Source organism: Desulfatitalea tepidiphila (assembly GCF_001293685.1).
Lineage (GTDB): Bacteria > Desulfobacterota > Desulfobacteria > Desulfobacterales > Desulfosarcinaceae > Desulfatitalea > Desulfatitalea tepidiphila.
The window spans coordinates 515,446-629,310 of record NZ_BCAG01000006.1 but is presented as its reverse complement, the minus strand read 5'-3'; the positions used below and the strand labels follow the sequence as shown (position 1 = coordinate 629,310).

The following is a 113,865-nucleotide window of genomic DNA, read 5'->3' as shown; positions in this document are numbered from 1 at the left end:
TCCAGAAAGGAGGCAAACCATGGCCGGAGTCAAAAAGGGGGTTCGGAAGAGCGGGAGGGAAACCACTGTGTTCGAAACCTACCATCTTGAGGTTGAGGATTGGTCAGGTTACTATCGCTTTGGTATAGTTTCAAAGAGCTTGAAAGACACGCTCAAAGGTGCATACTGGGAGAAATCGGAGATAATCCTGCAGTGCAGAATAACCTCACCCACACTCAAGAGCGCAGATAAAGCCAACCTTACCGCCAAGGACTTGTTTTCAGTGTCTACCTTTTGACAACTGAGTTCGATAAGGAGTGAGAATGGGAAGGGGGCAAGACCCATTGTGTGGATCTTTCCCCGGCTGGTAGGAGGAAGCAGAACGGCTTGGTTTTCTTGATCAGCTTCATGGCCAACATAACAAGTCAAGATGACCTCACCATGACCGCAGGATTATCAGATGATAATCTCTGCAACCCACTAAGTTGACGCGTAAATTCTGGGTTGATATGGTGCTCGCGGGTCCCTATCAAATATCGTCCTGCACCTTTGACTGTTTCAACAAATACAGGCTCTTATTAACACCATACGGAGGGAAAAAATGTCAGATTCCCAAAGAGTAGCGCCATGGGTACGAATTACCATCATGTTGGTAGCGACCGCTGGAATATTATTTCTCTCTCTGCACTTCACAGGGGGCCTTCTTCCCCAGGATCCAAGACAGGCACTAATGTTCCAAAATGCTCTTCTATTAATCGTACTTGGATCAGCACTTCTGGAACATCACTATACAAAACCTGCGGACGCTGTTGTGAACTCCCTTATGGGGCTCATCACACTGCTTACCGTTTACTCCCAAGCGCCTCGTCTGCCTTGGCTGATAGTCAGTGCCTACTGTTTGTTGGTTTTTTCCCTGAGTTTGGCATGTGTGGCCGTCAGCTCTGGTTCCGAACTTTCGGAGTGGAGGGATTGGGTCGCCAGACATACTTATCGGCCGTCCGTTACACTGGGGAAATCTCGAGTATTGTTTACCGTCGTGTTTATTGCGGGGCTGTGGTTCTTTTACTCAATACAAGAGCCAATAACTCTTGCCCTAATAATCTTCTGGGGCATCTTTATCGCTATTTGGCCATTAAAGGTTCCTGAATTGCTCAGCTCATGGACTGATCCGGGCGGCCCATCGTCAAAATCGTTCGGTGAGATTTCGCGAATTGATAGTCCAAATATTCTCCGAGTTGCTCTGAACGGAGAGACTAAATGGAGTCCAGATCAGCCTTACATCAGCGTTCTCCCAAGTGGAGATTCAAATTGGGTGCAGCCCCTTTATTCACAGTTTCAGGATGGACGATTGTTAGCAACTGGACTCGTAACGGACATAAAGGCTCCAGTACCAAAGAACCTGAAAAATTGTGTTTTTTGCCCAGAGGAGGACATACCCAAACCTAATCGAGATGAAATAACACAAGCGCTTGGTGGCGGCCCAAATGCGATCTTGGTCGGATTCGTGGTTGAACGATCATCGATTGGAGCTATAAAGTTTGAAACTCTTAAGCAGGAATCTTGTCACCATGGTATGCTCGTTTGGTGCAACGTTAATGGGGATCGAGTTTACTATCAAATAATCGAAGGAGAGACGCAAGAAGAGTCGTTTGCCTCTGACAAGCATGGCTTTCAAGTGGCGACAGCTACCCAACTTGGCACTCTGGTCGAAAAAACAGGCTTCAAGAAGTATGATTGGCTACCAGGGATGAATACTCCAGTTTTCACATCATACCCAGGGTGTGAAGTGAAGGCTGAAGCTGTAGCTGATGGCGATTTTGTGCTTGGAGATATCCCAAAATCATGTATTAAAGTCGGTGGCGACTTCATTTCCCACTACAACGTCCACACTGCCCTTCTGGGAGTTACAGGATCAGGCAAAACAGAACTGGCCTTCGATATGATTCGCCACGCTCTTCGAAACGGAATACGAGTCGTATGTATCGATCTGACAGCTCAGTATGAAGGGCGGCTCTCAGACTTACTCCCCGTTGATTTGTCGGTAGAAGAGGATACCGCCAAGGATCTATCAAAGAAGCTATTTGATGTTGAGACAGGCACATACGGAGCTCCAGGTGAGAAGAAAGCACTGAACCAGTTTGCTACTAGTTTGAGAGAGGAGATCACTGCTTCGATCAAAAAATTCATCCTTAAAGACAATAGTTCCCACCTTGGTCTGATTCGATTAGAGGAAATATCCAATACCAAGGCTACTCTTTGGATAACTGAGCTTTACATGACTTGCCTTTTAAAGTGTGCACGGGAGAATCTCGGAGCGTGCCCTCCTATTCTCATCGTTGTTGAAGAGGCGCATACGGTAATGCCCGAGGCAAACACAATGGGGTTGGGCGATTTCGACTCTAAAGGGCTCGTAGGTAAGATCGCTCAAATAGCCCTTCAAGGCAGGAAATATGGAGTGGGTTTATTGGTGCTGGCGCAAAGGACAGCAACGGTCAGTAAGAGTGTGCTTACGCAATGCAACACAATCATCAGCTTCACTTGCTACGATGATACAAGTTTGGGGTTTCTCCGGAACATATTCGGCCCAGAACACGTCGCCTTGATACCTAACCTTCCGCCGCTGCATGCTGTGGCCTTCGGCCCATGGGTTCGTTCCGAAAAACCCATTGTCTTTCAGGTCCCATACGATGAAAAAAAGACGGGCACTCCAGCATCCAAGAAGACTTGAATTAAGAGAAGACAGTACCGGCATAGAAGTCATTTTTTGATTTGTACCTTAGTTCCCGGCTGCAAAGGCACATACTCACCCTCACTCGTCTCTATTCCAATCTCGTGATGCTCGCAGTGTTCACACTTGCGGGCGACAACGGTTCCCTCGATCGTACGGACCTGCTCCCGTGTATCCGGGAGGACCTGCAGATCCGCGTTCTTAATGCCACTTTTGCCGTTCGACCTGGTCGCCGCTTCGACGGTCAAGAGGACACGATCCCCAGGTCGGCACCTACTCGCCAACTCACCGCGCACCGAAATCAACGGATAGCCTTCGGAGTTGAAGCCCCGTGTCGATCTGTTCGTTGCTATAGAAGGCCTCGATCTCAGCAGTATCCTCAATCCGTAGGTTGAATCCCTTTCCCTTGAAGGTGTCTGGAACAAATCCTCTAATCTGAATCGATGCCAATCTGTTAACGGTAGGAAGGCTATTCTGCGTCCATTTATTACACCCTTTGCTCATGATAAGTGACTCCAAAAATCATATCCGATAGCCATTTTCTGAAATTATGATCATCACTGTAATGCTTAAACAGGTCAGTATGGTCAGATAGCATGCCGACTATGACTTTCTTCAAGGCCCGATCGTGCTCAAGTCTCGCTGCTGATTTGCTGCTATTCTTTATCGCGTTCTGGTAGGCCTGATCCGCTTTAACCCGGGTAGGAATCTCTTCGATGATCACTTTACGGATACGGTCTGCGTCCTCCCAATCGATATTTCCAAAGCGGTCGTTGAACGCCTTGATGATGTTGCTCAGCGCGTCCAGTTCGGCCTCGGGCTTGCGCCCTCCGCCGCTGGCGGGAACCGGTCCAATCTCGGCATCCTCATCTGCCAGCGTGAGTTTCATTGTCTGCCGCACCTCGGCACGATAACTGTCCATGTCGACGGATTCAAGAATGCCTTTAGATAGATCCTGCTCGATGGGCGCTGGCAACTTAGGGGTCAGGAAGTTCAGGAAGATCGACAGTTTCTCCCATTCGGCGTTCGTGTAGGGAAGGATGGAGGCAAGGAACTGGTATGTTCGGATGAAGGCCTTGGCCTTCCCCTTGAAGTCCACCTGACCGTCCTCGTCGAGGTTCTCGTTGTACTCGGCAACGCACGCATCGAGGATTGGGTCGAGCTTGTCACGATCCTCTCCTTCGAGGAAAAGTCGAACCAGCTCTTCGACCTTCGAGTCGCTGTAGACCTGATACCCATCAAGCACCGCTTTCAGGTCGTGGAGTTTGTTTGGATCGGTCTCTTCACTCAAGACCGTCGTGCGGTAATAGTCGGCAAAGGCCATCGTGATGGTGTCTGCATCGTTAATGAAGTCCAGCACGAATGTATCGGTTTTCAGTGGATGGGCCCGGTTCAGTCGGGACAGGGTCTGAACAGCTTTAATGCCGGATAAAATCTTGTCCACGTACATTGTGTGCAATAGAGGTTCGTCGTAACCGGTCTGGAACTTATCGGCTACTATGAGAAAACGATACGGTGCCTTGCCGGGAAAATCCCTGATTTCATCCGCTTTGAAATAGGCCTCGATCTTGCCACTGGGGAATCCGTTTAGTGAGGCCTCGGTGATCTTTTTGCCGTTCTCTTCAAAATCCGAGAAAGCCACAATCGCGCGGTATGGACTTTTCCGTTCCTTGAGGTACGATGAAATCGCATAAAAATACTGGATCGCCCGCTTGATACCACTACAGATCACCATCGCCCGCGCCTTCCCGCCGATCTTCCGCCGAAAAATCACCTGCTCGTGGAAGTGGTCCACCATAATTTCAGCTTTCTGCCGGATCGCATGGTCATGGGACTCTACATACCGCCGCAGCTTCTTTTTGGCCATTTTCGTGTCAAACTCAGGGTCATCATCCACGGTCTTCATAAGCCGATAGTAGCTCTCCACTGGTGTATAATTGGCCAACACATCCAGAATAAATCCTTCCTGGATCGCCTGCTTCATGGTGTAACTGTGGAACGGGCGATGGGGCACCTTCCCGTCTACCGGTTCGCAGGGAATGCCGAAGATTTCCAGCGTCTTGTTCTTGGGTGTCGCCGTAAAAGCAAAGTAGCTGGCATTGGCCAGCATCTTCCGCGACTGCATAATCTTGTTGACCTTGTCCTCGAAGGTTTCCTCTTCGTCGTCCTCGCCACCTTTGTCCGACAGCGCCATATGCATCTTCGCTGAGGTTTTCCCGCCCTGGCTGGAATGGGCCTCGTCGATGATGATGGCGAACTTCTTCCCGCGATGCTCATCGCCAATCTCGTCAAGGATGAACGGGAATGTCTGGACTGTGGAGATGATAATTTTCTTGCCTGACCTCAGAAATCCACTGAGCTGCTGGGTTTTGCTACCCGCGTCGCCGGTCACCGCCCCAACCACTGATGACACCTGCGCGAACTGCCGAATCGTATTGCGGATCTGTTTGTCCAGGACCCGCCTATCGGTAATGACCACGACCGAATCAAATGTAGGTTTCCCACTATCCCCGAGGCCGATTAACTGATGGGCCAGCCAGGCAATAGAGTTGCTTTTGCCGCTTCCTGCGGAATGCTGAATGAGGTATCTTTCGCCTATGCCCTTGGCTGCTGCATCTGCCAAAAGCTTACGCACAACATCAAGCTGATGAAAGCGGGGAAATATCTGCTTGGGGTGTTTCTTTCGACCTCGTTCATCTTTCTCTTCGACGATCTCCGCATAGTTTTCCAGGATATCGGTCAGTCCTGGCTTGGTTAGTATTCGTTTCCATAGATAGTCGGTCTTGAGCCCGTGTGGGTTGGGCGGGTTACCGGCTCCGTTGTTCCACCCCTGGTTAAAAGGGAGGAACCAAGAGTCCTTTTCCCTGAGGTGGGTACACATCCGCACCTCGTGGTCGTCCACGGCCAAATGCACCACGCAGCGGCCAAACTTGAACAACGGTTCATCCGGGCTGCGGTCACGCTTATATTGCCGCACGGCGTCGTCAACCGTCTGCTTGGTTAAGGAGTTCTTCAACTCGAACGTCGCGACTGGAAGACCGTTGATGAAGATGGCCAGATCCAATGCAAGCCGGGTTTCGTCTCGGCTGTAGCGGAGTTGCCGCGTCACGCTGAAGATATTGACCGCGTGCAACTGCGCCGCTTTGGTGTTGCCTGGTGTCGGCGTGCCATAAAACAGATCCAGTCGCACCGGCCCATGCTTAACGCCCTTACGGAGAACGTCGATAACGCCGCGTTTCGCAATCTCCCCGTCTAAGCGGTGGAGGAACTGCGTGCGCTTTGGGCAGTCCTGATCCAGAACGAGGGCTTCTGCAGTTTCAGGTTGAGTAGCCTCCAGGAACGCCTGAAGCTTCGCCAGGTCAATCGCGTGTTCACGGCTGTAGTCGTCGTTACTGCCCAGGACGTAGCCCGCGTCTTTTACGAGTGACTCGACGATCAGTGTCTCCAGTCCTTTTTCGCTCGTATCAGTCGTCGGCATGGAATACCTCCCCGTCCATAGATTCTTCATCTGTCTCGTCAGGCTGGTCGTTCAGTGGTTCAAGCGATTCGACCATTTCTTCCAGGTCTTCACGGACCGGCGGCGGGGAGACATGACGTACATCCATCTTGCCAGTTACCACGTCGGAAATAAGGCGGGTGCGATATTCACGTATGAGGTTGATTTCGCGTTGGGCGCGGTCGAGTGAGGTGTTGAGAGGCAGCAGCTTGTCCTTCAGACTTTGCATGATCTCGCGCTGGGTATCTACATCGGGATACCAAAGCCAGCAATTCCCCAAGGCATCCCTGTTCACCTTTGGCATGGCGACACGCATTGAGTAATCGATCAGATATCTGGTTGCTGGACCGTATAACAGGAGCAACAACAAGTATTCTGGCAAAATTTCGGATCGCCGTGGAGCAAGAGGATACATGTCAGCACTGCAGAGGCACTTCTCCTCGGCTATAGCAGCCTTGCGTAACGCTGGCCGAATCTTGCTGTAAATGACTTCGCCTGGTTCGACTTGATATTTTCCACTGATTGCGCCTTGTTCATGAGCAGTTTCACGAAGGCGTATAACACCCGTGTGTTTTTCTATGTGTTCCGGTGCGATCAGAACCCAATCCCGATAGGGAGCGATCTTCGGGTCAACTTGACCACTTCGGATACTCACAACATATTTGAATCGTTTTAGCGTCCAGGATTCGGGTATATCACCGAGCCAGTCGACTTTGGAGTGTTTCAGCGGGGCGTCGGCGTTGAGGCCGCGGGTCACGGCCCGGTTGATGATGGCCTGCTTCTGCTCGTTCAGCAAGTTAATCAGCCGCCACCGATTGCGGATGAAGCGTAGGACTTGCCGGTCAAGTTTACGGAGAAATCCAACTATCAATTCTTGCTCGTAGAGCGGTGGCACACACGAATAGATCATCTTGAAGTGCTGCGGGCGCAGGCTCCATTGATCCGAGGTGATGCCGTAGGACCAACGCTCCGCTTCCTTGGCAAAGCCTGGTGTTCTGAAAAGGTAGTGGAAATAGTCTGGTTTGAGATCGCCTCGCAACCGTTGTACGATATAGGCTGGGCTAACAATCCCACGATACTTTGATACGCCCACCGATCCCTGCCAAGCGCGCATCTTGTTGTAGGCGATGTCGCCTGGATCAACGAGTTTGTACTTTGACTTGTCGAGATTGGACGAGTCCTTCTTGGACGAATTCGCCAAGAGGTCTTCTTGACGGATAATGCCTCTACCAATCGTCACAGAGAGAAGTGGTTCATTAACATGCCCCTGTTCCTTGATCTCCTCAAAAATCGCCCGATGGGGCAAACTGTCCCAGTGCTTTGGAATGCTGCCGATCCACGGTAGCCCGCTTTCCTTGTATTCGGGATAAGGCTTCATCGTGTCAATCATGCCTTCTTCCCTCCCACGATTGTTTCCAACAGGCCTTCACCTTCCTCCTGCAATTTGAGCAGATCGGCCTTGATCTCTTCTAACGGCCGGATCTCTGGCGGCTTGTAGAAGTGCCGGGTGAAGGAAATTTCGTAGCCAAGTTTCGTTGTTGACTCGTCGATCCAGGCGTCCGGTACATACGGCAGGACTTCGCGGCGGAAAAACGCTTCGATACCCCCTTCCTCCAGCAGCGGCACTTGCTCGTTGTCCCGCAGTTGGCTGTCGGGTTCGTATTCCAGCACCAGTCCAGAACCGCCGTCAGGGTTGGCATACAAGCCTCGCAGGAGGTCGACTTCGGTCTTGCCGGGTCTGTGGGACCTCTTGATGACCGGGGGGGCGTCCTCCACTCGCCAACTCACACCATTGAGGATAATCTTTTGCTCGGTGGCGGACAGGGTGATGCCCAGTTTGTTCAACCCATCGCTAACGGCTTCGCGGAAAATGTTGTGGTCGGTGAAGAGGTCATCGCCAAGTTCCTCCCGCAGTGCGCGGGCAGCATCGTAGAGTTTCTTATCCCGCTTCCAGGTTTCGCCCTTGAGCAGCTTCTTACGCCTCTTCTCCGGGATGGTGTTTCGTCTGGGCGTGTCGCTGTCTTCGTCTCCGTCGGAGTCCTCGTTGCCATTGTTGCTCCAGTCGCTGAGGGTCTGCTCAACCGGCTCGCGCAAAGACGAGAAATCCTCGAAAAGCCCATCGCCGAATTCCTCGTGTAGGGCCTGGCGGATGTCCTCGTCACCAGAAGCGTAGCGCAGGCGTTGGATCGCCTTGCGGGTCAGCTGGCTGTGCAGACGCAGGGGGCGTTCGACGCGAATCTTCCAGTATCCGAAGGCCTTGTTAGGGAAGATTTTCGACTGCTCGGTCTCCTCGAAAGCGAGAAACATCTCGCAGATCTGTTTTATCTGGTCGTCGGAAAGCTCGCAGTTCTTCGCGCCCATGTTCTTGCGAAGGGGGTGATAAATCCCTGTGGCATCGATGAGCTGGACCTTGCCCTGGCGGTGGTCCGGTTTGGAGTTGGTGAGTACCCAGATGTAGGTGGCGATGCCGGTGTTGTAAAACATATTCAACGGTAGTGCGATGATGGCTTCCAACCAGTCGTTCTCGATGATCCAGCGACGGATGTTGGACTCGCCCGAACCTGCATCACCGGTGAACAGGGAAGAGCCGTTATGGACCTCGGCGATACGGCTGCCGAGGGGACTCTTATCGCTGGCCTCGACCATCTTTGTCAGCTTGTTGACGAGAAACAGGAGCTGACCGTCGCTGGAGCGGGTGATGAGTGACAGTTCGTCACCGTCGTGCTGCACGACGAAGCGGTGGTCAGACATGTCCTTCTTGCCGCCCATGCGGTCGAGGTCCATCTTCCAGCTCTTACCGTACGGCGGATTGGAGAGCATAAAGTCAAATTCGCCGGAGGGAAAGGCGTCACGGGAGAGCGTCGAACCGAACTTCATATTCTCAGCACCCTGGCCTTCGCCTTTGAGCAGCAGGTCGGCCTTGCTGATGGCGTAGGTCTCGGGGTTGACCTCCTGGCCGAACAGATGGATGGAGACGTCCTTGCCCCTATTGTTGGCGAGATCGCGAAGGGTATCTTCTGCCACGGTTAGCATTCCACCGGTACCGCATGCGCCGTCGTAAACCCGGTATGTGGCAGACTGAATATCGTCGGCGATGGGCCAGAAAATCAGGTTGGCCATCAAACGGACAACGTCGCGGGGAGTGAAGTGTTCGCCGGCCTCCTCGTTGTTCTCCTCGTTGAAGCGGCGGATCAACTCTTCAAAGATTGTGCCCATGGCATGATTGTCCAGCCCTGGCAAGCGAAGGTTGCCGTCGGCATCGCGCACCGGATGTGGGCTGAGGTTGATGTCGGGGTTAAGGAATTTCTCGATGAGCGGGCCAAGCGCATCTGCGTCAACCAGCGTAGGAATCTGGTTGCGGAATTTGAATTTATCGAGTATTTCCTGAACGTTCGGGCTGAAGCCATCAAGGTAGGCTTCAAAGTCGGCCTTGAGCTGCTGCTGCTTGGCGCGGGCCTGGAGGTCGCGAAGCGTGAACGGCGAGTCGTTGTAGAAAGCGTGATTAGCATCCGGACCAGCAGCCTGGCAAAGTGCGGCATCTTTATTGGCGACGCCTGCCTTGTCGAGTTGTTCGCTCATCCTGAGAACATCCTGCTTCGTCGACTCCAGGCATGCATCAAGCCTGCGGATGACGGTCATGGGTAAAATCACGTCGCGGTACTTGCCGCGAACGTAGACGTCTCTCAGGACGTCGTCCGCAATACCCCAGATAAAATTTGCGATCCAGTTAAGATCTCCGTTAGACATGCATATCTCCGTTCTAATCTGAATTCCTTGATGTTTGAGCGGCTTCCCGGGTGGGATTGACACCTCGGTCTACAGAGTTTCCGAGGGCTGAATTCATTTATCGTCTCCGGTCATCTTGGTGCAGAAATTGTCCAACTGCACTTCGGCCAGCTTCGACGGTTTTACCAAGCCCTTTTCCAGCCGATTTGCTACCGGCCAACTCACTCTTGTTTAACGCGGAGGATCCCGTGTATCCAAAAGCCTGGGACAGGTCCGCCAGCGTCCTTTTGGAGAGACAATCGAGGACCTGGCGTTTTCTGCTCGGCATTTGACTGACCTGCTCGTGGGGTTGGTCTGGCGACTTGGAAATTACCTGGGCAGGATAACATAAGTTGGCGTGTTGTCAATAATTTATGATCGGCATCGGACTGGATTGATCAATCATTCAAGCAAGTTGTATGCTGTGTGTCATATCGGCTGAAATACAGGCCTAAATCCCCCCTTACTGCGCACCTATATCCCTCCACTCCGCCCCCATCTATATATATTAATCCCCAATAGACCACCAAACCCACCCACCAAAATCCATCACCCCAACCAAGGAGGCAAATCCATGCTCAATTCCTGCATTTTAACCGGCAACTTGGGTGCCGACCCCGAGATTTTCTATTCCAGCGAGGGCGACCCGGTAGCGACATTTAACCTGGCCTTCAGGTCATCGAAAAAAAAGACCGGCTGGATCAAGATCACCTGCTTTCAAAAACTGGCAGAAATCACCGAGCGTCATCTGCATAAAGGCGCCCGCATCGCTGTGGTCGGCATCTTGGACCAGAATAAGTGGGAAACAGATGAAGGCGTCACCCGCTCATCGATCCAGCTCATTGCCAATACCATCGAGTTTATCAAAACAGACGGCAGGGGATTTGGCGACAACCCACCCGATGATGTCCCCATCTGAACCACAAGGAGGGCGATGAAAACAAGAACCGTTGAACTGATCATCGCAATTGGACTTGAGCTGCTCGACTGGCTCAAAATCATACTCACGGAGAAACGGAGGAAGCATGACGGCAAAAGAGATACAGAAAAGAAACCAGAAAGCGGAACAACTTAAAGTGCTGCAAAGCGATGACGGACAATACTTCGTTGAAAGCAGCGAGGGCAAGATTTTATACAACGTGATCATCAGCGATGCCGGAGATTCTTGCACCTGCGGAGACTATGCCCGCAATGTGAAAAAGGCACCCGATTTTAAATGCAAGCATATCCTTGCCGTATACAACGCCATTCCCCAAAAACAAGTCGAAGGCGCCACATTTCTGGAACGGCAAGCTCCCAAACTGGATGAACGCTGGATCACCAAGATCGAGGGAAAGGAATTTGTCAAATATCCCGGCCTGCTCGATCTGGGACATCAAAAAGGGATTTCCAGCATCGAAGTTGAAATCGTTCAGATGCCCACCAGTGACAATGGGAATTTTGCTGTCTGTCGGGCCACTGTGATGTCCAAGCTGGGTGAGACGTATTCTGACATCGGAGACGCCAATCCCTCCAATTGTTCCAGCAAGGTATCAAAACATCTGCTCAGGATGGCCAGTACCCGTGCCATTGCAAGAGCGCTCCGGTCCTATACCAATGTGGGCATGACGGCATTGGAAGAACTCGCTGACATCAACGAAGCGATTAACGAAGGGGGAAATCATGAGCATCCTAAAGCGCAATCCAAACCGGCGAGGAAAGCTGCTGCAAAGGCGCCGAAAAAGAGTGCTGTTGCAGATGAAAAAGAAACCCAAGACGCAGCGCAAGTGGCGCCTGCCGTGGAAAACCAGCCCCAAGAGGAGCCTGTTACAAATGTTGCTTCAAAGAGTCCTGCCCGTGCTGGGATGAGTGAGGCGCAGCGCCGTGCCATATTCAATCTGTCCAGACGCCGGGGAATAAGCGTGGAAGAGATCGAGTGCATGGTTGAAGAATCCTATGGTGTGACGCTTGACAACCTAACCAGCAGCGATGCTTCGGCCTTCATCCGGCAACTTCAGACGGCTGCCTAAGGGAATTAAAGCAGATCCTTAACGTATGCCATTTTAAAGGCGATAGGCAGATCCTAAAGCGAGTCAACCGGATGCCTATCGCCTTTGTGTTTTAAAAAAGCGCCGTATCCTGCGTTTTTAGGATGCCTATGAGGAGGAACTGATAATGGTTTTAAGTGAGCTTAGGCAAACGCCGCACCTATCGGCATCGAGCATCAACGAATATGTGGAGTGCTCGCAACTGTATAAATTCGGCCGCGTCGACAAACTGCCTATGGAATTTAAATCCGATGCCCTTGAGTTTGGCACCTGCATTCATCGGGTGCTTGAAAATTTCTACCAGGCGAAAATGATGGGCGATCGGATGCTTCTAAAAGATGTCCACGAGTTTTTCGTGTTCACCTGGCTGGATATGGCAAGGGGACGCGATGATATCCGGTATGCGGACGGCAACGATTACAACTCCCTTTTGATGTTTGGAAGAGATCTATTGACTGCCTGGTATACCAAACTGCCCGATGACGATTTTACCATCCTGGCCATAGAAGAGGCGTTCAGTTTTACTCTTCCCGGTATCGATATTCCCATCATCGGGGCCATGGATCTGGTCGAACAGGACAGTGCCGGCACCATCATCATCACGGACTTTAAAACCAGCGGCCGGGCCTATTCGAAAGACGAAGTGGACCAGAACCAGCAACTGACCATGTATCAGATCGCGGCCAGGCAAAATGGATACGCCGACCGTGAGATCCTGCTTCGATTCGACACCTTGATTAAAACCAAAACACCCAAATTTGAACAATACTGGACCACGCGGACTGACATTGATGAACGGCGCCTGATCAAAAAGGCCGCTCAAGTATGGGATGGGATCTCAAAGGGAGTCTTTGTGGCCAACGATACCAGCTGGAAGTGCAAGGGATGCGCCTATAAACAGGCCTGTGACGCCTATCTGGAAGGAGAAGAGTATGACCAAGCGAGCCATCCATGACGTTCAATCGTTTTTAACGTTCATGCAGTCGGACGGGGACCGAGTTTATCAGATCGTCAATGTGGAGTTGTTGCTAAGACGCCATCCACCCGAGGCTGTCGTGTCATTTCTGCAGGAGCTTCATAAAGATTACGGCAAGGCGCTGTCCAAACTGATTCAGGAAGACAAGACCAGTTCCCGGATCAATGAGCTGGTGGCCAAGCGCTTCCGCATCAAAATGGCCATCAACACGATTCGCAACCTTGAAAAGGAGGATCAGGCAGCATGAGCGATGAATTAAATCCCAAACAACAGGAAGCCGCCCAGTTTAAAGAGGGCATCGCTGCCGTGATCGCAGTGCCCGGATCAGGTAAAACCAGGACCATGATGGAGCGAATCGGAATACTGATCACAGAATACGGCATTGCCCCTGAAAACATCCTGGGCCTGACCTTTACGCGAAATGCCTCGGATGAAATGCGATCAAGACTGGTGCCGGTCCTGGGGGATCTATCCTCTCGGGTAAAACTTTCGACCATCCATTCGTTTTGTCATCTGCTTTTGGGAATGGAAGGCCGCGTGTTTGAAATCCTGTCAGGCAAAGAGCAGATGGTCTTCATGAAAAAGGTGATGCAGGCATTGAAGGTAAAGGATTTGACCGTGGGAACCGTTCTTCGAGAAATCTCTCTGGCCAAAAACAACATCATCGATGCGACGGAGTTTAAGGCGCTGTTTGAAGGCGATGGGACCATGCAAAAGATCGCGAACGTCTATCAGGCCTACGATGACCAAAAGCGTAAAAAGATGCTGCTTGATTTTGATGATCTGCTCCTTGAAACCTATTACCTGCTTAGGGACAACGATCAGGTGCGGGAAAAATACCAGGAGACCTTTACCAGCATCCTGGTCGATGAGTTTCAGGACACCAACCCGGTACAATTTGAGATCCTTCGCCTGTTGATCAGAGAGGGGATTCGTCCATCGAGTTTCTGGGTGGCCGGCGATGACCATCAGGCGATCTATTCATTTACCGGAGCGTCTGTGGGCAACATCTTAAACTTTCAATCCATGTTCCCAGAGGCCAAACAGTTCATCCTCGATTTGAACTATCGCAGCACACCCCAGATTCTTCGTGCCTGCCAGAACCTGATCCATCACAACGTCAAACAGATCCACAAGGAATTGAAGACCGACAATCCCGATGGAGATGATATCGTTGTACTGGAAGCATCCAATGAAGAGACTGAAGCCATGGGCGTGGTCAATGAAATCGTGGATCTTATCGAGCGCCGTGGTTATCAATACAGCGACATTGCCGTTTTGTATCGGGCCAATTTCCAGAGCCGGTATGTGGAAGAGGCCTTTTTGCAAAACAAGATCCCGTATCACATTCAAAGCGGCCGGACCTTTTATGATCGTCACGAGGTCAAGTGTTTGCTGGATTATCTGCGGGTGATCGCTTCCCCCGATAGCGATGAAGCAGACGAGGCGCTATTGAATATCCTCAATGTGCCTGTCCGCTATGTCAGCAACAAGATCAAGGACCAGTTAAAAGAGTTTTGCCGGCGACGGGGAATTCATCTTTATGCGGGATTGAAATCCATGATCGTCGAATTGCCCTTTGTCCGGAAAAATATCAAAACATTCGTTAACTTCATGGACCCACTGATTGAAAGTGCCCCATCTCTTGAACCCGTGGAGGTGATTCAAAAGATACGCACCACCTGGGATTATGATCGATTTGTCGTGGATGAAGATATCCCCAGTCCCGATGACATCAAGATCTCCAACATCAATCAGCTCCAGTTGGCAGCTACCCGTTATTCGACCATCGGCGCCTTTCTGGAATATACCGACAGCTTCACCGATGAGACAGTCGGTGACGATAAAGAGGGGGTCAGTTTGATGACCGTGCACAAGGCCAAGGGTCTGGAGTTTGCCGTGGTGTTTGTCATCGGTCTGGTCGAGGGATTGATGCCCAGCAAAAAGGGGAACATTGAAGAAGAAAGGCGCATATGTTTTGTGGCCATTTCCCGGGCCATGACCTTGCTGTTTCTTTCATACCCGTTGAACTATCTGGGACAAGCCGCCAAAAAATCGATCTTTCTCGATGAGATCCTGGGCAAGCGATGAGGATCGAACCGCTTAAAAACCATTCTTAAACCTTCTTAGAACCGCTACAGCACCCGTTCTATCGTTACCCCATTATCGATATCACACCTTATATAAAAGGAGGTCCCATCGTGGATTTTCAGCTGATTCATTTCAGAGATGCAGACAAGATCATCGAGCAAAAGGCAATGGTCTCGGATGTGGCCATGACCATGGAATATGTGTTTACCGCCCTGCAAGGATCGCTATATCGAAAAGAGCTGCTACGTCTTGCCTTGGATGAAATGGGATGGCGTGAAAGTGGATGTCTCAATGTCATTGCCGGTCGCCGTTATCAATACAAGGGGTTTAAGCACGGCGTGGCCATAGATGGGCATTTTAGCGCCTACGAGTACATCCTGGAGGGCTTGATGCGCCTTCAGATCGGTTATGACAAGGGCAACATCGAAGCAGGGATCCTCATGTTGACCGCCAAACGAAGTGAAAAAAGTCCCTATGGCGATATCGTGAGCATGGTCAAAGAGGATGTGGAATCGCTCTATCCAACCGTATCCATGCCCATTTCGATCTGTCTGTTTGATCTGGGTGAACCTGATCTGCCCGATTAGATGGAGGTGACCATATGGCGTATCCGTTTGAAAAGATGACGACCTGTAAGCTCAGAAGTAAACTGCATGGCAATCGTAAACGGGATCGTTGTCTTGGTGATCAATTTGACCGTTCAGAATCAAACCCACTGAGTATCAATCCTCGCAGATCCAATCCCACCCATTGTAAAATCGAAAAGAACCAATCCAGTCGTTGATCATCACCAATAATCCATAAATTCAAATTTTCCGGAAGCCACCCGTCCGCTTGTCTGGATACGCACCCTGTTAGAGTCGTCAGGGGAAATTTAATGCGCCAGGTGGTGAAAGGCGCATCTTCCGGAAATCAACCTTTAAAGGAGAATCGTATGAAACCCAATTTGACTACCCTTGGCAAAGTGTTCGACCGCGTGGATGCGATGTCAGTCAACTGTTTCGATCAGAACATCGCCGTGCCGGACATATCGTTTGATAACCTGGATGTCGTTCGCATTGCGGGTGAGCCCCATCCATTAAGGCCTGTAGCACAGCGCTCCATATCCAATCGTCTGGGAATCCCATATCCGTATTTGACCCGATGTCCTTCCGATGTACAGGCGATGAATTTGAACCACTGGATCAAGCATGAGAAAAATGACCAGCTGCTGTTCCGGTTCGATGGGCATGAGGTGCGAGCGGTGTTTACCACCAAGTATATTCCCGTGGACAATTTCGAAGTCATGGAGTGTTTGGATTCTTTGGGGTACAAGCCCGAGACCCCGGTTCAATGTCATCTGGATACAGAGTTCATGTCATTGAGCATCCCTGATGGACAAAAGGCGTTCGATATCAATGGCGACAAATTCAAACCGGGCATATCGATATCAAATTCGGAGGTGGGCCTGGCATCGCTTTCCATTGCGGCATTCGTGTTGAGACTGGTTTGCACCAATGGTCTGGTGGCTAAATCTGATGTCTCTGCCTCGTATCGGCATGTGAGCACCAAGATTTTGAGCGAGTTTCCCATCGTGATGGACAAGGTGTCGCTGGAGTTGGGCGCTCAGCGGGAACAATTCCGTCTGTCGTTGGAATCCCGGGTGGATAATCCCGAATCGACCCTGGCCAGCTTCAATCGTCAGTTCGCTTTGAACAGTGGTGAAAAGGATGCTGTGGAGTGGGCATGGCCGCAGGAAGCAGGAGAGACCATGTTCCATGTGGTCAACACGTATACCAGAGCAGCGCAGATGGAAGGATTACCGGCGGAGTCCAGTTTCAGGTTGAGTCGGGTTGGCGGGAATATATTGGGGATGTTGAACTGAGTTGGAATTTGGTTTGTTTTCTATGAAGTAGGATATGGCCCGGTGGGCTTGGAAAGGGTGCCGGGCCATTATTTTGAAATAATTTTAATACTTGCGAGCTTAAGGAATAGGTATGCACTGCCAAAAAATGCCAAACTGTGGCCCCACCGACTCTTCCTTTGCCGTAATCAAATATATTCCGGAGTGATTGTCTCTGATAAAAAATTTCAGGATGGTTGCGCTAAAATACCCCGGCTAAAAATCTCATAAGCAGTTCCAAGCGTCGATTTCAAATGGTTTTTTTTATCATCCAAAATATTTTTGCTCGTCTCCCATAAGACGATACCGGAAAAAAGAGCCCCAAAGATATCTGCCAGCGCGAAGGGATTCTTCTTGATGAACAGGCCGGCATCAACACCCTCCTCGAAAATTTTAGCAATGGCAATGGTTGAGTAACGCGCCAGATTTGTTATCTCATCGAGCAAATCCTCTGGAAGATTTTTTAACGTCTGACTAGACTGCAGGTGATACATATTTATGGTAACCACGGGGTCATAATTATATACATCGATCAGTACATTTTTTAGCGCGTCAAGTTGTTGCATCTTACTTAAATTGCCTTGTTTTATAATATGAGAGATGCGCATATTTAAATAATGGAAGACTCGCAAGGAAAGTGCAACGAATAACTCTTCCTTGTTCTTGAAGTAGAGGTACAACGTACCGAAACCCAATTCAGCCTCATTCGCAATATTTTTTATCGTCGCATTAGTGAAACCTTTTTCATGAAAAACCCTTCTGGCAGCCACGATGATCTGATTTCGCCGTTGTTCCTTTTCTCTTTCCCTGCGATCTTGGATTCCCATTTTCTAAATATCCTAAAAGGAGATCTTACTTTTTGAGATAAGACAATCGAGAAAGCCTATTCAAATTCTACTACCGTTAAAGGGGGTTACGTAGCGCCATCAAAAAATCGACAACCTGTTTGATATAAATGAGACCATTTGCGTATAACCACTCGAAATGACAACCGGCCCAGGCCATTTTGAGTTCTATTTTGGACAACAGTGTAATCAAACCTCTGCTAAATATTCGTAACAGGCATCGGTGTTGCTGAAACCTTGGTCAAACTGGATTTCGGAATTGGGAAAATCCCCCTATGCTCGTAGAGTCGGTCATGGTGGCCTCCTTTGATCTAATTGAGGCCAATATAGCAACCACTTGTGACAGATACGGTATGACCAATCCAGATTTTTATTATTCGGGTTTTGTGGATGACCGCGATTCTTTTTTCCTCAGTCTATTTTGTAGTTCGGTAAATCATGTCGACCACGGCTTTTCCAATGGACTTAGCCTCGCCAAGGGCCGTGCTCCGCGGGCCTGCGCCCGTCCCCTCTCGGACCGCTCCTTTTTCTAAACCGTACCCAATGCATCCGCCGACAGTGATCATCTGGTGGACTGTAAACCATGTACACATCAGAGCCAACACTTGTCCGGCACCGACCCGTCTTACCGCGACGGCAGCGGCAGCAACCTTCCCGCGCAATTTCCTCTTTTGATAGAGCGCGTAGGTCCGATCCATAATCGCCTTGGCCTGGGCGCTGACATTGATAAAGTACACCGGCGTACCGAAAATAATCCCATCCGAAGCTTCGAGTCTTTGATAGATTTCCTGCATGTCGTCCTCGATCACACATTGCCCATCATCGGAGCAACCGTTGCAGGCGTTGCACGGAAGGATCTGTTTGTCGGCCACCCGCACCAATTCGGTTTGGGCCCCTTTATCCCTGGCGGCGGCCAAAGCCTCCTCGACCAGTATTTCGGTGTTCCCCCCTGTTCGAGGACTGCATACCAGACCTATAATTTTCATCGATATTTTCCTTTTGTGAAAATTAGAAGTCGTTCAACCGAGATTGGCCTCTTTGTCATATCGATTCATTGGATTTTTCTTTAATCTTAAAGTGGGATCTTAATTTTCAAATATCATATCGTACCACTGCTATCCAAGACCTGTGAATGGCAGTAGATGTCTGACAGGTTGAAGATTTCTTTGCCACCCGCATCTTTCAGGTTCAGGGCAATGCTCTTTTTTCCACTGTTAAGCAAACCAAAGAGCGGAAAAGGATCATTTTGTGACGTCAACTCTCCACTTTCTTCTTGGTTCTATTTTAATTACTTGACCAGTATGTGAACCCCTGCGACAACAGGGGATGCGATTCCTGATAGGACACCACCAAGCATTTGCGCCATCCCGACTTTCGCTCCTTCCACCTGATTAGGAGCTTCTCCCCAAAGCTGGCGCGCAATGTCAATCACAACACGGACTCCTGATGCCCCCAAAGGGTGACCCATGGATAGCAATCCGCCGCTAGGGTTTACAGGGCACCGCCCACCCATCTCTACAGCGCCGGAACGCGCCAGTGAAACACCTTCCCCAGCGTCGCAGAGACCAAGCATCTCGTAAGCCGACAGCTCCTCCCCTGAGAAGGCATCGTGCATTTCGACCACATTGATATCCTTTTGTGGGTTTACGCCGGCCATTTCACATGCATCTTTCACGCCCATGATATTGGCCTCTAAAGACAGAGGGTCGAAAGAGGAGTCATGCGCGCCGCTGACAGAAATGACCGACCCTCCGATTTTGACCGGCGCACGATGTGCTTTCTTGTTATTCTTTTTGAAATATTCCTCTGAGCAAAGGATAACAGCAGCTGCGCCATCGCTTTGCGGGCAACACTGCAACACCGTAATCGGATCGGCAATCATGGGAGATTTCATGATTTCTTGAAAGGAAACTTCCTTTTTATACTGCGAATACGGATTGGTCATACCGTTTTTGTGATTTTTGATGGAGGGATAGCAAATATCTTGGAGTGTCGCACCGCGTTCCTGGATCAAGCGATTGCATAACATTGCGAAAAATGAGGGCATGGTCAGCCCTGATTTTGCGTCCAAGTCGCCTTCGATGCCAATCAATCCTTTGCCGAATTTTTTGTTATAAGCGGATAGCGACTCGACACCCAATGCGAGACCCACATCGCAGCCACCCAAGGCGATTTCGCGGAACAGTAGATGTACCGCACTGGAGCCGCTGGCACAGGCATTTTCAACAGTATACATGGGGATCCGCCCGATGCCCAGGCGAATTAATGAAGATTCAACAACCGTTGGCGGACTGTGTATGCATCCGCAAAAAGCCGTTTGAAATTCTTTTGGAGAGATGCCGGCATCTCTGACGGAGGCCAGTGTCGCGGCAGCCGCTAAATCATTAACTGTCATGTCTGCATGCCTGCCGAAAACAGTTTGTCCGATTCCAAGAACATATACGCTTCGCATCATTCCGCACCTCCGACATCTGTCTTAATAGGCTCATAGTAATAGCCCATGACCTCTGTTCCATCTTTTTCGGTCCAAAGGACGCCTGTTTTCATGGTCATCAGAATGCCGGTTTTGATCTCATCGGGGGCGGCATGAATCTGACCAAATATGCGGGTACCTTCGGGGAGGTCTACGAAACCTGCGACAATCGGTGGTTTATAGGGTCCGACTGGAACCCTGGTAATTGAAAAAGAAAACAACGTACCCGTTCGGCTGAGAGGCACCATTTCGCCGTTTTCGGATGAACAGAACGGGCAAAGCTCGGTCACGGGAAAGGAAGTTTTTCCACAGGAACTGCACTTTCGGCCGATCTGGACCCAACGACCGTTTCTTTCTTCCATCACGCCAGGGTGAAATATAATGGTCATTTGATTCACCTCCACATTTCATCATTTTCCTTTAAATGCGGCTTGCCTTTTTTCCATAAAGGCGCTCATACCCTCTTTTTGATCTTCGGTGGAAAAAAGAATTTCAAAGCAACGCATCTCATATGAAAGAGCGCTTCTAAGGTCCATATTTATGCCCTGATTAATTGCTGATTTGAGCATTTTTAGGGCAAAAGCAGGACGCTCAACGAATTTCTGGGCCATTTTTTTTGCTTCCGGAAGCAGTTGCTCAACGGAGGTGACCTTATTCACCAATCCTATTCGAAAGGCCTCAACAGCATCTATCGGATCGCCGGAATATAGCAGTTCCTTTGCCCGGCCGATTCCCACAAGACGAGGTAAGCGTTGTGTCCCACCTCCTGCGGGGATCACCCCAATTTTAATTTCCGGCTGGCCGAAGAGGGCGTTTTCGGCGGCAATTCTGATATCGCACGCTAATGCAAGCTCGCACCCGCCGCCCAAAGCCGGTCCACAGACGGCAGCAATGGTCGGCTTATTTAAATTTTCTATTTTGTTGAACATTACTTCGCTGGTACGAAAAAACGCATGAACGGCCACTGGTGAATTCAAGCCTTTGATCTCTTTAATGTCGGCACCGGCGCCAAATAGCCTTTCATTGCCGGTGATGATAACCGCGCCAATGCTTTCATCCTCGGCAATCGCGTCCATGACCTGACCCATTTCATTGATCATTTTTTGATTGAGAGCATTCAATCTGTCCGGCCGGTTAAGTCTTATAAAGGCAATATTGTTGACCGTTTCAAACAAAATGGTTTCAAAATTCATTCTGAACACCTCTCTGTAGAACCGATATGAATGGGAGTTTACTTGGCTGCCATTCGCAATGAACCATCCAGGCGGATCGTTTCTCCATTCAACATCGGGTTGTCGACGATGTGCTTAGCTAACAAGGCATATTCTCTTGGTAGGCCCAATCGTTTCGGGAAGGGTACCATTCTCCCTAAGGCGTTTCTGACTTCCTGCTTCAAACCTGCCAACATGGGGGTGTCGAAAAGGCCGGGGGCAATGGTATTGATCCGAATTCCATATTCGGCGAATTCGCGTGCGATCGGCAGGGTCATCCCGACTACGGCGGCCTTTGAAGCGCTGTAGGCGGCCTGACCGATCTGCCCATCAAATGCCGCTGCCGAAGCGGTATTGATGACAACGCCTCTTTCGCCATCCTCTTGGGGTTTGTTCATTAGCATTTTGGCCGCCGCCCGGGCGACCACGATCATTGTCCCCACGAGGTTGATATCGATCACTTTTCTGAAACTGGCGATTGAGAGCGGACCGTTTTTGCCGATCACTTTGGCCGGTGTTCCGGTGCCGGCACAATTGATGGCGATGTGAATTGCACCAAATTTTTCCATTGTGAGATTCAGGGCGTTTTCAACCTCATTTTCGTCCGTAACATCGGTTTTGCAGAAGAGGGCATCTTTGCCGAGTTCATTTGCCAGCCTGTTCCCGTTGTCCTCGGAAAGATCCAGGAGCGCCGCCTTAGAACCGTTCTCCACAAACATCCGTGCGCAAGCCTCACCGAGTCCGGATGCGCCTCCCGTGACGACGACCACTTTATTTGCGAGCATCATTTGCAATTTCCTCCCTATTTGTTGTGTTTTCCGGATAGAATCCTTCCGATGATCAGGCGCTGGATCTCAGAGGTGCCTTCGACGATCTGAAGGATTTTAACTCCTTTGTAGTAGCGCGAAATCGGATATTCTTCCATCAGGCCATTTCCGCCGTGAATCTCAAGTGCATCGCTGGCCACTTTTTCTGCAATTTCCGATGCGAAAAGTTTTGCTGCGGAGGCTTCAAAGTCGTATGGTCTGCCCTGGTCTTTGAGCCATGCGGCTTTAAGGTATTGGTTTCTGGCCAGTTCGATCGACACAGCCATGTCGGCCAGCTTGAACTGGATCGCCTGAAAATCGAAAATTGGGCGCCCGAACTGCTTCCTCTCTTGAGCGTATTTTAGAGCTTCATTCAGGCAGGCTTGTGCCACACCCACGGCAATGGCGGCAATGCTGATGCGTCCAGTCTCCAGCACAGCTAAATGCTGTGCAAACCCCCGTTTGGGATCCCCAAGCAAATTTTCTTTTGGCACGCGACAATCGGACAAAATGACTTCATGAGTAGCGGAACTGTTCCAAGCCATTTTTCTATAACGTTCCCCCAAGGTAAAACCTGGTGAGTTTTTGGGAACAATGAAAGTCGAAATGGTATCCGCTCTTTCTCCTTCTTTGACCCTGGCCGCCACGATAATCATGGAAGCATTCTCAAGACCGATATTGGTTATAAACTGTTTTGTGCCATTGAGCACCCATTCACCATTTTTTAATTCGGCGGTGGCTTGAAGTGCCCCGGCATCGGAGCCCGAGTTCGGTTCCGTTAAACCAAAGGCCCCGATTTCTTTTCCCTGTGCCAAGGGAATTAGCCATTGTTGTTTTTGCTTTTCTGTGCCGAAAACCGCAATTTCTTGGGCAACTACGCTTGTCGTGACATCAAGAAGGCCGCCTAAGGCGCCATCAACCCGTGAAATTTCTTCAATACACAAGTGCATCGAAACCCAATCTCCGCCTGTACCCCCGTAAGCTTCGGGAAACGGAATGCCCATGAAGCCAAGTTCACCCATTTTTTTTATGATATCGTAGGGGTAGGCGCCTGTTCTTTCGATCTCCTCGGCAATAGGGGCGATCTCCTTCTGGGCAAAACGGCGTACTTCCCTACGAATCATCTCTTGTTCCGTTGTGAAATCGAAATTCATTCTAGATCTCCTCATAATGGGCCATTGATAAATTATTTTACGTTTTGCAAGTAGCTTTTTTTGAATTGAAAAAAATTAACGCCTATAGACTTAATTTATGAAGAAGTCTGTGTGTTGTGAGCGAAGGGTTTTTTTATCCAACTTGCCTACGCTGGTTTTAGGGAGTTGCTTCACAAAAACCACCTCGTCCGGAAGCTGCCATTTTGCAAACTGCTCGCCAATAGAATCTAAGATGTCCTGCTTGCTGATTTTGCCCTCAGCATTCTCTCGTAAAACAACAAAGGCCACAGGGCGTTCCTGCCATTTTGGATGCGCAAGGCCGACGACACAAGCCTCTTTGACATCCACATGACCCATGATAGCGTTTTCAAGATCAATGGAGGAAATCCATTCTCCACCACTTTTGATGACATCCTTGATCCTGTCTGTGATTTTAACATAACCATATTTGTCGATGGTCCCTGCATCACCGCTTTTCCAAAAGCCATCCTCAAAACACTCTTCGGTTCGGGGATCATTGTAATAACTGGCCGTTATCCAGGGACCCCTGACAAGCAGTTCTCCAACCGTTTCTCCGTCGGCAGGGACTTGATTCCCATCTGGGCCAACTATTTTCAGATCGAGTCCCGGAACCAAAAGACCTTGTTTTTTTTGATTATTCCACTGTTCTTCCATGGACCAGCCCTTGATTGTCGGTTTAAAGGAATTTACCAAAACGAGAGGAGTCGTTTCTGTTGCGCCATAAGCGTGAACAATTTCCGCTTTTCCAAGTTCCCAGTACCCCCGCATCATCGACAGGGGCGGTTCCGTGGCACCGGAAACCATGCGTAACCCTGTAAAATCAGGTTTTTTGGGTAAGGTGCGAATGTAATCGAGCATGGGCAAAAAGATTGCGGGCGCACCACTACTGAACGTCACCTTTTCCGAGATCATCAGGTCTACAAGGATGTCCGTGGTTTCCATAGTGTAGCGTCCTGGAAAGACTAGTTTTGCCCCGACCATGGGAGCGGATAGCCAGACGCCCCATCCTTGACCATGAAACATCGGAACTATCTGCATGATCGTATCCTTTAGGCAGAGTCTCTGCGACATTACCATCATCATGGTGTGCAGATAGATGTTTCTGTGAGAATAATAAACACCCTTTGGTTTTCCTGTTGTTCCCGAAGTATAGCAGGCGCTGTATGCGGATTTTTCATTTACCATGGGCCATTCGAAATTAGAATCTTCCTTTTCCAGAATTCTTTCGTAACTCAAAACGGGATGAAGGTTGGTTTTAATCTCATCTAATTTTTTTTCAGTAATAACCACAAAGCCCTTTACTGTCGGAATCTTGTCGGAAATGGACTCCATAAGCGGTAAAAGCGAGTCGCCTACGAACACAAATTTTGCTTCGCTGTGATTGATGACATAAGCCAAATCTACAGGCGAAAGACGCAGGTTCAGTTGGAGCACTACGGCCCCTATCCCTGAAATCGCGAAATACAGTTCAAAGTGATGATGTGTGTTCCATTCCATCACTCCTATGCGATCCCCCGGTTTTACGCCGAGACGGATAAGTGCATTCGCCATTTTCTTTATTCTCTCGTGGGCCTCTTTGTAATTGTAGCGGAAAAGCTTACCGTCTATTTGACGGGAAATCACCTCTACCTCTGGGAAGGTATTTGCCGCATATTTTATTATAGTCGAAGTATTGAGCTGATAATTGTCACCTGACGTTGATGCCATGCCGTTGATGATTGAATAGGTCATTTTTTGTCTCCTTTTTAAAGTTCTGAGTCAATGTTAATAGAAGTTCCCCCATGCATTAAATGGCCGCTCGTCGTAAAACGGTTCGTCATTTTAAATCAGCTTCATATGGCGCCTCGATCCAATAAATCCTCAATATCTTTCTTGGAGAAACCTATTTCCTTCAGAATTTGTTCATTATGCTGGCCAAGTTCGGGGGGTGGGACATACTCCGCAGAAATGGAATCTGACAGGTGAAACGGAGGTTGCAGTTCCGAGCGGAACTTTTTTATTCCGGAATCCATAACTTCTTCGATCGATAAAATGGGCTCGACGCAGGTGTCCACGTTCTTGAAAATCAGACACCAATCAAACAATGACCGTTTTCCCATGATTTCAGATATTATTTTTATTACTGGCTCACCTCCGAATTGGCGAGAAACCAGATCCTCGCGTTCGACCGCAAGGCAAAAATTTTTCCAGAACTTGAACTCAACGGCACCCAAAGTGATGTGTCGACCATCCATGGTTTGATAGATATTGTAAAACGGTTGGGTGCCGCAAAGGAAGCTGTCTGCCCTATCTGGGCATATCTGCCTCGTTAAATAATTGCACAGTCCCAGTAAATTCAGTGAAAAGACGCTGTCGAACATTGAAATATCTACGTGTTGCCCGACTCCTGAATATCCGCGCTGAATAACAGCCGACAGGAGTCCGAAAATCCCAAAAAGGCTGCCACCAGCTAGGTCGGCAATCGGTATGCTGGGAACCTGAGGAACGGTGCCGGCGATAATGGCTGAATGAAAGCAACCGGCTAACGCTTGGTAGTTCAGATCATGCGCAGCCTTTAACCGGTAAGAACCTTTTTGTCCGAATCCAGAGATCGAGACATAAATAATCCGCGGCTGTATTTTTTTTAGGTCATCATAGCCCAACCCCAATTTTTCCATGATGCCTGGTCGAAAACCTTCGACAAGGATGTCGTAGCGGCCTAAGAGTCTATTGAAGATTTCTTTGCCACCCGCATCCTTCAGGTTCAGGGTAATGCTCTTTTTCCCACTGTTAAGCAAACCAAAGAGCGGAAAAGGATGAAGGGGGTCTGATTCCAAAACGCGAGTGGGATCTGGCGCCTGGGGGTTTTCAATCTTAAGGATGTCCGCCCCGAAAGCCGCTAGAAGCCAAGTCAAATATGGCCCAGGAAGATTCATGCTCAAATCCAAAACCTTCAATCCCGATAATGCCCGCATGTTGGCCACCTTGATGTATAATTTTGTTTGCGACTATGCTAAACTTTAATCAAAAAAGGTGCCAAACCGTAAACCCAATTTTTAAGCTATATAAACAACCAGATAAAAGTTTTTTGCGCATCGATTTTGAATTGCATTCCCTATCAATCGTCATATATGACAATTTGATGTTGCCATTCTTGATAAATACGTCATATATGACAGTTTAAAAACTTCAATAGGAGGTATCTCATTGGGCGATTTTTTCCGCGAAGCTACTCTATCAATATGTGGGAGCCTGGATCTCGAAGTATCTCTATGGAAATGTTTGTTGTGTATACGCAAATACATGCCTGCCGATCTGCTTTCTTTACACCTATATGAACATGAAACTGGGATTCTCGAGACGGTTGCCTTTGCCACTGTCGAAGGCGGGACGAAATGTTCTTTAAAGAATATACTTCCGAACGAGGTGCGCAAAGATATAGAAAGGCGGAGGGCTATCCATGTTTGGATGGTTGAGCGTCTTGGGGATTACAATGGTACTCGAACAGCAGCACAAAATATCGGTGGCGCCGAAGATATGGCCGGCATCATCATGGATCTTATCTTGGGTAAAAAGCTCATGGGGGTTTTACTGGTTGCTTGTAATCCCACCAGTAGTTTTCTAAAGGAGCATCTTGATCTCGTCCAGACATTGAACAAACCTTTTGCTGTTGCATTGACCAACAGCATGCGACACAGGGAGTTAGAAAAACTCAAAGAATCACTGGAAGATGACAGTCGGTATTTCCAAAATGAGTTGCGGCGGCGTGCCGGCCAGATAGTAGTGGGGAGTGATTTAGGACTGGGTTCAACAATGAAACTGGTGCGACAGGTGGCACCATTGGACAGCCCTGTGCTTCTGCTGGGGGAAACCGGCGTCGGGAAAGAGATCATTGCAGGTGCCATTCATAATTTTTCCATGCGCAAAGATGGGCCGATGCTGACAGTCAACTGCGGAGCTATTCCACCTTCCCTAATGGACAGTGAATTGTTCGGATTTGAGAAGGGCGCGTTTACCGGAGCTATCTCCCAGAAGCGCGGCATGTTTGAGAGGGCCCAGGGCGGGACCATTTTCCTTGACGAAATCGGCGAGTTGATGCCCGACGCACAGGTCAGACTTTTAAGGGTTCTGCAACAGAAAGAAATCCAGAGATTGGGTGGCACTGAAAAAATAAAATTAGATATCCGGGTGATCGCGGCAACTCACCGGGATTTAAAATTAATGCTTGAAAGTGGAAAGTTCCGCGAAGATCTTTTTTTCCGATTGAACGTTTTCCCTATATCTATTCCCCCCCTTCGAGAACGAAAAGAGGATATCCCCGCATTGCTGCAACATTTTATCCTTGAAAAATCAAAAGACATGAAGTTTGGCTACACACCATATTTGATGCCGGATGAATTAGAGCGCTTGATGGCATACCCCTGGCCGGGAAATGTACGTGAACTCGAGAATGCCGTTGAAAGAGCAATGATTTTGGGCATGGGGCAAAAATATCTCTCCTTCAATGACCTTTTTGCTTCACAATTAAAACCAACGCCAGCTTCAAATAAAAAAAGTGAAAAGCCCGGCTTCCTGACTCTTGATGCTGCCATTTCAAGGCACATCACTTCCGTTTTAGAAGAGACAGGTGGCAAGATACATGGTAAAGGTGGGGCCGCTGAGCTCTTATCTGTCAATCCAAGTACATTACGCCACCGAATTAAAAAACTTGGGATCACGTCCCGAAAAACATTCAAATGTGGTGATAAAGATGCATATGCCTGATTCGTATCAGACTGGCTCCAAGTATTAAGCGTCTCCCGATTGGCCAACAGGATAATCTCATCGTATCTACTATCCTTGACCGACACCGAAAATTCCTTTGGGTTATAGGTTGCCGAGATCATGTCCGCTCCTTCTGTAAAAGTCAAAATCTTCCCGAGCAGTTCACTCTCTCAGGAGGAGAATTTCGAGCGGCTTTCTCCATCACTTTTTATCGTTCTATTTTTCCGTTTTCAATGGTTTCAAATAGTCTGCGTCCCAGGTTACGATAGCAGGTTGCAGTGGTGCATTCAACTCATACCGATAACAGGGAGACACAATGAACAAACTCGAACTTATCCAGGCCCTGAAAGAATCCCAGAACCTGTCCAAGACCGAAACAACCAAGTGTGTCGATATATTTTTCGGTGAAATGGCCAAGACAATCACCAAAACTTGATTCAACAGCAAACAGCAAGTGTTTCTCGATTTCGTGCTTTCACACTATTTCAATGTGGGGGTTTAAGGGTTGGATACATCCAACCTGACACCGCTATTGCGTCTCAAATATAACGATTCCATTGCCTATGCCTTGGCCGATTTAGGTCCTGCTATGGAAATCAACAATGTGTTCGTTGGGTTTCAGCAATATCTTTATCGGGAGCAGGTTTTGGCATAATGATGACCAATTGACTGACAGGTTCAATCATAAGTGCAAACCTAAGGGGGCATCATGAAAACTTTCATCATTGTTCTATTGGTGTGCTTTGGTCTGATTGCGTTAACAGTTGTAACCCTTCCCATTTTCACCTCAAAAGAAACTTGCACATATGAGGAGGCTGCCGGGAAATTTGCTAAAGGCAAATTTGTTTCTTTAGATGGCAAAAAAGTCCACTATATCGAGAAGGGGAATGGGGAGCCCGTAATACTAATTCATGGGTTTCTATACCATACCGTGATGTGGAAGAAAAACTTAGATGCTCTGGCTGAGCATTTCAAGATCTATGTCATCGATCTTTTTGGTTGGGGATTTAGCGAAAGATTGAACGAGACCGAGTACAGCTTCGAGCGCTACGCAAAACAGGTTACGGGATTTATGGATGCCTTGAATATACAAAAAGCATCCCTTATAGGTCAATCGATGGGGGGAGGGATTTCGGTCTATGTGGCTGCAATTAATCCCGAGAGAATAAATAGATTGATATTGGTAGACCCGGCTGTGGTTCCGTACCCTGAGACAATAACAGGGAGGATCTATCAGCTTCCTTTCGTTGGAGAATTTCTAAATGCTATCCCAGGGGATGGTTTAGTGAAAAACAACCTGAAAACATTATGGTTATATGATGGCAGCAAAGTGACAGATGATTATGTAAGTGAAGTCACTCAGCCACTTTGTATTGAAGGTTCATATGCTGGATTGATGCATATTCTTCGCAATGTTCTAAAACCGCCATTTGTGGAAAACGAGGCTCAGATGCTGGCTAAATTGAACAAACCAATTTTAATCGTACACGGAAAAGAAGACAAAGCTGTTCCCTTGGAGAATTCGCAATATTTGAATAAACTCTGGCCCAGCTCTACTTTGGTCCTCTTCGAAAATGCGGGTCATACGCCCCAGGAAGAGTATCCTGAAAAATTTAATAAATTGGCAATGGATTTCTTATCTCGATGAATCCCTGGTGCCTTTCTGCCGGAAATGAGTTTTTTCAACCTCGATCTATCAGCACTCAAATTCCTTGATGCCGTTCCCAAGGAATTCTGCAGATAATTCAAAAGCACAATTAGGAACACACAACCATGAACAAACTCGAACTTATCCACGCCCTGCAAGATTCCCACAATCTGACCAAGACCGAAGCAACCAAGTGTGTCGAGATATTTTTCGGCGAAATGGCCAAGGCACTCGAAAAGGGGGACCGGGTTGAAATCCGGGGACTGTGCTCGTTTCACATCAAAACATATGATTCATATGCCGGGCGCAATCCCAGATCGGGTGAGAAGGTCGTCGTCAAACAAAAGAAGCTGCCGTTTTTTAAAGCGGGAACGGAGTTGAAGCAGCGGGTGGATCGGGCTGGGTGAAACATGGTCCCTGATAATTGGGTCGTCTATTTGCTTCGATGTGCGGATGATTCTCTATACTGCGGCATCACCAAGGACCTGGAAAAAAGATTATCGAAACATAATTCCGGCAAGGGCGCAAAATACACAAGGTCCCGTTTGCCGCTGAGGTTAGTCGGGGTCAGTTCCGAAATGACAAAGAGCGCGGCATTGAAATTGGAGTATCGTTTAAAAAGGATCTCGGCGGCCGACAAGATAGTTGCATTGGAACGATTGAACGCAGATTGAGAAATGAGGTAATGTTCACATGTTCCCCAATATCAATGAGGAAGACTTGATGACAGACCTTATCTGCTATTGTTTCAATTACACCGAAAAAGATATTGAACTGGATCTGCGACAAAACGGCAAGTCCACGATTATGGGGAAAATTCTTTCCGAAAAGCGCATGGGTGGATGTCAATGCGCTGTTAAAAATCCCAAAGGGCGCTGATGCCTTTCCGATGTCCGCCAGGTGGTGGAAAAATACATAACATATTGATATTATTATAAATTTAATATATTTCGAGATATTCTTACATGTTCCCCAAAGTCATCGGCATCATATCCGGCATTCTCGCAGTCAGCGTCTATGCGTGGAAATTCAGAGAGACGCCCCTGTGCCGACCATGAATCATGTTGCCCCTTGGTATCGGCGTCGGGTACGCCGTTTATTGGGTGGTGAAACGAGCTATTTTCATGGGTCTCGAACGATGAAAACAGCTCAACCACGCCGTAAATCCGCCTTCAAAGTTGACGGCTTTTTTGACGGCTTTTGGTTCCCTTAAACGGATTTTAATGGTCAAAAAAGGTAATAAAATCAGGCGGGATACTTACTGGAATGGCCTCTCACGCCAGTAACAGGGGTTCGAATCCCCTTGGGATCACCAAAATGAAAACAAGGGCTTAGAGATCGATCTGAGCCCTTTTTGTTTTGGCTGCTTTTTAATACCCAACACCGAAACGATCAATCAGGGTAAAACCCCAAGTGGGTAAGGATTGATGCTTTTAAATCATCCGTCTCACCATCCAATACACAACGTACCCGACGCCGATGCCAAGCGGCAACATGATTCATGGCCGGCACAGGGGCGTCTCTCTGAATTTGCAGGCATAGACGCCGACTGCGAGAATGGCGGATATGATGCCGATGATTTTGGGGAGCACGTGAGAATTCCTCGAAGATTTTTTGATTTTTAAATTTCAATGAGTTAAAAATTTCTCCACCACCTGGCGGACATCGGAAAGACATCAGCGCCCTTTGGGATTTTTAACAGCGCATTGACATCCACCAAGCTTTTTTTCAGCGATGATTTTCTCCAGTATGGTAGACTTGCCGTTTTGTCGGAGGTCCAGTTCAATATCCTCTTCGGTGCAATTGAAACAATGGCAGATAAGGTCTGTCGCCAAGTCTTCCTCACTGATATTGGGGAGCATCAGCTCATTACCTCGTTTGATCAGTCTGGGTTCAATCGTTCCAATACACCTTTCTTGTCGGCCGCCGAGGTCTTTTTCAAACGGTATTCCAATTTCAATGCCTCGCTCCTTGTCATTTCTGAACTGACACCGACCAACACTAAAGGCAACCGGGATCTTGTATACTTGGCACCCTTGCCTGAGTTATGCTTCAATAATCGCTTTTCCAGGTCGTTTGTAATGCCGCAGTATAGAGAATCATCCACACACCGAAGCAAATACACCACCCAATTATCAGCGCCCATTTTCATCCACCCCGCCCCATCAGCGTCTTCACATCCGTACCACTTTAAAAAACGGAGGCTTCTTCGGTTTGACCTTGACCAGCTACCCGACTTGGGATTGCACTCTGCATTTCCTTAATCAATCCATCCTCCAGTCGATACTCGTCCATCACCTCGATCAGCACGCCGTGAGCGTATTTCGGATGTATCCAGACAAGTTGCAACTTCGGGTTGCTGCCGTCCTTGAGGAAATTGTCGCCATGCAGCTGCACACCCTGTTTTTTAAGCTCTCGAAAGGCATCCTCAAGATGGCCCGTGGTAAAAGCAATTTGGTGAAGGCCCTTTCCATGGTCAGCCAATCGCTGCGCGGCAGCCGAATCGGCGTTTATCGGCTGTAAGAGCTGAATATCGCAGGCATCTCCAGTGGCGGGAAAGAATAGCGTCAGATAATGGTCATTCCCCATGCGCCCTTCCTTCTTGACGACTTTTTCCTCGAGCAACTGGGGTGCCACTGCTTTTTAGATGCGGGCGCAATGTTCGATGGCCGCATCGATATCCTTTACCAGTATGCAGATATGAGCGAACCGGTGTCTGATTGTTTTGGGCACGGGTTTTATCCTCGATAAACGAGTGAAGACCCGACCCCTCAGAGGGGATGGCTTCAAAGTGTCACCGCCGTCGGTCCAACTCCAAAAAAAATAATTATAGCAGTTCAACAGCGGCTTGTGTAGGGAATCAAGGCCAAATGTTGGACTCCCGTTTACATTCTTGAATCCCATCTGTTAGAATCGTTTTGTTCACCCAAAAAGTTCTAAGACTAATTTTAGAAAGGAAATGCCGATGAAAATTTTGGGCCTGGTCTGCAGTCCCCGAAAAGCAGGGAACACGGAGATACTGGTAGAGGCGGCATTGAGCGGCGCCAGGGAGAAGGGGGCTCAAACCGAATGGGTGTGCGTGGCCGACAAACAGATCAGCCCGTGTGATGCATGCGGGGCTTGCGCGGTCGATGGCATCTGTGTGATCGAGGATGATATGCAGGAGATTTATCAAAAACTTGAGTTGGCTGATGGGATCATATTCGGCACGCCGGTCTATTTTCTCAATGTGAGCGCCCAGGCCAAGGCGGTCATGGACCGTACCTATGCATGCTATCGGACTGGAAAGTTGCGCGGCAAGGTCGCAGGTGCTGCTGTCGCCGTGAGACGGGTCGGCGCCGGGCAGGTGTTGAGTTTGCTGTACAGCTGGTTTACGGCTCAACGGATGATCACGGTCGGCGGATGCATCGGGTACGGTTTGGAAAAAGGAGATGTGCGCGAGGGAACGGGCGGCGGCCCGGGAAGCACGGCCCTTGGCGAAGCCAAGTCCCTTGGAAAGGCCATGGTGGGCATGGTCCATCGGATCGCACACTAAAAATGGAAAAGGGATTTCAGCTATCCACCTCAGATCAAGGAGCATGACAATGAAAAGCAAATCCTCCATGTGCAGCGACTGCCCCAAAAAAAGTTGTTTCAAGGGCGACCTGAGCAATCCTCCGCCCTTCTGCCCGTCGGTTCACCATTCCGATCTTCTGGGCCAGGCTAAAGAGACTTTGCAGACGGCAGAAAACCAGCGCATGGCCCAGGATGTGGCCCGGACCTGGAAGGAGTATGGCAAACTCACCCGGGTAGAAGAAACCGTCGAATATGTCCGGCTTCAAGGGCATCGAAAGATAGGCGTGGCTTTTTGTGTCGGCCTTTCGGAAGAGGCCCGTCTTTTTTCTCACGTGCTATTGAATGCCGGCTTTGAGGTGGCTTCCGCGTGCTGCATGTGCGGCGCTTTGAGCTCCGATGATGTGTCTCTTCCGGAAGAAGAGAAAATCGTCGCGGGATTTCGCCAGCCCATGTGCAATCCCATCGGCCAGGCTGCGGTGCTCGATGCGGAAGGGTGCGATCTGCATGTTCTTCTCGGATTGTGCGTCGGCGATGATACGCTGTTTATCAAGCACGCCAAGGCCCCGGTCACGGTTCTGGCGGTGAAAGACCGGGTGCTGGCCCATAATCCATTGGGCGCCTTGTATACGGCCCGGCACATTTACACGCGGATCAATACCCGGCCCCCGAAAGACGCGGATGGATAACCCGGCGGCCTGTTGGCCTTACAACTCCAGCAAATCCAGGGCAGTGGAACGGCAAGGTTTCCGGGATGGTCGATTTGTGACTGGCAAAGTTCATGGGCGAAGGTATCGATCAAAATGAGCAAGTACGAAGAAATTTCCGCTGCCAGAAAAATCCTCGGGCTTCCTGATACGGCGAACATGGCGTCGATCAAACGAAACTACCGGAGGCTTCTGGCCAAGTGGCATCCTGACAAATGTGGTGATAACAAGGAGGCCTGCGCCGAGATGACCCGCAAGATCGTTTCGGCCTATGAAACGATCATGGAGTACTGCCTTCAGTATCAATACTCTTTTTCTGAGAATACGGTGAGAAGGCACCGATCGGCCGAAGAGTGGTGGATAGAACGTTTTGGTGAGGATCCTTTATGGAGCGACGGTGGGCGGAGGAGATGAGTCGGCCTTTTCGGCAGAAGCTTTTGAACGCGGTGTGGGGGCCCCATGACGCGGTCAGCGATGGCGGTAGAATGGAGAATTTTTTGTCTGAAAGCAGTCGTCGGAGGAGAAAAGAATGAAAGTGTTGTTTATCATTTGCACCGACGACGGAGAGACCATCTACAACGCCATGCGACTGGCCAATGTCGGCGTCAATAAGGGGGATGAGGTCAGCGTGTTCATGCTTGGCAAAGGCGTTTGTTTCGAACGGGCCGGCAGCGAAGATTTCGATGTCATGGGACAGATCAATCAGTTCCAGGGCGACTTCTATGTCTGAGGGGTCTGCATGAAAGCCCACGGTCTTGTGGGATCAGGAACATGCCCAATCGGCTGGATGGATGATTTATACGGAATCGCCATGGAGGCCGACAAGATTTTCAATTTTTGACCCTACGATCTGTTGCTTGGGTGGATCGATTCGAAATGGTAATTGAAACCATCATTCGCTTCGGCGCCTTTCTCGGTGTTTTCGCCATTCTGGCGGTAGCGGAGATTTACGTTCCTCGAAGGCGGCTGGCGACCTCCAAATCCGACTATAGACGGTCACAATGGTAGGTTTGGCCTGCCAATATACGGCCAAACGGTCCGCATTGCCAATTTCTCACCAGGCCGCATCTTATGGTCAAACAAAACGAAAGCACCAAACCCATAACCCATAAACAATCAACCAGAGAGGTGACATCATGGCCGAAAATAGAACCCAAGACTACTTCGACGACAGGAATGAAGGACACGTGGATACACGTGAAGCCAATTTCAACTGCGATAATCCCGATGAGCATCTGGGCTGTGACCTGGGAATCGATGTTCAGGGATAAACCAAAGGAAGGTGCCTTATGATCGGAATCATGCTGACGCTGATGGTACTAGGCTACTTCGTCAATCGATGCATCAACGGCCGAACGGCGATGGCAGCTTGCAAGCTGTAACCGCCAACATGACAATGGCAGAGCTTCATCCAACAGGCAAATAAATCCACTCCGCCGATAGGGCGGTTGATATAGGGCAGGGCCTCGATTGAGGCTCTGCCTTTTTTATGGGTGGTCATTTTACTGACGATGTATTGATTTGTGTCTGCAAACCCCATAAAAGAGTTAACGTCAACCGTATCAAGAGGCCAAATGCCATGCGGCCCATACAACGCCGATGAATGCCATCCGCTATCCTATACGATTCAAGATCTTTCTGGTCTGCCTGGTGCCTACGCTGGCCTTGTTCGGGGCTGTGCTGATCAACAACCAATATTTGAATTCGCTGGGCGAAAGCGCCGAGAAGATCCTTTCCAAAAACTACAAGAGCATCCGGGCCGCCCAGGAAGCCCGGAAAGCACTCGAAGAGATTCGTCATCCGTTGCTGGTTCATATTTCCCGGCGTCAAAAGGCCATCGTAGTGTCTCAGGAAACGCTGATGACATTGGGCGACAATCTGAACGTTTGCCAAGAGAACGTCACCGAGCCGGGTGAGCGTGAATTGATCGATCGTCTGCTGGAGAGTTACGCCCGGTACGAACCGCTGGTCGATTCTCTCGAACAAAGCCGACTGGATGCGCCATGGCCCGACGATCGCTTCACCGATTTTCTGGCGCTCACCGCGCAGATGGTCTTTCTCCTCGACGATCTGGTGGCCATCAACGAAAACGCCATGGAGCGGGCAGAGCAGGAGACCCGTATGCTGGCGAGCCAGGCGCAACGGAATACGGCGATTCTTTTCGGGGTCATCATCGTCGCCATCCTGGTGTTGAGCTACTTCTTTTCGTATCGCATTGCCAGGCCCATCATGACGCTTGCCGGCCAACTGCTGAGCATCCAGGAGGGCAGCGGACCCTATCCTGTGGTCCAATCCCGAACCGACGATGAAATCGGGTACTTGACCGATACGTTCAACCGCCTGTTCAATCGCCTGAAACAGTACGATCAGCACCGGGATGAGATCATCGCCACCGAAAGAGAGAAAGTGCGCAGAAGCGAGGAGGCCAAGGGGCGATTCATCGCCGACATTTCCCACCAGCTCAAAACCCCCATGACCTCCCTGGCCATGGGGATCGGGATGCTCCAGAGCAGGGGCGACCATCTTGCCGCCGAAAAGCGGGCCAGGCTCATTGCCACTGCCCATGACGATTGTGCCCGGCTGACGGCCCTGATCAATGAACTGGTGGACTTGTCCCGACTCGAAGCCATGTCGCCGCCGCGTCCCAAGGAGACATTGGACATGGCCGCGGTGATTCAGGAATGCACCGCGCCGTTGATCAAACAAGCGGAAAACAGGGGGGTTGTGATCGATATCGACATTCCTGCCGGCCTGCCGCCGGTGACCATCGACTCTTTTCGTTTCCCCTGGGTCATTACCAATCTGGTGGGAAATGCGTTGCGGTACACAGACCGGGGCGGTCGGGTCGTCATCAAAGCGTACCGGCAGGGAACCCGTTTCTATTTTCAATGCATCGATACCGGCAGCGGCATCAACCCGCAATTCCTGCCGCATATCTTCGACCGCTTCACCCAGTTTTCAGAACGCGGCAAAGCGGGTACGATCGGCCTCGGCCTGGCCATCGTCAAGGATATCATCGAGCAACACGGCGGCGACATCGATGTGGAAAGCACGGTGGGTGCCGGCACCTGCTTTACCTTCTGGATCCCCGATGAAATGGAGGGCAGGCGTGACCAAAGCGCTGATCATTGATGATGATGTCAACATATTGACCACACTGGAATTGTATCTCGAAGACAAGGGCTTCGACGTGGTCAAGGCGACCTCCGGCGAAGAGGGCCTGCGGCAGTTGCGCAGCACATCGCCGGAATTGGTCTTGCTCGACATGAAGCTGCCGGACCGCAATGGCCTCGATGTGCTCAAAGAGATCATGGCCAGCGGCATCAAGACCCAGGTGTTGATGATCACAGCCTACGCCACCATCGATACAGCGGTCAGTGCCGTGAAAATGGGGGCCTTCGATTACCTGCCCAAACCCTTTGTTCCCGGCCAGCTCGATCTGGTGCTGGAGCGGCTGAAACGATTTCATCGCATGGAAGTGGAGATCGCGACGCTCAAGGGGATTTTTTCCGAAGGCGGCATTTTGACCCGGAATCAGCGCATGCGAAAGATTCTGCAAACCGCACGGCAGGCGTCAGATTCCGAAGCGATCGTCTTAATCAGCGGCGAGAGTGGGACCGGCAAGGGGTTGCTGGCGCGTTTGATTCATGACTGGAGCCCGAGAACCGGCCGACCTTTGGTGACCGTCGATTGCGCTGCACTTCAGGAGAGCCTGTTGGAAAGCGACCTGTTCGGGCATGTCAAAGGGGCATTTACCGGTGCGCTTCGGGACAAGGAGGGCAAGCTCAAGCTGGCCGAAGGCGGCACCGTGTTCCTCGATGAAGTGTCTGAAATCCCGCTGGCGGTGCAGGGCAAGCTGCTTCGATTCATTCAGCACCGGGAGTTCGAACGTGTCGGCGACCCCAAGCCGCACACCGTGGATGTGCGTATCATTGCCGCCACCAACAAGGACCTGGAGGAGATGGTCCGTGACGGGGTTTTCAGAGAAGACCTCTATTTCAGATTGAATGTGCTCGAGCTTTTTTTGCCCCCTTTACGGGAAAGACCCGAGGATGTCACGCTTTTGGCCGAGCATTATTTGAAGCAATCCGCGCGTTTGAACGGAAAAGCGGTCCAACGCTTTTCAGAAGAGGCGATGGTTCGGTTGCAAAACTATACCTGGCCGGGCAATGTCCGGGAATTGATCAACACCATCGAGCGGACCGTCATCATGGCCACGACGGCAGAGCTCAACATCGGCGATCTGCCGCCTCACATTGCAAACTTCAACCCTTCCGCTTCCAGCGAAACCGTTTTCAAGAGTTTGGCGGAAATCGAGCGGGTCCACATCCAACAGGTGATCTCCCATGCCCGTTCACTCGATGAAGCGGCCAGAGTCCTGGGAATCGACCCGGCCACCTTATGGCGCAAGCGTAAAAAATACCAGTTGGATTGACCTTGCATGTTGCAAGGTCGATTTCTTGCAGAATTCAATGTTTTTCGCGCCATCGGCGCATTACAAGTCCCACCTTAAAGAAATTTCATTGTTATATTAAACCTTTAAAATCAGAGGCATCCATATTGCTAAGGCCGTGTGCAACACTGCGCCGAAGCGATGGCGCATGATCCACCATCCGAGGGTAGGGTTATGACGGTTCGCGGTCGAGTTCTCAAAATGCATCCGGCAACGTTGGTCCTGGGCAGTTTTTTGCTGGTGATATGGATCGGGGCGCTTCTGCTGAAACTGTCGTTTTCGACGAACACCGGTCATATCTCGTGGATCGATGCCCTTTTTACGGCCACCTCCGCCGTTTGCGTGACCGGTCTTGTAGTCGTTGACACCGGCGGCTTTTTCTCTGTTTTCGGCCAATGTGTCATCTTGGTGCTGATTCAAATCGGTGGATTGGGAGTGATGACCATCTCCGTGATGCTTTTCCAATGGATCGGCCGAAGCATCTCCATTCGCCATCGGATGGCCATGCAGGATCTGTTTTCGCACACCCCCCGGGCCGATATATTCCAGATGATCAAGAGCATCATCCTGCTGACGGCCGGCGTGGAAATCATCGGCGGCATGATCCTGACCCTTCACTGGAACCGGGAGATGCCGCTCTTGCAAGCCGCTTACACGGGCATGTTTCATTCCATCTCGGCATTCTGCAACGCCGGTTTCGCGTTGTTTTCCGACAGCATGATGCGATATAGCGGCGACATGCTTCTCAATGCAGCCCTGTGCGGGCTGATCGTCGTCGGCGGAATCGGTTTTCCGGTGCTTTACGATCTTCAGTGCTGGTTCAAAATGCGCAAACGGCAGCGATGCCGGCTCTCGATTCAAACCAAGACGGTGTTGTTGACCACCTTGTCGCTGATCGTCGCCGGCGCCCTGATGATCGCCTTTTTGGAGCAATTCAGCCCAAACGAAGGTGCATCCGTTGGGCATCGCATCCTGACGCCGCTTTTTCAGTCGATCACTTGCCGAACTGCAGGCTTCAATACCGTTGACATCGCTTCCCTGAAAAGCGCTACCCTGGCCATGATGATTTTTCTCATGTTTTTCGGTGCATCCCCCGGTTCCTGCGGCGGCGGCGTCAAGACCACCACCCTGGCGTTGCTGGCTGTTTTTACCGTGAGCCGCTTGCGGCGACAGCGGCGGGTCAACCTTTTCAAGAAAAGCATCCCCCGCGAGACCGTGACCCGCAGTGTATCGCTGGTCCTGATGTCCACCGGCATCATTGGTTTCGTTCTGTTCATGATCCTCGTCGGCAACACCGTGGATCCGTCTTCACTCAATGATGGACAGGGGGATTTCCTCAAGTTTCTCTTCGAGACAGTCTCGGCCTTCGGCACCGTGGGGTTGTCCATGGGTGTGACCCCGACGCTCAACACGTGGGGAAAATGCTGGATCATCGTGATGATGATCGTCGGACGCGTCGGCGTGCTCACCTTCTCCTACATTCTCGTGGGCACCGGTTCGGTCAATGGCATCGAACACGCCGAAGAGAATCTGATGATCGGGTAAAAGGAGCACGCGTATGAAGCGATTTGCGGTGATCGGATTGGGCAATTTTGGATTCCATGCGGCCAAGGCCTTGTATGAAGACAATAACGAGGTGTTGGCCATCGACACCGACAAAGGCCGGGTGCAGGCCATCGATGCCTATTGCACGGAGGCGGTATTGATCGATGCGACGGACAAGGAGGCACTCAAGTCCCTTGGGTTGGAACACATGGACGGCGTGATCGTGTCCACGGGCACCAAAATCAGCATCAGCATCCTGATCTGCCTCTATTTGCACGAAATCGGGGTGAAGAATATCCTGGCAAAGGCATTGGACGAAGATCATGAGAAAATTTTGAAGCGTGTGGGCGCGACCCAAATCATCCATCCGGAACGGGATATGGCCATACGCATCTCCAGAGGTCTGTCGAGGCCCAATATCCTGGATTTCATTCCCTTGTCAGAGGATTACGATCTGATTCAGGCCGGCCCGCCCCGGGATTTTATCGGGAAGAATCTAAAGGAGCTGAATTTGAGGGCCAAATACAATGTCCATATCATTGCCATCAAAGAGCTCGTGCCGGAAAATTTCGTATTGGTGCCGCCGGCGTCTTTCGTCATCAAAGACAGCGACATCCTCATCATTCTGGGAAAATCCGAGGATATTCGAAAAATCAAGGCCTTGAAATAAGATTCGGTTCAGTACAGCGGCCATGATCGGCTGGCGGCTCGTTTCCCTGCCAGGCGCATGGATTTGGATTTCATCAGATTGGAAGTGTTGCGCTGAAGATATCGAAGTTCTTTTCCAACAGATCCATGAGCGATGGATTCAAATCGAGGAATTGGCACCCGAACCCATTCTTCTCGGTTCGAACAACCTTTGCCTTGAGGATCGTGCTCGCTTTTTCATGGGGAAATCTCAATGCGAGACGGATCTGCTGTCCCTCTTGAACCTGTCCGGCAGCATCCATTTGAATGAAAAAACCGTTGAGACTGAAATCGACGACCTTTGCCGTTTGGTTCATGCCCATCACGCTGACTGGAACATGAAATGCAATGCGAGGATTTTTACGCCGATCCGGGCGATCTTTGTTGAATTTGTCGTTAACGGTTGACATGATAAAATAAATTCACTTTCCATACGGCCCATGGGAATCGTCTGAAAGTATCATGGGTGCCGGTGTTGATTCGGGAAATGCGGTTATTTGACCGTTCGTCCTCCCAACAAAGCATCCAGCGCTTCTATGACCACACCGGTGATGGTGTTGCCATGTTCATCCCCATATCGTTTCACCCGTTCGACCAGCCGACAGGGGAGATTGATGACGATTTGCTCAGTATCGTCTGAACACTTGATTGGATCAGATTTATCGGTCAAAGTGGGTCCCTTTCCATTGCAGGGTTAGCCCGTGTGGCTCACGGAAATGACAGATTCAGACTGTGTCATTTTTCGCCGATAAGCGCAAGGCCCGATGATCGCCCGAGGCCAGGGATCGATCTGCCCTGGCGGCGGTTGCACCAAGGTCACCCTGCCAGAAGCCGGTCGGAAAAGATTCCCAGGGCCAGAAGCGTCGGTGTGACGAGGGTGATGATCACATTTCGGGTCATATAGGGCAAAAGGGCCTCTATTCCTGCATGGCTGTTCCTGGACACGCCGGCATAGGTGTTCAACGCAAGGGGAATGGTGGCCAGGCAGATGAGCGCCGCCGCCGGAAAGAGCCCTGCCAGCCAGGCCACGACCACCGACAGGTAGGCACCAGCAAGAAACGCCCCGTAAACGATGACGCCGGCGCGTTTCCCGTGTACGATCATCAGATGGCGTCGCCCAACGGCCGCATCCGGTTCAAGGTCCGGGAACTGGTTGATCACCAGCAGGTTGCTCACCAGGAAGAATGGGGCCAGGGACGCGGCCAGGGCTACCCTGCCGTAGGTGCCTGTCAGAACAAAATCGACGCCCATGACCATGCACGGGCCGAACCCGATTCCCGGGGCCAGCAGGCACAATAGCGGGTCGCGCGTCAGCCAACGGGTGTAAAGATAGACGGCCAGCACCCCGGGAATACCGACCAAGAGCAATCCGGTCCCCCTCGCCAGGAGAAAGTAGATTCCGACCGCGACGGTCAGGGCCAGCGTGATAAAGCCCGTGGCTGCCGCCCACCCGGCTTTGCCAGGGTTTGCCGGCAGGGTCCCGCTGCCTCCCGAAAAGGGGGTGCGGGTGGTTTGCAAGTCGAGGCCGGACTTGAAATCCTCGTATTCGTTGAGGGCGTTGACACTGATATGGGCAAAGAGTCCGCCGGCCAGGGCCATCAGGAACCACGCCACGCGAAAAGCGCCTTGGGTGTAATAGGCGGTCGCCGCGCCCAGGATCACGCAGACCGGTGTCAGCAGCAAGAAAGGGACTTTCATGGGTCCGAACAGGATGGATAAGGTCTTCATGGTCTCCGTTTTCCAGGAATGAGCTCGATTTTACCGAGCGGAGACTATGCCAAAACGCTTGCCGTGCGTCAATGCCTGAACGATCCTGGGGTTTGTTCGCTGCCGGCCGAATCCGGGGTCGGAGGGCACTGAAAAAAAAAGACCTTGAAATAAGGTCCGGTCCAATTCAAATATGATATATTCATCATTCATTTCCATATTGCACCCCTATTTTCGTCGCACGTTTTTTTGACCATTTGCAGGACAGTGGTGGACATGAAGGAGAGCCTTTATATCGTGATCGTCGGGTGTGGTCGCCTGGGGTCCTACCTGGCCAACCACCTGAGCCGCGCGGGGCATTCGGTCGTGGTGATCGACTCGAACGAAGAGACGTTCGGCGATCTGTCATCCGATTTCAGTGGTTTTCGCGTCGTGGGGGATGCGACCGAATTGGCGGTGCTTCGGGAGGCCAAGCTGGACGAGGCCGATGTCTTGCTGGCCACAGCGCGGGAGGACAATGTCAACTTGATGGTGGCCCAGATCGCCGGCAAACTGTTCCACGTCGCCCATGTGTTGGCCAGGGTTTTCGATCCCCGTCGGGAGCAGATTTACAAACAGCATGGCATTGAGACCGTCTGCCCGACAGCACTGGTCGCCGCGGCGTTGGTCGGCAGCGTGGCCGGCGGTGGGGCAGTACCGGAAGAGGGGCTGCCATGAAGGTTCTCATCGTCGGTGCCGGCAAGACGCTCTATTTCCTATGCCGTCATTTCAAGGCCAAGGGGTATGAAGTGGTTGTCATCAACCGGAACCCGGCGGAGTGCGTTCAATTGGCCCGGAAGCTTTCCGCGCTGGTCATTTGCGGTGACGGCAGCGATGCCATGATCCTCAAGGAGGCCGGTGCCAGGGAAGCCGACGTGGTGTTCGCCATCACCCCCTATGATCAAGACAATCTGGTGATTTGCCAGTTGGCCGCCATGCAGTTCGGTGTGCCCCGGGCCATCGCCCTGGCCAATGATCCGGACAACGAGCCGATTTTCGAGAAGTTGGGGGTTTCCGCCTTTTCGACCACCCAGATCGTCAGCCGGTTGATCGAAGAGCGGGCATCTCTGGAGCAGATCATCACTCTGCTGCCGGTCGGCCAAGGCCGGGTCAATGTGACGGAGATGGTGCTCGACCGCGATGCCCCGGTGGCTGGAAAGTTTTTGAAGGACATCGTCCTGCCGGACGATGCCCTGGTTGCCGTCGCCATTCGGGACGATCGGCCGATCGTCCCCCGGGGGGGCACCCAGTTACTGGCCGGCGACCGCCTGGTGCTGATCACCCTGCCTGAAAACCATGACACCGTGATCGAGGTGCTCATGGGGGATCGCAAATAGGGGATAGGTGTTGCGGGAAAAAGCATATCTCAAAGGTCAATACGCGGCGATTCTTTCATCCGTGGGCGTGATCCTTCTGATGGCCGGGGGGTTGATGGTGACGCCGCTTCTGGTCCTGGCCGTGCATCCGGATCAGGCCGCCCAGGCACCGGCGTTCCTTTTTCCGGCCGCCGCATGCGCCCTTTTGGGGGCTGGCTTATGGCGCATCTTCCGCCCCGCGGCAGACGTCTCCCTGTCGATTCAAGAGGGCGGCATCATCGTTCTCTTGAGCTGGATGACCGTCATTGGTTTTTCGGCGTGGCCATTTGTCATGCTTTCGGAGCTGACCTTCTCCAGGGCCCTTTTCGAGTCGATGAGCGGATGGACCACCACGGGGCTGACGGTCGTGGACGTGACCCGCGCCAGCCCCATGATCCTGCTGTGGCGCAGCGTGATGCAATGGGCCGGCGGCGCGGGACTGGCCATCATCATGATGTCGGCCATCGTGGGCCCTACCGGCGTGGGCCTCTCCAGCGCCGAAGGACGAAGCGAGCAACTCGTCCCCGAAGTGCGCCGATCCGCCCGCCTGGTTATGACCATCTATACGGTTTATGCGCTGGCCGGAACGCTGGCCTACTGGTGGGCCGGCATGTCGGCCTTCGATGCCCTCAACCATGCCTTTGCCGCGGTGTCGACGGGCGGGTTTTCGACGCGCGCGGAGAGCATCGGCCACTGGGATTCACCTGTCATAGAGGCGGTCAGCCTGCCGCTCATGCTGCTCGGAAACCTGAGCTTCGTGACCGCCTGGTTTCTCTGGCGCGGCAAGTTCGGTTTCGTCGCGAAAAATGGTGAAGTCCGCCTGATGGTGATCCTCATTCCCCTGGCCACGGCCGTCCTGTTCCTGCTGACAAGCCAGGAGGTCTATTCTCAGCTTGGGTTCCAGCCCGAGTCCCAGCTCGGGCCTGAATCTGGAAAAGCGCTCCGGGTCGCTGTTTTCGAAACTGTGGCCGCTCTGACCACCACCGGATTTTCCACCGTGAGCGGCATGCATTGGAACGCCGTCGGCCTATTCCTGTTGATCCTGCTGATGCTGATCGGCGGTGGGACCTGCTCCACGGCCGGCGGCATCAAGCAGTTCCGGTTCTATCTCTTTTGCAAGCTGTTCGTATGGGAAATCAGGCGCTCCCTTCTCCCGCGCACCGCCGTCATCGATTGTTCGATTCAGGAGGGCACCCATCGGGTGGCGGTGGATGACGCCAGGGTGCGCCAGGTGGCGGTTTTCGTATTTCTCTACCTGGTCACCTACCTGCTGGGCGTCATGGTCCTGTGCGCTTGCGGGCACGATCTGGGCGACGCGCTCTTCGAGTTCGCTTCGGCCCTCGGAACGGTGGGCCTTTCCGTGGGCGTGACGTCCGCTGGAATGCCGGACGCCGCCCTGTGGGCCGAAATTTTCGCCATGTTTCTCGGACGCCTCGAATTCACGGTGCTGATCGTCAGCCTGCTCAAAATGGGGCGGGACAGCCGATCGATGTTGGCGGGTGCCTGACCGATTCGGCTCATGCGTATGGGCGGTGGGACGAATCCGAACGGCGACGCATCAACAGTAGTCTGAATGAAAGCCATTTAAGCCCGGCTCGGGGTGATCAAAAACAGACTACCTAAATTCGTCCAAGCATCTTTGCAGAAAACGCGCCGCCTTGGAACGCACGGTGTTGTAACGGATGCCAATTCCCCATGTGTTTGCGTGAATGATGCGGGCATCTAATTTCAGATCGGAACAACCGTCGATGTTTTTGAAGTCAACGGTGACCGCATCTCCGATTTTCACCGGAATGTAGCATTCCACGAATGCGCCCGTAAAACTCAGGTTTGTCACGGTGGCGGGATGTGCTTCTCCGGCATAATGCAGCAGAATCGGCACGCAGCAATTTCTGCGGGTGGCCCGCAGTTTAGTTTTGATGCGCTCCGCCTCTGTGAGCAGCAGGCCGCGCTCATCCGGCGTCATTTTCATGATCAGATCGATGAGCCTGCGAATGGTAACATCATATCGTCCGGATCTATTCACGCGTCCTCGACTCAATCCATTTTCAGTAAATAGTGAGGCCGGAGCCGAAAAGAGCTCTCGAACCATCGGAGCTCCCGGACGCAGGGCGCGCCGCATTCCGGGTCCCCGACCGGCCTGATTATCCGATGACCGCCGTCGCCTCGATTTCGAGCAGCATGCCGTCGACAAACAGCTTGTTGATCTCCACAAAAGTACTGGCCGGGCAGTAATCGCCAAAGTACTTTTTAAAAATTTGGCCGCACTCCTTTCCTCTGGCGAAAAATGCATCACGGTCGGTGCAATAGATTGTCATTCTCACAATGTCGGTCATTTGGGCGCCCCCAAGCGCCAGGACCTCTTGCACGTTTTTGAATATCTGGTCGTATTGCAGGCAGATATCACCCTCGCCGACCAGATGGCCCTGGGCGTCGAACGCGCCCTGTCCCGCGGCAAACAGCGTCGTCCCCCCGGTGGTCTTGACCAGGTTGGCGTAGCCGCGTGGTTTTTTCCAGCCGGGTGGATTCAATACTTCCTTTGCAATTGATTTTTCCATCATTCTAAAACCTCCTTGATGTCGATTTGATTGGACGAGTCAATGGATATGGCACGGTGTGCGTGCAGGCCTGTGTATTTTCTTTACCCTTCACGAGGGGGAGGCGGTGCCTGGAGCCGAAGATCCCGGAGCAGCTCTGGCGCCGGATAGCCGTCCGGCGGCAAGCCATGGGCCCGTTGAAAGTCGCGGATGGCGGCGCGCGTCCGGGGGCCCGGCAAGCCGTCCGCCGCGCCGGCATCGAATCCGAGGCGGTTGAGAAGCTGCTGTATCTCTTTGATCTCCTGGTATGCCAGCGGCGCGTGCGCCGCATCCCGGCCGGTCGAAAGCGGCGGCATTCCGACGATGCGGTCCGCCAGATGGCCCACGGACAGGGCGTAGTTGATGGATCGGTTCCACCGCAGCATGACCCGGAAGTTGTCGTAGACCAGAAAGGCCGGACCTTTGCGGCCCTGGGGCAGCACGATGGCACCGTCCATATCTCGCCTGGGCAAAGCGCCGCCGTCGGCGCGCCGCACACCCAAAGCCGACCACTCTTCCACGCCCTTTGTTTTTTCCATCGTTGCCAGCGTCAGGTCGAAGTTCTCGGGCAGGCGCACCTCGCGGCCCCACGTCTGGCCCGGTCGCCAGCCCATATCGGAGAGATAGTTGGCTGCCGAGGCAAAGGCATCTGGCAGGCTGCCCCAGATGTCTATACGGCCGTCGCCGTTATCATCCACGGCGTGTCGATTGAACGTGGCCGGCATGAATTGCATGTGCCCCATGGCACCTGCCCATGAGCCGGTCATCGCATCGGGCAGGATGTGGCCTTGATCGATAATACGCAGGGCATCCAGGAGTTGGGTCCGGAAAAATTGGCTGCGTCGATGGTCATAGGCCAGGGTCGCCAGGGTTTGGATCACCGGGAAGCTGCCCATATGGGCGCCGAAGTTGGTCTCCAGGCCCCAGAAAGCCACCAGATAGCGCGATGGCACGCCATAATGGGCCTGGATTCGATTCAGCAGGGCGCGATGCCTGGCCAGCAGCCGGCGTCCCAGTTTCGCACGCTCATCGCTGACGCGCAGCTCCAGATAGTCCCAGAAGGTCTGGGTGAATTCCGGCTGACGGCGATCGAGTTCGATCACCTTGGCCAACGGTACGATATCCCGTAGTGCCGCATTCAGCGTGGCTTCGGAGATGCCTTTCCCTCGCGCCTCCTGGCGGAGCTCCGCCAACCACGCAGCGAACGCCGGGTCCTCGACGACTTCATTCGCGCCATCCTGGCCGGCGGCCTGTCCCCCCGGTTCGCTGGCCCGGCACAGTGCCGGCGACAGGAGAACGACGGCTGCCGCGACCAGGGCAAGTCCCTCGCGCCACATCCAGTTTCGTGATCTTTTCATTGATATGCAGCCCAATCGGCACTCGTTCAATTTTGACGGCGCCGTCCGACAACGACGTTTTACATAGCCATCAATTTCCTTGATAAGCTAATTTCCGGCAAATCGTTTCAGTGCCGGGATGTTGTAATCAGCTGTTGGATGTTGATGAATTTTTAAGATCATACTACAAACCATCTCAAAAATCCGATTTTTGAAATCACTTGTGGTAATATTTGATGGACTTGTAAAAAGTCGTTGCCGGACGGCGCCGTAAGAAGTTCAAGATCAAGGCGCGCGAAATCCCGTGTCCTGAGGCGAACTTGTGGTACGCCGCAAGGACGACGGAATGAGCGCAACGCAGATATTGGACTTCTTACGGTGTCGTCAATATTTCGTGTCCGTCCAAACGACCAGCAGCTTGACCCGTCATGGCTTTCATTCACCAGGAGCCGTGTGATGACATTTTTTGAACTCGCGGATCATCGCGTCCGGCTATCGCCCATACGGTCATTTCTCATATTGATGCTGCTTTTCCCCGGGATGTCATCGGCGAAGGCCGACAACCCGGTGGTGACCGTCGGCGTGTATGAAAATGCGCCCAAGGTGTTTGTTTCGGAATCCGGCGAACCCGCCGGCATCTTCATCGACATCATCGAGCACATCGCCGAGCGCGAAGACTGGACGCTTCGCTATGTGATCGGTACATGGACCGAAGGATTGGACCTTCTGGCCAAAGGCGGCATCGATCTGATGCCCGATGTGGCCTATACCGCCGATCGGGCCCGTATATATGCGTTTCACAAGCAGCCGGTCCTCTCCTCCTGGTTTCAGGTTTACGCCCCCAAGGGCAGCGGCATCCGATCGATCCTGGACCTCAATGGAAAACGAATTGCCGTTTTAGACCACTCGGTTCAGGAAGCCGCCTTCGTCCGACTCACTGCGGGATTCGGGATCCATGCGACCATCACCCCGGTGCCGGACTATAAAACCATATTCGCAATGGTCGCCGCGCGTCAATGCGATGCGGCCATTACCAACCGTTTTTATGGACTGATGCACGCCCAAAAATATGGCTTGGAGGATACCACGGTGGTGTTTCACCCCTCCAATTTGTTCTTCGCGGCATCACAATCCGTCCCCCAACACCTGCTGGACGCCATTGACGATCATCTTGTAAACATGAAAAGCAACACCCAATCGGTCTATTATGGGTCTCTGAAGCGATGGATCGCCGAGGATGTCAAGTACGAGTTGCCGGCATGGGTTGCGACACTCGGCTGGGTTTTGGGCGCTATCCTCTTGATGAGCCTGGCCGGAGGTGTCCTTTTAAAGCGTCAGGTGAATGCCCGCACCCGGGAGTTGAGGCAGATCAACCTGGAGATGGAACAGCGCATCGTCCAGCGGACCGCCGAACTGGCCGCTGCGGTGGAAAAAGCCCAGGCCGCCGACCGGATCAAGTCCACCTTTCTGGCAATTATGTCCCACGAATTGCGCACGCCGCTCAACTCGATCATCGGCTTTACCGGCATTTTGCTGCAGGGGTTGGCAGGGCCTCTGAATCCCGAGCAGCAAAAACAGATGGGCATGGTACAGGGCAGCGCCAGGCACCTTCTGGCGCTGATCAACGACGTGCTGGATATTTCCAAGATCGAGGCGGGCCAGTTCGCGCTTTCGATCTCTTCTTTCGGATTGAGGGATTCAATTGAAAAGACGGTCCGACTGGTCACACCGGCGGCCGTTAAAAAAGGCATCGATTTGAATCTGGCCATCGCAGACGATGTGGCCACCGCAACCACGGACCAGCGTCGTCTGGAACAGGTCATCCTCAACCTCCTCAACAATGCCGTCAAGTTCACGGATAGGGGCAGCGTGGACGTGTCGTGCCGCATCGAAAACGGGCATTGCCGCCTGTTGGTTTCCGATACGGGTATCGGTATCGCACCCGAACACCTGCAGCGCATTTTCGAGCCCTTCCACCAGATCGATGTCCGGCTGGGCCGCAAATACGAAGGTACCGGCCTGGGACTCTCTATCTCCAAGAAGCTTGTCGAGATGATGGGCGGTGTCATCGAAGTGCAAAGCCGCTTGGGGCAAGGCAGCATGTTTACCGTTCACTTTCCTTTGAATTCAGGAGAAGGGTCATGAGCGACGTGCTGCTGATCATCGAAGACAACGAACAGAATTTATACCTGATGACTTTTTTGCTCGAAAAGAACGGCTTTGCGATTCTCGGGTCGCGCAACGGCCTCGACGGTATTCAGTTGGCGCTGCACCACAAGCCCAGGGCCATACTGCTCGATATCCAGCTTCCTGAAATGGACGGCTATGCCGTGATGGCCGAGCTCAAGCGGTATCGGGAACTCGTTGGTGTGCCCATTATCGCGGTGACCTCCTATGCCATGGTAGGGGACCGGGAACGCATTTTGGCCGGCGGGGCCACGGGCTATATCGAGAAGCCGATCAACCCGGATACATTCGCCGAGGAGATCCGGCGGTTTTTTTGACCGGTGTTGGAGCGGACAGCGGAGAAACACGATGAACGTCCTTATCGTGGATGACAATGAACACAACCTCTATTTTTTGGATCAGCTGCTCAAGGGCAGCGGTTATGAGGTGCGGCCGGCTGCGAACGGTGCCGAGGCCCTCGAACGGCTTGCGGACGGCCGGATAGATCTGATCATCAGCGATATCCTCATGCCGGTCATGGATGGCTTTCAGTTGTGCCGGCACATCAAGACCGACGAGTCCCTGCGCCACATTCCCATCATCATTTATACCGCCACCTATACCAGCGCCAAGGACGAGGCCCTTGCCTTCAAGCTCGGTGCGGATCGTTTCATCGTAAAACCATGCGAACCGGATGCCTTGATGGCGGAAATCCGCGATGTCATGGCCGTTGCCCAGCGCCGCGACAAGGCGTTGCCAATTGAACCCCTCCAGGAAGACGAGATGCTCAAGCTCTATAACGAACGGCTGGTGAATAAGCTCGAGCACAAAATGGTGCAATTGGGGAAGGAAGTCAAAGCACGCAATGCGGCTGAAAAAGAGCTCCGCAAAGCCTTCAACACGATCAAGTCGTTAAAGGAGAAACTGGAAGCCGAGAACATCTACCTCCGTGGTGAGATCAAACTGAAAGAGGGACATGGAGAGATCATCGGCACGAGTGATCCTATTAAATACGCCATGCACCGGATCCGTCAGGTCGCACGTACGAGCACCACCGTGATTCTTGTGGGTGAGACGGGGACCGGCAAGGGGGTATTCGCTCACTTGCTGCACGCGGAGAGCGACCGCCGGCATAAGCCTTTCGTGAACGTGACCTGCGCCGGCCTGCCTGCGAACCTCATCGAAAGCGAACTCTTCGGCAGGGAAAAAGGCGCCTTCACCGGCGCCACCGCCAGGCAGATCGGCCGATTCGAACTGGCCCACGGCGGCACGATTTTTCTCGATGAGATCGGCGAATTACCCCTCGAACAGCAGACTAAGCTCCTCAGGATTCTCGAAGACGGAGAATTCGAGCGTTTGGGCAGCCCGCGCACCGTCAAGGTGGACGTCCGGGTGATCGCCGCCACCAATCAAAACCTCGAGGAAGAGGTCCATCAGGGCCGGTTCAGAAAGGACCTTTTATATCGACTCAACGCCTTTCCCGTGACCCTCCCGCCGCTCCGGCAGCGACGGGAGGATATCCCCTTGCTGGCGAAGTTTTTCACCGATAAATTCAGCAAACGCTTTGGCAAGTGCGTCGAAGACATTCCGCCGGATACCATGAAAGCGCTCGAAGCCTACGATTGGCCCGGCAATGTACGCGAGTTGATCAATGTCATTGAAAGGGCGGTCATCGTGAGCAACGGCCCCGAGCTGCGGCTGGCCGAGCCCCTCGACGTCACCACCATTGCCTCGGATCTTACCGACACGTGCAAAGAACCCGATGCCCCGCAGCCGAAGTCCCTCGTCGACGTGGAGCGGGATTTCATCGTCCAGACCCTGCAGGAGACAGGGTGGAGAATCGAGGGGCCGCGGGGCGCCGCCAGGGTCCTTGGCATCAATCCCAGCACCCTCCGGAGCCGCATGAGGAAACTCGGCATTCGACGGCCCTGAATACGGCTGTGTCAACGACGAGGGGCTCGCATGCCCACCCATCCAAGAATTTTCTACATTACATCGTAAACTATTTTGCCCCTGCTGTCGTCCAAAGGTGTCAAGCGACGTTGCAACAGATGGCGACGCCCGGACCGTCGAACACGAGAACCCTTTTTATTTTACAAATGGGGGTGTAAAAGGTTCGTTTCATCGGATCACACAACCCGGAGACCCAGAGACTCTTCCGTATGAATGCATTGCGTCCTTACCACCTGTTGATTCTGCTGGCCTGCGTGCTCTTGACGGCGTGCATGACCGTCGGCCCGGATTACGTGCCCCCCGAACTCGAAGTGCCGGCCGTCTGGCAGCGGGTCGATCCGGCCGCCCATCCGGTGACGCATGCCGCCGGTACGGAGGCATTGAGCCACTGGTGGCAGGGACTCAACGATCCCCTGCTGTCCGCCTTGGTGGATGAAGCCTTGCAGGCCGCACCCGATCTGCGCAACGCCCAGGCCCGCCTGCGTGAGTCCCGGGCCCGCCGTGCGGTGGCCGCATCGGACCGATATCCCAGCGTGACCGCTTCCGGCACCGCCCGGCGCAGTCGTTCGAGCGAGGAGACCGGCAGCGGCGACACGCGCAGTCTCTACAGCGCGGGGTTCGATGCCACCTGGGAATTGGATGTCTTCGGCGGGGTGCGCCGGGGCGTCGAGGCTGCCGATGCCGATTTGGCGGCATCCGTGGAGAACCTTCACGACGCCCGGGTTTCCCTGGCGGCGGAAACGGCCTTGAATTATGTGGAGGTTCGCGCCCTGCAGACCCGGCTCGGCATCGCCCGGGACAACCTGGCCAGCCAAAGCGAAACCTTGCAAATCACCTTGTGGCGTTACCAGGCCGGACTCGTCGGCCTGCAGGACGTCGAACAGGCGCGCACCAATCTTGAACAGACGCGGTCCCAGATCCCCAGCCTGGAGATCAGCCTGGCCGAGGCCGAACACCGCCTGGATATTCTTCTGGGCTACCCCCCGGGAACCCTGCATGGGCGACTGGCCGATCCCGCACCTCTGCCTGCCGCCCCCGAGCGGATCGCCGTGGGCATCCCGGCCGACACCTTGCGTCAACGTCCCGATGTGCGCGTCGCCGAGCGCAAACTGGCGGCTGAAACGGCCCGCGTGGGCGTGGCCGAAGCCGCGCGCTATCCGGCGTTCAAAATCTCGGGATCCATCGGCGTCGAGGCGCTGGAACTCAGCGCGCTGGGCAATCGCGGGGCCGCCACGGCTTCCCTGCTGGCCGGCATCACCGCCCCGGTGTTCAGCGCCGGGCGCCTGCGCAACCAGGTGCGCATCCAGAACGCCGTGCGCGAGCAGGCGCTGGTGGCTTATGAACAAGCGGTGCTCACGGCCCTGCAGGAGGTGGAAAACGCGCTGGTGGCCATCGCCCGCAATGATGAACGCACCCGGGCGCTGGCATCCGCCGTTGCATCCGCCGAAAATGCGGCCGAACTAGCGCGGCAGAACTACAGTGCCGGATTGATCGATTTCCAGTCCGTGCTCAACACCGAACGTACAGTGCTGTCCGTGTCGGACAACCTCGCCAATACCCGCGCCGACGGCCTGCTGGCGCTGATCCGCTTATACAAGGCTCTGGGCGGCGGCTGGTCGCCGCCCGGCAATTCTCCTGAAGACGGCAAGGACATACCATGAACGATTCCCATGCTTCTCTAAACAGACCGAACCCCGACCTGCAACACCTTGTCGATCGCCATGCCGCCGGGCGTACCAAGCGCCTCTGGTTCGGGCTGGCTACCATTTTGATCATGATCGCGAGCATCTTTCTTTTCTTCTTGCGTTCCGGAGAGCAGTCGATCGAAACGCGCTACAAGAGCGAGCCGGCCGCCATCGGCAACCTGGTGGTCAAGGTGTCGGCCACCGGCAACCTGCAGCCGACCAATCAGGTGGATGTGGGCAGCGAGCTGTCCGGCATCATCGAGCAGGTCTTCGTGGACGTCAATGACCGGGTGGCTAAGGAGCAGATATTGGCCCGCCTGGACCTGTCCAAGCTGCAGGATGCGGTCGCCAAATCGCATGCCAATCTGAACGCGGCCGAGGCGCAGGTGTTGCAGGCCGAGGCCACGGTAGCCGAAACAGACGCTGCTCTGGCGCGTTTCCGTCAGGTTTCGGCGCTTTCGGGCGGCAAGGTGCCGTCCAAGAGCGAAATGGACACCGCCGAGGCCAATCTCAAACGGGCCCAGGCCAATGCGGCCAGCGCCCGGGCGAGCGTGTCCCAGGCACGGGCCAATCTACAATCGGACGAAACCAATCTCCAGAAGGCCAGCATTCGCTCTCCCATCAACGGCGTGGTCCTTGCCCGGGAAGTGGAACCGGGCCAGACCGTGGCCGCTTCGTTCCAGGCGCCGGTGCTCTTCACCCTGGCCGAGGACCTGGCGAAGATGGAACTGCAGGTGGATGTGGACGAGGCCGACGTGGGGCAGGTCCAGGCCGGTCAGAAGGCCGTCTTCACCGTCGATGCCTGGCCGGGGCGCAGCTTCGACGCGGTGATCACCCGGGTCAGTTTCGGATCCCAGGAAAAGGACGGCGTGATCTCCTATCTCACCGTGCTGTCGGTGGACAACGCCGATCTCTCGTTGCGGCCGGGCATGACAGGCACTGCCGAAATCACGACCTTGACGCGGGAAAACGTCTTGCTGGTACCCAACGCCGCATTACGTTTCTCACCGCCCGAAAGCGGTGCGGGTGCGAAGAAATCGAGCCGCGGCGTGGTCGGCGCGCTGATGCCAAGGCCGCCGCGGCAGACACCCAAGGCCCAGACCAAGGCTCCCAACGGCAGGCCGCGGGTGTGGGTGCTCAAAGAGGGGCGGCCAGTGGCGATCGAGGTTCAGACCGGCGCCACCAACGGCCGGCTGACCGAGATCACGGGCGGATCGCTGCAGGCCGGCATGCCGGTCATCACCGAGACGCTGGGGAGTTCGAAATGAGTGCGGCCCCTCTGATCCGTTTGTCCGGTATCTCCAAGACTTACGGCCGTGGCCCGGCCGCCTTCAAGGCGCTCGAAGGGATCGATCTGGCCATCGAGGCCGGCGAATTCGTCGCCATCATGGGGCCCAGCGGTTCCGGAAAATCAACGGCTATGAACATTCTCGGCTGCCTCGACACCCCCACCAGCGGCAGTTATGAATTTCAGGGGGTGCACGTGGAACGACTGTCGCGCAACCAACGCGCCATTCTGAGGCGCTATTATCTCGGGTTCGTCTTCCAGGGGTTCAACCTGTTGTCGCGCACCACGGCCCTGGAGAACGTCGAGCTGCCGCTGATCTACCGCCGCGAGCCGGCCGCCGCCCGCCATGAGGCGGCGCGTCTCGCCCTTCAGCAGGTGGGGTTGCTGGGCTGGGAACACCACACCCAGGCCGAGTTGTCCGGCGGCCAGCAGCAGCGGGTGGCCATCGCCCGCGCCATCGTCACCCGGCCCGACGTGCTGCTGGCCGATGAGCCCACCGGCAATCTCGACACCCGCACCAGTCAGGAGATCATGGAGCTGATCACGGCATTCAACCGTGATCAAGGCATCACCGTGCTCATGGTCACCCACGAGCCTGATATTGCTGACTATGCCAAGCGCGTGATCCGCTTCGTCGACGGCCGGGTGGAGAGCGACCGGCGCAAGGGGGAGGACACCTGATGGTATGGAATACGCTGTTCCTGGCGCTGCGCGCCATCCGGCGAAACCTGATGCGCTCTTTTCTCACCATTCTCGGTATCGTCATCGGCGTGGCCGCCGTGATCACCATGGTCACCCTGGGCAACGGCGCCACAAAATCCGTTTCCGACCAGATCTCCAGCATGGGCAGCAACCTGCTCATGGTGATCCCGGGCCAGCGTTTCGGACCGGGCGGCTCGGGCGCCCCCAACTTCAAACGCTTGGACCTGGAGGCCATCCGCGAGCAGATCACCCCCGCCGAGCATGTCGCGCCCATGGTGACCAAGAGTGTGACCGCCGTGTACCAGGCCAACAACTGGTCCACCGTCGTGTACGGCACCAGCAACGACTATTTTCCGGCCGGTAACTGGGAACTGGCGGCGGGCCGGGACTTCAGCGAAACCGAGGAGCGGGCCGGCAAGGCGGTGTGCGTGATCGGCGAAACCGTGCGTGAAAAGCTGTTCGGCGGCCAGAATCCGGTGGGCAGCGACATCCGGATCAAACAATTCGCCTGCGAGGTGATCGGCCTGCTCAAAACCAAGGGGCAGTCGGCCATGGGCCAGGATCAGGACGATTGTGTGGTGATGCCCTTGCGCACCGTGCAGCGCCGCCTCAGCGGAAGCCAGGACATCAACCGGATCATGGTGTCGGTGCGGGACAATGCCGCCATCGACGCCGCCAAGGCTCAGCTCATCCTGTTGTTGCGCGAACGGCGCAACATCGGCGACATAGAGGAGGATGACTTCCGCGTCATGGACACCCGCCAGATCGCTGAAACCCTCACCAGCACCACCAGGATTCTGACCATGCTGCTCGGCGCCGTGGCCGCGGTGAGCCTGCTGGTGGGCGGCATCGGCATCATGAACATCATGCTGGTATCGGTCACCGAGCGCACCCGTGAAATCGGCATCCGCCTGGCCATCGGCGCCATGGAGAGGGAGGTGCTGCTGCAGTTTCTCATCGAAGCGGTGGTCCTGTCGAGTCTCGGTGGCCTGGTCGGCATCGTGCTCGCCACGACCGCTTCCATTTTTCTCGCAGGGTTGATGAACATCCCTTACCTGTTCAGTCCCGGAATCAACCTGCTCTCTTTTGCCTTCTCCGCCGCCATCGGCGTGTTGTTTGGCTACTTTCCGGCTCTGCGGGCCGCCAGCCTCAATCCCATCGACGCCCTGCGGCACGAGTGATAAGATCCATTTCAGCGCGTGTCCAACGCGACCAGGGGACGGACCGGCAGCGGTCATGCCGGCCAGCTACATTGGGGCCAACGACGCATTGAAGGTGTGTAAATTATTTCCTCATGGGTAATAAATCACACGCGTCTGTTCGGCCATGTTGTGTGCGGCATCAATGAAAACAACAAGATGTGGGTGGCATACTTCTTGATGCATTTCTTTTTGTCACGAAGACGGCCTGCGGCATCTTGCTTCCTTTTTTTTCATCAGGGAATGCCCCCGGGCGCCTCTGGTATGGGTGCCGGGGGTTGAGCAGGAGATGCAGGCCGCTGCCATGAACGAGGATTGTCAAAGCAGGACTTGTCCCCATCCGATAGGACGCCGCCATGCCCGATGCCATCGAATCAATGCCTTTTGTGGAACGACGGTCGCATACGGACCGACGCAGACCACAGAAACAATTCACGGGCATGAAATTCGGCCGACGGCGCGATTTGCGGCGCTCGGAGGATCGGCGCAAGGTGGTCCTGCTCGATCAATACCCCAAGCCCCTGTTGATCGCGGCCGCCGTTATCCTGTTGCTGAGCCTCGGCGACGCGGTCATGACCCTTTTTTTGGTGTCCCATGGCGCCATCGAACTCAACCCGATCATGGACTATTTTCTCAAAGCCGGGTCGGTCTATTTCGTGGTGGTGAAATATTCGCTCACGGCGGCCGCCGTCACCATCGTGCTGCTGCTCAACTACTATCGGTTGCGCGGTTTGAATATCCGCGTGCGCTCGTTTCTGAGCCTGTTTACGGTGATTTTCTCGGCCGTCATCGCCTGGCAGGTCTATCTGGTGGCAAAATATGTGTTTTAAGATCGAGGAAGGATCAGCGGTCTGATCGGCGTCCGGCAGCGGGCGGTTGAATTTCCAAACGGAGGATTTTCCTGCGTAGCGTGTTCTTGTCGATGCCCAGTTCCCGTGCCGTGGCCATTTTGCGCCATTGGTTGCGTTGGAGCGCTTGTTCGACGATCCGCTTTTCGGCCTCCCTGAGGGTCAGGCCGCTCAAGTCCCTGGCCTGCCGGTGCTGCAATGGTTGTATCAAGTGGTCCGGCAGATGCTCCAATCCGATCATATCTCCCGTGCACAAGACCATGGCGTGCTCCATGGCATTTTCCAGTTCCCGTACATTTCCCGGCCAGTCGTAGAGCATGAGGGCCGCCATGGCTTCCCGGGTGACCCCGGCAATCTGATGATTCTCCAGCACGTTGAGGTGATTGATGAAGTGATACACCAGCAACGGAATGTCTTCCTTACGCTCACACAGGGGCGGCAGGCGTAATCGGATCACGTTGAGGCGAAAGAAGAGATCCTCCCGGAAGATGCCTTTTTCCACGAGCGAATCGATATTCCGATTGGTCGCGGCGATGACGCGGGCATTGGTCGGTTGCGGCCCGGTGGCACCCAAAGGTTCATAGGACTTGTCCTGAAGCACCCGCAGCAGACGGGTCTGGATCGCCCTGGGAATGTCGCCGATTTCATCCAGGAAAATGGTGCCGTTCTGAGCAATGGCGAACCGCCCGGGCTTATCCTTTTTGGCGTCCGTGAAGGCACCGGCGCAGTAGCCGAACAATTCGGATTCGCAGAGCGTTTCAGGCATGCCGCCGCAATTGACGGCCACAAAGGGTCCCCGCCGGTGGCGGCTGTGGGCATGAATGGCGCGAGCGATGAGTTCTTTGCCGGTGCCGCTGTCGCCCACGATCAGCACGGTGCTGTGGCTCGCCGCGATGCGCGGCAGAACGGAGAAGATCTGCTGCATTTTTACATTTTTGCTGACGATGTCATTCAGCGACCGGCGCCTGGACAGCGCTTTCCTCAACCGCGTCACCTCCGACAAATCCCAGAACGTTTCGACCCCGCCGAATAGATTCCCCTGCGAATCCTCCAGAAAATTGGTCTGGACATGAATGGGGATGATCTGGTCGTCCGCCCGCCGAATATAGACGGGTGCGTTTTGAACCGGGGTTCGCGATTCGATGGCTTTTCGCAACACGCACCCATTGTGGCAGATGTTGGATTGCATCACCGTGTCGCAACGTCGGCCCAGTGCCGACTCACGATGGAAGCCGGTGATCTTTTCCGCGGCCGAGTTGAAAAAGGTGATCTGGAAATCCAGGTCCACGGTGAAGACCCCGTCGGCGATGCTGTTGAGGATGATCTGTGAGTGCTTTTCGGGCGTAAAGCGCGGCGTTGCGGTCATCAGCCGGTTCCTCGTCGGGGGTGGCGATGCCAAATGTCATGATTCAAAAGGGAGATGTGCAATGACAAGCTATATTAGCGAAAGACGGTGTGTTTTGCACCCGTTTTTTTGCATCCGGGAGATTTGGTTCCCATCGACTCGATCCATGTCGCACCGCCGACAATCCTGCAATATCCACAGAAACTCGATATGCGCCAGTTGGTTCGTCTTGGAACACATTCAAGTGCCGTCCTTCCGGAGGTGATCCCGCAACCAGAACCTGTTGAAAATATTAAATTGTGGATCTCGTCTGGATGACGTCAAGAAAGGGTTCGAACTGATTTTCGAAACCGTCGCTGTTTGAATCCATTAAAAATTCGCTCCCGACCGCACTTCGGCACGATTGTTGACTGTCTATTGAAAACGATGTCCCATGAATGGCCAATTCCTTAAAACATGCAGGGAGGCGATATGAAAAAGGCAGTCTTAATAGCTATGGGAGTTGCGGGTCTGGTGTTTGGCGTCTTTCTCATTTCCGGCGCAGCGCAGGAAGCCGCGAAGGATGTCAAGGAGAAGGATTGTTTCTACCTCTCCAGTCTCCACTACACGGCCAAGGGAATGGAATATTGGTACAGCAAGGGACAGGGTGGGTTGGAGCAGCTCACCGGCGTGCCTTACAACGACCTGACCTGCAAGAACTGCCATGCAGGCGGGTGCGATCGCTGCCATAAGGCCGAGATATCACAGAAGGAGTGCAAGTTGTATAAATACTCCACCGCCGCCGGCCGGAGCCAGAATCTCTGCCTCGAGTGCCATGGACGGGAAAAGGCCATGATCGGCATCAACCACAAGGAGAAGCAGCCCGATGTCCACGTGGCTGCCGGCATGGTCTGCGCGGATTGCCACTCCGCCTTGGAGATGCACGGTGATGGGACCGAATTCGTCTCGATGAAGCAGGAGGGCGCAATGGATACCCGGTGCGAGAATTGCCACGAGGACGTGACGCCCACCGAAGCCCACACCGTTCACCATGATAAACTCGACTGCAAGGCGTGCCATATCCGTCACGTGGTCAGCTGCACCAATTGCCACTTTGACCATATGGTCAAGACCGGAAAACGCAAAGCGATCCCAGTCTCGGGCTGGCTCTTTCTCATGAACTACAAGGGCAAGGTGACCTCTGCCAGCATGCAGACCTTCGTGGCCAAGGGGGACAAAACCTTCCTGATGTTCGCCCCTCATATGAGCCACGCCGTCACCGCGGAGGGAAAGAAATGTCAGGCTTGTCATGCGACCGACATCATGAAACAGGCGGCCAAGGGCAGCCTTCGCATGACCTGGTTTGAAGACAATAAACTGATGAATCTCAAGGGGGTCATTCCGGTGGTGGACAGCGTGGACTATGACTTCGTATACCAGGACCTGGTGGAGGGCAATTGGGTTCCCATCAAGCGTCCCGAAAAACCGGTGCGGCAGTATGTGGGATTCGGATCGCCGCTGACCGGGGAGCAACTCGCTCACCTGGCCAAATCCCAGGAAGCGCCGCCGGTTGAGATGAAGGTGAGATAGACCCTCATATCATGATGATCCGCGACGAACATCGCCTGACCAAAACCATTAACGCGACGGGCCGGAGGGAAGAGACATTCCTCCGGCCCGGCATTTATCCGGCATCAATCCCTCCGGCTGCTTAATTCCGGGAAATCCTTGTAGAAGAACTCGGTCTGCTTGGGCGTGGCGCCCTTGTTTTTGCGGATAATCTCATCCTCGCGCAGCTCGATGCGCCGGATCTTGCCTGAAATCGTCTTGGGCAGCGCCTCCACGAATTCGATGATGCGCGGCATTTTGAATTTGGCCAGGATGGTCATAGTGTGGCGGAACAGATCCAGGGCCAATTCCCGAGAGGGTTCATAGCCTTTGTTCAAAATGACAAAGGCCTTGACCAGCTGGTAGCGGTTGGGGTCCGGACTGCCCACCACCGCCGCTTCGAGCACTGCCGGATGCTCCACCAGGGCGCTTTCCACCTCGAAGGGACCGACCCGGTAATCCGACGATTTGATCACGTCGTCCGCCCGGCCCACGAACCACCAATAGCCGTCGCCGTCGAAATAGGCCCGGTCGCCGGTATAGTAGTAATTCCCCCTGAACACGGCCGCCATTTTGTCCGGGTCGCCCATGTATTCACCGAACAATCCCACCGCACGCCACCGGTCCACCCGCACGGCGATGTGCCCGGTCTGCTCCGGACGTACGATCTCCTGACCTTCGTCGTCGAGCAGCACCACATCGTACATTCCCGACGGCCGGCCGAAGGAACCGTAGCGCATGCGGCCCTCCATCCAAGGCGGATTGCCGATCATGGCCGTGGATTCGGTCTGGCCGTAAAAGTCGCGGATCTCCGTGCCGGTATGGCGTTTCCACATTTCGATGATTTCCGCATTGAGGGGTTCGCCGGCACTCATCGATGATTTCAGGCGGCTGAAATCGAAGCCTTTTAGATCGAGACGCACGAACATGCGCCAGGCGGTGGGCGGTGCGCAAAAGGTGTTCACGCCCAGGCGGGTGACCGCATCGATGTAAGCCTTGCCATCCAGTTGCTTGAAGGCGAAGCCGGTGGCCGTTGCACCTACGTTCAGCGGGGCGAAAAAGCTGCTCCAGGCCCATTTGGCCCAGCCTGGCGCGCTGAGGTTGTGATGGACGTCGCCCGGTTGAAAGCCGATGAACAGGGCGGTGGACAGATGGCCCAGGGGATAGGAGACAGCTGTATGGGCCACCCGTTTGGGCTGGCCCGTGGTGCCCGAAGTGAAAAAGCAGAAGAGCATGTCGTCGCTGCGCGTATCCGCGGCCTGGGCGTGTTCGTCCTCCGCCGCGATGGCCTCAAACGGGGTCCAGCCGGCCTTTTCGCCGAGCACCAGTTTGACCTTGGGTTTTTTTCCGGCCGCGGCCAGAGCTTCGTCCAGCACAGCCGTTGCCGCCTCGTCCGCCAGGATCACGTCAGGCGCATAGGTCTTGAATCGGTATTCGAGTTCCCGCATGGTCATGTTGGTGGCGGTGGGCACGGTCACCAGACCACCCTTGACGGCCGCAAAGCTGGCGAACCAGGTCTCCGGAACGATGGAGGCCATCATGTAGATGTTGCCATGGTGATCCACGCCGTGCTTGCGCAGGCAGTTGAGCAGCTGGTTGCCTTTGGCGGCCAACTGGGCATAGGTGAAGCGCGCTTCGGCACCCGTTTCCAGATCGGTCCAGATCAAGGCCGCCTGATCGCCGCGCTCGCGCACGTGCACGCCCTCGAAAATCTCCGCCGCCCAGTTGAATTTTTCCGGGATTGTCGCTTTCCGGATGGTTTCGAAAAACGCCTCTGCCCTGGACTGTCGTAGCGAATGATCAGAGGTGCCGTTGATGGCCATGGCGTCACGGTACAAATCCACCAGATTCATTTGCAGATCGCTCCTTCCATTTATTCACGGACGTTCTCTTGACAGGCCAGGCATTCGCCTGCCCGGACAAAAAGTCGGTCAGGGCCTTGACGATGTCCGACCGCACCACTGCCTCCTTGCAAACATATAGTTTTTAATTTAGCCGCAATCCGGTGAGCCGTCAATTCTTGAACGCGAATCATTCACGCTGATAGGCACCCACGGTGATTTTTTTATTGACTGAGGTGAACAGTTGATATACTTTGAATACAATTCAATTTATATATTTCGATAAAATATAAAAATGAGAATAATAAACCAATTCAAATGGCTAGGCCATGGACTCAAATGCTTAATGGCCCTGTCTATCATCTGGGCCACCACCATGTGGGCGGGCCACATACCTCCCCGCCGACTGAATTCATCGCAGCCGCCTGCCTGCACCCGCCTCTGCGGCAGCCCAACGGCTCACATCCCCCATGCGTACCGAAATCCCCAGCCCAAAAGTCACTGCACCTTGGCGGACGACTTTTACATGGGACCTGAATTTTTCGAGTTCACAGAGGACAATGATTTTTGCCATGCCCTGGCGCGATCCCGCCGGTCATCCGGTCTGGTGCGCTTTCATTTCGAGCGGCATGGAAAACAACCGCCTGAGTTCTTATACCAGACCCCCAAACTCTACCTCTGCCAGCAATCCCTGCTGTGTTGAAATTCTTCTGAAACAAGGCGCGCCTCCCCCCCATCTCCGGTGCCGCCTAAAATCCGCGAAAACGAGCGCCATCGTTTTTTCCGGTAACCCCACAAGGGTCGATATCCCGTTAAAAAATGTGCTTGGCGACCGATAGATTTTCCGGTGTCAGCGCCATCCACATGAATCGATAAAAACGAAAGGAGTAACCCAGCCATGAGAACAAACCACCTACTTTGCCTGTTTTTGACCGTTGTTTTTGCAGTTGGCCTCGTTTTGAGCGGATGTTCCGGCTCAGCCGACATCTTAAAAGAAGTCAGCGGTCAATGGGAGAACACACAGGACAACGCCACCATTGAAATCAATCTGGCGGGCGATGCCAAGTCCATTAAAGTCGGCGAGCAAGCCTATTCGGTCAACGTCGACAAGATCCTCATGGACAAATACCAGGTCAACCTGAAGGTCAAAAATGGCAGCGGTCAGCCCGAGCTGTGGACCCTGAGGCAAATCTGGGACGACAACGGGAGCAGCTTCAAACTCGCCTTCGAAAAGAGCGGCCAGAAAAAAATGCTGCTTCCCAAGGGATAAGCGCGAAAAGTCATCGCTATGTAAGAAGATAGTGAAAATGCCGCCCCTGCGGGCGGCATTTTCAGTTTTATCAGGATGGTCCCAAGGCAAGCTCTGCGCGTGTCGTTCCGAGCCCGTTCGAAATCGTTTGTTGACAGCGCAGAATGGTAATGTTCAAATGAGAACGCTGTTCTCAAGAGTGACTCTTAATCGCAAAAAAAGAGGAGGGCCCGCATGAGCTGCCCCAATTCTAACAACCCATATGGATTCGACGATTTTCTCGCCTGGCGGGAACATTGCGATTACTACGCCGAAGACCCCTTCGCGCAAAAGGCGGTGCGCGTGTTCACCGGTGAGCATGCCGCCGAGGTGGATGCCGCTGCCCGCGAGATTTCCAGCAAGGCCTCTTTCCGCTGGCGCGACATGGCCGAATCCATCGCATGGCCGGAGAAGCGGCCCTGGATGATGCACTACGACGGCCACGGCCGTCGCATCGACCGCATCGTACGGCCTCACGAAACCGAGGTAATGGAGCAGGAAGTGTTCAGCGAGGCCCTCTTTTCGGACAAGACCCATCCGTGGGTGCGCTTTATCAAGATGTACCTCATCTATCAGAACGGCGAGGCCTGCATCTCCTGTCCTCTGACCTGCACCGAAGGCCTGGTGGCTGTGTTGGCGCGCTTCGCCGATGTGCCCGAGATTCAAGCCATTTTAACCCACTGCAAGGAGGGCCGGGACGGCCGCTTCGGAATCGGCGCCCAATACCTGTCGGAGATCCAGGGAGGCTCGGACGTCCGTGCCAATCTGCTCGAAGCGCGGCAAGAAGGCGGACGGTGGCGGCTCTATGGCACCAAGTTCTTCTGCTCGGCCACCCACGCCGACTATGCCATGGTAACGGCCAAGCCCACAGGCTCGGAAAAGGTGGGTCTGTTCGTGATGCCCTCCTGGCTGCCGGGCGACAAGGCGCGAGAGCGGCGCAACGGCTTCACCATCGATCGCATCAAGTGGAAGATGGGCACCAGCGAGCTGACCACCGCGGAGCTGACCCTTGACGGCGCCCTGGCCTACCCGGTGGGCCCGTTGGAGCGCGGCCTGGCCAACATGGTCGGTATCGTGCTGACCTACTCGCGACTGACCGTCGGCCTTTCCGGAGCCGCCAGCATGATGCGTGCCTGGCGCGAGGCGGCCCGGTACTGCAACTTTCGGGAAGCGTTCGGCGTCTCCCTCGCCAAAATGCCCATGGTAGCCGGCCAACTGGCGACCATCGAAAAGGCGGCCAAACGCACCCTGGCCGGCGCCTTCCGGCTCTATGGCGACATCCTGGCCCTGCCCGGCGGTCTCGTCGGCGTCTCCGACGCACCGGAATCCGACGATATAAAGCGGCGGCGGTTCGACATTCGCGAGCTGATCATGCTGCAGAAGATGGCCACCAGCTTGGATGCCCCCGATGTCCTGCGCCTGGCCATGAGCCTTTTCGGCGGCCACGGAGTGATGGAGGATTTTTCCGCCTTGCCCCGCCTCTATCGGGACGCCGCGGTCAACGAGCTGTGGGAAGGGCCGCGCAACGTGCTGCTGGCCCAGATCCACCGGGACCTGCAGAACGCTTCGGCCTGGTATGCCCCGGACCGCTTCGTCGCCAACATTCTTACCGGGGCGCCCGAGGAGGTCGTCAAAGCGCTGCAGCAGGAGATCACCGCAATTCTTTCCGGCCCTGGTCTGTATGAAATGAGCCCTGAGGCATTGGACGCCTGTGCCCGCTGGGATCAATGCTGTCACCGGCTCTATCACGCCTATCAGGACGTGGCGGCCGCCATGGTGGAAGACCGGGGATAGACCGAGATGGCCACCGCAGCGACCACATTCGCCCACCAGCGCAAAAAGGAGCGCCTCGAGCGCCAGAACGTTATCCTGTGCGCCGCCGAGCGGGTCTATGGCCGCAAGCCGTTCGAGACGGTGAGCATGCGCGACATCGCCAACGAAGCCGGCATCGCCGTCTCGTCGTTGTACCGCTACTTTCCGGACCAGCGGAGCCTTTTCGTGGCGGCGTTCGTGGCCGGCACCCGGCAGATCATCGCACGGGTGGACGCGCGCATCTCCAAAGGCAAGATTACCGACCTCACGGCCTTCGGTCTCGAATTCATCTCTTTTCTCACCGAAAACGATCACTACTTCCGCATGATGACCCACTTCATGCTGGACGGCCGCCTGACCGGCCGACCGCTTGAACAACTCAACGACGCCGCCCGCGCCGTTCTGGACCTGTTCGAGCGCGTCCTGGACCACTGCGGCGCCGGCCGCCACAAACGCGCCCTGGCCCACGCCTGTTTCGCCGCGTTGAACGGCGTCCTCATCACCTTCCGCAATTACCCCGGCCGCGACAGCGCAGAAGTGCGCCGCCACATGGACCGTATCGCAACCATTATGGCCGAGGCCCTGGAAGGCTATGGGCGGCTGCCGGTGGAAGTCGATCGATAGGATTTAGAAGCCGGCGGCCGACTTGGCGGCCAGTGACATTTCGCTGGAGCACTAGTGCAAGGGATCCGGGCTCGTCGAGAACCCCCATAATTGATGCCGGAGTTTTGGAAACAGTCTTCCTGATCAAGACGGTTCATTGGGTGACTATCAAAATCAAACGGTTACTCCCCCCTTGTTCCCAGGGCTCACTTCAACTGGCTGTCCTTGCTGCCTCGCCGGTTGATGCTCGGTAGTGGCGCCTGCCGCTTCTCAAGCTCAGCCTGGCAGGCGACGCACAGGCGAACGCCGGGAATCGCCTTGCGGCGGGCTTCGGGGATGGCTTCCCCGCATAGCTCGCAGTGCGTCAGGCTTTCACCGTCAGGCAGCCGGCTTCGGGCCAACTTGACCGCATCCTGCACACCGGCGTCTATCTGATCCTGCACCGCCCCGTCCCGTGACCAACCCACGGCCATGTTGCGTTCCTTTCAGTGGGTTAAAAGACACTCAATCGATCGTAAATTCCGATTAGATTCTCCACCAGCCGGCCCCAGCTCAGGTGTTGCATGGCCGCGGCGATGCGCAGGCGATCCGTATCGGTAATTGGCTTGCTTAAAGTCGTTGCCATGCCCTCGGCCAGGCGCCGGGCATAGGCTTCGCGATCTTTGGGATCGGCCTGGCCGTCGGGGTCGAGCCGGATGGGATCGACCATCACGGCCAGGCCTTCGTCGGTGAGCGTCGGCGGCACGAAGTCGGGCGGGCCGCCAGTGCGGGCGAAGATGCTGGGCGTGCCGCAGGCCAGGGACTCCATGAGCACCAGGCCGTAAGGTTCCACGTGGGAAGGCAGGACGTAGAGGTCCGCGCTGCGGTAGATGTCCGGCAGGTCGGTGCGGGCCACTTTGCCTGGCAGGCGAACGTGGTCGGTCAGGCCCTGACCGTCGATGAACGCTTGCAGATCGATCCGGCTCTGGGGGTCGCCTTCGCCCACGATGAGGCAGGCGAGGTCGTGGCCCTGGCGGCGCAGATGGCCCACGGCAAGGGTCAACTCCTTGAAGCCTTTCCAGTCTACGAATTTGCCTACGGCGACGGCCAGGCGGCTGCCGGGCGGCGGTTGGTAATTGAAGTGGCGCCGGAGGACGCCGTCGCGATCAACGGGTTGGAAGTAGAAAAGATCGGGTTCGAAGCCGTAGCCTTCGATGGTGATGCGCTTTTCGGGAATTTGGAAGGTCTCCACGCACTCGGCCAGGGTCTGGGGGGAGATGGCGCAGACGTGGTCGGCGCTGGCCACGCAGGGCACCACCACTTCGCGGAAGCGGGGCGCATCCGCGATGAGCTTGTAGGCCGTGCCATGGCACGAGGCCACCAGGGGGATCCAGGGGGCGATGAGGCGGGCCAGGCCGTTGAGAAACCAGAGGTGGTCCACGTGGAGAATGTCGGGTTGCAGGCAGGCTATCCGTTCGGCCAGGCGGCCGCCGAAGACGGTGAGCAGGTCGACGAGTTCTTCTTCGCTGCGGTCGCGGTAGGCCTTGACCGGGTAGGGCATGACCACGGACATGCCCGAGATGGGAGACTGCACGGCGCCGGGCTGGGGCGTCTGGCCCGGAGGAGTGAATCGGCAGGTGAAGATGCGGTTGTCGGGCACGCCGGGGATGTCGGCCGAGGTGAGGGTATGGTAGCCGGCCGACAGGACGTAGAGGTCCAGGCCGCGGCGGAGCGCTTCGGCCGAGATCTGCTGCAGGTAGACGCCGGAGCCGGTTTCTCCGGGCAGCTGGCCGTGGACGAAGAGGATTCTCCTGGGTCGGCCGGCGGCGCGGCGGTCGGTCACGGTCCGGGTCCAGGCGTCGCGTTCGTTTTGGCGCGTCGCCGGGTCGGGCTCGAGGTCGGGCCAGCGGCGCAGGCGGTCGAGCAGCGAGGCGGCGGGGTGGTCGGGCGCCGCCTTCAGCCAGGCGTCGGTGGAAGAAATGCTGCTGTCAGAGGGCATGGTCAAACGCTTCCATTGGGTTTTGAAGTCGTGGGGCCACGGCCGGCCTCAATTGCCGGCCTTGAGGCCGGTCCAGCACTGGTCGTAGGCGCGGGCCGCTTCGCCCAGGTCCACCTCGAACTCGCCGCGGGCCAGGTCGGCCTCGCCGGGGTAGACGATGGGGTTGGTGCGCACGTCGGCAGGCAGCAGGGCCATGGCTTTGAGGTTGGGCGAGGAGTAGCCCATCTCCATGCTGATCTCGGCGGCCACGTCGGGCTGCAGCAGATAGTCGATGAAGCGATGGGCCGCTTCGATGTGGGCCGCGCCTTTGGGGATGCAGAGGCTGTCGAGCCACAGAGCGAAGCCTTCGGCCGGGTAGACATAGCGCAGGGCCGGGTTCTCTCCGGCGGCGATGTAGGCTTCGCCGTTCCACAGAACGGCGGCCTGCACTTCGTTGTTGAGCAGGGCCTGCTTGGGCGAGTCGGAGTCGAAGACGCGCACGCCGGCCATGAGCGGCTTGAGCAGGTCGCAGGCCTGCTGGATGTGGGCCGGGTCGGTGTCATTGAGCGAGTAGCCCAGGCGCTTGAGCCCCATGCCCAGCACGCCGCGCATGTCGTTGGGCAGCAACAGCTTGCCCTTGAGTTCGGGTTTCCAAAGGTCGGCAAAGGCGGTCACGCCGGCCGCGGCCGGATCAATCGTGTTGACGGCAATGCCCGTGGAGCCCCACATGTAAGGCACGCTGTAGACATTGCCCGGATCGAAGGGCCGGTCGAGCAGTCGGGGCGCTAGGTTGCCAAGCCCGGTCAGGCGGCTCTTGTCCAGAGGCACCAGCATCCCCTCGCGGCGCATGCGGGCCACGAAGTCGGTGGAGGGCACGATCAGGTCGTAGCCCTTGCCGGTCATTTTCACCTTGGCGTACATGGCCTCGTTGCTGTCATAGGTGGAGAGGTGCACCTGGATGTCCGTCTTTTCGGTGAAGCGCTCGATGACCGCTTCGGGAATGTATTCGGACCAGCAGTAGATGTAGAGGTTCTTTTCGGCGGCCCCGGCGATGCAGGCCGTGCCCACGATCAAAATTGCCGACAACAGAACGATCCATCGTTTCATTTTCGCTCCTTTAACAGACTTTGCGTCGCCACCACGGCGACGGCGGTGATGAGAATCATGACGGCGCAGAGCGCGTTGACTTCGGGTTTGAGCCCCAGGCGCACCATGGAGTAAATGCGCAGGGGCAGCACTTCGAAGGTCGGTCCGGTAGTGAAGAAGGAGATGATCACGTCGTCCAGGGAGAGGGTGAAGCTCATGAACCAGCCGGCCAGCACCGCGGGCATGGTCATGGGAATGACGACGTGGCGCCAAACCTCGGCCTCGCCGGCGCCCAGGTCCCGGGCCGCTTCGATGAGATGCGGGTCGAAGCCGTGCAGCCGGCTGTGCACGGTGATGGCCACGAAGGGGACGCAGAGGGTCACGTGGGCCATGAGCAGGGTCCAGAAGCCCAGGGGCAGGGCCAGGGCCATGAAGAGGACCAGCAGGGAGATGCCGATGACGATGTCCGGCGACATCATCATGACGAAGAGCGCGGCGTGGATGGTCTTGCGGCCGGTGAAGCGCCATCGATAGATGGCCAGGGCCGTGATGGTGGCCACCAGGCTGGCCGCGGTGGCGGCCAGGAAGGCGATGTAGAGGGAGTGGGCCGCGGCCTGGAGCAGGGTGGCGTTGTGCAGCAGGTGGTCGTACCACTGCAGGGTGAAGCCCTTCCAGCGCATGGAAAAGCGCGAGGCGTTGAACGAGTAGATCACCATCACCACCAGGGGCAGGTAGAGAAAGAGGTAGACCAGGGCCGCGTAGGCGATCTTGACCGGGCGCTTCATGCCAGCTCCTTTCGGGCCAGGCGCACGTTGCTGCGCCAGTAGAGCAGCAGCATGAGACCCATCACCAGGGTGAGGGCCACGCTGGCCGCTGCGCCGAAGGGCCAGTCGCGGCTGGTGAGGAACTGGTCGCGGATGAAGTTGCCCAGCAGCATGGTGCGCGCGCCGCCCAGCACGTCGGCCACGTAGAACATGCCCACGGCCGGCAAAAAGACCAGCATGCAGCCCGAGACGATACCCGGCATGGTAAGGGGCAGCACGATGCGCACGAAGGTGCGCGCCGGCGTGGCGCCGAGGTCGCGGGCCGCCTCCACGTAGCGCGGGTCCAGGCGCTCCAGGGCCGCGTAGAGGGGCAGCACCATGAAGGGCAGCAGGGTGTAGACAAGGCCGGCCAGCACGGCGCCGGTGGTGTACATCAGGGGCAGGGGGGCTGAAATCAGTCCCGTGGCCGTCAGCAGCCGATTGACGATGCCGTTGGCATTGAGGATGGCGATCATGGCATAGGTGCGAACCAGGGAGTTGGTCCAGAAGGGGATTACCACCAGGAGCAGCAACCACCCACGCCAGGGCGGCCGGGTGCGGGCCAGGATGGCGGCGAAGGGGTAGCCGCACACCAGGCAGATTAGGGTCACGCCGCCGGCCAGGTAGAGCGAGGAGAGCAGGATCTGGCCATAGACCGGTTCGAGCAGGCGGCGGTAGGCGTCCAGGGAGAGACCGGGAACCACGAAGGCCGTGTCGCCGGTGCGGCCCAGGCTGGCCATCAGCACCAGCAGGTTGGGCGCAAAGGCGAAGAGCACCATCCAGACGAGCACGGCGGCTATCACCAGGCGTTTGAAGACGCGGCTATCCTTCATGGGGCAGCACCACCTCCCACCCTTCGATCCAGCTCACGGCCACGCGGTCACCGGCGCGGAAGTAGACCGTGGCGTCTTCGGCGTTGAAAAACTCGGTGGCCCGGATCTGGCGGCCGTTGTCCAGCACGATGGCCACGTCGTAAGTGGCGCCCTTGTAGATGGTCTCCTCCACCGTGCCGGTGAAGTAGCCGCCGTCGGTGAAGCTGTTCTTCAGGGCCGGATTCTCGGCCAGGTCGCGCAGGGTCTCCACGCGCAGGTCTTCGGGCCGCAGCAGCACGTGTACCCGGTCGCCCACGGCAAAGCTTCGGCCGGTGCGCACTTGCACCTTGAGATGGTCGATCTGCAGCACGATGCGGTCCCCGTCGATGCGGTCCACCGCGCCGTCGAGCAGGTTGATTTCGCCCACGAAGCGCGCCACGTAGAGGTTGCGGGGCTGTTCGTACACTTCACTGGGCGCACCGATCTGCTCGATGCGGCCCGCGTTGAGCACTACCACCCGGTCGGACATGGAAAAGGCCTCCTCCTGGTCGTGGGTGACCAGCACGAAGGTGATGCCCAGGCGGCGCTGCAGGTGCTTGAGGTCGAGCTGCATCTGCTTGCGCAGACGGTAGTCCAGGGCCGAGAGGGGTTCGTCGAGCAGCAGCACCACGGGTTGGTTGACGATGGCGCGGGCCACGGCCACGCGTTGCTGCTGGCCTCCGGAGAGCTGGTCGGGGCGGCGGCGTTCGAAGCCGTTGAGCTGCACCAGCTGCAAGGCCTCACCCACCCGACGGGCGATGTCGTCGGTCGGCTGGCGGTGCATGCGCAGGCCGAAGGCCACGTTGTCGAACACCGACATGTGGGGAAAGAGGGCGTAGCTCTGAAAGACGGTGTTGACCTCGCGCCCTTCGGGAGGCACGTCGGCCATGTCGCGGCCGTTGAGAAAGAGGCGGCCGGAGGTGAGGGGCTCGAAGCCGGCGATGAGCCGCAGCAAGGTGGTCTTGCCGCACCCCGAGGGGCCCAGTATGGTGAGGAATTCGCCGTTGTAAATGTCGAGGCTGATGTCGCTCAGGGCGGCCTGGTCGCCATAGTGTTTGCACACCTGCTGCAGGCGGATGAGGGCTGAACCGTTCATCGGCAGATGGATAACCTCCCTGGGACGAAATTCCGGACCATGTTTGCTGAAGCGATGCGGCCATACCATGGCCTGGAACTGCCAGCCTTTATGAAGCAACGCCCGGTAAGTCAAGGGGATTTTTGGAGAGGCGGGGTGGCTTCCGGTTTGCCAAGTTGCCGCCGGAAGATTACCATAGGACCGAAACTCGATTTTAGGAAGGAGATCCATGATGAAGTGTGATAGGTGTGAGGCCGATATCCCGGCCGGCGACGAGCACGACCACCTGGGACGCACCTTGTGCGAGGATTGCTGCATGGAGGCGCTGTCGCCCATGAAGACCTGCGACCCCTGGGCCGTGCACAGCGCCAAGTCCTTCGAAGAGCACATGGGCGGCGACAGCACCCTCAACCCGATCCAGAAGGAGATGGTGGTTCTCCTGGAGCAGACCGGCGGTCTGGAGCCCAAGGAGCTGTTGGCCCGGCTGGACGGCAAATTGTCGGCAGAGGACCTGCAACGGGAGTTTGCCGCCCTGCGGCACATGGAAAAGGCGCGCGCCGAAAAACGCGGGGATCGCGTCTTCTGGCGGTTGTGGTAATCTATCGAGAAAGGAGCGGATGTGGTGGACGACCCGACGGATGCAGGGCAGACGGTATGCGTGTCGCCGGCCACCGGCGAGGAGATCGGCCGGTCGGCGTTGAACACGGTGGCGGATGTGTGCGGCGCAGTGGAAAGGGGCCGCACGGCCCAGGCGGCCTGGGCGGCCCTGACGGTGAAAGAGCGGGCCAAACGTCTGAAGCCCCTGAGCGCCTGGTTGACGGCCCATGCCGACGAACTCGCCGGGACCATTTCCAAAGACAACGGCAAGACGCGCACCGATGCCCTGGCCGCGGAGGTGCTGCCGGCCGCATTGGCGGCGGATTTTTACTGCCGCAAGGCCAACGGCTTTTTAAAGGACCGCCGGCTCATGCCCGGCACCCTGTTCATGGCCAGCAAGGCGGCCAAAATCGCGAGGGTACCCTACGGCGTGATCGGCATCATCTCGCCGTGGAACTACCCCTTCGCCATCCCCTTTTCCGAGGTGGTCATGGCCCTTCTGGCCGGCAATGCCGTGATCCTCAAGGCGGCCAGCGAAACCCAGCTGGTGGGGCGGGCCATCGAACGCTGTTTCAGCGCTCTGGCCCTGCCTGCCGGATTGTTCACCCACATCAACATGCCGGGCGGGGCCGCCGGCCCGGCCTTCCTGGAAGCGGGGGTGGACAAGCTTTTTTTCACCGGCAGCGTGCCGGTGGGCAAGCGCCTCATGGCCTTGGCCGCGGAAACCTTGACGCCCCTGGTGCTGGAGTTGGGCGGCAACGATCCCATGCTCGTATGCCCGGATGCGGACCTGCAGCGCGCAGTGGCCGGGGCGGTGTGGGGCGGCCTGCAGAACTGCGGTCAGTCCTGCGGCGGGGTGGAGCGGATCTATGTCCACCGTTCGGTCTACGAACCCTTCGTGGCGGCCCTGGGCGATGCGGTGCGGCGCCTGCGTATCGGTGTGGACACGGATCACCAGGTGGACCTGGGTGCCATGACCACCGTCAAACAGATGCAGGCGGTTGAGCAGCAGGTGGCGGCGGCCGTAGCGGCCGGCGCCGTTGTCGCGGCCCAATCCGATCCGCCGGCCGGCAACCGGGGAAATTTCATGCCGGCCCGGGTGTTGACCGGCGTGGATCACACCATGGCGATCATGCGCGAGGAGACCTTCGGGCCGGTGTTGGGCGTCATGGCCGTGGAAGACATGGCCCAGGCCGTGGCCCTGGCCAACGACAGTGACCTGGGGCTGACGGCCAGCGTCTGGACCCGCGACGCCCGGGAGGGCGAGCGCCTGGCCCGGCAGATCCGGGCCGGGGTGGTGATGATCAACGACCACCTGATGAGCCACGGCCTGCCCGAAACCCCCTGGGGCGGCTTCAAGCAGTCGGGCCTGGGGCGCACCCACGGTGCCGTCGGCATGGCCGAGATGACCCAGGTGCAGTGCCTGGTGCACGATTACCTGCCCGGCATCCGGCGCAACCTCTGGTGGCACCCCCACGGACCGGCCGTATACCGCGGCCTGCGCGGTATCATGGAGATGCGCTACGGCCGGGGAGTGGGCAAGCGGATGAAGGGATTGGCCAGTCTGGCGTGGATCGTGCCGCGCATGTTCACGTCCGATATCCCGAAGGGAACTACCTCCACGGATAGAAAGTGAACGGACGACGGCGATGAACGCAACTTCCAAGGGCGGTTTTGCCATCCAACGGCTGCTGGATTATGCCGCACGCGTGCGCTTTCCCAAATTGCTGGCGCTGACGGGCATCCTTTTCCTGGCCGATCTGGTCGTGCCGGACGCCATTCCCTTCATCGATGAAATTCTGCTTGGACTGGGCGCCACCCTGCTGGCCATGCTGAAGAAGCGGCGGACCGGCGGCGGAAACGCGGCACATGGGCAGGCGCCCAAAAAAGAGCGGCCGCTTTGAGAAAAAGCGGCCGCTGGGTTTACGTGCGATCCGATTAAGGTGGAAGATCAAACGGCGGGCGTTGAAGGCACATCGGTCGCTGCTGCCGGTTGTCCGTGAATCACGGCATAATTGCGCATGATCCGTTTTTGATCGGCCTTGCGGTTGGCCTTGTGGGCGCGTTTTTTGTGCTTGCGGATCATTTTGAGTTGATTGGTCTTGGATGTCATATTTTTTTCTCCTTTGCGACCGTTTAAAGCGCCATTGATTACAACCACTTATCTTCCAATTCAGGCCTTTGAGGACATATGTATAATTATATTGGTAAGATAGGGTGGTCTTACATACCACGCCCACCGGCCAGGTTGCAATTTAAAAGTGTGTATCTATTTGCAGCTATCGGGTTGAACTTGGGGACCGCGACCTAACCTGTATCCGAATTACCCGTCCTTGAATGCCGGTACCTTGCCGGAAAATAAATATAATCAATGAATATAATAGGTTGTATGTCGTGGCACCCCTTTTGCTTTTCCGACAAATAGCCATAAGTACCACGAACGACGATTCTACAGGGGGCTAGTCATGAATCCTAAAAAACAGATCATGAAGTTTCTACAGGAGGTGTCCAGCGGGCATTCCGCCGAAGCCTGCGATGTCAGCGACAGAGTCCGCCGCATTCAAGAAGGGATGAGCACGGGAACAGCCACCGTTCTCATTAGCGATGCAATGAGCGACAAATATGCCGAAGATTTCCAACTGAAGCATCTGGAGAACAGAGGCCGTTATTTCACCGGACATGTGGTGGATCAGCATGGAAAGGTGATTGAAAACCTGCTGGTGGATAAACAGACCGGAGAGGTGCGTTTACTCTGGTGATTTTTTAGATCTCGCGATGGTCGATTCACTATAGATCGCACGAAAAACCTTTATCTCGAGAATTGGAGGAGATCTATGCAGTGGACCAGGCCAAATTCAACGGAGATCATACAGCGGCGGTACAATCGTCTGGCCGCCGTCTTCGACTGGATGGAATGGCCGATTGAGAGGGTGCGCTTCAGCGGTTGGCGAGACCGACTGCGCCATTCTATCTCTGGGCCCCGGGCATTGGAAGCGGGTGTGGGCACCGGCAGGAACATGGCCTACTACCCTCCCGACGTGGCCGTCACCGCCATCGATTTCAGCGAAAGGATGCTGGCCAGGGCCAAACGGCAGGCCGGTCTGCAGAACAAGGCGGCGGCGGTCGAGCTCCGCTGCATGGATGTTGAACGGCTCGATTTCCCGGACCGATTTTTCGATACAGTGTTTGCCACGTTCGTATTCTGCTCGGTGCCGGACCCGGTTCAGGGGTTGCGGGAGTTACGCCGCGTGTGCAAGCCGGGTGGAAAGCTTCTGCTTCTGGAGCATATGCGACCGGGCCACCGAATGCTCGGATTGCTCTTCGACCTGCTCAATCCTTTGGCGGTGAGAGCGACCGGCGCCAACATCAACCGGCGTACCATGGATAATCTTAAAAAGGCGGGATGGCATCTGCGGCATGCGGAAGATCTGTCTATGGGCATCGTCTGGTGGATCGAGGCGGTACCCTGATCAAGAGTCGTGATAGCTGCTTATCCGGAGGTCCCAGCACCCTGTGCTTAACAGATTAAGGATCATGATTATGATAAGCATGAAGCAACTCAGGCGGTTTCGTTTTGGCTAATGCGACCGCATTTTGTTCAAAGAGGTGACGGTATGATAAAAATCAAACAAAAAGAAATAATGGCTTTTTCCATTATCTTGCTTGCGCTGGTGGCATCCTCGTCCAATCTCTTCGCCGGGGAAACCAAAACGTTTAAAATGACTGCGAAGAAATATGAATTTTTGCCGAACACGATAGAAGTGAATCAAGGAGATAGGGTCGTTTTGGAGATTACTGCCCTCGATCGGGATCATGGAATCGGGATAATGGGGCTGGATATCGAGCGGGACCTTCCCCGCAATAAGACGGTGGTGATTGAGTTCGTCGCTGCCAAGAAAGGTGAGTTCACGATCAAGTGCACGACATTTTGCGGCTGGGGCCATTTCGGAATGAGCGGCAAACTGATTGTTTCATGACGTGTAGGGCAAAACGGAGAGGCGATAAATGGCGGCGAAGGGCCGACCATTATCCGATTAAAATGATGAAAAATCAATAAGTTAAAATATTGCGGTTGTCATCGCGGCTCTCTGGGGCTTAGACTTGATGGCGATACAGCGCACCGAAACGGTGGAGGGCCAGCATCCGTCCAGCGACATGCAGCAGTGCCCCACTCCCAACGCATCATCCGGTCCGTGCATGATCTCCAGTCCTGGCACAAGGCGTTCGATATAAAGCCTCTCAGGCGAACGGTACGACGTGCCATGTTCACTCTTATCCTGGCCTTGCTATCGCAAGGCGTTCCTTCCATACCTTCGATCCTCAGCGATACGGGGCAACATGCCGATGATGTTATGCTTCAGCAGGCGGACAAGATCGATATTCAATGGTTCAAAATGGAGATGAGGGTTGGTCCCAACTACATGGAAAAAAGGGAAGGGATATTGGGGATGAGCTGGGCGCATTTTTTTACCATGTCTTTCCTGGTGCGCTTTTTCTTTGGGGCTTTGATCGCTTATCACTAAGAACGACAAGGACAACGCGCATTCTGCGGCAGTTGTTAAAGGAGGATTGAAATGTCATATCAAGTGGAGTTTAAACGATCGGGTAAAACAGTTACGTAGGAGGATCAGTATGAGAGCATCCTCGATTTGGCCGAAACCCACGGGATAAAATTTGAGAATGAGTGTCAACAGGGGTTTTGCGGGACATGCGTGGTGAAGCTGCTGTCTGGGGAAGTAAAAATGGAGACCGACGATGGCCTGGACGAAGCCGACCGCGAAAATGGCATGATTTTGACCTGCACGGCGGTACCGGTTACCGATATCACGCTGAAGGCCTAAAGGGGAAGGGGGATAAAAAACCTTCCGGAGTTGCTGTCCATCGGTTTCATTGGGGCACTGATTTTCTTCCTGGCATTCCCCCTGGAGGATTTCAGCGGAAACATGGTTGGTCACTTCCTGGGGATCATCGGCACGCTGCTGATGCTCGTAACCCTCATTTATGTGTACCGAAAGAGAATTCTGAAGCGTAAAGGCAAGGCCAACCCTCTGAACCCCCACATCTATTTCGGATTGATCGGGGGGATTCTGATGGTTGTCTATTCCGGCATCAAGTCCGCCAGTTTGATCGGCGTGCTTGTTTTTGTCGGCATGCTGTTGACTGTCATAAGCGGCGTCGTCGGTAGGGTTCTTTTCGTAAAACTCAATCGAAGTATCAAGGAGCAAAAATCGGACGTGGGCACACTGGAAGAGTCGCTTAAAACATTAAAGCGGGAGTTGGACCCTCGTTTTTGCCTGAAGGAGCTGAACCTGCTCGAGGACACAGACTCGGCCCCGGAGGATGCCGGGACAGACGCGGGGACACGCAGGGACGCCCAGTTGTTGGAAAAATGTGTGAAATTCAGAAAACTGGCGGAATCCCTGGCCGAGCGTGAAGAGCGCCTTCAGCTTTACGCCCACACGAAAACCCTTTTTACCTTCTGGAATACGATCCATATCGCATCGACATGGTTCCTGTTCGCAATGGCCACGGTTCATGTGGCGACGACTTGGTACTATGGATTGAGGTGGATCCCGTGAAGGCGGCGCTTAAGACGACGCATATTCTCGCCCTGATCGCTTTTTTCGGTATGGCTTTTTTTCGATGAGGAGGCCGCACAGCCGGGCAACCGGATTGCCGTGCATGAAGAAAACGCCGCATGCGCAGACTGCCATGAACCGTGGCGTGGTGTGCACAACGACGCATGCCTGGGGTGTCGTGCATTCGGGGATGCCTCTGTGCTTCGCGGGGAATTACGCTTCCATGAAGCCGAATCGCACTGCCTGGAATGCCATACGGAGCACAGTGGCGCCGTCGGTCGGATATAAAAGATGGACCATGCCCTGCTCAATCCCGAACTGTTGTGCGCGACATGCCATTTCGATCCTCATGAAAAGCTATTCGGCGAGAATTGCAGGGAGTGCCATGTGATTCACGACTGGCAGCATCTGCGCATGTGATGGACCACTTCTTCATCGAATTCCCCATTTAGAATGGCACAGTGTTGACAGCTTTTGGTGGCGACGGTGATGCCATTCATGGCGGGCTCCTTTGTGAAACGATCAATGCTCGATTCTGCGAAGTCTCAGTGCGTTGCCCACGACCGATACGGAACTGAGGCTCATGGCGGCCGCTGCAATCATGGGCGAGAGCAGCAGGCCGAAAATCGGGTATAGGACGCCGGCTGCGATGGGGACGCCCAGGGCGTTGTAAACAAAAGCGAAAAACAGGTTCTGTTTGATATTACGCATGGTCGCCTTGGAGAGCAGACGGGCGCGCACGATGCCGCGCAGGTCACCTTTGACCAGTGTGACGCGGGCGCTTTCCATGGCCACGTCGGTGCCCGTGCCCATGGCGATACCCACGTCCGATTGGGCCAGCGCCGGGGCATCGTTAATACCGTCGCCGGCCATTGCAACCACCTGCCCGTCCTGTTGGAAGCGCTTGATGGCGTCGGCCTTGTCTTCAGGCAGCACATCGGCCACAAAGTCGTCGATGCCCAGTTTGGCGGCCACCGCTCCGGCCGTGGTCCGGTTGTCGCCGGTCAGCATCACGATGCGGATGCCTTCGGCGTGCAGTCGCTCGATGGCTTCCGGCGTGGTCTCCTTGATCGGATCCGACACGCTGACCAGGCCGGCCGGTTCGCCCGCTACCGCAAGATACATCGCGGTCTGGCCCCCGGCGCGCATCTCTTCAGCCTTGGCGTCCAGGGCCTCCGTGAGCACACTGTTTTCCTCCAGCAGCTTGGCATTGCCTAAAAGCACTTTCTTGGTATCGATGACGCCGGAAACGCCGCGTCCGGTGTGAGAGCGGAATTCGGTTGTCTCTTTGAACCCGGCACCCCTTGCTTCCGCGCCCTCCACGATGGCCGCCGCAAGAGGATGCTCGCTGGCCCGCTCCAGGCTGGCGGCCAACGAGAGCACATCGCCTTCATCCCAGCCATTGACGGCCGCCACCTCGCTTAGCCGCGGCCGGCCTTCGGTGAGGGTGCCGGTCTTGTCCGCCACGAGCGTGGTCACCTTGCGCAGGGTCTCGATGGATTCGGCGTCTTTGAACAAGACCCCGAAGGAAGCCCCCTTGCCGGTCGCCACCATGATGGACATGGGTGTTGCCAGGCCCAGGGCGCAGGGGCAGGCGATGATCAGAACGGACACCGCCACGATCAAGGCATAGGCCATGCGCGGCTCCGGACCGATCGAAGCCCAGGCGGCGGACGCGAGGATTGCCACAGCCACCACGGCCGGCACGAAATAGCCGGCCACCATATCAGCCAGCTTCTGGATCGGCGCCCGGCTCCGCTGGGCTTCGGCCACCATGTGGACGATCTGCGACAGGACGGTATCGGCGCCGACTTTTTCGGCCCGAATGATCAGCGAGCCGGTTGAATTGACGGTGGCGCCAATGACTCTGGCGCCTTTATTTTTTTCCACCGGAACGGGTTCTCCGGTAATCATCGACTCGTCCACATTGCTGGCGCCGTCGATGACCTTGCCGTCAACGGGGATCTTTTCGCCGGGGCGCACCCGCAACTTGTCTCCGGCCTGGACCTGATCGAGGGGGATGTCTTGTTCCGCACCTTCGGCATCGATGCGCCGGGCGGTTTTGGGCGCCAAGCCCAGGAGCGCTTTAATGGCGGCGCCGGTGCGGCTGCGGGCGCGTTGTTCGAGCATCTGTCCTAACAGCACCAGCGTTACGATCACAGCCGCTGCTTCAAAGTAAACGCCCACCGTTCCATTCTGGTCTCGGAAGGATGCCGGGAAGATCTGCGGGACAAGCAGTGCGACCACGCTGTAGATATAAGCGACCCCCGTGCCGAGACCGATCAGGGTGAACATGTTCAGGTGCCGGGTCGCCACCGATTTCCAGGCGCGAATGTAAAAAACCCATCCGCCCCATAAGACGACCGGTGTGGCCAGTACGAATTCCGACCAATGCAAGATATCCGGTCCCGCCGTGGCATCCAGCCAGGCCAGCCCGAGCATATCGCGCATGGCAATCAACACCAGCGGCAGACTCAATACGGCGCTTACCCAGAATCGGCTGCGCATGTACAGGTATTCTCTGTTTTCTTCCTCTTCCGGCGCTGATGTCCGAGGTTCCAGGGCCATGCCGCAGATCGGGCAGTCACCAGGCCCATTCTGTTGGACTTCTGGATGCATGGGACAAGTGTATACAGCGCCTTTGGCCGATTCACTTCCGGTATCGGACTGACGATCCGTTTCTACGGAGGCATCGGTGTACTGAGCGGGGTTCGACCTGAATTTTTTCAGGCAGTGCGTGCTGCAGAAAAAATGCGTCTGTCCTTCGTACTTATAGGAAAGTGTTTCGGACGGCTGATCCACGCTCATTCCGCAAACAGGATCGACAAGCTGTTCACCGTCCGCTGTCAATGATGTCAATTCGGATTGGCTCTTCATTTTTTTCTCCCTTTTTTTATGCTCTATACTCCCGATCCGGGCATCTCAAGGCTGTTCGGTGAATGTGCTCGTCACAGAAATCCATCGCAAAACAGTCGGATAACAGCAACGCGAACAGCCCGTTGGAATTCAAGTCCAGGGCTGGCGGCACGAACAGAAGCAGAAGCGGCAAGATCTCGATGTTGTGAAAGCAGGCGTCTTGAAACTTGATAGTCCGTTGCTCGACATGCGGCCGGAATCGATGTCACACGAGAAGCATTATGAAAAAATGTTAAACACAAAATGTGCCATGACACAGTCATTTCAAGGCCCGGAAGTGCTCGTTGGGTGTGGTCCGAGGCAAACGCATCGTAAAATGGACATGAATCCTAAGGCTTGGTGCATCTTGATTTCGTCTGGGTTGTAAAATTTTTACACAGTTATCGGGTTGACAGGTCCATTGATGTGTGTTTTTTACCCGGCTCGCCTTTTTTCAACCTCGCAACGCATCTCTAAAATTTCATAGGAAGCCGCTTAACCGGTAGGAATAGAGGTTGATGTCTTCGCGTCCACCAAAATGGCATGAATGGTGCTCCTATGAAAATTAAGCAATTGTTGTTCATCTGCCTTCCGATGCCTATGCTCATGCATCGGCGCATACAAGGCGGGTTCGGACACTTGGGAGAGCTTCATGGGGCCTTTGTTGATAATCGTGCCGGACGTCGGCGGAGTAGGGAAGGTGTCTTATGGCCGAAAGAATAGGGATCGTACTGCAGGATGAGATGAACGGTTGGGCCCGGGTGGTGACCGACCGGAAAGGGGGATGCGGCGGTTGTCATTCCAGTGCCGGCGGATGTCGGACTTGCCTGACCGATTCGAGGGTGGAGAGCCGGGTGATCAATCCCATCAACGCTCGCAGCGGCGACCTGGTTAAGATTTCGCTACCCGCCGCTTCTGTTTATCAAGGGGCGGCCCTCTTCTATCTCCTGCCTATCGCAGGGCTGATTCTGGGGGCTTTTGGTGGGTTGTGGATCGGCGGCTGGCTGGGATGGGACAGCAGCGGGGGGATCATTGGCGCTTTCGCGGGACTGGTCGCTAGTGTGTGGGCGGTGGTCCACCTGGGCCGCAGCCCGGGATTGAGCCGCAAACTGACCCCGGCCATAACGGCTGTGGTCCAGTCCTCCGGTGCACCGCAGGAGCGACGACATGCCGGCTGTTGCGGTTAGCCCCGGAGGCGGCGGCCGGATGGGTGCTTCTACCGCCGGTCTCGAGCTGGATATGGGATTTTGCACCGACATCGGGTTGGTTCGCGCCGACAACGAGGACGCCGTGTTTATTTCTCCGCCCGCGGCTGTGGAGGGCGAAAACCCCAGAGGCCGGCTGGTGGCCGTGGCGGATGGCATGGGCGGGCATAGCGGTGGCGGCTTAGCAAGCGCTCTTGCCTGCGGGGCGCTGAACGCATTCTACCAGCGGCCGCTGAACGAAGCGCCGCCGTGGACGGCCGCAGCGCTCGAGCGCCATCTGGTCGAAACCGTCCTGCGCGTCGATCGTCTTGTGCGCCGCATGGCGTCTGGCCGGAAAGGCCTGTGCCACATGGGCACCACGCTCTCCTGCCTGCTGCTGACAACGAACTGCAGCATTGTCGCCCACGTGGGCGACAGCCGGATCTATCGCTGGCGCCGGGAGCATTTGACCTGCCTGACGACCGATCACACCTTCGTTCAGGAGATGATTTTCGAGGGGGAAGTGGATCCGGAAAGCGCCCATCTGCATCCGCTGCGCCACCTGTTGACCAACGTCGTCGGAACGATTGAACCTCTCTCGCATGTGGACCACCGCATCGATCGGATTCAGGCCGGCGACCGGTTCTTGCTCTGCAGTGACGGCCTGCACAACGTCCTGACGCCCGAGGTGCTCGCCACCGTGCTGGCCCGTGGCCATGATGCCGACCGAACGGCCAAGGCGCTGGTGGCCGCGGCCCTGGAGAGACAAACAGCGGACAACGTGACCGCCTTGATCGTGACCGTGAAGGAACATGACGGCTTCTAAACCCATACAAGAATCCGATGCGGCACCGCTCTTCGATACCGGCAGCGTGATCGAAGGCAAGTGGCTGCTGATGGAGCGCATCGGCAAGGGCGGCATGGGCGAAGTGTATCGCGCCCATCAGCTCAATCTCAAGCGCGATGTGGCCATCAAACTGATTTCGGAGAATCTGCTCCAGGAACTGGAGGAAAATCCGGAAGAGATCGAGACGGCCTTCGGCCGCTTCGAGCGGGAAGTACAGGTCATGGCCCGGGTGCGCCACCCCAATGTGCTCCAGATTTACGACTATGGTTCGGTGGCCGTGCAGCGCGGCGGCCGTCAGATACCGGTGGCGTACATTACCATGGAGTACATCCCGGGCAATACGTTTCGCTACACCATGTCCGAAACGGGTTTCGATGACGAAGAAGCGCTGCTGGTCGTTTGGCTGCGCGAATACTTCCTGCAGGTGCTGGAGGGGGTGCAGGCGATTCACGGCTTCGGCATTGTCCACCGCGACCTGAAGCCCGAAAACATTCTCATGGATGGGGAAACGCCCAAGATCGCAGATTTCGGTCTGGCCCGCACCATGCAGATGCCAGCCGTATCCAATTCCTGGGATGTCAAGGGGACCTGGCCCTACATGGCGCCCGAACAGTTTTCCGATTTTCGGCGGGCGGGGCGCGAGGCCGATATCTATGCCCTGGGCAAGATCCTTTTCGAGGCGATCCATGGCAGAATGGATCCCAAACAGCTGCCGTTCAAATCGGTGGGATTGGATGATCCCCGAACGCCGCTGCTGGTCGCCCTCGACGGCATCATTCGCCGGGCCACCAGCGAAGAGAAGCATCTGCGGCATCAAAGCGTCGCAGAGTTGCAATTGGACGTGGCGGCGGCCCTTAAAGCCCGGGAGTGCGAAATCAGCGCTGCCGCGCTCCCGGCACCTCCCATGGTACGATGGATCTGGGCGGGAATCGTCGCCGCCGTGCTGGCGGTGGCCGCCATGACGGCGTACCATCTCTTCGGCCTCCTCGAAGGGCGGCCGTCGGCGCCAAATCAGCGGGCCGTTCAAGCGCCGGCCGGTTCAGCCCGGGAAGATCGCGGCAAGCCGGCACCGACCCGCTTGGCCGCCGACGGCCGCACCATGCACCTGGTTCCGGCCGCAGCCGACCGGCCCGCGTTCTACACCGATCTCTCTCCGGTGACCTTTCACCACTACCTGGAGTTTTTGAATTCGGTCGCGGACCGGTTGGGCGTGGCCGACGGCGTGGTGAAGCACGGGGAAGAGATATGGATCTACCTGGGGGACGGCAGTGCCCCCCACGAACAGGTGATCTACCAGAACGGCTCTTTCCAGCTTCGCGATGCGCGCTGGGCGGCCCGACCGGTGGTGCGCGTCACCTGGCTTGGCGCGCGCGCCTACGCACGCCATTACCGGAAACAATTGCCGGACTTGGTGCAGTGGCGCGCAATCATGACCGCTTATCCACCGTCGCCGGCCGGAGGGACGCTCGACCGTTCAGGATCGACCCCGGACCCGCACGCGCATATGATGACGTCCCTGCCGAACGATGCGGGCGGCAGTCCTGTGCTTTCCAGTGGTACGGCGTTTGGGGCATCGGTCGATGTGAACAAGGAGTGGATAGTCGCCAGGGCGGATAAAAGAGACGACCGCTTGACGAGCCGAATCGCCTCGTGGCCGCGCGACGGCGGCATCGCCCCCCCCTTGCAGCGCCAGGCCTGGGAGGGGTTCGTTGACGTGGGCTTCAGGACGATCGCACTTCTGGATTAGGCTGGGAGGCAAACCGGCCGCATCGGATCGATACGGCCGGTCCAGAATTATTTCTCCAACTGCACCTTCACCGGTACGGCCCGGGTGATCGTGTCGAAGACCGGCGAGTATTGCGGTCCCAGCGCCACGATCTCCGCGAGCTTTTCGGGGGATGCGTCGGCATCGATGGTGACGTACATCCGGATCTCCTGGTATCCGCGGGGCACATCATCCCGAATCCCCAGAAACCCCTGAAGATCGATATCGCCTTCCAGGCGTGATTCCATGGCGCGGATGGTTATTCCCTTGGCTGCCGCATGGTAGACGATGGAGGAGGTGACGCATGCGGCCAAGGCGGTCAGGGCGTACTCCACGGGGTTGGGCCCCATGTCCCGGCCCAGCAGGATCGGCGGTTCGTCGGCATCCAGCACAAACGGCTCCCGGCGCTGGTGTTCCTGCTGGGTGCCGTAGAAGTTCTTGATGGTGGTCCGATTGTGGCCGCCGTCCACCCACTGGTTTTCCGCTTTGAATTTGAACTTGGCAATGACAGGTGCGGTCTTGACGGCATCGATGGTACCGAACAATTCATCGACATTGACCCCATTGACGACATTCGGCCTTTCGGCTTTGACGGCTGTATTTGTCATAATCTATTCCTCCCTTGTAGGGTTGCTCGTTGGGTTGATTTCATACCGCTTGACATGTTCTTGAGCATTCGCCGTGCCAACCGGCCGATATGCAATAAAGGCAAATTATATTGGGTAGTTGTCGGGATTCCGGAAGCGGTGGTCTGGGTGACGGAATGTCGTGAGTGGCGAGATGTCGCGAGTGGGTTTGACGAGAAATCGTTAACCGTTGGGCCGCGGCGGCCTTTGGATGCCCAGGGCTTTCATCCGTGACTGCAAGGTCGAGGCCGGCATGTCCAGGAGCCGGGCCGCACCGTCCCGACCGGATACCCGCCAGCGCGACTTTTCCATGGCCAGCAGAATGTTACCGCGCTCCAGCTCGCGCAGTTCGCGCACGGTCCTTACCCGGCGATGGGCCCGGCCGTCGGCGGGCGGCGCGGAGTCCGGCGGGGGCGCTGGGCGTCGTGGCAGCAAAGGATCGGGCCGGAGATGCCCGTGGCGTGCGGTGATCACGCCGCGTTCGATGACGTTCTGCAGCTCGCGCACGTTGCCGGGCCAGTCGTAGCCTTTCAATTTTTCGATAACTTCGGTGCTCAACGGCGCGATGGTCCGTTTCATCCGCGCGGCGTATTTGGCGGCGAAGTGTTCGGCGAGCAGGCCGATGTCGGCCTCCCGCTCGCGCAGCGGGGGAACACGGATGGGAAACACGTTGAGACGGTAGAACAGGTCGGTGCGAAAGCGGCCCTCGCCGACGGCGCGGGAGAGGTCGCGGTTGGTGGCGGCGATGATGCGCACGTCCACGCGGCGGGTGCTCGATCCGCCTACGGGTGTGAATTCGCCCTCCTGCAGGACGCGCAGAAGCTTGGCCTGCAGTTCGCGGTTCAGCTCACCCACCTCATCCAGGAAAAGCGTGCCGCGGTCGGCCAGGCCGAATCGACCTTCCCGGCGCTGGGTGGCACCGGTGAAGGCGCCCTTTTCATGGCCGAAGAATTCGCTTTCCATGAGCATGTCCGGTATGGCGGCGCAGTTGACCGTGATCAAAGGGCCCTCTTTGCGGGAACTGGCCGCATGGATGGCCCGGGCGATCAGCTCCTTGCCGGTGCCGGTCTCCCCGATGATCAGGACCGTTGAATCGGTGGGCGCCACTTCGGCCACCAGTTCGAGGGTTTCCCGGAAGGGTTGGCTTTGGCCGATGATTTGGCCGAAGTCGTAGATCTGCTGAATTTCACCCTTGAGGTAAGCGGCTTCGTCCCTGAGGGATTCGATCTGCCGGCGGGCCTCGAAGCGTTCGTTCACGTCCCTGAGAATCAGGACATAACCGGGTCGACCGTGAATCTCGATTAGCGAGAGGGTCGCTTCGGTGCGAATGGGAAGGCGATTCGGGCCCAGGGCATTCAGGCCATCGGGTACCCAGATGCTTCGTTTGCTGTCGCTGTGTGCATCGAGTGTGCGAACGATTTGCTGCAATCGTTGGAAGTCCTCCTTTGCGATCAATTGCCCGAAGGACCTCCCCGTGCATGAATCCCGGCCGCAGCCGAACATGCGCCCGGCAGCCGGGTTGAGGATCACGATGTGGAAGGCATGGTCCAGTTCGATGATGGCGTCCATGGCTCCGTTGAATACGCCGGAGAGGGTCTCCTCCCGGGCACGCATCCCGGCCTCGGCCCGGAGGCGGAGCATTTCAGCCGTGGCGCGGGCTGCAAAGATGCGGAACAGGGCCAAGTTCCGATAGGACTCGGGCATACGTTTGGTATCCAGGACGGCCAGGTTGCCCAGGACCTGGTCGTCGGGGCCGATCAATGGAAAGCCCATATAGCTGACCGCATTGAACGCTGCCAGATCGGGATCGCCTGGAAAGAGCCGGACCACGTTGTCCGGGATGTGCAGATGGGTCTTGTTTTTGATCGTGTTTTCGCAGGGTGTGCCGGCCAGATCATATTCGTAGTGGTCGACAAAACCGTTGCCCATCCAGAAGGCCAGCGCGTGCAGATGCCCGGTATCCGGCCGGTATTCGGTGATCCAGGCGCCGTGGGTGCCGAGGGCATGGCTGAGGTTTTTGACCAGGGCGCGGAAAAACGATGCGCCAACGGCCCCGGCCGTCCCTTGCATGATCTTTTGCAGCAGATCGTTTTCGTTTGTGATCCCGGTATCGGTGAGCATGGGATCCCTCGCTTTCACGGAAGGCACTGAAACATGCGGTGTTGTGAAGATGGCCACCGTGGCCCGCATTGTCAATCCATGGCGGGCCGCCGGGGCGAACATGGTGCCTGCGAAAGCGGTCAACTTCCACACGAATCGGCCGATATGTACTAGATGCGGTTGCCGGTGGCGGGCGGGCACGTTTAGGCCGTGAGCGGGCCGGCAGATAGTCGAACCATTTACCGGGTAAATATACCCGACGCGAATATGCAGATCAGAAAATACCAATGGTAGTGAAACAGAAAAGGGTCATGGCCGGCTCGAACGCGTCGGTAAAAGGTGACAAACCCCCGGAGACTCCGCTGACGCGTATGCTCAGACGTATCCGGCGGACCGAGGAGTTTCCCAGTATTTCGAAGTACCTCGTTGAGATCAATCAAAAATTGTCCCTCTGCCAGGAGGCCTGCGATGCCTCAGACCTGGCCAATCTGATCCTCAACGATTACGCCCTGACCAACAAGCTGCTCAAGCTGGTCAACTCGGCCTACTACGGCCTGGTCGCCGGAAAGGTGACCACCATTACACGGGCCGTGGTGGTGCTGGGGTACGAGCGGGTGCGGCTGGCCACCATCAGCCTGGCCTTGCTGGACCATTTCCAGGGCAAGGCCCACACGGCCGATTTGAAAGAGACGCTGATCGCTTCTTTCTGGGCCGGGGTGGTGGCCCGGGAGATCGCGGGAGCGGGTGCGGCCATCGACCCCGAAGAGGCGTTCGTGTGCGCCATGTTGACCCAATTGGGCAAACTGGTGATGATTTACTATTTGCCCGATGAATATCAGAAGGTCGTGGATTGGATGGCCGCCCACGGCCACGGCGAAACCAAGGCGGTCAAAGCGGCCTGCGGGGTGACCTACGAAGCTTTGGGAACGGCCGTGGCCGGGCAATGGAATTTTCCCGATCGAATCTGCGAAGGATTGCAGCCCCTGACCTCGGACGATTTGCGCGGCCGGCGCAAGGCTCCCACGCAACTGCGAGTGGTGTCGGGTTTTGTGAAAGCCTTGGGGCAACTGATCGAGCAAGGGGAGTTGACCGGCGACGATCGCAAGTGGCAAAACTTGCTCGACCGCTACAAGGACAGGGTGAAGCTGACCAGGCGGAAACTCCAGACATTGGTCCTCGACTCCATCGACAGCGTCCGACGGCATGCCCAGGCATTGAATTTCAGCATCGAGAACAGCGCGTTCATCCAACATCTGGCCAGGGGCTGCGAAACCGCCGAAGCGGCACTCCCGGATGTGAAGGCTGAAGCGTCGCTTTTGCCGGAGTCTCAAAGCCACCAGTTGACCGATGGATTGGCATTCAAGGAAGAGAGCGGCGACCCGGCGGTCTTGAGTCCCAAGGACGTGATTTTGGCGGGTATTCAGGAGATTTCAGAGGCCCTGATGGCCGATTTCGATGTCAACGACGTCGCCTTGATGAGTCTTGAAATTCTCTACCGGGCACTGGCCTTTCACCGCGCTCTTATGTTCGCCCGGGAAGGAGATGGCCGTACGATGACCATACGCTTCGGATATGGCCTCAGCAGCGATGAACTGGCCCACAAGGTCGGTTTTCAGGTTTCCTCCGGTCGGGATCTGTTCAATTTGTCCATTGCATCGGGTAAGGATCTGATCGTGGCCGACGCCCACGATGACAAAACCGTTCGCCTGCTCCCAGCCTGGTATCGCACCCACATCGATGCGCCAGCCTTTGTGTTTATGCCGATAAAGGTACAAAACGTCTGCATCGGTGCCTTCTATGCCGACCGCCATCAAGCCGGTCAACCGGTCAGTGACGAGGCGCACCGCTACCTGAGCATGCTCCGCAATCAGCTCATCCTGGCCGTCAAGTATCGCCAGGGATCGAAGTAGGCCCACGGCGCGGCCATGAGATCTCAACCCAATTTGCCTGTTTGTGGACGGACTCTGAATACCTTTCAGTTGGAATTGCTCGGGTCGCGCCAGTAGTTCTGACTGAATGTGATTCACCTTGAAGGGCATTCATTACAAAAGACGTTTGATAATAAAATTCGCATTGCGACGGAGATGGCAGGCGCGGGTGGAGCAGGTGGCCAGGGCCACGTACGCCTGCGGTCTTAGTGCCGCTCGAATGCAAACGGCGGGCAAGCGGCCCAGACTGTTTGAGCGCAGCGAGTTTCTGGGCCGCCCGCTGTGCATTCTTAGCGGCACTTGACCGCTTGGCGTGTGGCATCGGCCACCTAGTCCACCCACGCCGGATTTAATATATAGAATTCAGTTAGAATCCCCGCGGTCGCGCATTTGGGCTTGACAAGCCGGATGTGGGTTCATAGGTTGCCCGCATGAAGGTCGAAGGTTTATAATTCATTCATTATTACAAATGGTTATATAAATGTCCCAAAAGGAGTTACCCGCTGCCCGGCCGGTGCCGGCGCCCGAAACGCACCGCAAGCGCTTCTCGTTCAAAGACCTGGCCTATACGCCGCTCTGGAATGTCGTGCTGATCCTCGCTGGTTCGGCCCTGTATGCCTTTGGTGCCAAATCGGTGGTGTTGGCCCATGGCTTCATCACAGGGGGTATTTTCGGCGCCAGTCTGCTGTTGTATTACCTCACCGATTTTCTGAGTGCCGGTACCTGGAGTTTGTTGCTGAACCTGCCGCTTTTTGCCGTGGCCTGGGTGTTTCTCAGCCGCAGATTTTTGCTCTACAGCCTGCTTTCCATCTTCACGGTGGCGCTTTGTTACGAGCTGATCGAGTTTGACCTGGGGATCCACGAGCAGTTTTATGCCGCCCTGGCCGGCGGCGTGATTTGCGGCGGCGGTTCGGGCATCATCCTGCGTTCCCTCGGATCCGGTGGTGGATTGGACGTGGTGGCGATTCTGCTCAATCGGAAATTCAACTTCAGCATCGGCAAGTTTTACATGATCTTCAATGTGGTGCTTTTTTCTTTTTCCCTGACCCACCTCTCCATCGACCTGTTTATCGCGTCGGTCATCTTTGTCTTTCTTTCGTCGGTTTCACTCGACTACGTCCTTTCCATGTTCAGCCAGCGCAAGTTGACCTACATTATCAGCAAGGACAATCCCCAGATCGCCCAGGCCCTGCTCGAGCGCGGCTGGCAGGCGACGATCATCAAGGCCAAGGGCGCCTACAGCGGCAAGGATCAGGATATCCTGATGACCATCACCAACAACATCTACCTCAAGCAGTTGGAGGAGATGGTGTTCACCGTCGATCAGAACGCCATTTTCGTGGTGGAAAACACCTTCAATGTGCTGGGGTCGGTGTTCGGCCGGCGCAAACAGTATTGACGGCACCGTGAGAAGCCCAATAACTGGGTCGTGCTCATCCCGTGCGCCTTGCGGTGTGCGACCCGTACGCCCAGGACACGGAATTTCGCTTTCTCCCTCATCCCGGCGAAAGCATGGATCAATCTTTTATTGAACCGCGTTTTGCCACCCACATATCGAACAGGTCGTCGAAGGGATCGATGCGGCGCGCCCAGGCAAATCGGCTCATGGTCGACGACAGGTCCGCGCGCAGCCGTTCGAAGCGGTGGTATTCGGTTAGCAGCTCGATGAGTTTTTCATGCAGCGCGGCCGGGGTGTCGTAGAGCACCTGGGGGTGATGGACAGCAGGGATGATCTCTGGATAGGAGAGGCGCGCCGGCAGCAGCGGAATGCAGCCGAAGCGGACGGCTTCCACCACGGAGATGCCGAAATTCTCCTGAATCGCCGTGCTGACCACGATGTGCCCCAGCCGAAGCCAATTCAAGTACGCTTCACGCGATGTCAAATAGCCGCAATGCACGATGCGCCGGCCGTAACGTTGCCGGGCCGCGGCAAAACAGGGCGGTGCCGCGCGGCCGCTTTCGCCGAGCAGGGCCAGCCGGAAGTCGTGTCCGTGCGTCAACACGACATCCAGTGCCTGGAAAAACGCTTCCGGATCCTTGTCGAATTCCCAGCGGTGGTTCCAGATGATCAACGGCGGCTGATGCGCATCGGGCGGCGTGAGGGCGACAGGGCCGGCGGGAATTCGGCAGCCAGGATACAGTACGCCGCTCTTGGCGCGGATTTCCTCGACGACCCATTTGGGTGCATGGTCCGGCATCATTTTCAGAAAGCGAGGTAGACTCTCCAGGAAAGTCTTCAGGTGGGCGTGTGAGTTGAACAACACGTGGTCAGCGGCCAGGGCCGTGGTGATATCCGTAAAACCGAACTGAAAGTCCATCTGCTCGCCCGGAGCCAGGGGGTAACTGAGCTGGTTTTCGTGGAAATAGACCAGGGCCGGCGGGCAACCGGGACCGGCGAGGGCCTTGAAATCGGACAGGCTCATCAGATCGGTCGTAATGAGCCCGTCGTAGTGGGCCAGGTCCGGCACCCTGCGGATGAAGTGGAGCGCCGCACCGCGCATGCGCCATTTCCAGAAGCTCGCCGGCAGGGAGAGCAGATCGATCTGATGCCGGGAGTGGGCGATCCAGCCCTCTGCGAATTCGCGGTGCGATCCGCCAAAAAAGGGTTCCAGGAAGAGCAATTTCAAGCGAGTCGCCATGGGTGTCGTCGCCTTCGGGACGTTAGCGGTTCGTCATGTCCACGACCGTACCATATCATCTTTCGTCGGTCCTGTCGTATGTTCCGGCAGCAATTCTAATTGAATGTGATTCACCTTGAAGGGCGTGCGTTACAAAGGCGTTTGATAAAAAAATTCGCATGGCAACGGTTGAGGCAGGCCTGGGTAGGACAGGTGGCCAGGGCCACGTGAGCCTGCGGTCTTAGAGCCAGTTAAATGCAAACGGCGGACAAGCGGCCCAGACTGTTTGAGCGCAGCGAGTTTCTGGGCCGCCCGCCGTGCATTTTACTGGCTCTTGACCGAAAGGCGTGTGGCATCGGTCACCTGTCCTACCCGGGCCGGATTTGATGAGCCGCATTCAGTTAGAATCGCTCATGTTCCAAGGCCGGGCTTTACGCTGGGCGGGGAAGCATGTAAAATGATTTTTATCATTTGCGGGCCGGCCGGTCCGCCAGGGAGGTGCTTATGGATCCGAAGATCATCGATGAACTGTCCAGGTTTCTAGATCGCCTGGGGCTCGACGAACACCCCATGGGGCTTTTCTACACCGATGAAAAGCCGGCCGAGGGGTTCGCGCCCAAGCCGGGCGATCTGCCCACCGTGGAAAAGGAGCGGGCCAATGCCGTCGACTGGCCGGCCGTTTTTGGCAACTTCTCGTGCGCCCTGGGTCACATCTGGCGGGCGCGCAAGAAACAGGCCGTCGCCTATTTTTCGGCCGAGCAGTTCGGCTGCCTCGGTGCGGCCTTCTGGCTGGGATTCAACAAGCCCCAGGTTGAAACCATCATCCACTATGTGTCCTCGGGCATGCCCGGGCACATGGCCGGCGAGTATTACTGCGAGAGTCCGGATGCACTGCGCCGGATCTTCGATTTTATCGATCCGCGACCCGCGCCGCACACATACTGCGTGGTCAAGCCGCTGCCTCTTTTCGTAGAAAAAGAGACACCTGAAATGGTGCTCTTTTTCGCCCGGCCCGAGTCCATGTGCGGCCTGCATCAGCTGGCCGCTTTCGTCACCAACGATCCGGAGGTGGTGGTCACTCCCTGGAGCGCGGCCTGCGGCAGCCTGGTGATCTGGCCGGCCCACTACCAGGCGCGCGGTCTGCGCAAGGCGGCCCTGGGCGGTTGGGATCCGTCGGCGCGCAAGTTCTTCAAGACCGACGAGCTGTCGTTTTCAGTGCCGTTCGACATGTTCGCCGAGATGCTGCGGCGCTACGACGCCTCGTTTCTGGGCACCGACACCTGGCAGGTCGTCCTCAAAAAAATCGCCCGAAGCAAAAAGGTCTGGGGAGAGGAGCCGTGATGAACCGGAACGTCATTCGCATCCATCCGCAAGACAATGTGGCCGTGGCCGTGGTGTCCATCGCCAGGGGCGACTCAGTGACCGGTGCCGATATGGAAGTTCTGCCTGCCGTCACCGACATTCCGCGCCACCATAAGGTGGCGGTGGCGCATATCGCGTCCGATGCGCCGATCGTTAAGTACGGCGAAGTCATCGCCCGGGCCAGGACGGCCATCCGGGCCGGCGAGTGGGTGCACACGCATAACATCATCGCGTAAGGACAGGACACGCATGGATTTTTTGGGTTACAGACGAAAGAACGGTGCCGTCGGCACCCGCAACCATGTGTTGGTCATGAGCTCGGTGAGTTGCGCCAACGGCGTGGTCCAGGCCATCGGCCGCGAATTGCCGGATGTCAAAATCATCACCCACACCGAAGGGTGCGGCCGGGCCACTGCAGATGTGCTTATCGCCAGGCGCACCCTGGCCGGTTTGGGCCGCAACCCCAATGTGGCAGCGGTGCTGCTGGTGGGCCTGGGCTGCGAGTCGATCAAGGTTGACGGCCTGGCCGAAGCCATCGGAGAGGTGGACAAACCGGTGGAGACGATCGTCATTCAGGATGCCGGCGGATCGGTCAAGGCCACGGCGGCCGGCATCGGTATTGCCCGGCGCATGCTGGTTGCAGCCGCGCAACAGCGGCGCGAACCATGCCCGCTCTCCGAGTTGACCGTCGGCATGGAGTGCGGCGGATCGGATGCCTTGTCCGGCCTGACGGCCAACTGCCTGGTGGGCGCGGTGGCCGACTGGTTGGTGGCCGCAGGGGCCACCGCGATCCTTTCGGAAACCACGGAAATGATCGGCACCGAAACGATCCTGGCCAAGCGGGCGGCTGATCCGCGTCTGGCATCGGAAATCGTCGATTTGATCCAAGGCCAGAGACGGCGTACAGAAGAACTGCTCGGAGAACGGGCCGGCATGGTGATATCGCCGGGCAACATGGATGGCGGGCTCTCCACGATCACCGAAAAATCCATGGGGTGCATCGTCAAGGGCGGCACCACGCCTATTCAGGAACTGGTGGCCTATGGCCAGGCCCCATCCAAAAAGGGGCTCGTGCTCATGGATACCCCGGGATCGGATATCTTCTCCCTGACCGGCATGGCCGCCGGCGGGGCCCAGCTCATGCTTTTTACGACCGGGCGCGGCACCCCTGCCGGATTTCCCACGGTGCCGGTGGTCAAAATCGCCTCCAACAGCCGTCTCTTTGCGAGCATGACCGACGACATGGATTTCGACGCCGGGACGTTGATCGAAGGCAGGGCGCTGCCCGATGCCCGTGAAGAGTTGATCGGCCTCGTCCAGGCCGTGGCCGCCGGGCAGACCACCCAGGCCGAACGTAACGGTCAGGAGATGGTGGCCATTCATACCACCGGTCCGGCCTTTTGATACAAACAACACGGGAAAATACTTCCGGTTCGAATGTTGACGAACCATCCTCGCATCTTTATTTTTTGGCATTGGATGGATGCGACGGTTTTCGCGTAAAACGCATCGCATCTTGCAGGTCATTAGCGGGAGAAAACAGCATCGCATGCAGCGCCGCTGCTGGCCGTTCGTCTTGGATACTACATCCATCTCATCAGATCATTTCAGCACCTTTCCTTCTGCCATCGGTCCAGAGCCTCTGCAGGCGTGAAGTTGTCCATTCAAGGACATCCGTCTCCCTTACACAAGGGGGCACCATGATCTTGCAGAAAATCAAAAAGAGCGCCGGCCGCCGGAGCAAACCCAACGTCCTTGCCGAAGAGGTGGACGATCTGCGTCGTTACGATTGGACCGATCCCCTTTTTGACGAGTGGTGCGCTTCGGCAACCCAGCAACTGACATCCGATGCAGAGTCGGCCCGAGAAGAGGGTGCCTACTGTCAATTGGTGTTCAGAGTTTGCGTCTAGCCGGTCGTTACGATCGGGCCTGAAAGGTGCCCCTGGTTTGTCGCGCCGAATCAAAACTCCCGTCCCATCTGCCGGTAATGTGGCATGGAACGATGTCTGGTCGAAGGTGCTGTTCGCCTGTTATAGTGGTTGTCTGGAACTGAGCGGCATACTATAGCAAAACGCATGAATGATAATTCAGATACAGGAAAACAACCACTGCCGGGGGGTAACGATGAATGTGACTGAAGCGATTCGTAAAAGAAAAAGCATTCGTGGTTTTAAGCCGGATCCGGTGCCTGCGGGCGTGATCGAATCCATTCTCCAGACGGCGGCATATGCCCCGTCAGCCCTGAACTCCCAGCCATGGGAATTCACGGTCGTGTCAGGGCGGGTGTTGGACAAAATCCGCAGTGAAAATGTCGAAAACCTTCGGTCCGGGCATTCGGGCAGTCCCGAACACATGACCGGGCAGTGGCCCCGGGACAGCGTCTTCCGGCAACGGCAGGTGGCCCTGGCAAAGCAGCTGTTCAGCCTGATGGGCATCGAGCGGCAGGACGCGGAAAAGCGGCAGCAGTGGGTGGAACGAGGGTTTCGGTTTTTCGATGCCCCGGCCGCCATCATCATCTGCACCGACCGGGTGCTGGGGGAAGTCGGCCCCCTGCTCGATATCGGGGCCGTCATGCAAAACATTTGTCTGCTCGCACTCGAGCACGGTCTAGGGACCTGCATCGAAGATCAGGGGATCTTTTATCCGGATGTCATTCGGCGGCACGCCCATATTGATCACAATAAGACCATCGTCATCGCCATTGCCGTCGGCTATCCGGATCCGGAATACCCGGCCAACCGGGTTGAAACCCATCGGGCGCCCCTGTCTGAGAACACCACCTGGTGCGGGTTGAGTTAGTCAGTGCCCATCCACAAATGGCCAATTGGGCCGATATCTGCGTTGCGCGAAAAATTTAATCCTCGGAATATCGACCATATGCCTGCGGTTAAATTTTTCGCGCGCCTTGATCTCGACCCAATTTGCCTATTTGTGAACGGGCACAAGTTAGTCTATCCACGAATGACCCATTAGCCCTATATCGGCGTTCTGATCCAATCATAGATTCAGCGGAATTCACGCTGCCTTCCTCTCGGCTCCAGAAATGAGCAACTCTTCTTTAAAGACCTTTGCGTAGACAAATCTCGAAAACGGGTCGCAAGTGCATGGCTCGGGTGAGTCGCCCCTCATGCGGGTTGGTGCGAGTACCTGTAAAATGAGAGGCCATTGATCTTTTTCTTGACAATGGCAAACAACGCTCATAAGTACCAAATATGGTATTTAAAAAATCATATATGGTAAAACTGAAACCACCAATGGGACACACAATGGGCCAAAATGACAACCATAACACTGTCACGGCGATTCATCGCGCGATCGATGTGATGGAATTCATTTCATCTTCTCAACGGGAGCTATCGTTTTCCGAGATCATGGACAACGTCGATATCCCACGCCAATCCTTGATTCGAATTCTCAACACCCTGTGCATTCGGGGCTTTCTGGACAAGTCCAGCCGGAGAGGGCTCTACAGAATCGGGCTCAAATTCCTATATCTCGGTCACGGGTTGCCCGACAAATTCGAGCTTCGCACCGCGGCCTGGAAATCGATGAAGGCGTTGTCGCAAAAAACGGGCAAGACCATCGAGTTGTCAAGCCTTGACCGGGATCAACTGATATTGCTCGAACAGATTCGCGGCACCGAGGAGATCTCATTGTATTCCCGAGTTGGCAGCGTGATTCCCTATCTGCACGCGGTCAGCGTTGGAAAGGTTTATCTGGCTTTGATGGATCCGGATAAGCGGCGGCGTGTTCTGAAAAAAATCGGACTGCCGGCAATGACCCAACATACGATCACGGACATGGCGCGTCTCGAACAAGAGATCCAGGAAACGCAAGCGCGCGGCTATGGTTTCGAAGATCAGGAGTTGCGGGAAGGCGTGCGACGGGTTGCCGCCCCTGTTTTTAATTCAACTGGCAAGCACGTGGGCTGTATCGGGCTGTCGGCAGCTGTTTTCAGTTTTGAACTCGACGATCTGGACACGTATGGCCGGATGGTGCGTGAGGCGGCGGAAAAGACATCCGCAGAACTGGGATATGTATCCAACCCATGATTTTAAAATAAGGAGGGGCAAATGTTCGAACTAACCAACAAAACAGCATTGGTGACCGGAGGCGCCCAGGGGATCGGGAAAGCCATTTCTGTTGCATTGGCCCAGCAGGGCGCCAATGTCGCCATTGCCGACATTGACGAAGCCGTCGCTAAGCAGACAGCCGATCTCATCGATAAGGAATTTGGGAGGGCAATGGCCGTGCAAGCCGACATCACGGACATCGAAAAGGTCAAGAAAGCGGTTACTGAGATCAAGGAACAGTTCGGCCCAGTGGATATCCTGGTCAACAACGCCGGCTGGGACCGTATGATCCCCTTTGTCAAAACAACGCCCGAGTTCTGGGATAAAGTGATCGACATCAATTACAAAGGGGTGCTCAATTGTGTCTATTCGGTGGTCCCAGACATGATCGAAAGGAAGCATGGCAAAATCATCAACATCGGATCCGATGCCGCCCGGGTCGGGAGCAGCGGTGAAGCCGTGTATGCAGGTGCCAAGGCCGCCATCATCGCCTTCAGCAAGTCTTTGGCCAGGGAAGTCGCCAGGAATCAGATTACGGTCAACGTGATATGTCCCGGACCTACGGATACCCCGCTGACTCAGCAGATGAAGCAGGAAAGCGAGTTTGCGACAAAAGTATTGTCCAAAATGGATAAGATCATTCCTCTGGGCCGGACCGGAACGCCGGAAGAGATTGGCGCCGCGGTGGTTTTTCTGGCTTCCAGAGAGGCGGATTTTATCACCGGTCAAACCTTGAGCGTCAGCGGCGGCTTGACCATGAGCTAATGTCCATCCAAGTATATAGAGGCCTGTCATGGATTTTGATTTCAGCAAAGAGCAAAAATTGATTCAAAAGGAGGTCCGGCGGTTTGCCCAGGAAGAACTTGCGCCAAGGTACAGCCAGTGGGACAGGGAGAGGAAATATCCCCGTGAACTGGTCAAGAAAATGGGTGACCTCGGCTATATCGGCGTATCGGTCAGTCAAGAATTGGGGGGGCTCGGCGAATCATACGTCACCGAGGGACTTGTGTGCGAAGAGCTTTCCCGGGGAGATTGCAGCCTTCCCATGTCGACACAGGTGGCCGGCCACCTGTGTGCGGGTCTTCTGGAGCAAGGAAGCAGGTCAGTACAAAAGGCGTTTCTCGATCCCTTTCTGGCCGGTGAACAGGTCTGCGCCTTCTGTTTGACCGAGCCGGGAAGCGGGACTGATGCCGGCGCGCTTCAGACCAGCGCGGTAAGAAAAGGCGATGCCTATGTTTTAAACGGGGAGAAATCCGGCATCACGGCGATTATGGATGCCGATTTCGCGCTGGTGTTTGCCCGGACCACACCCGGCCATGATGCCAGGGGGGTCAGTTGTTTTGTCGTTCCCTGTAATCTTCCCGGCATGTCCACGCAAGCCTATGAGGATCTCGGATGCAATGCCATTGTCCGGGGCTCGCTGTTCCTGCAAAATGTTGAGATACCGGAAAGTTATCGGATCGGCGAGGAGGGCAGGGGGTTTCGGCTGGCCATGCGCGGATTCGACATCAGCCGCATCTTTCTTTGTCTGGAAGCCATAGCGCCGGCCCTCGTGTCGCTCCAGGAAACCATGGCGCATGTCAAGGGGCGTACGGCCTTCGGACGACCCCTGGCCACTTTCGAAGCGGTATCATTTCCGATCATCGAGCATTTCAGCCTCCTGGAAGCGGTGCGACTGCTGTGTTACAAAGCATTGTGGCTGCGCGACCAGGGACAATCGAGCACCAAGGAGGCCGGAATGGTCAAGTGGATGGCCCCGCGGTTCTCCACCAACGCCATCCGGGACTGCATCACGCTGCATGGGCATTACGGGTATACGAAGGAATACCCCCTCGAGCAGCGCCTGAGAGATGTGCTTGCCATCGAAATTGCGGATGGGACCTCGCAGGTTTCCAAGCTGGTGGTGCAGCGTGAAATGATGGGCCGGGAATTTCTTCCCTACAATTACCGATAGCCCGGACGTTTGGCGCAACTCGAAAAAGCCGGACCACTGGGATTCGACAAGGAGGACAACATGAATTTCGAAGAAGTCATTTATGAAAAAAAAGACGGCGTCGCCAAAATCACGATCAATCGACCCCAAAAATACAATGCCTGTACTTCTCTGACACTCCTGGAGTTGAATCAGGCCCTCACGGATGCCTGGGTGGACAACACCGTGGGGGTGGTGGTGTTCACCGGCGCCGGCGAGAAAGCCTTTTGCACCGGTGGCGATCAGTCGATCCGGGACAAGAGCGGCTATGCGGGCACCCTGGCGGCATTGCCGGTGGAAGTCGGTTGGCAGACGGTTTCCAGCCTGATCCGGACCATCCCCAAGCCGGTCATTGCCAGGGTCAACGGATTTGCCATCGGCGGAGGACACGTCTTCCAGGTGGTTTGCGACCTTTCCATCGCGGCCGAAACTGCCAAGCTGGGCCAGGCTGGACCCAAGGTCGGCAGTTTCGACCCCGGTTACGGTACAGGCGATCTGGTCCGGTGTGTGGGGTTGAAGAAGGCAAAAGAGATCTGGTACATGTGCCGGCTCTACACGGCCAAAGAGGCGCTCGAAATGGGCTTGGTCAATGCCGTGGTCCCCTATGACCAGCTGGACGAAGAGGTCGCTAAATGGTGTGCGGACCTGCTCGAAAAAAGTCCCACGGCCCTCAAAATGCTCAAGTACGCTTTTCACGCGGAAACGGACGGTGTGACAGGCATCACCCATTTGGGCGTTGGCGGCCTGAGCATGTTTTACGGCACGGACGAGTCGGTGGAAGGTAAAAACGCTTTTATGGAAAAACGGAAGCCGGATTTTGCCAAGTACCGGAAATAAAATTTTTATGGAAGAGTTTCGGAAAGGATGCGCAAGGCTGGAAAGTGTTTGAACTCCCTATCGCTTAAAAACCAGCGGCGCCCTGCCCGAAAGCAGTGCGCCGCGGTGTTTGACATGCAGGCTTTTAAGAAGTCGGTGTTATTTCACACGACCTTCCCGCCAGGCTTGGATGAGTTTGTCGTAGTCGACCGTCTCGCCCTTGGGCTTCTCATTCACTTTGGCCTTGGGTGATCCGGGTTGGTTCAGCCAGTAGGCTTCGTCTTTTTCAGGGTTGAGTTGGGGGCCGCACTCGCCCTGGGTCTTGGAGCGGGCGATGCGCTCGAGCACGCGGTCCATCTCCTTGGCCAGGTTGTCCATGGCCGTGTCCACCGTCACTTCACCGGAAACGGCCTCGCCGATGTTCTGCCACCACAGCTGGGCCAATTTCGGATAGTCGGGCACGTTGACGCCCGTCGGGCTCCATGCCACACGGGCCGGGCTGCGATAGAACTCCACCAGGCCGCCGAGTTTGGGGGCGCGCTCGGTGAAGGAAGCATGACGAATGTCGCTGTCGCGGATGGGCGTCAAACCCACATGGGCCTTTTTAAGCGAGGTGGTCTTGGCCACGCAGAACTGGGCGAAAAGCCAGGCGGCCTTGCGGCGTTCCAGCGGCGTGCTCTTCATGAAGGTCCAGGAACCGCAGTCCTGATACCCCAGTTTCATGCCCTCTTCCCAATAGGGGCCATGGGGCGACGGGGCCATGCGCCATTTGGGGGTGCCGTCCGCGTTGACCGTGGGCCCCGGTTCGACCATGCTGGGCAGGAACGCGGTGTACCAGAATATCTGCTGGGCCACGCTGCCGTTGGCCAGAAAGGGCAGGTAGGTGTAAAAATCCATGCCGAGACTGCCCGGAGGGGCGTATTTCCTCAGCCACTCCATGTACTTGCGCAGGGAGTACTTGGCTGCCGGTCCGTTGGCCGCACCGCCGCGGGCCACGGTGGCGCCCACCGGGCGGCACCCTTCCATGCGGATGCCCCATTCGTCCACCGGCAACCCGTTGGGAATGCCCTTGTCGCCGGCCCCGGCCATGGAGAGCCAGGCGTCGGTGAAGCGCCAGCCCAAATCCGGTGCCTTCTTGCCATAGTCGTTGTGGCCGAACACGGCCTTGCCGTCGATTTCACGGACATGCTCGGTAAAGAATTCGGCAATGTCTTCGTAGGCCGACCAGTTGACCGGCACGCCCAATTCATAGCCGTAAATCTCCTTGAACTGTTTTTTGAAATCGTCCCGTTTGAACCAGTCGTAGCGGAACCAGTAGAGGTTGGCGAATTGCTGGTCGGGCAGCTGGTAGAGTTTGCCGTCGGGTCCGGTGGTGAAGGACTTGCCCATGAAGTCGTCCACATCCAGGGTCGGCAGGGTCACATCCTTGCCTTCGCCTTTCATGAAGTCGGACAGGGGCACCACGTAGCCATAGCGGGCGTGGGTCCCGATCAGATCGGAATCATTGATCCAGGCATCGTAGATGTTTTGTCCGGACGCCCACTGGGTCTGGAGCTTTTCGATCACATCGCCTTCCTGGATCAGGTCGAACGAGACTTTGATGCCGGTGATCTCTTCGAAGGCCTTGGCCAATACCTTGGCTTCGTATTCGTGCGTCGGAATGGTTTCCGAGACGACCTTGATGTTCATGCCTTTGAACGGCTTGGACGCCTTTATGAACCATTCCATCTCTTTGAGCTGCTGATCCTTGGTCAGGGTCGAGGGCTGGAACTCCGAATCAACCCACTTCTTGGCGGCAGCCATATCCGCGCAGGCCGGACCAGCGGCCAGGGCGAGCATGACGGCCAGCGCGACGCCGATGAACGTCGACTTCTTCAACTTGCCTTTCATGAGCCTCCTCCTTTTTGCCTTCAGGGGTGGGGTTTGGGTTCTGGACGTTATCCGGGGCGTGAAGGCTTTGGCCGCCCCATGATAGACACACGTCCGGGTTGGGTCAGGGGATTGTCTCCTTTTGGTTTCTCATGCGTCGATTATCCCCAGCGCATCACGATAAACACCCATACGGCCGAAACGGGCAGCGCCGGCCACAAAGACCAGTCCGTCAGACCGATCCAGGCCAGGTGGATATAGGCGGTGCCCAGCAGGCCGATAAAAAAACGCGTTCCGCGCGTCGTGGGGACCCTGAGAAAGCCGCGCCGTTCGATGGTGGGCGAAACCAACTCCCAGACCAGCATGCCGGCGATCATCAGAAAGATGGCGATAAAGAAAATGGCCGTGGGAACCGTCCAATACATCCATTCCAGACTCATGCGGCGCCTCCTTTACACGCGGCCCAGCGCGAAGCCCTTGGCCAGGTGGTTCCGCACGAACCAGATCACCAGGGCGCCGGGTACGATGGTAAGGATGCCGTTGGCCGCCAGCAGCCCCCAGTCCAGGCCGGTGGCGCTGATGGTGCGGGTCATGGTCGCCACGATCGGCTTGGCCTCGGTCACCGTCAGGGTGCGCGCGAAAAGCAGTTCGACCCAGCTGAACATGAAGCAGAAAAAGGCGGTGACACCAACGCCGGCCCGGATCAACGGAATGAAGATGGTGATAAAAAAGCGCGGGAAGCTGTAGCCGTCGATGAAGGCCGTTTCGTCGATCTCCTTGGGAATGCCGGACATGAAGCCTTCCAGGATCCACACGGCCAGGGGAACGTTGAACAGGCAGTGGGCCAGGGCCACGGCGATGTGGGTGTCGATCAGATTGACGGTGGAGTAAAGTTGAAAGTAGGGCAGCAGGAAGACGGCCGGCGGCGCCATGCGGTTGGTCAGCAGCCAGAAGAACATCTGGCCGTCGCCGAGGAACCTGAAACGCGAAAAGGCATAGGCGGCCGGCAGGGCGAAGGCCAGGGACATGACGGTATTCAGGGTGACGTAGATCATGGCGTTGATGTAGCCCGAATACCAGCTTTCGTCCGTAAAGATCTTGATGTAGTTCTCGAAGGTGATGTCGGCCGGATAGAGGGAGAAGGTGCTCAGGATGTCGGCATTGCTGCGCAGGGACATGTTGAGCATCCAGTAGATGGGCACCACTATTAGAACGAAATAGAAGATCAGGCCGAGCGTTCGCTTTTGGATTTTCATGCGATTTTTTCTCCTTTACCGACGTTGAGCAGGGCCTGGTAGAAGATGAAGCTGAACAGCAGGACGATGAGAAAATAGATCAGGGAAAAGGCGGCCGCCGGTCCGAGGTCGAACTGGCCGGTGGCCAGCTTGACGAGATAGATCGACAAAAAGGTGGTCGAGTTGCCCGGGCCGCCGCCGGTCAGTGCGAACGGCTCGGCATAGATGAGAAAGCTGTCCATCCACCTGAGCAGCACGGCGATGGTGAGCACGCCGCGCATCTTGGGCAGTTGGATGTAGCGGAACACCGACCAGGCCGAGGCGCCGTCGATCTTGGCGGCCTGGTAGTAGGCTTCGGGAATCGCGCGCAGGCCGGCATAGCAGAGCAGGGCCACCAGGGGAGTCCAGTGCCATACCTCCATGGCCATCAGGGTGATCCAGGCGAACGACGGCCGGGCCGTGTGATCGAAGGGCACGTCGAGAAGATTCAGGCTGTTGATACCCACCCCGAACAGGCCGATATCCGGCCGGGTGAAGATGATCCAGATGGTACCGATGACGTTCCAGGGGATGAGCAGGGGGACGGCCAGGGTGATCAGGCTGGCCGATACGCCCCAGCCTTTCTTGGGCATGGCCAGGGCGATGAGGATGCCCAGCGGAATTTCGATGAGCAGCACCAGGCCCGAGAAGATGAACTGGCGCCACAGGGCATCGTGAAGGCGGCTGTCGGTGAGCATCTCTTCGAACCACTCGGTGCCCACGAAGACTGCGTTGCCGGGGCCGAAGATATCCTGGATCGAGTAGTTGACCACGGTCATCAGGGGTATGATGGCGCTGAAGGCCACCACCACGAAGACCGGCAACACCAGAAACCAGGCCCGGTTGTTTTCCCACTTTTCCATCGAATGACTCCCTTGCCTATGCGACCAGCCGTTCATTGGCGAACAGCCGCGTCCACTGGGGTGGAAAACGCAGCCAGGCCTTGTCGTCGGGCACGCTTTGCCCTTCGGGGATCCTTGCGCGCAGGGTCTGGCCGTCCAGGGCCAGGCTGACGATCCGGCAGTTGCCATGATCTTCAACGAAACTGACTGCGGCCGGAACGGCATCGGCCATCGGGGTGCCGTGCACCTCCAGGTGCATGGGGCGGATGCCGATTTCGAGCTTCCCCGAGGCGTTGCGCGCCGCTTCGGCCACGGCCGGATCCAGGGCGATGGCCGCACCGTTGACGTGGGCGACGGCGCCGTCCACCTTGCAGGCCATGAAATTCATGCCCGGGCTGCCGATAAAGTATCCGACGAACTTGTGCTGGGGTCGCTCGTACAGGGCCTCGGGACTCCCAATCTGGACCACTTCACCCTCGTACATCACCACGATCTGGTCGGCGAAAGTCATGGCCTCCACCTGGTCGTGGGTGACGTAGATCATGGTCATTCGGGCCCGTTCGTGTATCTCTTTGAGCTTGCGCCGCAGTTGCCATTTCAGGTGCGGGTCGATGACGGTCAAGGGCTCGTCGAACAGAATGGCCGCCACGTCGCTGCGAACCAGGCCGCGCCCGAGAGATATCTTCTGCTTGGCATCGGCGGTGAGGCCGGCCGCCTTTTTGTTCAAGACCGCACCGAGATCCAGCATGTCGGCCACTTCCAGCACCCGCTCCCGGACGGCATCGGATGCCATGCCCCGGTTGCGCAGGGGAAAGGCGAGGTTGTCGGCCACGGTCATGGTGTCGTAGAGGACAGGAAACTGGAACACCTGCGCGATGTTGCGCTTTTCCGGGGGCAGGGCGGTCACATCTTTGCCATTGTATAGGACCGCTCCCTGACTCGGGACGAGCAGTCCCGAGATGATGTTGAGCATGGTGGTTTTGCCGCATCCCGACGGCCCCAGAAGGGCATAGGCGCCGCCATCATCCCAGGTCATGTGGATCCGTTTGAGGGCATAGTCTTCCAGGTTTTGACTATTGCCATGATAGCTATGGGCGACCTCCTGCATCTCGATGCGCGCCATGGCGAAAAGCTCCTGGCCCGGCTTCCCCGGGAGTCAAAGATTAAAGTTTAGTGTGGCAGGCCTGATCCGGTGCGGCGGCCAGTCGGCCCTGTTCGTCGAAAACGAAAAAATGACAGGGATTGACGTAGACCGGAATCTCCCTGCCCAGCTTCAACTGGTGGATCCCGTCGTCCTGGACCACCAACTTGTGATCGTCATAACTCACATGGATAAAGGTCTCCGAGCCGTTGATCTCACTCAACTCCACCACGGCCCTGATTTCGATGTCTTCCGGATTCGAAGTCTTGAGGAAAAGATGGTTGCAGCGCACCCCGAAGGTGTACTCCCCCTCGGTCAGGCCGGCCAGGTGTCCGGCCAACGGCAGGGAGATCCCACGGCCGAACCAGGCCTGGCGGCTGCGCACATGGCCGTGTACAAAATTGATCGGCGGGTCGGAAAAAATCTCCGCCACCGGGGCGCTGGCCGGATGCCGATAGACTTGGGCCGTCGGGCCGGCCTGAAGGATTCGTCCTTGGTCCATGATGACGATGTTGCCGCCCAGCATCAGTGCTTCGGCCGGTTCGGTGGTGGTGTAAACCACGATGGCATCGCGTTGCTTGAAAATCTGCTGCAGTTCGACCCGCAGCTCCTCGCGCAGCTTATAGTCGAGATTCACCAGGGGTTCGTCGAGCAGAAGCAGTTGGGTTTCTTTCACCAGGGCCCGGGCGATGGCCGTGCGTTGCTGCTGACCGCCCGACAGTTCGGCGGGCATTCGGTCGAGCAGATTGTCGATATGCAGCATGGCGGCCGTGCGGCGCACACGGGCGTCGATCTCCTGCTTGGAGATCCCGGCCAGCTTGAGGGGTGAAGCGATATTGTCGAAAACCGTCAAGGATGGGTAGTTGATGAACTGTTGATAGACCATGGCCACGCTGCGTTTGCGGACCGACACACCGGTGACGTCTTGGCCGTCCACCAGGATGCGGCCGTGGGAGGGCTTGTCCAGACCCGCCAGAATGCGCAACAGCGTCGTCTTGCCGGCCAGGGTTCGGCCCAGAATCACGTGGCGTGTCCCTGACGCCAGATCGAGCCGGATATCTTTCAGGTAAATTTCCCGGCCGACCAGTTTGTCGAGGTTTTCAAGCTGCAGACCCATTGCCAGCTCCAAGATATCTCTAGGTCCTCATCCGGTGCTTCCTTGTTTCTATGCTGACCCTACGCCAACGAACGATGGCGATGATGATTGGGGTGGGATTTGAACTGTATAGCAATGGCGTTTGTGTTTCGCAAGTGAAAAAATCGGTTTTGCATTAGCAAATCTTTGCGAATTTCATGATCAGTTACGAATAGGGGGTATGTTTTCCATCGAACCGGCCGGGCGTGCGCCCGGATTCGGCACATTATGCCACAAACAGGCGCACTTCGGCCTGGTTCATGATTTCCACCAGACTCGGGGGCGGTGCTTGATCGGTGAACAGGCTGTCGATTTCCGAAATATTTCCCAGGCGGACCATGGCATTGCGCCCGAACTTGGTATGATCCGTGGCCAGATAGACTTTGCGGGAATTGTCGATGATGGCGCGCGCAACGCGCACCTCGCGGTAATCGAAGTCGAGCAGGGTGCCGTCCAGGTCGATGCCGCTGATGCCGATGATGCCGAAATCCACCTTGAATTGTTGAATAAAATCGATAGTGGCCTCACCAATCAGGCCACCGTCGCGGTGACGAACCAGGCCTCCGGTCACGATCACTTCGAAATTTTCGTTCGACGACAGGATGGTGGCCACATTCAGGTTGTTGGTGATGATGCGCAGACGTTTGTGATGAATCAGGGCCTGGGCCACCGCCTCGGTGGTGGTGCCGATGTTGATGAAGAGCGACGCGTGGTCCGGGATTTGTTCGGCCACCATGGCGGCGATTTTACGCTTCTCCTGGAAACAGATGATCTTGCGTTCGTTGTAGGCCACGTTCTCGGTGCTCGAGGCGATGCCGGCACCGCCATGAAACCGCTGAATCGCCCCGGATTTGCTCAGCACATTGATGTCTCGCCGGATGGTCTGGGGGGTGACGCCGAATTCCCGGGCCAGTTGCTCGATGGTGACAAAGCCCTTGGTCTGGACGATCTGTTTGATCTGGGCGTGGCGGTCTCCCAGGTTCATGCGGTCGCCGCCCGCTTCCTCCGGCTGGGAATTTTCGGATCTGAACGGCAATGCGCCTGTTTGGTGATCGTGCATCGATGGTGCCATGAAGCCTCCGGGAACTGGTGAGGTCATACTGGTGTAACAAAAAGAACAATATATTTTCTAAAACGAAAATTATGAGGTGACATTAAAAATTTTTTTTGGTAATTGTTCACCATCAGATGATCGACGGCGTATGATGTAAGACAATGAAAAGAACCTAACATTCGCTGCGGGCTTTCACAAGCAAAAACCCTGAGCGTGACGGCCCGACCTCATTGCTTCAGACCTCAGGCGCCGGAAAGGCAGGCCTCTGATGCAAACCCAAGTTCTCATCATCGGTGCCGGTGTCACCGGAACGGGACTGGCCCGCGACCTGGCGTTGCGAGGCCTTTCTGTCGTCGTCGTCGAAAAGCGCGACATCAATGCCGGTGCATCGGGTGGCAACCACGGCCTGCTGCACAGCGGCGCGCGCTACATCGCTTCGGATCCGGCCGCGGCCGCCGAGTGCCATATCGAAAATCAGCGTCTCAAACAGTTGGCGCCGCATTGTATCGAAAACACCGGCGGCCTGTTCGTGGCCGTGGCCGGTGATGACGAACGGTATATTGCCGATTTTCCCCAGATGTGCCGACGTTGCCACATCCCGGTGCGCCAGGTCGATCCGAAAGAGGCCCGTGAGATGGAGCCCACACTTTCGGATACGCTCATCGCGGCGTACCTGGTGGATGACGCGACCGTCGATCCCTTCAAGCTCTCCCTGGACAACATGGCCGATGCGCGTCGACATGGTGCCGTATTGAGGCGCCACTGCCGGGTGACCGGCTTCCAGATGGCCCAGAGCCGCATCCGCCGGACGACCATAATAGATGAGGTGACGGGAAGATCCGAGACGATCGATGCCGATGTGGTGGTCAATGCCGCCGGGGCCTGGGCCGGTGTGGTGGCCGGTCTGGCCGGGGCCACCATCGAGATGCGCTATTCCAAAGGCAGCCTGCTCGTCACCCAGAGCAGATTGTGCGAACGGGTCGTCAATCGGCTGCGCATGCCCACCGATGGGGATATTCTCGTGCCCGGCGGCACGGTTTCCATTTTGGGGACCACCTCGGTGCGGGTGGATTCGCCGGACGTAATCTATCCGGAAGTCCACGAAGTGGATACCATCATCGACCAGGGTGCGGCCATGATTCCCCAACTGGCTGTCACCCGCTACATCCGTGCCTATTGCGGCGTGCGTCCTCTGCTGGGCGCCGACGATCCCCAAACATCCGAGGATGACGACGACCGTGCGGTGAGCCGCGGTTTCGCCCTGATCGATCACGCCCGGCAACCCGGCGCTCCCTCCAATTTGATCACCATTTCCGGCGGCAAGCTGACCACCTATCGCCTCATGGCCGAAAAGACGGCCGATCTGGTGTGCAGCCGCCTGGGCGTTACGGCCAGGTGTCGCACCGACGTGACGGCGTTGCCCGATACAGTGGATGCCCGTTGGACGGAACCGGGATTGGCACCCAATGTGTGGCTGCGCCAAAAAGCGCCCGACGACATGCTGTTGTGTGAGTGCGAGATGGTTTCCCAGAGTGTGGTGGATGAGATCGTGGCCGGCCTGCAGGCGTTGGACGGCCGACCGGATCTCAAGGCGATCGGACTGCGCAGCCGCATCGGCAAAGGCCCTTGCCAGGGGACATTTTGCAGCCAGCGGCTGGCGGCCTATCTTTACGACCGGGGACATCTCCAGGGCGCAGATGGCCTTGTCCAGTTGCGTCTGTTTTTGCGAGAACGCTGGCGGGGCCAGCAACCCTTGCTGTGGGACATGAACCTGGCCCAGGCCGAGTTGCTCGAGGCCATGCATTGCGGGCTTTTCGGTTTGGAGTTGGAGAAATCCCCATGAACGTATCTGGGAAACAGCCCTCTTGCGATCTCTCCTGCGACCTGATGATCATCGGCACGGGCATGGCTGGTATGGCCGCGGCGTTTTTCGCCGTACGCCAGGGCATCGACACGATTCAGGTGGGGCTGACCGGCGAGATCGGTTTCGCCAGTGGATTGATCGATCTGCTCGGGGTTCATCCGGTGGTCCAGGGTACGCCGGTGGACGATCCGTGGGAGGGTATTGTCCGGCTTTGCCGGGACGAACCTCACCACCCATATGCCCGGCTCGATATCGAAACCATTCGTACGGCCTTTCAAACCCTGCTCGATTTTTTCGAGACAAGCGGGTACCCCCATGCGGTTCCCCAACGCGGCAACCAGCGGATTGTGACGCCCGTCGGCACTTTGAAAACCACCTATGCCGTGCCTCACACCATGCAGGCGGGGGCATGGGCCCTGGATCGACAGGCCCCTTGTCTGCTGGTGGACTTCGACGGCTTGAAGGGCTACAGTGCCCATCAGATCGCAGCGGGCCTGGCCGACCGCTGGCCGGTACTCAAGCCGGTGCGGCTCGTTTTTCCCGGCGGCCGGGGCGAACTGTACGTGGAGCATATGGCGCGCGCCCTCGATGCGCCTGCCGTCCGCCAACAGCTGGCCGATGCCATCCGCCCGCATCTGGGCGGCGTGGCGGCGGTGGGGCTGCCGGCCGTTTTGGGCATGTACCGCACCCGGGAGGTCCAGGCCGATTTGCAAAGCGGCCTTGGGCTTCCGGTCTTCGAGATCCCCACCATGGTGCCGGGTGTCGCCGGCCTTCGTCTTCGCGAGCTCTTCGAGCAGCGCCTGCCGCCCATGGGCGTCCGTCCGCTGTTTCAACATCGGGTCTTGGCGGTCCGGCGGTCGAAGGACGGCGGCATGGCCTTCACCATCGCGCCGGAGGATGCACCTCGCCGGGTCAAAGCGCGCGCCGCGGTCCTGTGTACCGGACGCTTTTTCGGAAAGGGGTTGCAGGCCGACCGCGGTGGTATCCGTGAAACCCTCTTCGGCCTGCCGGTCGCCCAGCCCAAGGATCGCGCGAGCTGGCACCACAAGGACCTTCTCGATCTCCAGGGACATCCGATCAATCGGGCCGGCGTCGGAGTGGACGCAGATTTCCGCCCCGTGGATGCCAAGGGCCGGCCGGTGCACGACAACTTGTTCGCAGCCGGCTCGATTCTCGCGCACCAGGATTGGATCCGGCAGAAATGCGGCAGTGGATTGGCCATCGCCACGGCTTACGGCGCCGTGAGGGCGGCCGCGCGGTTTTTACAAAAGCTTTATTAATAAAGAATTACGCATCGCATCGGCCATCTGCTCCACCCTCGCCGGGTTTAATGAATGGCATTCAATTAAAATAGCTGATGCTCGATCAGGCGCCTGGACAATTTTTGCCGGTTCGGGCTAAACTTGTTTGGGGCGTAATCGTTTTCGAGGGCGAAAGGAGAAAAACCATGGGCAAATATATCGGTGCATTGGATCTGGGGACCACCAGCAACCGTTTCATCATCTTCGACGAGCGCGGTCGGATCATGGGGCTGGACCAGAAAGAGCATGCCCAGATTTTTCCCCAGCCCGGCTGGGTCGAGCACGATCCCATGGAGATCTGGCACAACACCGGCGAGGTGATCCGCGGCGCCCTGGCCAAGACCGGACTGACCGGCAAGGATATCGCGGCCATCGGAATCACCAACCAGCGCGAGACCACGGTGATGTGGGACCGACGTAACGGCCGACCTTACATGAATGCCATCGTCTGGCAGTGCATGCGCACCGACGAAATCTGCCGGCGCCTCTCCCGGGAAGGCGGCCAGGACCGGTTCCGGGCCAAGACCGGCCTGCCCATCTCCACCTATTTTTCCGGCCCCAAAATCCGCTGGATCATGGATAACGTCGAGGCGGCGCGCAAGGGGGCCGCATCGGGTCATGCCATGGCGGGCACCATCGAGTCCTGGATCATCTGGTGGCTGACCGGCGGGCCCGACGGCGGTGCCCATGTCACCGACGTCTCCAATGCCAGCCGCACAATGCTCATGGACCTGAAAACCTTGTCTTGGGACCCCGAGATCTTGAAGATTCTCCATATCCCGGAATCGATGTTGCCCAGAATCGTGCCTTCCATCGATTCGCAGACCTGGGGCACCACCCGCGCCGACGGCCCCCTGGGCGCCGAGGTGCCGGTGTGCGGGGCGCTCGGCGACCAGCAGGCCGCCCTGGTCGGCCAGGCCTGCTTCGAGGTGGGGGAGGCCAAGAACACTTACGGTACCGGGTGCTTTCTGTTGCTCAACACCGGAACCGAGGCCGTGGCCAGCCAGCACGGCATGCTCACCACGGTCGGCTACCAGATGCGGGGCAGGGATCCGGTTTACTGCCTCGAGGGCTCCATCGCCATTGCCGGCGCCCTGGTGCAGTGGCTGCGCGACAATCTCAAGTTCATCGAGCATGCCGCCGAGATCGAACCCATGGCGCGCCAGGTGGAGGACACCGGCGGCGCTTACATCGTGCCGGCCTTTTCCGGTTTATATGCGCCCCACTGGCGCTCGGACGCCCGGGGCGTCATGGTGGGGCTGACCCGCTACATCAACCGCAATCACATCGCCCGGGCCGTGCTCGAAGCCGTGGCTTACCAGACCCTGGATGTGGCCGAAGCCATGCAGAAGGATTCGGGTGTGGCCCTGAGTAGTCTGCGGGTGGACGGCGGCATGGTGGTCAACGAACTGCTCATGCAGTTTCAGTCCGACATCCTGGGCGTGCCGGTGGTGCGGCCCAGGATCATCGAGACCACCGCACTGGGGGCCGCCTCGGCCGCGGCGCTGGCCAGTGGGCTGGTGCGCGGATTCGACGAGCTCAGGCGCAACTGGGCCATGGACAAGACCTGGCATCCGCGCATGGATGCCGAGCAGCGGGCCAAGGGCATAGAAGGTTGGAAAAAGGCCATCGAACGGACCTTCAACTGGATCGAATAGCCATGCGATTCTCATTTGCCACGGCCGGCCGGATTCTTTTCGGGGCCGGAACCCTCGCCGAAGCGGCCGATGCCGCGCCGCGCCTGGGACGACGCGCCCTGCTGGTCACTGGACGCCATCCCGAGCGGGCCGCCGCCCTGACCCGCCAATTGGAAAACCGGGGTATCGCCTGGCAGGCCTTCAGCGTGTCGGCGGAACCGGAAGTCGAACAGGCGGTCGATGGGGCTGCTCTGGCGCGCGAGGTTGGCTGCGACCTGGTCATCGGGTTCGGCGGCGGCAGCGCCCTGGACGCGGCCAAGGCCATTGCCGCCCTGGCCACCAACAGGGAACCGGTGGAAACCTATCTGGAGGTCATCGGCTCGGCTCGGCCCCTTTCGCAACCCCCACTGCCCGCCATCGCCATTCCCACCACGGCCGGCACCGGGAGCGAAGTGACCCGCAATGCCGTGCTAAAGAGCCTCGCCCACCGCGTCAAGGTGAGCCTGCGCGGTCCGGGAATGCTGCCCGATCTGGCCATCGTCGACCCGGAACTGACCCTGTCTCTGCCGTCGGCGGTCACGGCCGCCACCGGCTGCGACGCCCTGACCCAGCTGCTCGAATCCTTCGTATCGGCCAAGGCCAATCCGTTGACCGACGGCCTCTGCCGGGAGGGGCTGGGGCGCGCGGCCAAGGCCCTGCCGCAGGTCGTGGCCCGCAGCGACGATCTGGCGGCGCGCACCGATATGGCGCTGGCCAGCCTCTTCAGCGGTATGGCCCTGGCCAATGCCGGACTGGGCGCAGTGCACGGGATTGCGGGTCCGCTGGGCGGCATGATCGGCGCGCCCCACGGGGCCCTGTGCGCCCGGCTGTTGCCGTTCGTGGTGGAAGCCAACCTGGCGGCTCTGGTCCGACGGAAGGCGGGGGACGCCACGCTTGCACGTTACACCGAGGCCGCGCAAATGATGGTCTCGTCCAGGGCCACGACCGTGGAGCTGGTGGCCTGGTTGCACGATCTGGTGGCCCGGCTGGAGATTCCCGGTTTGTCGGCCTGGGGGTTGACGCGTGCCGAACTGCCCGACCTGGCGGCCAAGGCCAAGGCCGCCAGCAGCATGAAGGGCAACCCGGTCCAATTGACCGACGACGAACTGGCCGACATTCTCAATCGAGCGCTGTGACATCCGCTATGGAACACATCCTCATCATCGGCGGCGGCGTGGGCGGCGCCCTGGCCCACGACTTGACCCTGCGCGGCTACCGGGTCACCCTGGTGGAACGGGGCGAGCTGCTTTCCGGAACCACCGGCCGACACCACGGTCTCCTCCACAGCGGCGGCCGTTACGTGTTCCACGATGCGGAGACCGCCCGGGAGTGTTACGAGGAGAACCGAATTCTGCGCCATATCGCGTCCGAGGCCATCGAGCCCAACGGCGGGCTGTTCATCGCCTTGAACGAAGAGGACATTTCCCACCAGGATCGTTTTCTGGAAGGTTGCAA

At 56.2% G+C, this 113,865-nt stretch carries 110 protein-coding genes (1 of these 110 only partly in view); 69 read left to right on the top strand and 41 right to left on the bottom strand.

Features of this window, described 5'->3' with window-relative positions:
• Positions 1-19: 19 nt before the first annotated feature.
• Both DFT_RS22745 and DFT_RS22740 read left to right on the top strand, forming a co-directional pair.
• Positions 20-277 carry a hypothetical protein gene (locus DFT_RS22745; RefSeq protein ID WP_054033630.1) on the top strand — a complete coding sequence of 86 codons (258 nt, stop codon included), beginning with the start codon at positions 20-22 and terminating at the stop codon, positions 275-277.
• Between the two features lie 303 nt (positions 278-580).
• Positions 581-2,707, top strand: a complete 2,127-nt coding sequence (locus DFT_RS22740; protein ID WP_054033627.1) for a helicase HerA domain-containing protein — start codon at positions 581-583, stop codon at positions 2,705-2,707.
• Positions 2,708-3,194: 487 nt separating this feature from the next.
• Here DFT_RS22740 and DFT_RS22725 read toward each other — a convergent pair whose 3' ends face one another.
• The 3 genes from DFT_RS22725 to DFT_RS22715 are packed head-to-tail and all read right to left on the bottom strand — an operon-like array spanning position 3,195 to position 9,950.
• Entirely contained in the window at positions 3,195-6,185 is a 2,991-nt protein-coding gene (locus DFT_RS22725) for a type I restriction endonuclease subunit R (protein WP_054033622.1), read from the bottom strand.
• Complete coding sequence (locus DFT_RS22720; RefSeq protein WP_054033620.1) at positions 6,172-7,593, bottom strand: restriction endonuclease subunit S; 1,422 nt, start codon at positions 7,591-7,593, stop codon at positions 6,172-6,174. Before DFT_RS22720 ends, DFT_RS22725 begins: the two co-directional genes overlap by 14 nt.
• A complete protein-coding gene (locus tag DFT_RS22715) occupies positions 7,590-9,950 on the bottom strand; it encodes a type I restriction-modification system subunit M (protein WP_054033618.1) in 2,361 nt (786 codons plus the stop codon). The genes DFT_RS22720 and DFT_RS22715 overlap by 4 nt, the downstream gene beginning before the upstream one ends.
• Before the next feature lie 592 nt (positions 9,951-10,542).
• On the opposite strand from DFT_RS22715, the gene DFT_RS22710 reads away from it, so the two are divergent.
• The 7 genes from DFT_RS22710 to DFT_RS22680 all read left to right on the top strand — a co-directional run bounded on the left by DFT_RS22710 (position 10,543) and on the right by DFT_RS22680 (position 16,926).
• Positions 10,543-10,887: a single-stranded DNA-binding protein gene (locus DFT_RS22710; protein ID WP_054033616.1), complete on the top strand. Its 345-nt coding sequence runs from the start codon at positions 10,543-10,545 to the stop codon at positions 10,885-10,887.
• Positions 10,888-10,993: 106 nt separating this feature from the next.
• Entirely contained in the window at positions 10,994-11,977 is a 984-nt protein-coding gene (locus DFT_RS22705; RefSeq protein WP_054033614.1) for an SWIM zinc finger family protein, read from the top strand.
• 145 nt (positions 11,978-12,122) lie between these two features.
• Complete coding sequence (locus DFT_RS22700) at positions 12,123-12,950, top strand: RecB family exonuclease (protein WP_054033612.1); 828 nt, start codon at positions 12,123-12,125, stop codon at positions 12,948-12,950.
• Positions 12,928-13,218 (top strand): hypothetical protein, encoded by a 291-nt coding sequence (locus DFT_RS22695; protein ID WP_054030913.1) that lies wholly within the window; start codon positions 12,928-12,930, stop codon positions 13,216-13,218. The genes DFT_RS22700 and DFT_RS22695 overlap by 23 nt, the downstream gene beginning before the upstream one ends.
• The gene (locus DFT_RS22690) at positions 13,215-15,062 is read left to right on the top strand and encodes an ATP-dependent helicase (RefSeq protein ID WP_054033610.1); all 1,848 of its coding nucleotides are present in this window, start codon (positions 13,215-13,217) and stop codon (positions 15,060-15,062) included. Before DFT_RS22695 ends, DFT_RS22690 begins: the two co-directional genes overlap by 4 nt.
• 110 nt (positions 15,063-15,172) lie before the next feature.
• Positions 15,173-15,649: a hypothetical protein gene (locus tag DFT_RS22685; protein WP_054033608.1), complete on the top strand. Its 477-nt coding sequence runs from the start codon at positions 15,173-15,175 to the stop codon at positions 15,647-15,649.
• A gap of 347 nt (positions 15,650-15,996) precedes the next feature.
• Positions 15,997-16,926, top strand: coding sequence for a DUF932 domain-containing protein (locus DFT_RS22680; RefSeq protein WP_054033606.1), 930 nt, complete (start codon positions 15,997-15,999; stop codon positions 16,924-16,926).
• A gap of 206 nt (positions 16,927-17,132) precedes the next feature.
• Here the strand turns inward: DFT_RS22680 and DFT_RS22675 are convergent, their stop codons facing one another.
• The 9 genes from DFT_RS22675 to DFT_RS22635 all read right to left on the bottom strand — a co-directional run bounded on the left by DFT_RS22675 (position 17,133) and on the right by DFT_RS22635 (position 26,408).
• Positions 17,133-17,771 (bottom strand): TetR/AcrR family transcriptional regulator, encoded by a 639-nt coding sequence (locus tag DFT_RS22675; protein WP_054033605.1) that lies wholly within the window; start codon positions 17,769-17,771, stop codon positions 17,133-17,135.
• Between the two features lie 434 nt (positions 17,772-18,205).
• Positions 18,206-18,775, bottom strand: a complete 570-nt coding sequence (locus DFT_RS22670; protein ID WP_054033603.1) for a flavodoxin family protein — start codon at positions 18,773-18,775, stop codon at positions 18,206-18,208.
• Positions 18,776-19,077: 302 nt separating this feature from the next.
• On the bottom strand, positions 19,078-20,244 hold the full coding sequence (locus tag DFT_RS22665; protein WP_083453720.1) for a thiolase family protein: 1,167 nt from the start codon (positions 20,242-20,244) through the stop codon (positions 19,078-19,080).
• On the bottom strand, positions 20,241-20,651 hold the full coding sequence (locus DFT_RS22660) for a Zn-ribbon domain-containing OB-fold protein (protein ID WP_152972122.1): 411 nt from the start codon (positions 20,649-20,651) through the stop codon (positions 20,241-20,243). Before DFT_RS22660 ends, DFT_RS22665 begins: the two co-directional genes overlap by 4 nt.
• A gap of 21 nt (positions 20,652-20,672) precedes the next feature.
• Positions 20,673-21,455 (bottom strand): enoyl-CoA hydratase/isomerase family protein, encoded by a 783-nt coding sequence (locus DFT_RS22655; RefSeq protein WP_054033595.1) that lies wholly within the window; start codon positions 21,453-21,455, stop codon positions 20,673-20,675.
• 38 nt (positions 21,456-21,493) lie between these two features.
• The gene (locus DFT_RS22650) at positions 21,494-22,261 is read right to left on the bottom strand and encodes an SDR family NAD(P)-dependent oxidoreductase (RefSeq protein WP_054033592.1); all 768 of its coding nucleotides are present in this window, start codon (positions 22,259-22,261) and stop codon (positions 21,494-21,496) included.
• 14 nt (positions 22,262-22,275) lie between these two features.
• Positions 22,276-23,433, bottom strand: a complete 1,158-nt coding sequence (locus DFT_RS22645) for an acyl-CoA dehydrogenase family protein (protein WP_054033591.1) — start codon at positions 23,431-23,433, stop codon at positions 22,276-22,278.
• Between the two features lie 90 nt (positions 23,434-23,523).
• A complete protein-coding gene (locus DFT_RS22640; RefSeq protein ID WP_054033588.1) occupies positions 23,524-25,185 on the bottom strand; it encodes a long-chain fatty acid--CoA ligase in 1,662 nt (553 codons plus the stop codon).
• A gap of 101 nt (positions 25,186-25,286) precedes the next feature.
• Positions 25,287-26,408, bottom strand: coding sequence for a CaiB/BaiF CoA transferase family protein (locus DFT_RS22635; protein WP_076750836.1), 1,122 nt, complete (start codon positions 26,406-26,408; stop codon positions 25,287-25,289).
• 232 nt (positions 26,409-26,640) lie between these two features.
• On the opposite strand from DFT_RS22635, the gene DFT_RS22630 reads away from it, so the two are divergent.
• The 6 genes from DFT_RS22630 to DFT_RS22610 all read left to right on the top strand — a co-directional run bounded on the left by DFT_RS22630 (position 26,641) and on the right by DFT_RS22610 (position 30,724).
• Positions 26,641-28,197, top strand: a complete 1,557-nt coding sequence (locus DFT_RS22630) for a sigma-54 interaction domain-containing protein (protein ID WP_235506308.1) — start codon at positions 26,641-26,643, stop codon at positions 28,195-28,197.
• A 316-nt stretch (positions 28,198-28,513) separates the two neighbouring features.
• A complete protein-coding gene (locus DFT_RS26035; RefSeq protein WP_152972121.1) occupies positions 28,514-28,633 on the top strand; it encodes an HU family DNA-binding protein in 120 nt (39 codons plus the stop codon).
• 273 nt (positions 28,634-28,906) lie between these two features.
• Positions 28,907-29,845, top strand: a complete 939-nt coding sequence (locus DFT_RS22625; RefSeq protein ID WP_054033581.1) for an alpha/beta fold hydrolase — start codon at positions 28,907-28,909, stop codon at positions 29,843-29,845.
• 125 nt (positions 29,846-29,970) lie between these two features.
• Entirely contained in the window at positions 29,971-30,252 is a 282-nt protein-coding gene (locus DFT_RS22620; protein ID WP_054033579.1) for an HU family DNA-binding protein, read from the top strand.
• A gap of 3 nt (positions 30,253-30,255) precedes the next feature.
• Positions 30,256-30,519 carry a GIY-YIG nuclease family protein gene (locus tag DFT_RS22615; RefSeq protein ID WP_054033577.1) on the top strand — a complete coding sequence of 88 codons (264 nt, stop codon included), beginning with the start codon at positions 30,256-30,258 and terminating at the stop codon, positions 30,517-30,519.
• Between the two features lie 19 nt (positions 30,520-30,538).
• Positions 30,539-30,724: a bacterioferritin-associated ferredoxin gene (locus DFT_RS22610; RefSeq protein WP_152972120.1), complete on the top strand. Its 186-nt coding sequence runs from the start codon at positions 30,539-30,541 to the stop codon at positions 30,722-30,724.
• Positions 30,725-31,521: 797 nt separating this feature from the next.
• On the opposite strand, the gene DFT_RS22605 is transcribed toward DFT_RS22610, so the two are convergent.
• Genes DFT_RS22605 through DFT_RS22595 form a run of 3 tightly spaced genes read right to left on the bottom strand, consistent with a single transcriptional unit; the run spans position 31,522 to position 32,434 of the window.
• Positions 31,522-31,707, bottom strand: a complete 186-nt coding sequence (locus DFT_RS22605) for a bacterioferritin-associated ferredoxin (protein WP_054033575.1) — start codon at positions 31,705-31,707, stop codon at positions 31,522-31,524.
• Positions 31,708-31,727: 20 nt separating this feature from the next.
• Positions 31,728-31,991: a GIY-YIG nuclease family protein gene (locus tag DFT_RS22600; RefSeq protein WP_054034129.1), complete on the bottom strand. Its 264-nt coding sequence runs from the start codon at positions 31,989-31,991 to the stop codon at positions 31,728-31,730.
• Positions 31,992-32,035: 44 nt separating this feature from the next.
• Entirely contained in the window at positions 32,036-32,434 is a 399-nt protein-coding gene (locus DFT_RS22595; protein ID WP_054033574.1) for a VOC family protein, read from the bottom strand.
• A 376-nt stretch (positions 32,435-32,810) separates the two neighbouring features.
• On the opposite strand from DFT_RS22595, the gene DFT_RS22590 reads away from it, so the two are divergent.
• From DFT_RS22590 to DFT_RS22555, 9 genes are all read left to right on the top strand, one after another.
• Complete coding sequence (locus DFT_RS22590; protein ID WP_054033572.1) at positions 32,811-33,380, top strand: flavodoxin family protein; 570 nt, start codon at positions 32,811-32,813, stop codon at positions 33,378-33,380.
• Between the two features lie 49 nt (positions 33,381-33,429).
• Entirely contained in the window at positions 33,430-34,086 is a 657-nt protein-coding gene (locus DFT_RS22585; RefSeq protein WP_054033570.1) for a DUF1847 domain-containing protein, read from the top strand.
• Between the two features lie 114 nt (positions 34,087-34,200).
• Positions 34,201-34,518: a J domain-containing protein gene (locus DFT_RS22580; protein WP_054033568.1), complete on the top strand. Its 318-nt coding sequence runs from the start codon at positions 34,201-34,203 to the stop codon at positions 34,516-34,518.
• Positions 34,519-34,633: 115 nt separating this feature from the next.
• Complete coding sequence (locus DFT_RS27540) at positions 34,634-34,834, top strand: hypothetical protein (RefSeq protein ID WP_054033566.1); 201 nt, start codon at positions 34,634-34,636, stop codon at positions 34,832-34,834.
• A 406-nt stretch (positions 34,835-35,240) separates the two neighbouring features.
• On the top strand, positions 35,241-35,375 hold the full coding sequence (locus DFT_RS27075; RefSeq protein ID WP_268750708.1) for a hypothetical protein: 135 nt from the start codon (positions 35,241-35,243) through the stop codon (positions 35,373-35,375).
• A gap of 328 nt (positions 35,376-35,703) precedes the next feature.
• Entirely contained in the window at positions 35,704-37,236 is a 1,533-nt protein-coding gene (locus tag DFT_RS22570) for a sensor histidine kinase (RefSeq protein WP_054033564.1), read from the top strand.
• On the top strand, positions 37,214-38,539 hold the full coding sequence (locus tag DFT_RS22565; RefSeq protein WP_200907130.1) for a sigma-54-dependent transcriptional regulator: 1,326 nt from the start codon (positions 37,214-37,216) through the stop codon (positions 38,537-38,539). The genes DFT_RS22570 and DFT_RS22565 overlap by 23 nt, the downstream gene beginning before the upstream one ends.
• 219 nt (positions 38,540-38,758) lie before the next feature.
• Positions 38,759-40,102 (top strand): TrkH family potassium uptake protein, encoded by a 1,344-nt coding sequence (locus DFT_RS22560; protein ID WP_235506307.1) that lies wholly within the window; start codon positions 38,759-38,761, stop codon positions 40,100-40,102.
• Between the two features lie 13 nt (positions 40,103-40,115).
• Complete coding sequence (locus tag DFT_RS22555; protein WP_054033560.1) at positions 40,116-40,772, top strand: potassium channel family protein; 657 nt, start codon at positions 40,116-40,118, stop codon at positions 40,770-40,772.
• A 73-nt stretch (positions 40,773-40,845) separates the two neighbouring features.
• Here DFT_RS22555 and DFT_RS27405 read toward each other — a convergent pair whose 3' ends face one another.
• The 3 genes from DFT_RS27405 to DFT_RS22545 all read right to left on the bottom strand — a co-directional run bounded on the left by DFT_RS27405 (position 40,846) and on the right by DFT_RS22545 (position 42,517).
• A complete protein-coding gene (locus DFT_RS27405) occupies positions 40,846-41,106 on the bottom strand; it encodes a PilZ domain-containing protein (protein ID WP_369688341.1) in 261 nt (86 codons plus the stop codon).
• A gap of 176 nt (positions 41,107-41,282) precedes the next feature.
• Positions 41,283-41,459 carry a hypothetical protein gene (locus DFT_RS26610; protein WP_200907129.1) on the bottom strand — a complete coding sequence of 59 codons (177 nt, stop codon included), beginning with the start codon at positions 41,457-41,459 and terminating at the stop codon, positions 41,283-41,285.
• Positions 41,460-41,605: 146 nt separating this feature from the next.
• Positions 41,606-42,517 carry a prenyltransferase gene (locus tag DFT_RS22545; protein ID WP_054033556.1) on the bottom strand — a complete coding sequence of 304 codons (912 nt, stop codon included), beginning with the start codon at positions 42,515-42,517 and terminating at the stop codon, positions 41,606-41,608.
• 255 nt (positions 42,518-42,772) lie between these two features.
• Between DFT_RS22545 and DFT_RS22540 the strand changes: the two genes are divergently transcribed.
• From DFT_RS22540 to DFT_RS22530, 3 genes are read left to right on the top strand one after another with little or no spacing between them, the layout of a single operon-like run.
• On the top strand, positions 42,773-43,213 hold the full coding sequence (locus tag DFT_RS22540; RefSeq protein WP_054033554.1) for a potassium channel family protein: 441 nt from the start codon (positions 42,773-42,775) through the stop codon (positions 43,211-43,213).
• On the top strand, positions 43,210-43,872 hold the full coding sequence (locus tag DFT_RS22535) for a potassium channel family protein (RefSeq protein WP_054033552.1): 663 nt from the start codon (positions 43,210-43,212) through the stop codon (positions 43,870-43,872). The genes DFT_RS22540 and DFT_RS22535 overlap by 4 nt, the downstream gene beginning before the upstream one ends.
• A gap of 7 nt (positions 43,873-43,879) precedes the next feature.
• Positions 43,880-45,397, top strand: coding sequence for a TrkH family potassium uptake protein (locus DFT_RS22530; protein WP_439950919.1), 1,518 nt, complete (start codon positions 43,880-43,882; stop codon positions 45,395-45,397).
• A 108-nt stretch (positions 45,398-45,505) separates the two neighbouring features.
• Here DFT_RS22530 and DFT_RS22525 read toward each other — a convergent pair whose 3' ends face one another.
• The 3 genes from DFT_RS22525 to DFT_RS22515 form a co-directional block, all read right to left on the bottom strand.
• A complete protein-coding gene (locus DFT_RS22525) occupies positions 45,506-46,012 on the bottom strand; it encodes a PilZ domain-containing protein (RefSeq protein ID WP_083453717.1) in 507 nt (168 codons plus the stop codon).
• A gap of 22 nt (positions 46,013-46,034) precedes the next feature.
• The gene (locus tag DFT_RS22520) at positions 46,035-46,451 is read right to left on the bottom strand and encodes a RidA family protein (protein ID WP_054033545.1); all 417 of its coding nucleotides are present in this window, start codon (positions 46,449-46,451) and stop codon (positions 46,035-46,037) included.
• A gap of 80 nt (positions 46,452-46,531) precedes the next feature.
• Entirely contained in the window at positions 46,532-47,824 is a 1,293-nt protein-coding gene (locus tag DFT_RS22515; protein WP_083453716.1) for a lytic murein transglycosylase, read from the bottom strand.
• Positions 47,825-48,259: 435 nt separating this feature from the next.
• Here DFT_RS22515 and DFT_RS22510 point away from each other — a divergent pair, with 435 nt between their 5' ends.
• From DFT_RS22510 to DFT_RS22475, 8 genes are all read left to right on the top strand, one after another.
• Positions 48,260-49,948, top strand: coding sequence for an ATP-binding protein (locus DFT_RS22510; protein WP_054033541.1), 1,689 nt, complete (start codon positions 48,260-48,262; stop codon positions 49,946-49,948).
• A complete protein-coding gene (locus DFT_RS22505) occupies positions 49,945-50,307 on the top strand; it encodes a response regulator (protein ID WP_054033539.1) in 363 nt (120 codons plus the stop codon). The genes DFT_RS22510 and DFT_RS22505 overlap by 4 nt, the downstream gene beginning before the upstream one ends.
• 31 nt (positions 50,308-50,338) lie before the next feature.
• The gene (locus DFT_RS22500) at positions 50,339-51,901 is read left to right on the top strand and encodes a sigma-54-dependent transcriptional regulator (RefSeq protein WP_054033537.1); all 1,563 of its coding nucleotides are present in this window, start codon (positions 50,339-50,341) and stop codon (positions 51,899-51,901) included.
• 230 nt (positions 51,902-52,131) lie between these two features.
• Positions 52,132-53,583, top strand: a complete 1,452-nt coding sequence (locus DFT_RS22495; protein WP_054033534.1) for an efflux transporter outer membrane subunit — start codon at positions 52,132-52,134, stop codon at positions 53,581-53,583.
• Positions 53,580-54,875: an efflux RND transporter periplasmic adaptor subunit gene (locus tag DFT_RS22490; protein ID WP_054033532.1), complete on the top strand. Its 1,296-nt coding sequence runs from the start codon at positions 53,580-53,582 to the stop codon at positions 54,873-54,875. The genes DFT_RS22495 and DFT_RS22490 overlap by 4 nt, the downstream gene beginning before the upstream one ends.
• Positions 54,872-55,576, top strand: coding sequence for an ABC transporter ATP-binding protein (locus tag DFT_RS22485; protein ID WP_054033530.1), 705 nt, complete (start codon positions 54,872-54,874; stop codon positions 55,574-55,576). The genes DFT_RS22490 and DFT_RS22485 overlap by 4 nt, the downstream gene beginning before the upstream one ends.
• Positions 55,576-56,778, top strand: a complete 1,203-nt coding sequence (locus DFT_RS22480) for an ABC transporter permease (protein WP_054033528.1) — start codon at positions 55,576-55,578, stop codon at positions 56,776-56,778. The genes DFT_RS22485 and DFT_RS22480 overlap by 1 nt, the downstream gene beginning before the upstream one ends.
• 374 nt (positions 56,779-57,152) lie before the next feature.
• The gene (locus tag DFT_RS22475; protein WP_054033526.1) at positions 57,153-57,626 is read left to right on the top strand and encodes a DUF5658 family protein; all 474 of its coding nucleotides are present in this window, start codon (positions 57,153-57,155) and stop codon (positions 57,624-57,626) included.
• 13 nt (positions 57,627-57,639) lie between these two features.
• Here DFT_RS22475 and DFT_RS22470 read toward each other — a convergent pair whose 3' ends face one another.
• Positions 57,640-59,010: a sigma-54 interaction domain-containing protein gene (locus DFT_RS22470; RefSeq protein WP_054033524.1), complete on the bottom strand. Its 1,371-nt coding sequence runs from the start codon at positions 59,008-59,010 to the stop codon at positions 57,640-57,642.
• Positions 59,011-59,460: 450 nt separating this feature from the next.
• Here DFT_RS22470 and DFT_RS22465 point away from each other — a divergent pair, with 450 nt between their 5' ends.
• Positions 59,461-60,558 carry a cytochrome c3 family protein gene (locus DFT_RS22465; protein ID WP_076750835.1) on the top strand — a complete coding sequence of 366 codons (1,098 nt, stop codon included), beginning with the start codon at positions 59,461-59,463 and terminating at the stop codon, positions 60,556-60,558.
• A 104-nt stretch (positions 60,559-60,662) separates the two neighbouring features.
• Here DFT_RS22465 and DFT_RS22460 read toward each other — a convergent pair whose 3' ends face one another.
• Positions 60,663-62,429 carry an AMP-binding protein gene (locus DFT_RS22460; protein ID WP_054033520.1) on the bottom strand — a complete coding sequence of 589 codons (1,767 nt, stop codon included), beginning with the start codon at positions 62,427-62,429 and terminating at the stop codon, positions 60,663-60,665.
• A gap of 334 nt (positions 62,430-62,763) precedes the next feature.
• Here DFT_RS22460 and DFT_RS22455 point away from each other — a divergent pair, with 334 nt between their 5' ends.
• The 4 genes from DFT_RS22455 to DFT_RS22440 all read left to right on the top strand — a co-directional run bounded on the left by DFT_RS22455 (position 62,764) and on the right by DFT_RS22440 (position 66,141).
• The gene (locus DFT_RS22455; RefSeq protein ID WP_054033518.1) at positions 62,764-63,120 is read left to right on the top strand and encodes a hypothetical protein; all 357 of its coding nucleotides are present in this window, start codon (positions 62,764-62,766) and stop codon (positions 63,118-63,120) included.
• 195 nt (positions 63,121-63,315) lie between these two features.
• Positions 63,316-63,687 (top strand): hypothetical protein, encoded by a 372-nt coding sequence (locus DFT_RS22450; protein ID WP_054033517.1) that lies wholly within the window; start codon positions 63,316-63,318, stop codon positions 63,685-63,687.
• A 213-nt stretch (positions 63,688-63,900) separates the two neighbouring features.
• A complete protein-coding gene (locus DFT_RS22445) occupies positions 63,901-65,499 on the top strand; it encodes an acyl-CoA dehydrogenase family protein (protein ID WP_054033515.1) in 1,599 nt (532 codons plus the stop codon).
• A 6-nt stretch (positions 65,500-65,505) separates the two neighbouring features.
• Positions 65,506-66,141: a TetR/AcrR family transcriptional regulator gene (locus DFT_RS22440; RefSeq protein WP_054033514.1), complete on the top strand. Its 636-nt coding sequence runs from the start codon at positions 65,506-65,508 to the stop codon at positions 66,139-66,141.
• 185 nt (positions 66,142-66,326) lie between these two features.
• On the opposite strand, the gene DFT_RS22435 is transcribed toward DFT_RS22440, so the two are convergent.
• From DFT_RS22435 to potA, 6 genes are read right to left on the bottom strand one after another with little or no spacing between them, the layout of a single operon-like run.
• Positions 66,327-66,593: a DksA/TraR family C4-type zinc finger protein gene (locus tag DFT_RS22435; RefSeq protein ID WP_054033512.1), complete on the bottom strand. Its 267-nt coding sequence runs from the start codon at positions 66,591-66,593 to the stop codon at positions 66,327-66,329.
• A gap of 20 nt (positions 66,594-66,613) precedes the next feature.
• The gene (locus tag DFT_RS22430) at positions 66,614-68,098 is read right to left on the bottom strand and encodes a glycosyltransferase (RefSeq protein WP_054033510.1); all 1,485 of its coding nucleotides are present in this window, start codon (positions 68,096-68,098) and stop codon (positions 66,614-66,616) included.
• A 48-nt stretch (positions 68,099-68,146) separates the two neighbouring features.
• Positions 68,147-69,184: an extracellular solute-binding protein gene (locus DFT_RS22425; protein WP_054033508.1), complete on the bottom strand. Its 1,038-nt coding sequence runs from the start codon at positions 69,182-69,184 to the stop codon at positions 68,147-68,149.
• Positions 69,181-69,948 (bottom strand): spermidine/putrescine ABC transporter permease PotC, encoded by a 768-nt coding sequence (potC, locus tag DFT_RS22420; RefSeq protein WP_054033506.1) that lies wholly within the window; start codon positions 69,946-69,948, stop codon positions 69,181-69,183. Before potC ends, DFT_RS22425 begins: the two co-directional genes overlap by 4 nt.
• Complete coding sequence (gene potB, locus DFT_RS22415; RefSeq protein WP_054033504.1) at positions 69,945-70,799, bottom strand: spermidine/putrescine ABC transporter permease PotB; 855 nt, start codon at positions 70,797-70,799, stop codon at positions 69,945-69,947. The genes potC and potB overlap by 4 nt, the downstream gene beginning before the upstream one ends.
• On the bottom strand, positions 70,789-71,913 hold the full coding sequence (potA, locus tag DFT_RS22410) for a spermidine/putrescine ABC transporter ATP-binding protein PotA (protein ID WP_054034127.1): 1,125 nt from the start codon (positions 71,911-71,913) through the stop codon (positions 70,789-70,791). The genes potB and potA overlap by 11 nt, the downstream gene beginning before the upstream one ends.
• A 211-nt stretch (positions 71,914-72,124) precedes the next feature.
• Between potA and DFT_RS22405 the strand changes: the two genes are divergently transcribed.
• From DFT_RS22405 to DFT_RS22395, 3 genes are read left to right on the top strand one after another with little or no spacing between them, the layout of a single operon-like run.
• Positions 72,125-72,490, top strand: coding sequence for a hypothetical protein (locus DFT_RS22405; RefSeq protein ID WP_054033502.1), 366 nt, complete (start codon positions 72,125-72,127; stop codon positions 72,488-72,490).
• A 24-nt stretch (positions 72,491-72,514) separates the two neighbouring features.
• Positions 72,515-74,125: an aldehyde dehydrogenase family protein gene (locus DFT_RS22400; protein WP_083453739.1), complete on the top strand. Its 1,611-nt coding sequence runs from the start codon at positions 72,515-72,517 to the stop codon at positions 74,123-74,125.
• A 13-nt stretch (positions 74,126-74,138) separates the two neighbouring features.
• Complete coding sequence (locus DFT_RS22395) at positions 74,139-74,393, top strand: DUF6116 family protein (protein WP_054033500.1); 255 nt, start codon at positions 74,139-74,141, stop codon at positions 74,391-74,393.
• Positions 74,394-74,440: 47 nt separating this feature from the next.
• Here DFT_RS22395 and DFT_RS26390 read toward each other — a convergent pair whose 3' ends face one another.
• Positions 74,441-74,602, bottom strand: coding sequence for a hypothetical protein (locus DFT_RS26390; RefSeq protein ID WP_161807233.1), 162 nt, complete (start codon positions 74,600-74,602; stop codon positions 74,441-74,443).
• 352 nt (positions 74,603-74,954) lie between these two features.
• Between DFT_RS26390 and DFT_RS22390 the strand changes: the two genes are divergently transcribed.
• From DFT_RS22390 to DFT_RS27070, 7 genes are all read left to right on the top strand, one after another.
• Entirely contained in the window at positions 74,955-75,248 is a 294-nt protein-coding gene (locus DFT_RS22390) for a hypothetical protein (RefSeq protein ID WP_054033498.1), read from the top strand.
• A 75-nt stretch (positions 75,249-75,323) separates the two neighbouring features.
• On the top strand, positions 75,324-75,959 hold the full coding sequence (locus DFT_RS22385) for a class I SAM-dependent methyltransferase (RefSeq protein ID WP_054033496.1): 636 nt from the start codon (positions 75,324-75,326) through the stop codon (positions 75,957-75,959).
• A 144-nt stretch (positions 75,960-76,103) separates the two neighbouring features.
• Positions 76,104-76,466 carry a cupredoxin domain-containing protein gene (locus DFT_RS22380; protein WP_054033494.1) on the top strand — a complete coding sequence of 121 codons (363 nt, stop codon included), beginning with the start codon at positions 76,104-76,106 and terminating at the stop codon, positions 76,464-76,466.
• A gap of 216 nt (positions 76,467-76,682) precedes the next feature.
• Positions 76,683-77,012, top strand: coding sequence for a hypothetical protein (locus DFT_RS22375; protein ID WP_152972118.1), 330 nt, complete (start codon positions 76,683-76,685; stop codon positions 77,010-77,012).
• A 117-nt stretch (positions 77,013-77,129) separates the two neighbouring features.
• A complete protein-coding gene (locus DFT_RS25300) occupies positions 77,130-77,330 on the top strand; it encodes a 2Fe-2S iron-sulfur cluster-binding protein (RefSeq protein ID WP_083453714.1) in 201 nt (66 codons plus the stop codon).
• A gap of 102 nt (positions 77,331-77,432) precedes the next feature.
• A complete protein-coding gene (locus tag DFT_RS22370; protein ID WP_152972117.1) occupies positions 77,433-78,068 on the top strand; it encodes a hypothetical protein in 636 nt (211 codons plus the stop codon).
• Positions 78,069-78,359: 291 nt separating this feature from the next.
• Entirely contained in the window at positions 78,360-78,488 is a 129-nt protein-coding gene (locus DFT_RS27070; protein ID WP_268750707.1) for a hypothetical protein, read from the top strand.
• A 102-nt stretch (positions 78,489-78,590) separates the two neighbouring features.
• On the opposite strand, the gene DFT_RS22365 is transcribed toward DFT_RS27070, so the two are convergent.
• The gene (locus DFT_RS22365) at positions 78,591-80,945 is read right to left on the bottom strand and encodes a heavy metal translocating P-type ATPase (RefSeq protein ID WP_054033488.1); all 2,355 of its coding nucleotides are present in this window, start codon (positions 80,943-80,945) and stop codon (positions 78,591-78,593) included.
• 725 nt (positions 80,946-81,670) lie between these two features.
• Here DFT_RS22365 and DFT_RS22360 point away from each other — a divergent pair.
• The 3 genes from DFT_RS22360 to DFT_RS22350 are packed head-to-tail and all read left to right on the top strand — an operon-like array spanning position 81,671 to position 84,741.
• Positions 81,671-82,150, top strand: a complete 480-nt coding sequence (locus DFT_RS22360; protein ID WP_054033486.1) for a SoxR reducing system RseC family protein — start codon at positions 81,671-81,673, stop codon at positions 82,148-82,150.
• Positions 82,151-82,169: 19 nt separating this feature from the next.
• The gene (locus tag DFT_RS22355) at positions 82,170-82,973 is read left to right on the top strand and encodes a PP2C family protein-serine/threonine phosphatase (RefSeq protein WP_161807232.1); all 804 of its coding nucleotides are present in this window, start codon (positions 82,170-82,172) and stop codon (positions 82,971-82,973) included.
• Positions 82,960-84,741, top strand: coding sequence for a serine/threonine-protein kinase (locus tag DFT_RS22350; protein WP_054033482.1), 1,782 nt, complete (start codon positions 82,960-82,962; stop codon positions 84,739-84,741). The genes DFT_RS22355 and DFT_RS22350 overlap by 14 nt, the downstream gene beginning before the upstream one ends.
• Positions 84,742-84,788: 47 nt before the next feature.
• Here the strand turns inward: DFT_RS22350 and DFT_RS22345 are convergent, their stop codons facing one another.
• Entirely contained in the window at positions 84,789-85,367 is a 579-nt protein-coding gene (locus DFT_RS22345) for an OsmC family protein (protein WP_054033480.1), read from the bottom strand.
• Positions 85,368-85,568: 201 nt separating this feature from the next.
• Positions 85,569-87,506, bottom strand: coding sequence for a sigma-54 interaction domain-containing protein (locus DFT_RS22340; protein ID WP_054034123.1), 1,938 nt, complete (start codon positions 87,504-87,506; stop codon positions 85,569-85,571).
• Between the two features lie 350 nt (positions 87,507-87,856).
• Here DFT_RS22340 and DFT_RS22335 point away from each other — a divergent pair, with 350 nt between their 5' ends.
• Entirely contained in the window at positions 87,857-89,395 is a 1,539-nt protein-coding gene (locus tag DFT_RS22335) for an HDOD domain-containing protein (protein ID WP_054033478.1), read from the top strand.
• Between the two features lie 499 nt (positions 89,396-89,894).
• Complete coding sequence (locus DFT_RS22330; protein WP_083453712.1) at positions 89,895-90,812, top strand: YitT family protein; 918 nt, start codon at positions 89,895-89,897, stop codon at positions 90,810-90,812.
• Positions 90,813-90,930: 118 nt separating this feature from the next.
• Here DFT_RS22330 and DFT_RS22325 read toward each other — a convergent pair whose 3' ends face one another.
• A complete protein-coding gene (locus DFT_RS22325) occupies positions 90,931-92,052 on the bottom strand; it encodes a tRNA-queuosine alpha-mannosyltransferase domain-containing protein (RefSeq protein WP_235506305.1) in 1,122 nt (373 codons plus the stop codon).
• Between the two features lie 483 nt (positions 92,053-92,535).
• On the opposite strand from DFT_RS22325, the gene DFT_RS22320 reads away from it, so the two are divergent.
• The 9 genes from DFT_RS22320 (at position 92,536) to DFT_RS22280 (ending at position 100,275) form a co-directional block, all read left to right on the top strand.
• Positions 92,536-93,372, top strand: a complete 837-nt coding sequence (locus DFT_RS22320; RefSeq protein WP_054033476.1) for a DUF169 domain-containing protein — start codon at positions 92,536-92,538, stop codon at positions 93,370-93,372.
• Positions 93,372-93,629, top strand: coding sequence for a UxaA family hydrolase (locus DFT_RS22315; RefSeq protein WP_054033474.1), 258 nt, complete (start codon positions 93,372-93,374; stop codon positions 93,627-93,629). Before DFT_RS22320 ends, DFT_RS22315 begins: the two co-directional genes overlap by 1 nt.
• 13 nt (positions 93,630-93,642) lie before the next feature.
• Positions 93,643-94,797 carry a UxaA family hydrolase gene (locus DFT_RS22310; protein WP_054033473.1) on the top strand — a complete coding sequence of 385 codons (1,155 nt, stop codon included), beginning with the start codon at positions 93,643-93,645 and terminating at the stop codon, positions 94,795-94,797.
• Between the two features lie 296 nt (positions 94,798-95,093).
• A complete protein-coding gene (locus DFT_RS22305) occupies positions 95,094-95,303 on the top strand; it encodes a hypothetical protein (RefSeq protein ID WP_054033470.1) in 210 nt (69 codons plus the stop codon).
• A 214-nt stretch (positions 95,304-95,517) separates the two neighbouring features.
• Complete coding sequence (locus DFT_RS22300) at positions 95,518-96,192, top strand: nitroreductase (protein WP_054033468.1); 675 nt, start codon at positions 95,518-95,520, stop codon at positions 96,190-96,192.
• Positions 96,193-96,659: 467 nt separating this feature from the next.
• Positions 96,660-97,445 (top strand): IclR family transcriptional regulator, encoded by a 786-nt coding sequence (locus tag DFT_RS22295; protein ID WP_054033466.1) that lies wholly within the window; start codon positions 96,660-96,662, stop codon positions 97,443-97,445.
• Between the two features lie 21 nt (positions 97,446-97,466).
• On the top strand, positions 97,467-98,231 hold the full coding sequence (locus DFT_RS22290) for an SDR family NAD(P)-dependent oxidoreductase (RefSeq protein ID WP_054033464.1): 765 nt from the start codon (positions 97,467-97,469) through the stop codon (positions 98,229-98,231).
• Between the two features lie 28 nt (positions 98,232-98,259).
• Complete coding sequence (locus DFT_RS22285; RefSeq protein ID WP_054033462.1) at positions 98,260-99,420, top strand: acyl-CoA dehydrogenase family protein; 1,161 nt, start codon at positions 98,260-98,262, stop codon at positions 99,418-99,420.
• A gap of 60 nt (positions 99,421-99,480) precedes the next feature.
• Entirely contained in the window at positions 99,481-100,275 is a 795-nt protein-coding gene (locus DFT_RS22280) for an enoyl-CoA hydratase-related protein (RefSeq protein WP_054033461.1), read from the top strand.
• A gap of 138 nt (positions 100,276-100,413) precedes the next feature.
• Here DFT_RS22280 and DFT_RS22275 read toward each other — a convergent pair whose 3' ends face one another.
• From DFT_RS22275 to DFT_RS22245, 7 genes are all read right to left on the bottom strand, one after another.
• Entirely contained in the window at positions 100,414-102,144 is a 1,731-nt protein-coding gene (locus DFT_RS22275) for an ABC transporter substrate-binding protein (protein WP_054033459.1), read from the bottom strand.
• 140 nt (positions 102,145-102,284) lie between these two features.
• Positions 102,285-102,563 (bottom strand): DUF2160 domain-containing protein, encoded by a 279-nt coding sequence (locus DFT_RS22270; RefSeq protein ID WP_200907128.1) that lies wholly within the window; start codon positions 102,561-102,563, stop codon positions 102,285-102,287.
• Between the two features lie 12 nt (positions 102,564-102,575).
• Positions 102,576-103,379, bottom strand: coding sequence for a carbohydrate ABC transporter permease (locus tag DFT_RS22265; protein ID WP_054033457.1), 804 nt, complete (start codon positions 103,377-103,379; stop codon positions 102,576-102,578).
• Entirely contained in the window at positions 103,376-104,260 is an 885-nt protein-coding gene (locus DFT_RS22260) for a carbohydrate ABC transporter permease (RefSeq protein WP_054033455.1), read from the bottom strand. The genes DFT_RS22265 and DFT_RS22260 overlap by 4 nt, the downstream gene beginning before the upstream one ends.
• Before the next feature lie 16 nt (positions 104,261-104,276).
• Positions 104,277-105,362, bottom strand: coding sequence for an ABC transporter ATP-binding protein (locus tag DFT_RS22255; RefSeq protein ID WP_054033453.1), 1,086 nt, complete (start codon positions 105,360-105,362; stop codon positions 104,277-104,279).
• Positions 105,363-105,402: 40 nt separating this feature from the next.
• Positions 105,403-106,497, bottom strand: a complete 1,095-nt coding sequence (locus tag DFT_RS22250) for an ABC transporter ATP-binding protein (protein WP_054033451.1) — start codon at positions 106,495-106,497, stop codon at positions 105,403-105,405.
• 244 nt (positions 106,498-106,741) lie between these two features.
• On the bottom strand, positions 106,742-107,587 hold the full coding sequence (locus tag DFT_RS22245; protein WP_305791202.1) for a DeoR/GlpR family transcriptional regulator: 846 nt from the start codon (positions 107,585-107,587) through the stop codon (positions 106,742-106,744).
• 250 nt (positions 107,588-107,837) lie between these two features.
• Here DFT_RS22245 and glpA point away from each other — a divergent pair, with 250 nt between their 5' ends.
• From glpA to DFT_RS22220, 5 genes are all read left to right on the top strand, one after another.
• Entirely contained in the window at positions 107,838-109,412 is a 1,575-nt protein-coding gene (glpA, locus tag DFT_RS22240) for an anaerobic glycerol-3-phosphate dehydrogenase subunit GlpA (RefSeq protein ID WP_054033449.1), read from the top strand.
• Complete coding sequence (gene glpB / locus DFT_RS22235; RefSeq protein ID WP_054033447.1) at positions 109,409-110,713, top strand: glycerol-3-phosphate dehydrogenase subunit GlpB; 1,305 nt, start codon at positions 109,409-109,411, stop codon at positions 110,711-110,713. The genes glpA and glpB overlap by 4 nt, the downstream gene beginning before the upstream one ends.
• 167 nt (positions 110,714-110,880) lie before the next feature.
• Positions 110,881-112,392 carry a glycerol kinase GlpK gene (gene glpK / locus DFT_RS22230; protein WP_054033445.1) on the top strand — a complete coding sequence of 504 codons (1,512 nt, stop codon included), beginning with the start codon at positions 110,881-110,883 and terminating at the stop codon, positions 112,390-112,392.
• A gap of 2 nt (positions 112,393-112,394) precedes the next feature.
• Positions 112,395-113,546 carry an iron-containing alcohol dehydrogenase gene (locus DFT_RS22225; protein ID WP_054033443.1) on the top strand — a complete coding sequence of 384 codons (1,152 nt, stop codon included), beginning with the start codon at positions 112,395-112,397 and terminating at the stop codon, positions 113,544-113,546.
• Positions 113,547-113,554: 8 nt separating this feature from the next.
• A protein-coding gene (locus tag DFT_RS22220) for an FAD-dependent oxidoreductase (protein WP_054033442.1) crosses the window boundary here: on the top strand, positions 113,555-113,865 show its 5' portion. It continues 859 nt past the right edge of the window; 311 of the gene's 1,170 nt are visible here — the first part of the coding sequence; the start codon lies at positions 113,555-113,557; its stop codon lies off the right edge, out of view.

What these genes read in the sequence shown, in the direction of transcription:
- DFT_RS22680 (WP_054033606.1), top strand. Translation starts at nt 15,997, where the DNA reads ATGAAACCCAATTTGACTACCCTTGGCAAAGTGTTCGACCGCGTGGAT.
- DFT_RS22640 (WP_054033588.1), bottom strand. Translation starts at nt 25,185, where the DNA reads ATGACCTATTCAATCATCAACGGCATGGCATCAACGTCAGGTGACAAT.
- DFT_RS27540 (WP_054033566.1), top strand. Translation starts at nt 34,634, where the DNA reads ATGAAAGTGTTGTTTATCATTTGCACCGACGACGGAGAGACCATCTAC.
- DFT_RS22325 (WP_235506305.1), bottom strand. Translation starts at nt 92,052, where the DNA reads ATGGCGACTCGCTTGAAATTGCTCTTCCTGGAACCCTTTTTTGGCGGA.
- DFT_RS22675 (WP_054033605.1), bottom strand. Translation starts at nt 17,771, where the DNA reads ATGGGAATCCAAGATCGCAGGGAAAGAGAAAAGGAACAACGGCGAAAT.
- DFT_RS22705 (WP_054033614.1), top strand. Translation starts at nt 10,994, where the DNA reads ATGACGGCAAAAGAGATACAGAAAAGAAACCAGAAAGCGGAACAACTT.
- DFT_RS22515 (WP_083453716.1), bottom strand. Translation starts at nt 47,824, where the DNA reads ATGAAAAGATCACGAAACTGGATGTGGCGCGAGGGACTTGCCCTGGTC.
- DFT_RS22310 (WP_054033473.1), top strand. Translation starts at nt 93,643, where the DNA reads ATGGATTTTTTGGGTTACAGACGAAAGAACGGTGCCGTCGGCACCCGC.
- DFT_RS22445 (WP_054033515.1), top strand. Translation starts at nt 63,901, where the DNA reads ATGAGCTGCCCCAATTCTAACAACCCATATGGATTCGACGATTTTCTC.
- DFT_RS22350 (WP_054033482.1), top strand. Translation starts at nt 82,960, where the DNA reads ATGACGGCTTCTAAACCCATACAAGAATCCGATGCGGCACCGCTCTTC.
- DFT_RS22510 (WP_054033541.1), top strand. Translation starts at nt 48,260, where the DNA reads ATGACATTTTTTGAACTCGCGGATCATCGCGTCCGGCTATCGCCCATA.
- DFT_RS22625 (WP_054033581.1), top strand. Translation starts at nt 28,907, where the DNA reads ATGAAAACTTTCATCATTGTTCTATTGGTGTGCTTTGGTCTGATTGCG.
- DFT_RS22340 (WP_054034123.1), bottom strand. Translation starts at nt 87,506, where the DNA reads ATGCTCACCGATACCGGGATCACAAACGAAAACGATCTGCTGCAAAAG.
- potA (WP_054034127.1), bottom strand. Translation starts at nt 71,913, where the DNA reads ATGAACGGTTCAGCCCTCATCCGCCTGCAGCAGGTGTGCAAACACTAT.
- DFT_RS22535 (WP_054033552.1), top strand. Translation starts at nt 43,210, where the DNA reads ATGAAGGTTCTCATCGTCGGTGCCGGCAAGACGCTCTATTTCCTATGC.
- DFT_RS22330 (WP_083453712.1), top strand. Translation starts at nt 89,895, where the DNA reads ATGTCCCAAAAGGAGTTACCCGCTGCCCGGCCGGTGCCGGCGCCCGAA.
- DFT_RS22555 (WP_054033560.1), top strand. Translation starts at nt 40,116, where the DNA reads ATGAAGCGATTTGCGGTGATCGGATTGGGCAATTTTGGATTCCATGCG.
- DFT_RS22365 (WP_054033488.1), bottom strand. Translation starts at nt 80,945, where the DNA reads ATGAAGAGCCAATCCGAATTGACATCATTGACAGCGGACGGTGAACAG.
- DFT_RS22475 (WP_054033526.1), top strand. Translation starts at nt 57,153, where the DNA reads ATGCCCGATGCCATCGAATCAATGCCTTTTGTGGAACGACGGTCGCAT.
- DFT_RS22455 (WP_054033518.1), top strand. Translation starts at nt 62,764, where the DNA reads ATGGCCCTGTCTATCATCTGGGCCACCACCATGTGGGCGGGCCACATA.
- DFT_RS22315 (WP_054033474.1), top strand. Translation starts at nt 93,372, where the DNA reads ATGAACCGGAACGTCATTCGCATCCATCCGCAAGACAATGTGGCCGTG.
- DFT_RS22335 (WP_054033478.1), top strand. Translation starts at nt 87,857, where the DNA reads ATGCTCAGACGTATCCGGCGGACCGAGGAGTTTCCCAGTATTTCGAAG.
- DFT_RS22225 (WP_054033443.1), top strand. Translation starts at nt 112,395, where the DNA reads ATGCGATTCTCATTTGCCACGGCCGGCCGGATTCTTTTCGGGGCCGGA.
- DFT_RS22610 (WP_152972120.1), top strand. Translation starts at nt 30,539, where the DNA reads ATGTTCCCCAATATCAATGAGGAAGACTTGATGACAGACCTTATCTGC.
- glpB (WP_054033447.1), top strand. Translation starts at nt 109,409, where the DNA reads ATGAACGTATCTGGGAAACAGCCCTCTTGCGATCTCTCCTGCGACCTG.
- DFT_RS22645 (WP_054033591.1), bottom strand. Translation starts at nt 23,433, where the DNA reads ATGAATTTCGATTTCACAACGGAACAAGAGATGATTCGTAGGGAAGTA.
- DFT_RS22590 (WP_054033572.1), top strand. Translation starts at nt 32,811, where the DNA reads ATGAAAATTTTGGGCCTGGTCTGCAGTCCCCGAAAAGCAGGGAACACG.
- DFT_RS22395 (WP_054033500.1), top strand. Translation starts at nt 74,139, where the DNA reads ATGAACGCAACTTCCAAGGGCGGTTTTGCCATCCAACGGCTGCTGGAT.
- DFT_RS22360 (WP_054033486.1), top strand. Translation starts at nt 81,671, where the DNA reads ATGGCCGAAAGAATAGGGATCGTACTGCAGGATGAGATGAACGGTTGG.
- DFT_RS22245 (WP_305791202.1), bottom strand. Translation starts at nt 107,587, where the DNA reads ATGGCACCATCGATGCACGATCACCAAACAGGCGCATTGCCGTTCAGA.
- DFT_RS22715 (WP_054033618.1), bottom strand. Translation starts at nt 9,950, where the DNA reads ATGTCTAACGGAGATCTTAACTGGATCGCAAATTTTATCTGGGGTATT.
- DFT_RS27075 (WP_268750708.1), top strand. Translation starts at nt 35,241, where the DNA reads ATGGCCGAAAATAGAACCCAAGACTACTTCGACGACAGGAATGAAGGA.
- DFT_RS22720 (WP_054033620.1), bottom strand. Translation starts at nt 7,593, where the DNA reads ATGATTGACACGATGAAGCCTTATCCCGAATACAAGGAAAGCGGGCTA.
- DFT_RS22695 (WP_054030913.1), top strand. Translation starts at nt 12,928, where the DNA reads ATGACCAAGCGAGCCATCCATGACGTTCAATCGTTTTTAACGTTCATG.
- DFT_RS22615 (WP_054033577.1), top strand. Translation starts at nt 30,256, where the DNA reads ATGGTCCCTGATAATTGGGTCGTCTATTTGCTTCGATGTGCGGATGAT.
- DFT_RS22280 (WP_054033461.1), top strand. Translation starts at nt 99,481, where the DNA reads ATGAATTTCGAAGAAGTCATTTATGAAAAAAAAGACGGCGTCGCCAAA.
- DFT_RS27405 (WP_369688341.1), bottom strand. Translation starts at nt 41,106, where the DNA reads ATGAACCAAACGGCAAAGGTCGTCGATTTCAGTCTCAACGGTTTTTTC.
- DFT_RS22570 (WP_054033564.1), top strand. Translation starts at nt 35,704, where the DNA reads ATGAATGCCATCCGCTATCCTATACGATTCAAGATCTTTCTGGTCTGC.
- DFT_RS22390 (WP_054033498.1), top strand. Translation starts at nt 74,955, where the DNA reads ATGAATCCTAAAAAACAGATCATGAAGTTTCTACAGGAGGTGTCCAGC.
- DFT_RS22670 (WP_054033603.1), bottom strand. Translation starts at nt 18,775, where the DNA reads ATGAAAATTATAGGTCTGGTATGCAGTCCTCGAACAGGGGGGAACACC.
- DFT_RS22525 (WP_083453717.1), bottom strand. Translation starts at nt 46,012, where the DNA reads ATGCGGCGCGCCCTGCGTCCGGGAGCTCCGATGGTTCGAGAGCTCTTT.
- DFT_RS22275 (WP_054033459.1), bottom strand. Translation starts at nt 102,144, where the DNA reads ATGAAAGGCAAGTTGAAGAAGTCGACGTTCATCGGCGTCGCGCTGGCC.
- DFT_RS22250 (WP_054033451.1), bottom strand. Translation starts at nt 106,497, where the DNA reads ATGGGTCTGCAGCTTGAAAACCTCGACAAACTGGTCGGCCGGGAAATT.
- DFT_RS22600 (WP_054034129.1), bottom strand. Translation starts at nt 31,991, where the DNA reads ATGGGCGCTGATAATTGGGTGGTGTATTTGCTTCGGTGTGTGGATGAT.
- DFT_RS22255 (WP_054033453.1), bottom strand. Translation starts at nt 105,362, where the DNA reads ATGGCGCGCATCGAGATGCAGGAGGTCGCCCATAGCTATCATGGCAAT.
- DFT_RS22665 (WP_083453720.1), bottom strand. Translation starts at nt 20,244, where the DNA reads ATGATGCGAAGCGTATATGTTCTTGGAATCGGACAAACTGTTTTCGGC.
- DFT_RS22370 (WP_152972117.1), top strand. Translation starts at nt 77,433, where the DNA reads ATGGTTGGTCACTTCCTGGGGATCATCGGCACGCTGCTGATGCTCGTA.
- DFT_RS22380 (WP_054033494.1), top strand. Translation starts at nt 76,104, where the DNA reads ATGATAAAAATCAAACAAAAAGAAATAATGGCTTTTTCCATTATCTTG.
- DFT_RS22355 (WP_161807232.1), top strand. Translation starts at nt 82,170, where the DNA reads ATGGGTGCTTCTACCGCCGGTCTCGAGCTGGATATGGGATTTTGCACC.
- DFT_RS22300 (WP_054033468.1), top strand. Translation starts at nt 95,518, where the DNA reads ATGAATGTGACTGAAGCGATTCGTAAAAGAAAAAGCATTCGTGGTTTT.
- DFT_RS22745 (WP_054033630.1), top strand. Translation starts at nt 20, where the DNA reads ATGGCCGGAGTCAAAAAGGGGGTTCGGAAGAGCGGGAGGGAAACCACT.
- DFT_RS22435 (WP_054033512.1), bottom strand. Translation starts at nt 66,593, where the DNA reads ATGGCCGTGGGTTGGTCACGGGACGGGGCGGTGCAGGATCAGATAGAC.
- DFT_RS22605 (WP_054033575.1), bottom strand. Translation starts at nt 31,707, where the DNA reads ATGCTCCCCAATATCAGTGAGGAAGACTTGGCGACAGACCTTATCTGC.
- DFT_RS22740 (WP_054033627.1), top strand. Translation starts at nt 581, where the DNA reads ATGTCAGATTCCCAAAGAGTAGCGCCATGGGTACGAATTACCATCATG.
- DFT_RS22585 (WP_054033570.1), top strand. Translation starts at nt 33,430, where the DNA reads ATGAAAAGCAAATCCTCCATGTGCAGCGACTGCCCCAAAAAAAGTTGT.
- DFT_RS22290 (WP_054033464.1), top strand. Translation starts at nt 97,467, where the DNA reads ATGTTCGAACTAACCAACAAAACAGCATTGGTGACCGGAGGCGCCCAG.
- DFT_RS22595 (WP_054033574.1), bottom strand. Translation starts at nt 32,434, where the DNA reads ATGGGGAATGACCATTATCTGACGCTATTCTTTCCCGCCACTGGAGAT.
- DFT_RS22345 (WP_054033480.1), bottom strand. Translation starts at nt 85,367, where the DNA reads ATGACAAATACAGCCGTCAAAGCCGAAAGGCCGAATGTCGTCAATGGG.
- DFT_RS22710 (WP_054033616.1), top strand. Translation starts at nt 10,543, where the DNA reads ATGCTCAATTCCTGCATTTTAACCGGCAACTTGGGTGCCGACCCCGAG.
- DFT_RS22425 (WP_054033508.1), bottom strand. Translation starts at nt 69,184, where the DNA reads ATGAAACGATGGATCGTTCTGTTGTCGGCAATTTTGATCGTGGGCACG.
- DFT_RS22385 (WP_054033496.1), top strand. Translation starts at nt 75,324, where the DNA reads ATGCAGTGGACCAGGCCAAATTCAACGGAGATCATACAGCGGCGGTAC.
- DFT_RS22505 (WP_054033539.1), top strand. Translation starts at nt 49,945, where the DNA reads ATGAGCGACGTGCTGCTGATCATCGAAGACAACGAACAGAATTTATAC.
- DFT_RS22480 (WP_054033528.1), top strand. Translation starts at nt 55,576, where the DNA reads ATGGTATGGAATACGCTGTTCCTGGCGCTGCGCGCCATCCGGCGAAAC.
- DFT_RS22650 (WP_054033592.1), bottom strand. Translation starts at nt 22,261, where the DNA reads ATGATGCTCGCAAATAAAGTGGTCGTCGTCACGGGAGGCGCATCCGGA.
- DFT_RS22500 (WP_054033537.1), top strand. Translation starts at nt 50,339, where the DNA reads ATGAACGTCCTTATCGTGGATGACAATGAACACAACCTCTATTTTTTG.
- glpA (WP_054033449.1), top strand. Translation starts at nt 107,838, where the DNA reads ATGCAAACCCAAGTTCTCATCATCGGTGCCGGTGTCACCGGAACGGGA.
- DFT_RS22295 (WP_054033466.1), top strand. Translation starts at nt 96,660, where the DNA reads ATGGGCCAAAATGACAACCATAACACTGTCACGGCGATTCATCGCGCG.
- DFT_RS22320 (WP_054033476.1), top strand. Translation starts at nt 92,536, where the DNA reads ATGGATCCGAAGATCATCGATGAACTGTCCAGGTTTCTAGATCGCCTG.
- DFT_RS22485 (WP_054033530.1), top strand. Translation starts at nt 54,872, where the DNA reads ATGAGTGCGGCCCCTCTGATCCGTTTGTCCGGTATCTCCAAGACTTAC.
- DFT_RS26035 (WP_152972121.1), top strand. Translation starts at nt 28,514, where the DNA reads ATGAACAAACTCGAACTTATCCAGGCCCTGAAAGAATCCCAGAACCTG.
- DFT_RS22470 (WP_054033524.1), bottom strand. Translation starts at nt 59,010, where the DNA reads ATGACCGCAACGCCGCGCTTTACGCCCGAAAAGCACTCACAGATCATC.
- DFT_RS22465 (WP_076750835.1), top strand. Translation starts at nt 59,461, where the DNA reads ATGAAAAAGGCAGTCTTAATAGCTATGGGAGTTGCGGGTCTGGTGTTT.
- DFT_RS22545 (WP_054033556.1), bottom strand. Translation starts at nt 42,517, where the DNA reads ATGAAGACCTTATCCATCCTGTTCGGACCCATGAAAGTCCCTTTCTTG.
- DFT_RS22690 (WP_054033610.1), top strand. Translation starts at nt 13,215, where the DNA reads ATGAGCGATGAATTAAATCCCAAACAACAGGAAGCCGCCCAGTTTAAA.
- DFT_RS22405 (WP_054033502.1), top strand. Translation starts at nt 72,125, where the DNA reads ATGAAGTGTGATAGGTGTGAGGCCGATATCCCGGCCGGCGACGAGCAC.
- DFT_RS22655 (WP_054033595.1), bottom strand. Translation starts at nt 21,455, where the DNA reads ATGAATTTTGAAACCATTTTGTTTGAAACGGTCAACAATATTGCCTTT.
- glpK (WP_054033445.1), top strand. Translation starts at nt 110,881, where the DNA reads ATGGGCAAATATATCGGTGCATTGGATCTGGGGACCACCAGCAACCGT.
- DFT_RS22440 (WP_054033514.1), top strand. Translation starts at nt 65,506, where the DNA reads ATGGCCACCGCAGCGACCACATTCGCCCACCAGCGCAAAAAGGAGCGC.
- DFT_RS22700 (WP_054033612.1), top strand. Translation starts at nt 12,123, where the DNA reads ATGGTTTTAAGTGAGCTTAGGCAAACGCCGCACCTATCGGCATCGAGC.
- DFT_RS22285 (WP_054033462.1), top strand. Translation starts at nt 98,260, where the DNA reads ATGGATTTTGATTTCAGCAAAGAGCAAAAATTGATTCAAAAGGAGGTC.
- DFT_RS22450 (WP_054033517.1), top strand. Translation starts at nt 63,316, where the DNA reads ATGAGAACAAACCACCTACTTTGCCTGTTTTTGACCGTTGTTTTTGCA.
- DFT_RS22635 (WP_076750836.1), bottom strand. Translation starts at nt 26,408, where the DNA reads ATGCGGGCATTATCGGGATTGAAGGTTTTGGATTTGAGCATGAATCTT.
- DFT_RS22460 (WP_054033520.1), bottom strand. Translation starts at nt 62,429, where the DNA reads ATGAATCTGGTGGATTTGTACCGTGACGCCATGGCCATCAACGGCACC.
- DFT_RS22580 (WP_054033568.1), top strand. Translation starts at nt 34,201, where the DNA reads ATGAGCAAGTACGAAGAAATTTCCGCTGCCAGAAAAATCCTCGGGCTT.
- DFT_RS22265 (WP_054033457.1), bottom strand. Translation starts at nt 103,379, where the DNA reads ATGAAAATCCAAAAGCGAACGCTCGGCCTGATCTTCTATTTCGTTCTA.
- DFT_RS22490 (WP_054033532.1), top strand. Translation starts at nt 53,580, where the DNA reads ATGAACGATTCCCATGCTTCTCTAAACAGACCGAACCCCGACCTGCAA.
- potB (WP_054033504.1), bottom strand. Translation starts at nt 70,799, where the DNA reads ATGAAGGATAGCCGCGTCTTCAAACGCCTGGTGATAGCCGCCGTGCTC.
- DFT_RS22305 (WP_054033470.1), top strand. Translation starts at nt 95,094, where the DNA reads ATGATCTTGCAGAAAATCAAAAAGAGCGCCGGCCGCCGGAGCAAACCC.
- potC (WP_054033506.1), bottom strand. Translation starts at nt 69,948, where the DNA reads ATGAAGCGCCCGGTCAAGATCGCCTACGCGGCCCTGGTCTACCTCTTT.
- DFT_RS22540 (WP_054033554.1), top strand. Translation starts at nt 42,773, where the DNA reads ATGAAGGAGAGCCTTTATATCGTGATCGTCGGGTGTGGTCGCCTGGGG.
- DFT_RS22560 (WP_235506307.1), top strand. Translation starts at nt 38,759, where the DNA reads ATGCATCCGGCAACGTTGGTCCTGGGCAGTTTTTTGCTGGTGATATGG.
- DFT_RS26390 (WP_161807233.1), bottom strand. Translation starts at nt 74,602, where the DNA reads ATGACATCCAAGACCAATCAACTCAAAATGATCCGCAAGCACAAAAAA.
- DFT_RS22270 (WP_200907128.1), bottom strand. Translation starts at nt 102,563, where the DNA reads ATGAGTCTGGAATGGATGTATTGGACGGTTCCCACGGCCATTTTCTTT.
- DFT_RS22725 (WP_054033622.1), bottom strand. Translation starts at nt 6,185, where the DNA reads ATGCCGACGACTGATACGAGCGAAAAAGGACTGGAGACACTGATCGTC.
- DFT_RS22520 (WP_054033545.1), bottom strand. Translation starts at nt 46,451, where the DNA reads ATGATGGAAAAATCAATTGCAAAGGAAGTATTGAATCCACCCGGCTGG.
- DFT_RS22430 (WP_054033510.1), bottom strand. Translation starts at nt 68,098, where the DNA reads ATGCCCTCTGACAGCAGCATTTCTTCCACCGACGCCTGGCTGAAGGCG.
- DFT_RS22620 (WP_054033579.1), top strand. Translation starts at nt 29,971, where the DNA reads ATGAACAAACTCGAACTTATCCACGCCCTGCAAGATTCCCACAATCTG.
- DFT_RS22260 (WP_054033455.1), bottom strand. Translation starts at nt 104,260, where the DNA reads ATGGAAAAGTGGGAAAACAACCGGGCCTGGTTTCTGGTGTTGCCGGTC.
- DFT_RS22495 (WP_054033534.1), top strand. Translation starts at nt 52,132, where the DNA reads ATGAATGCATTGCGTCCTTACCACCTGTTGATTCTGCTGGCCTGCGTG.
- DFT_RS27070 (WP_268750707.1), top strand. Translation starts at nt 78,360, where the DNA reads ATGGACCATGCCCTGCTCAATCCCGAACTGTTGTGCGCGACATGCCAT.
- DFT_RS22660 (WP_152972122.1), bottom strand. Translation starts at nt 20,651, where the DNA reads ATGACCATTATATTTCACCCTGGCGTGATGGAAGAAAGAAACGGTCGT.